Below are 112,685 nucleotides of genomic sequence, written 5' to 3'. Positions count from 1 at the left end.
CGCCTGCACCGAGGTACTGACGGCTCTGGACGACCGCCTGTACGACGGCATGCCCCTACGGGCCCGGCTGCTGCCCCTCTTCGCGGACCACGACGAGGTCACGGCCGTCATGGAGCTGGGCACCCGGCTGCTCTCCGACCCGGGAGTGACCGGTCCCGAACTGGAAGCCGTCGTCCGCGCGTGGCTGCAGGTCGGGGGCCGGGCCGCGGTGCACGAGGTCGTCAAACGTGTGGAAGCAGCCTGTGCCCTCACCGTCGACCAGTCCACCGAACTCGCCTCGCTCCTCATCGGCCTCGGCCACGTATCGGCCGCAACGCCGCTGTGGTGCAGGGTGTGCACCACCCGCGGCACGGCGGTCGAGACACGCTGGCAGGCTCTCGAAAAGCTGATGGCCGCCGGAGCCGGGGAGACCGCCGAACGTGCCCTGCGCACGGCCCTGTCCGTCGAAGCGAACCCCGAGGAGATCCTCGTCCTGAAGCGGCTACTGGCCTGGCTCACCGCTGCCGCCTGAACCGGGCGGCAGCGGATCCGCGAAGGTACGTCGGCTGCCTGTCCGGGAGGGCAACAGCGCCGCGTCCGGCCGCGCCGAGCACCCTCCAGCGCGGCACAACAGCGGCTTCTCAGCACACGCCTCCGAGGGTGTCCGCCCGTAGGCAGTCGGCACCTCCTTGGCCAAGTCAACAGTTTATGTCAAATTGACGATAATGACGTTGCCGGGTTACCGTTCCCGCCATGAGAGTGATCGTCACGCGAGAAAGCGTGTGTATGGCCGACGACGTGCATGCACCGCACCAGGTGGACAGCGACTACGACGGCGACATGACGCTGGGTGACTTCCTGGACGATGTGATCCGTAGGCGTTACTGCACCCCTTACCGCGGTGCCCGCTGGGCGATGTTCCACAAGGGGGCTTCCCACGGAGAGGCACCCATCGGAGAGGTGTCGGCAGAGTGGCCAGGCCCACGGTTCACGGACGAGGCGGATCGTGAGCGGCGCCTCGACTCGCTGGCCCCCGCCTCGGGTGACCTGAGACTGGAATTCCGATATCACGCGCAAAGCGTTCCGCTGGCGGCGGAACCGTACTACGACAACACCCACGTCCCGCCCAGCACACTGGCGATTCGGACGGCCTTTCTGCTTTCGGACGTGACGCAGTCATGGCGGAAGCTGCGTGACCGCTTGCGACGGACCCGGGGAACGGTCTGAGGGTCGTGCCCCGCGCAAAGCTCGCCGAGGCCCTCGCGATCATCGCCGAAGTCGTCCCCGACGAGGAGCGCGATGAGGACACGGAGTGGACCCGCACGGAGACGACCTCGTACCCGGAACACGTCGACACCATGACGGTGATCCGTCCGTCGGCGATCCGTGCGCCGACCAGCGGTGGGTACGGATCCCCCATCGTCCGGATCCCGAGCAGCCCGCCCGCGCAGAGCGCGACGCCGAAGACTACCGCGACGGCCGTCCAGAGCTTCTCCCCCGGTTCACGGGGCCGCCCCGGCTCCGTTCTCCTTCATGCACGCTTCATCGACGGCCAGATGTCACCCGATCGTGCGGCAGACCCCCAGACTTCCGCGAATTCTTGCGAGGTCAGCTGATCGGCCTCGTAACCCTCCCAATGAGACACCGGAAGCCCTGCGGTGGCTCCGAAGTTCCTCTCGAACTCCCCCAGACCGCCTGTCTGCTGGGCGCGCTGCCATTCGTCCAGGGAGGCAGCCGCACGTGGGGTCGACCCAGAACCTTGGAGTTCGACCTGCTGGGTCACCCAGCCATCGGCGTCGACCTCGAAGTAGAACCACGTGGCTTCCTCGTCCCAGTAGCAGCGCATCCACGTCGTCACTGGTCAGCCTGCCTCTGTGACAGGGCAATACGACGACGCGCGAGATCGACATCCGTGATTTTCACCCTGAGAGCGTCGCCGACCTCGACAACGCCTCCGGGCGATTCATCGAGCTCGCTGGTGTGCACGAGCCCTTGGAAGCCGTCCTCCCGGTCTTCGATGCGGACGAAGACTCCGAACGGCATGACCTTGGTGACCGGTCCGGTGACCACCTGGCCGATCCGCTGCGCCACCTGCGGCCACGGGTCCTCCTGTACCGCTCGCAGCGACAGCGGTACCCGTTCCCAGACCATGTCGACGTCGAGGACTTCGGCCGTGATCTCCTGGCCGACGCTGACGACATCGGACGGGTGGTTGAAGGGACGCCAGGACAGCTCCGGGATGTTGATCATCGCGGTGAAGCCGCCGATGTCCACGAAGGTGACGCCGAAGCTTGCGATGGACGTCACCGTGCCGGTGACTACCTGACCGCGGCGCAGGGTCTTCAGGAACGCCCAGTCCCGGTCGCTGGGCGTCGGCTCGGTCTGCCAGCGAGCGCGCAGGACACCGTCGCTGTCCGGCACTACAGCTGTGAACAGGGGAAGGTCCTCACCGACATACGTGGATACGACGCCGGCAGCACGCGCGCCGGCGAGCTGGGAGGTCACTGCCTCGAACTGGGTCTCGTCCACGACCGTGCTCGTGATCTGTCCGTCCCTGTCCTCCCAGACGACCTCCACCAGGCCTTCGTCGGGCAGAGCGGCCACGGCCGTGTCGACGTCGGTGAGCAGGTCCGGCCAGACCGACAACTGGGAGCGTGGGGTCAACCGGGAGCGCACGGTCTCAATGGTGTCGCGGGTCAGGCGGTGCCACCGGGAGGCGTTGGCGGCGAAGACCTCCTCCAGGAACACGGCTCGGTAGGCGCTGAGGGTCCAGTGCAGGCGGCCCCAGAAGTCATCGTCGGCCGGACGCTGCACGTACGCAGGATCGTCGGGGGCGAAGTCGTACGGCGACTTCTCCAGGCGTTCCGGGAACAGGCCGAGCGCTCGGGTGCGGTCCAGCGCTGCTTCGCAGGGCCGACTGCTGCCGAGGTAGAGGTACTGGTCCCAGCCGACGTGCACCGTGAACGCTCCCTCCGCCTCCAGACGGCACCAGACGCCGCTGTCGCGGAGCATGGCCCGGACCAGTTCCAGGCCGACACCGATCGGCACCAGTGCGCCGTCGTGAAACCCGGCGGGGCCGGTGGGGCCTGTGGGACCGGCGGGACCGACGGGGAAGAGGCCCGCCAGGCCGTAGCCGTCGACCGGTGGTTCCAGACCGGAGTGGGCGAAGCCGCCGAGCTGCGGCTCGCGGATCGACAGCTGGTCGACGCCGGTGTCCTCGGCGAAGGCGGCGACGGCCCGCAGGTAGGCGGCTTCGACCGGCCCGTGGTCGCTGATCGCGGGCTCAGTGCCGGCGTAGTGGCCGTGATCGTCGCGGTCGGCGGGGTCGTACTTGGTGACCCGGTAGACGTAGGGCAGCACGTCACTGCCCGCTGGAGGCCGCAGGCGCGGCTGCGTTCTGCTGGCGGGCGGTGCGCGTGGGCTGGATCCGGCCCTCGGGGACATCCAGGCTGCGGAGGATCTGGCGCTGGGTGGTGAGGTCCTGCTGGTCCATACTCCATCTCGCGTAGCCGACGCGTTCGCTCATGCCCGGAGCGTACGGGTTCCTCTCACGTACGCCGACGGGCGGGTGCCCGGCAGGGGTCAGGACCCGGGCAGGTGGACGAAGTACTTCCTGGCGGAGTCCCCGCGCATGGAGCGCGCCAGCTCGGCGACGTACTGTGCCTGGGCGGCGGAGAGGCGCCGCACCTCCCACAACAGGACGGCGGCGTCCGTCGCCTCCGGGGCCGGGACCGGCGGCAGCTCACGCAGGTGTACGCCCGTCAGCGTGGCCAGGTCTTCGGCGTCGATCCCCAGCAGGGCTGCGAAATCCGTCACCAAGCGGGGCGTCAATTCCTTGCGGCCGTCGCCGATCACACCGTAGGTGGACGCCGCCAGGTAGGTCGGCGTCACCACTGCCATGACCTTCGCCATGCCCGACCAGCCCAGGTTGCGGTACTGGAGCATGCGGATGACCCAACCGCCTGGACCGGCATGGGCCGCGAGCCGCTTCACGGCGAAGACGGAAAGTCGTTTCTCCTGCGGCAGTGAGCGGATGAGCTGCAGGAGTTCACGCCGCTCGGCAGAAGGCAGGTGGACGGCATCCATCACGATGGACGGTGCCCACCGCTCGGCCGCGGCATCCAACGGTGCCATGTCCTCCGGGACCGCCAGTCCCGCGAGGATGAACAGATCGACGGCGCGGAAGCCCACGACAGGCGCCATCTGCCGGAGGAGCCCCTCGCTGGGGGCTTCCCCCGCGAGTACCCCTCGTACAACGTTTGCCGTCAATTCGGCGCGGTTTGCCAGCTCCTGCACACCAAACTCTCTTTGGTCATTCATCTGCTGATTGAACAAGTGCGGAACCGGCAGGATCAAGGCGTCATCGCGTCCGAGGTTCGCGTGGAGGAGGTGGAGGGCGAGCATCGAGATCTCGGAATCCTCAAGCGCGCGCTGGCATCCGTCGAGGAAGTATTGAAGAGCGGGGACGGCGTGCTGCGGCTGATCGTCCTCACGGGAGCGGGCACCTGCGCCGCGCTCGGTCTCAGTGGTGGCGCCTGGCTCGCGGGCCTGCCGCAGCGGTGCCGAGAGGCGCGATCCAGATCTCTCGGAGTTCGGTGGTCGGAGGATGTCGAGAACGTGCCACCGGCTCCGTCCCAGGGGCATCCGCGGCTGCTACCGGCCGCACGAGGAAGAAGGAGAAGCCAGCATGGCGATTCAGCGGATGGACAACGTCGGCATCGTCGTCGAGGACCTGGACGCCGCCATCGCGTTCTTCGTGGAACTCGGAATGGAGTTGGAAGGCAAGGCGCAGGTCGAGGGCCTCGTCGCCGACCAGTGCACCGGGCTCGACGGCGTCCGCTGTGACATCGCGATGGTCCGGACCCCGGACGGTCACAGCCGGCTCGAGCTGGCGAAGTACCGCAGCCCCGCGGCGATCAGTGCAGAGCCGCGCAACCGGCCGCACAACATTCTGGGCACGCACCGCGTCATGTTCGCCGTCGACGACCTCGAGGACACCGTTGCCCGCCTGCGCCCTCACGGCGCCGAGCTCGTCGGCGAGATCGCCCGGTTCGAGGACAGCTACCTGCTCTGCTACGTCCGCGGCCCGGAGGGCATCATCGTCGGACTGGCCGAGCAATTGCGCTGAGGAGGAGGAACCGCACGAACCGCACGACCGGCTCGGACTCCGAATTGGGCAGGGGCAGGCCTCAGCGAATCAGCCTCGGAGGGTGGTGATGGCCTTGTCGATGCGTCGTTGGCGTGTGTCGGGTTTCTTCGCGCTTTCGATGGCGCGTACGTGCTCGCGTTTGTGGCTGTAGGCGAGATTGTCGTAGGCGGCGCGGGCGGCGGGGTCCTCGTCCAGGGCCTGGGCGAAGTCCGGGGGCTCGATGACGACGCGCGGCTCGGTGTCGAGGTCGAGTTCGATCTCGGCCTCGTCGCCGGTTGTGATGCCTGCGGCCTGGCGGTTGGCGTTGCTGAGGCCGATCAGGTGGCGGCCGCGCAGGAAGGCGATCCGGCTCTTCCAGGAGTGCCCGTTGATGGTGATCGTCACCGGTGGCCGTGCGCCCGCGCCGAGCGCTGCTACCACCTCGGGCGGGACTTCCAGGCCTCGCATGGGCTCGGGTGGCTCGACGTGGGCCCGGAACTTCATGATCTTCTCCTTGTTCGGCGTGCTGGTTGGCTACGGATCCTGCCTGATCTTGGTGTGCGTGCCGGTCAAGCGAGCGGCGCGGCCGTCTCCCAGGTGAACCCGTCCGGGTCGGTGAAGGCATCTGTGGTGCTGCCGAGGGTGATGCGGTGTGAGCCGGTGCCCTCGGCGGGGACGCCGAGGTCCTTGGCCAGGGCGCGGCGCTTGTACAGGGCCAGCTTGACGGCGCCGGGCTGGCCGGGGGTGAACTCGACGTACTTGCTGCCGACGCTCTTGGCCACGCTCAGGCCCCGGTCGAGGTAGAACTGCTTGGTGGCCTTTACGGCCTCCACGCCGATCAGGAGGACGATGTCGTCGATCTGACGGGTGGCGGGGCCGGTGTTCTTCTTCGCTCCGGTGGCGATCTTCCAGATCGTCCCGTCCGGGGCCTGGACGACGCCGCTGTAGCCCCACAGTGACTTCGCGGTGGGCTTGAGGACCGTGGCACCGGCTGCCACTGCGGCGCCGAAGAAGCTGTCGACGGTGGCGGGCCCGGACACCGTGAGCGCCAGCGTGAAGCCACGGAACCCGGTCGAGGACATCTCGGACGCCCTCAGGTGAATGTGGGGGTCCACGCCGAAGGCGGTGTAGAAGCGGCGGGCGGCCTCGAGGTCGGCGACCTCAAGGGTGACGGATCCGAGGGACGTGTGGGCTGCGGTGGAAGCGTTGGTTGCCATGACCATCACGCTAGGCGCCGTGCGGCGGCCATGGCTTCTCCAATCCTGACCGGTCTCAAGGCCTTCTATCGCCACGCACCCCGGCATCCCCTCCACCCTGATCTCCCGCCGCCCCGTCGCGGGCCGTACCTGCGGCATCGGGGCGCCGAGTCGTCAGGCAGGCCGGACGGTGATGGTGCACAGGCGTTTGGTGGCCCGGGTCAGGGCCACGTACAGGTCCCTTTCCCCACCGGGGCGGGCCGCGATGATTTCCTCGGGGTTCATGACGACGACCCCGTCGAATTCCAGGCCGCGTGCTTCGGACGCGGGCACGATGCGTGCGTGGTGAGCGATGCCCCGGGCGGTCAGCTCGCTCACCCTGGTGTCCGCGCAGATCACTCCCAGCAGTTCGCCCGGGTGCGCGGCGCTCTGCTGGCGGAGTTCCGAGGCGACGGCGGTGACCGAACCGTCCGGAGGTGCGGTCACGGTGCGCGGGCTCTCACCGTTTCGCAGAGACCGTGTGGGCTTCTGGTCCGGGGCGATCCGCGTGAGCAGGTCCCGGACGCTCTCCAGGATCTCCTGCGTGGTGCGGTAGCTGACGGTCAGGTTGTGCAGCTTGAACCGCGGTCCGACGTGGGGGCTCAGTGCTTCCTTCCAGTCGCGTGCCGTCGCGACCGGGCCTGCCTGGGCGAAGTCGCCCACCAGCGTCATCGCCCGTGCCGGGCAGCGGCGTACGATCATCCGCCACTGCATGGCGGTCAGTTCCTGCGCCTCGTCGACGACGACGTGCCCGTACGTCTGGTCGGGAGGGCCGTCGACCAGGCTCGCCGACTCGTCCAGCAGCGGCACGTCGGCATCGGTCCACGGGTCGTTCGGACCGCGCAGCAGGAGGGACCGCTCCTGCGCGGTCAGGCGGGGCAGGTGCTCGGCGAGAGCGTCGGCGTCCGTCAGGAGCGACTTCACGAGGTCACCGGGTGCCAGCCGCGGCCACAACGCCTCGACCGCTCGGTCGACGCCTGGGTCGTCGTCGAGGAGATCGGCTCGGATCGCGTCCAGATCCAGCTCATGGGCCGGACCCGGGGCGGCCTCGCCTTCGGTACGGTGCTGGGCGGCTCCCGTGAACCGGTCGAGGTCCAGGCCCGTCATCGCGGCGGCATCGGCGTCGATCTGCTCCAGGAGGTCGCCCATGTCCCGTTGCATCGCGTCCGTGACGGCGTCGATCAAGAGCTCCCTGAACACCTGGCGCGCGGGGTTGTGCCCCGGTACGGCTGCCACGGCGGCGTCGCGTGCCGTGGCGACTTCCTCGCCGGACAGGCGAACCAGTTCCTGTCCGACCCGCACGGTGAAGTCACCGGCGGGGGCCTGGTGGACGCGCAGCAGACCGGCCAGGGCGTCCGCGAGGTCGGAGCTGCCCTTGAGGCGCGCCGTATCGAACGGGTCCACCGTGTCCGTGGACACTCCGGCCAGTTCCCGGCAGGTCGCCAGAGCGACGTCGTTCTCCCCGAGCGAGGGAAGGACTTGGGAGATGTAGTCGAGGAACCGGGCGTTCGGGCCCACGACCAGGACACCTTCCTCCGCGGCGCGCGGGAACGCGTACAGGACGTAGGCCGCCCGGTGCAGGGCGACCACCGTCTTGCCGGTGCCGGGCCCGCCCTGCACCACGGTCACCCCGCGGTGGGCGGAGCGGACGACCTCGTCCTGCTCGGCCTGCAGCGTCGCGACGGCCGCGTGCATCCTGCCCGTACGCCGTGCCGACAGAGCCTCGGTCAACGGGCCGTCCCCCACGACGTCCTCGTCGGTCGGGGCGGTCCCGTCCAGCAGCTCGTCGCTCACCGAGACGACCGTGCGCCCCTCGAGGCGCAGGTGCCGGCGCCGCCGCAGGTCCATCGGGTGGACCGCAGTCGCCTCGTAGAAGGGCCGCGCCGCGTTCGCGCGCCAGTCCACGAGCAGAGGCAGCTCGTCCTCCTCCGTATGCAGTCCGATCCGACCGATGCGCAGGGCTGTGCCGTCCGTCCAGTCGATGCGCCCGAAGACCAGCCCCTTTTCGGCGCCCTCCAGCCGGCCGATTTCCTTGGCCAGACGCTCGGCGGTGATTTCTCTTTCGTATGCCTCACCGGGGCTTTCCGCCGGGGCCTTCAGCACGCTCGCCCGGTGTACTCGCGCCTCGGAAATCCGCTCGGTGAGCAACTCGTACAAGGAGGACACATAATCCCGCTCCGATTCAACGGCTCGCACAGCAGGATCATTCACTTCCGACAACAGGGGGCTCCTTCGACTTCTTCGGATTCTTTGGATTCTTCGGCTCCTTCGATTCGAGCCACACCATACGGTCCGAGTTCTCTGAAAGTAAGTCTTGACTTACCTGGCACGTCATGGCCCCTGCGGCTGAATCCATGACGGCTGGCCGTATGGCTTTCCATGCATTCCGCCGTTCCGCATATCGGTTATTGCGCTCCCGAGACCCGCCTGCCTCACAGCGAGCCCGCCCTTGGATGCCGACGAGGCGACCGGCGCCATCGAGCCGACTGCCAGGGGCGGGGATCGCCGGCCAGGGCCGCGACATGCCCGGCGATGGCGGCCTGCCTGCCTGCCCTCCTGCCTTCAACGCAGGCTCGCAGTCGCACATTTGGGCTATATGATCAAGCCATGTGTCTTGAACAGGGCGCATAGGTAAGGAGATTGATTTCCATGTCCATCGGGACCAAGCTCGCCAGGAACGCTGCCGCTCTCGCCGTGGCGGGGGCGGTACTGCTGGGTACGGCGGGGGCCGCGAGCGCCGCCCCTGGTGCGCCCTATCTGGGATACGGCCGCACCACCTCCGGGAACGGTGTGTGGTGCGTTCAGCACAACATCAACTTCCTCGTGAACCAGCTCTACGCCCAGGGCACCATCACGACGCCGCCGCCCTACCGGACCCTCTCCGAGGACAGCTCCTGGGGCCCGAGGACCGACGCCAACGTCCGGTGGTTCCAGAAGATGGTCGGCCTCGGCCAGGACGGCGTCGTCGGTCCGGCCACCGGCTCGCGCCTGCTCACCCTGGGCGACCAGGACTACAACGGCTCCCCGCTGACGGGCAGCCACGGCTGGTGCTGGAACTACATCCCGGGCGACTTCAACTGACCTCCCCGGGCGGGGACGCCCGTAGAGGCAGGCGAAGCCAGACGACCTCCTCCCTCCGCCCTCCCCTTCCCCCTTCATTTGAGATCTCAAGATTGGGCAGATCCATCATGTTCAAGAGGCTGAAGTTCGCTTCCTTCGCACTCGCCGGCGTCCTCGCCGCCACCGGCTTGACCGCAGCCACCGCGTCCCCGGCCGCCGCCGCCCAGACGTGCCCGTGGCCCTACGTGTGCTTCCTCGACTCCAACGAGAACATTCTGACGATGTACAAGGACGTCGGCTGGCAGACCACGAGCGCCAAGACCCGTACGGCCCGCTGGGTCACCAACGCCCGGCACGACGACTGTGCGTACCTGGAGTTCGGGACCGGCTTCATCGACCAGATCCACCCGGGCCAGACCTTCGGCCTCGGCGCCGGCGTCGTGGCGATCAACATCACCTCCGGCTGCCCCTGAACCACGGCGTGGCCGGCCGGTCCGTCACCGGCCGGCCACTGGCACAGGCCGCGCGGCGCCTGAGCTGAGCTGGTACTCACTTGCCGGCCGGGTCCCGCAGGCACGCGAGGGCATCGGCCACGGCCGGGGTGCGGACTTCGTCGCCGTAGAGCCTGATGACCGCGGCGATGTGTTCCCGCACCTGGGATTCGGGATCGCGGAGCAGCCCGACGATGGTCCCGGCGAGGTCGTCGATCCCGTTGTGACCCGCGATCACGACCAGTATCCCGCCGGCCTCGCGCCGCACGCACGCGTCGTCGTCCGCCGCGAGCGTCAGGCCTTCGCGTCCCCCTGTCGGACCGTCGCTACGAGCTCCCGCTCCGGCCCCATCGCGGAACCACCCCCGCCCTTGCCGACGCCGGCTGCCGGTACAGCCGATACCTCCGCCGCAGCATCAACGCCACGGCGCGCATCAGGAAGACCCGCTCGCAGCTCTTTGAGTACGTCCGCACCCAGGACCTGAGTATCCGGACGACTGTGTGATTCCGGCGCGCAGCGGTTGGATGGGGCCATGAACACAACCCCCGCCCCCGACCACACGCTCTCCGCCCCGGCAGCCCGGGACCACAGCCGACTGTGGTCCGCCATCACCGCCGCCCTCTTCGTACCGGGCGTGGTGGCGGCCTTTCTGCTCACCCTGGTGCCGGAGTCGGCCGCACGCTGTCTGAACTACGGGGAGGAGTGCGCCTCCGGGCTGTCGCCGCGCTGGTTCGTCTGGGGTGCCGGCGTCGCGGCCGTGGCGTTCGTGGTCGCCATGGCCGCGCCTGTAGTCCGGGTGCGGCAGGCGGCGGTCGTCGTCCAGATCCTGGCCGAGTGCGCGGCCCTGCTGGTCATCCTCAGCTACGTCTGACCGCCGGACGCGCTGGAGCCCGTACGCGTACACGTACACGTACACGTACCGACGGTGGAGCTGCGGCAGTCTCAGGACCGCCACCGACACCACCCGCGCCCTTTCAGCTGAGGATTTGCGAATTGGGCCTGAAGCGCGTCCTGTCCGCCGGGTCGGCGGTGTCCTCGTGGTCGGTGAAGTAGGTCGAGGTCGTCGTGCCGGCCACGACGTCAAGGATGAATCGGCTGCACGATGCCGCATGGGGTTCCCAGAGGGGGCCGCGGCCCTCGTTGAGGATGACGGTCCATTCCTCCGGCTCGACACCGGGCCGGACCAGCCAGTACAGCATGTGCCCCGCGCCTTCCACGTACGCCCACGGCACCAGCCTGGCGGCGCCGTCATGGAGTTCCGGCGGCTTGGCCTCGCCCGCGTCCCAGAGGTCGGCGAGGGTCTCCTCGCGTTCCGCGGTCTGGGCGACCAGGTCGTACATCTCTTCCGGGCAGCCCGGTTCCAGCAGCCAGAGCATTCCGGCGAACTGGCCACCGCCGTACGTCTCGACGAGCCGCTTGTAGTCGGCCGGCAGGACGATGCCCAAGGCCGCCTCCACGGCGTCCCACTCGACGGCCCGGGCATCTTCGGGGAGCGGGGGCGGGCAGAGCCGCATCAGGGGTTCGGTGCAGCGCAGGCTCCGGGCGATCCGGATGTCGCTCGGCAGGGCGCTGAACCGCGGCGGCTTCCTGGTGGAGTCCAGGACCACCGCGCGCATCCGGTCGCCGACCGAGGGACGGGGAGCGTCCGAGCGCCATGAGGGGTGCTTGGCCTGGTCGATGAAACCGTCGTACCCCTGCGCGTGGATGGCGGTCCCTACGGGCGCCACGGCGGTGACGACCACGTCGCACTCTTGATGATCGGAAAACATGACCTCCACCCTGCCCGATCGCTCCGGGAACTGGGCAGCACCCCTCCCATTCCGCGGCGGCCGTCTTGGACGTGAGCCACGGAGCAGGAGCCCGGTCGGGGTATCGGATTCCAAGGCACGCAAGGAAGACCGGGTGCCCAACGACACAGACCCGCAGCTCAGTCCCCGCAAGGTAGTCCACCCCGGAGCCGCGAGGATCCCACATAGCCACGGAGTCGTCCCACGCGCGTGTGGCAGCATGACCCGCATGGCTTCCGGATCTCTCTCCCTGTGGTCCCAGGACTCGGTGCTGTCCATCGGTTCCGTGGGTTCGGTGCTCTCCATCGGCTCGGTCGGCAGCGTGCTGTCGATCGGCTCGATCGGCTCGGCGCTCTCCGTCGGCTCGACCGGCTCCTGGATGAGCGCGGGCTCCCTGCTCTCCGCGCAGTCGACGTTCTCGGTGCTCTCCTGGCGCTCGCGCGGCGGATTCATGGCGGCGGGCGCCATCGCCGCCGCGACCCTGGGCGCACTCGCGCTGGCGCGGACGACCCGCCCTCGCTGAGCGGACGCCTTCCGCAGCCCGTCCCGGTCCACCGACTGCCACAGCTCCACCCGCTCGGCACTCGCGCGGCCAGCCACTTGCTTCTGCTGTCCGTTCATACCGGCGGCAGCCCGCCCGGACCCCGCGGAACACAGAGGCGCTCGCGCAGTGGGAGCACGATCATTGCGTACGCGACCTCGGGGTCGCGTACGGCACGGCCCCGGCGGCCTTCTCAAAGGATGCGAGGTCGGGCTTGCTGGCGCCCCGGTCGTCTGAGGTGCCGACTAGGTCGACGTCGGCGGTTAACAAGCTCCGCAGGATGCCGGATGCTGCATTGGTTTGGAGCGCCTTCGCCGAATCCAACAAAAGGGCCATCAGGTCCCGGTCTGGCCCATCCGGCGGGCCTGTTGTTCGAAACGTAGGCGGCTACCAGGTGGGCCTGGGTGGAGATCGTCAGCGGGTCGGACTCCCCCAGGATCGGGACGCACATGAAGAGGATCTTGCGGTAGAGGCGGATGGCTTTGGCCAGGTCTCCCGCCGCGTGGTGGGCTTGGGCGAGGTTGTGGCCGGCCGTGAGGAATTGGACGTGCCCAGGGCCGAAAGTGCGCTTCGCGGCGCGGTAGGCCGTCTTCAGCAGCGGGAGGGACCGGTTCGTGTCTCCCGCCTCCCGGTGGGCGAGAGCCAGGTTGGAGGCCGCCTGCAGGGTCTGGGGGTCGTTTTGCCCAGCGTCCGTCCGTAGGAGGCGAGGATCCGTTCGCACAACGGGACGACCGCAGCCGGATTCCCCGCCTCGCGGTGGGCTCAGGCGAGGCCGTGGAGGGCGTTGAGGCTCCGGAAATGATCCTCGCCCAGGGTGCGGACGTATGCCGTGAGGGCCTGCTCGAAGAGGGGGACCGCCCGGCCCGGGTTGCCGGTGGCCTGATAGGCGGACGCCAGGTTGAGGCGGGCGGAGGGGATGTGCGGGTGGTCCTCGCCGAGCGTGCGCACGCTCGTGGCGAGGGGCTGCTCGAACAGGGGGATCGCCGTATCCGGATCTCCCCTCTCCGCGTGGACGAGAGCGAGGTTGCTGCGGGCGTTGACGGTGTCGGGGTGGTCCTCGCCGAGCACCCGCAGCCTGTCTTCGAGGACTTGGGCGCAGAGCAGGATCGCCTGGCCGAGTTCTCCCGCCGCCCGGTTCGCCGAGGCCAGGGTCTCGCGGGCGGAGAGGGTGTCGGGGTGGTCCTCGCCCAGCACACGGGTGCTGATGGCGACGGTCCGCTGCTGCAGGGCGACCGCCCGGTCGAAGTGCCCACCCGCACTTCGTGCTTCGTACTTCGGTGGTCGGTCTTCGGCCATCGGCCTTCGTTGTCCGCCCGACGGCTTGCCTGACGGCTGCCCGATGGCTGTACGTCCGATTGCGCGCCGGCTACGCGTCCGCGACGCCGCTGACCGCTCGGGAGCCCTGGCCTGTGGCCTCCGCGTCCCCGGTGTTGAATGCTCGCGCCGACCGTCCGCCACTTCCCCTTCCCCGGCCCACTCCCCCGGCACGCTCGACGCCCGTCACCGCAGTGCCCCCGTCCCTGGCCACCGCCCTGCCGGTGGCGGCGGCCACGTCACCGTCCGAGCCCGTGACGAAGGCGAGCAGCGCCCGCAGTTCGTCGGCCGCGCGCTGCTGGTCCTCGGGATCCAGGCTCTCCAGCAGGGTCTCGAACCGTGCCTGCCACATGCCCGCCTGGCGTACGCGTTCGCTCTCCTGGTCCGCGGTCGTACCCGGTTCCAGCGCACGCGATGTCCGGTCGAGGCGTTCCAGCTCGGCGTCACCACGCCCGGAGAGCTCGGCCACGCGCCGCCGTACCGCTTGCCACGCGTCGGTCCCGGCGGCCTGCGCCACCGCACCGCCCGCGGCCGCCGCCAACGTCGCCAACGCCTCGACCAGCACGGTCCTCCCCCTTGGGCTACGGGCCGACCCTGGGCCGGCCGAACGAAAGGTCAGTAGGACCACCCTAGGGAGGGCACGGGTTACCGGAGCGGAAATCCAGGAACCCGAAGATCCCCAACGCCCCCACCCCTCTGGTCGGACAAAGGGATCCGCACGCCTCCAGCAAGCCCGCGACGCTGCGGCCATCAGTCGCGGTGGCGAGCTCGGAACGCTTCACGGACGGTTTCGAACCGGCCGCGCGGAGAGCCGTACCGGAAGCTCACCGGCCAGCCCGGAGACGAACACCGCAATCAAGGCAAGCGCCGCCACACGCGGCCGTCTTCAAGACCAGCCCACGCTTCCAGAAAGGGAATGAATAAGTCCGATTTCGCCAGAGTCCGGAAATCGACCCTACGAAGGGAAGGGGGAATCCGTACAGGTTTTTCTTACGATTCCCTTACATGATCAATCTCACTTGACAGGCAATCCGTCAGCCATTGCCATGAACCAGACATATGGATCTGACAAAATGTTGACAGACCTGTACAGAGTTAAGGAGCGTGCGCCTGACCTTCGTTCACCGACGCGCATAGCGAGGACCTCCGCCCATGAGGCCATCACTCACTTCACATGACCCCAGACCCGGAAGACTCCGGCGTCGACAGGCGTCCGCGGCCGCCATGCTTCCCCTGGTCGGCGTAGCCGTGCTGTCCCTCGGGGCCGGGTTGATCGCCGCCCCGAACGCCTTCGCAGAGAACGGCCCGGCCAACCACGGCCCGGCCAACCGCAACTGGCCGGCTTCGACTCCCAAGCCCAAGCCCACTGCCGAGCAGAAGGCCATGGACGCCGCGCTGGCGCAGGCCAAGACCATGGGGAAGCGGGTGGTCGTCGACCACCTGACGACCGCGAACTCGCAGACGTTCGCCAATCCGGGTGGCACGCTCACCGTCGACACCGCGTCGGCCCCGGAACGGGTGAAGCAGGCGAACGGTTCCTGGCGTGCGATCGACACCACCCTCAAGGTCAACGCCGACGGCACCATCTCCCCGGCGGTCGTTCCCTCCGCGCTGAGCATTTCCGGCGGCGGCAGCGGGCCGATGGCCACGATGACGACCGGCGACGGCAAGAAGCTGGCCTTCAAGGCCCCGTTCAAGCTGCCCAAGCCCACGCTCGACGGCAACGACGCCCTCTACAAGAACGTCCTGCCCGACGTCGACCTGCGCCTGACCGCCACCCAGCTCGGCGGCTGGAGCCAGGTTCTGATCGTGCGTACGGCCGCGGCCGCCGCCAACCCGGCCCTGAAGAAGATCCGCCTCGACGTCGACGCCCCGGGGCTGCACACCTCGGCCGACGCCGCGGGCAACATCGCCTTCAACGACGTCCAGGGCAAGGCCCGTTTCACCAGCCCCACTTCCTTCATGTGGGACTCCGCCAAGACGGCCACCCCGGACACCGCCGCAGCCCCCCAGAACGGCGCCAAGGCCGGTAAGTCCGCGGCTGTGAGCGGCGCCGACGCCGCCCCCCAGGCCGCCCCGGCCCCTGCCGCAGCCGACGCGGTGGCAGCGTCCACCGCCGACGCCCCCGGCGACACCGCCAACGTCAAGCCCATCGCCGTCAAGACCGACGCCACCGGCATCGACCTGACCCCCGACACCTCCCTCCTCGGCCAGGGCACCGGCCCCTGGTACATCGACCCGGGCGTCAACCCCACCGCCGACAGCGGCAACCAGGCGTGGTCGCAGGTCCAGGAGGCGTACCCGGACACCAACGAGTTCAACGGAACCTCGGACGGCCAGAACACCCCGGCCGCCGGCTACTGCGGCTACTCGACGTGCACCGTCAAGGGCCGCACGCGCGCCTACTTCCAGATCGGGATCAACACGGCGATCCACGGCGCCGAGGTCCTCGACGCGCGGCTCTACGCCACCGTCGTCTCCTCCTCCAGCCCGAGCACGGCCACCCCGATGGGCCTCTACCACACCGGTGGCATCAGCAGCCCCACGAGCTGGAACCACCAGCCGTGCGACAAGAACTCGCGGATGGGCGGCTGCACGAAGATCGGCGGCGCCACCATCTCGGGCACCGGTGAGATCCAGTACGACGTCACCGCGCAGATGAAGAACGCCGCCTCCGGCCGCTGGTCGACCTTCACCTTCGGTCTCGCGCCGGACGACGAAGGCAACATGTACTACCGCCAGCGGTTCAACAACACCCCGCACGTCGTCACCACGTACGACTTCCAGCCCTTCGTCGGCAGCCCCCGTACCAGCCCCACCCCGGGCTTCGCCGGTACCGGCTCCTACTCCGCCTGCACCACCCCGGGTGCGGCCCAGCCCTGGGACAACCCGGGCTGGATGGGTGCCAACACCAACGTCTACCTGACGTCCGACACCTGGTCGCCCACCGGCCGCCAGCTCCAGACGACCTTCCAGATGTGGGACGACGACGCCGCCGGTGCGTCCCAGTGGTTCGCGACCGGCTGGAACGGCTCCTCCGGTGACGCCGTCGTGGACGCCGGCAGGCTCATCGAAGGCCACCAGTACGGCTGGACCGCCCGCACCACGGACGGGACGCTGACCAGCGCCGAGACCGGCTGGTGCTTCTTCCGGGTCGACCGGACCGCTCCGTCCGCGTCCGTGACCTCGACGGACTTCCCGGCCTCCGGGACCACCGGCGGTCACCCCAAGAAGGTCGACGAGCCGGGCACCTTCACCCTCTTCGGCGCGGACAACGCCCCGACCACCGGTACCAACCGCAGCTCCGGGCTGGCGTGTGCCCGTTGGACCATGGACCCGGTGAAGGCGGCTTCCGACTGGAACTGCACCGACACCGACCCGCAGATCATCAAGACCTTCACCGGCGGCCAGGCCACCGTCAACTACACCCCGCGGGCCTGGGGCACCAACTACCTGTACCTGCAGACCCAGGACAACGCGGGCAACATGTCCCAGCCCGTCGCGTACAGCTTCTACGTCCCGTCGAACCCGAACAGCCCGGCGCCGATCTTCGGTGACATCAACGGTGACAAGAAGGCCGACGTCGTCCTCGCCGACGCCGCCGGCAACATCCGCCAGATCAACGGCGGCGCAGACCCCGCAGCCTCCCCCGTCGCCCTCGCCCGCTCCAGCGTCAGCGGCAACGGCTGGAACAACATCCAGCTCACCCACCGCGGCAGCCTCGGCTACAAGAACGTCGACGACCTCCTCGCGCACGAGCCGGGCAAGCCCAACCTCTACGTCTTCACCAACAACAACACCGGCCTCGTCGACGGTCAGGCGCCCAACAAGGTGGACAAGCCCGCCTCCTGCGCCAAGACCGACGGCACCCCCATCGTCTGCGCCGACTACGGCTTCGGCACCGACTGGTCCAAGGCCACCCAGATCGCCGCCTACGGCTCCATCACCGGCGACAGCAAGGCCGGCCTGCCCAACTCCCTGCCCCAGACCTCACTCCTGTGGGTGGAGAACGGACGCCTGTGGCTCGGTATCCCCGGGGCCACCAACCAGCTCGACTCCCCCGCCTACCTGATCTCCGGCAACGACACCAAGTGGGACAGCTACGAGCTGATCACCCCCGGCCGCGCCAAGGGCACCAACTTCGCGACCCTGTGGGCCCGCAACAAGACCGACGGCGGCACCCTCCACGCCTTCACCATCACCGGCGGCACCCCTGACGCCCCCGTCCTCACCCCGATCACCGACCCCGCCGCCGGCGTGATCTCGGGCAAGGTCGACCCGGCCCGCTACCCCCGCGTCGGCTCCGACGGCGACCTCACCGGCGACAACATCCCCGACCTCTGGGCCGTGGACAAGGAACAGCAGCTCGTCGCCTTCGCCGGCGCCGGAACCGCCCCCAACGGCACCAGCATCCTCTACCCCACCGTCACCGGTGTTGCGTCCGCGTTCACCCTCCAGGGCAACCTCAACACGCCCACCGTCCAGTGGAAGCTGAACGCCGTTTCCGGCGCCAGCACCCCCAGCGCGGGCGGGAACAAGTACCCGGGCACCGTGGCGGGCGCCGTCACCTTCCCCACCGAAGTCATCGACGGCCGTAGCACCAAGTACGCGGCGTTCGGTGGTGCCGGGTCCACCATCACCACCACCGGTCCGGGCATCGACACCCGCAAGGACTTCACCATCACCACGTGGGCCAAGCACGGGTCGACCAGCCCCGGGCCCACGACCAGCATGATCGTCAGCCAGGACGGCACGCAGAACAGCTCGTTCATGATCTACGGCGACAAGAACAGCGGTCAGTGGCACTTCGCCATGGCCAACGCGCAGGGCGGAGCCTGGCCCTACGACTTCACCAGCGTGGCCAACCAGTCCGCCCGGTGGACCGCTGACACCTGGACCCGCCTGACCGCCGTCTACAACGCCGGCACCGGCCTGATGAGCCTCTACGTCAACGGCGTCCTGGCCAGCACCGGCCACCACACGGCGGCCACCAGCCCCGCCCCCAGCGGTCCGATCGTCTTCGGCCGGTACAAGGTCTCCGGTGCGAACTCGGACACCCTGAACGGCGGCGTCAGCAACTTCGCCGCCTACAGCTACGCGGCCGCGCCCACCGCACCCGCGGTCACGGGACGGATCACGCTCAGCGCGGCACCCGCCCCGGGCATCTGCATGGACAACGACTACGCCCTCTCCAACGACGGCAACAAGATCCAGATCGCGGCCTGCAACGGCACCGTCGCCCAGGACTTCGACGTACGCGCCGACGGATCCCTCCGGATCCAGGACAAGTGCGTGAACGCGACCAACTCGGGCACCGCCAACCTCACCCTGCTCGAACTGCGGACCTGTGGCGGTACTCCGACCCCGGCCCAGAAGTTCCTGCCCCGCGCCGACGGCAGCCTCTACAACCCGGCCTCCGGCCGCTGCGTCGACCTCGGCAACTACAACACCACCCCGGGCACCCAGCTCTGGCTGTACGACTGCAACCCCTCCAACGCCCAGCGCTGGAGCATCACGACCCTGGGCACCGCGCCCCTCCCCATCCCCACCCTGGACGCGGCTCCCTGATCCACCCGTAGCACCACAGCACGTCAACGGCCGCCCCTCCCACCCGGGAGGGGCGGCCGTCCTCATGGCCCCTGTTTCCTGGGCCTTCTCGAGCTCGGCCAGTGCGGCTGATCTCGTCGTACGCCGACTGTCAGAGGCTGCTGGCAGCATCACCGACGTGAACGTCATCCGTACCACTCCGCCACGACCCTTCGACGTGGCCGCGGTCTTCCCCCGGCTGGCTCCGCTGGCACGCACGACGACCCGGCTGCATCCCCGCCCCGGTTCTCCGTCGCCGTACGACAGTTCGATCGGCGGGCCGCTGCTGTGACCTGTCAATCAGCCGTGGCTGTACTGCGACAAGTAGCACGAGGGTCCGGTCTCCCCCCTCCTGCCAGTGGCCCAGCTGTACGTGCGCGAACCGAGTACCCCGACTTCCTGGAGTTGGACAAGGAGCTGCAGCAGCTGAGCGACTGGAGCGTCTGACAGGCGGCCGGCGTCGCGATGAACCCGCTGCTGACCATCGCCTCGGACGAGAGTCGCGACCACAGAAGGGGCTGGGTCCCGTACGAGGACCAGGCCATCGCCGTGATCGACGACGACATCGTGTCGAACCCGCCCGGAATCCAGGTCTCCGACGCGAACAACCTGCAGCTCTACTCCTGCCCGAAGTGCTACACGCACACCGACCTGATCCAATAGGCCATCGCTGGAATCACACGACCCCCAACCCGGGTCCACGAACTCTCGGAGACCGTCCAGGCCGGACCTGGGCGGCCGCCAGCCGCCACCGGTTCAACGAGGCGGCGGGGGCGGAGGCGGAGGCGGGGCTCACCTCGGCAAATAGGCTTGCCGTAAACGATCTACGCGCCTCGTGATCCCGGAGTGATCGCCCCCTTCCTCCCCATCGGCCTTGTCGTCCTCCCCTGCTTGGTCGTGCTCGGGAGCCGCCTGCGTGCGAAGCGCCCCGGCGGCGCTTCCCGTGGTGGCCTGCTCGCCTCGCGCTGGATACGTACGAGCTTCGACCCCGCCGACTTCGGCCTCGTCCCCACCGCCTCCCTGGACCCCGGCCGCGCGGGCCCGGAGCCCGACCCGGCGCACGAGGCCGAGGCGCAGAAGGCCGCCGACGCCGCCTGGGACGGGGACTGGCGGGTGGCCGCCGCGTACTGCGAGGCCGCCGGGCGCGACTGGGACGAGCGGTGGTCACGGATCGAGCTGCTGATCCACGTGGCCGACAGCGACGACCGCTGGCTGACCGACTGGCGCGCCGCCCAGCCCGACAACGGCGACGCGGGCACCGTGCACGCGATGCTGCTGGTGCGCCGCGCCTGGAAGATCCGCGGCATCCAGTACGCGCACAGGGTCCCCGAAGAGAACATGCAGCAGTTCCTGGCCCTGCTGCCCACTGCGATGGCCGCGGCCCGGCAGGCGGCGGAGCGCGCCCCGCGCGACCCCGGCCCCTGGGTCGTGATGGTGACGGCGGCGCGCGGGATGGGGTATTCGCACAGCCAGTTCGCCGACCTGTGGCGCAACCTCCAGCTGCGCGCCCCGCACCACGTGCCCGCCCACACCCAGGCCCTGCAGTACTGGTGCGCCAAGTGGAGCGGCTCCGACAAGTCGATGTTCGACTTCGCGGCGCGCGCCGTCATGAGCGCCCCGCCCGGCAGCCCGCTTCCCGGCCTCTACCTCCAGGCCCTCTACGAGGTCCCCCACCGCGAAGGCATGCACGGCAAGTTCGGCAGCCTCGCCGAATTCTCCGTCGAGCCCCGGCTGCGGGACGTGGCCCTGCACCTGGACACCCTCGCGCCGGACCACGAAGACCTGCCGGAACTGCGGCACCACCTCGCCCACCACCTGCTGGTCGCGGGGATGCCCCGGGAAGCGCTGGAGCAGTTCCGCCGTATCGGTCCGTACTGCGGTGCGAGCCCCTGGAACCTCGACCCGGCGGGCGCCGCCGCCGCCTTCGACCACGCGCGCGGCCGGGCGGCGTACGGGTCACGCGGCTGACGGCAACCGTCCACCCGCCGCCGGACGCACAGGGCCGACACCGGTCCCCTACGACGGCGTCGCGCGCAGAGCGCGATCTCCGGTACTTCAGAGCCTCGTCCGTCCGTCGCACTCGGCGAATTCGAGGGCCATGCCGTGAGCACCGCCCCCGCACCCCGGTGGCGTTCGCGGAGCACGGCCGCCGTAGGCTCCGCTCGATCATCGACACCGTGTGACGGGCGGTCGGAGCAAAGCGGGGAAGCCGCCGTCGGGCGGCCAGTGGGCCCGGAGACGAGTACGAAGACCGGTATGAGGATGTCAAGCACATGAGGAACACACGGACATGGGCAGCGGCCGCTGCGGCCACCCTGGTCCTCTACGGATCCACCGGCTGCGGCCCCGCCTCTTCGGCTGAAGACGACACAGCGGCGGCATCGGCCGCCAAGGTCCGCACCGTGGTTCACGACAGTTCCGTGACCGGCCTCACCCGCGGCAAGGTCGAGATGTACTGGACCTCCGAAGGTATGGCCGCAGTGGCCCGCGACGACGCCAAGGACGACCTGGCCCAGCCCGCCTGGACCGGCGGCGGCGCGATAGCCAAGACGGTCGGCCGACTGTACGCCTCGGGCGTTGACGGCAATCTCGGTGCCTGCACGGCGACCGTCATCGGGGTCCACACCGTCATAACCGCTGCGCACTGTGTCAGGACGTCGGTCGAGGGAGCCCCCGCGAGCGAGGCCACCTGGGACATGGGCCTCTACTTCGTACCGGGGTATCGAAGCGGAACCGCACCCTACGGCGGATTCACGGTGCGCCGGGTACGGATGGCCGAGAACTGGCAGAACTACGGTCTGGACGTCGCCATGCTCGAGATGAACCCCGGCGCCGACGGACGCAGCATCTCCGAGGCCACCGGCGTCCAGCCCGTCTCGTTCAGCGGTGAACCGGACACGAGTACGAGTACGAGTACGCACTTCTTCGGCTACCCCTACACGGACCGGCTCCTGCACTGCTCGGGTACCGGCGGGTGGGAGGCCGACAAGGCCTTGCGGCGTGTTCCCTGCATGATGGGGGTCGGATCGAGCGGCGGCCCCTACATCTCGGGGGACGCCGCGACCGGCAGCGTCATCGCGGTGAACATCAGCGGTGGTGACGATATGAGCTATGGAACGGCACTCGGCGCCTACGCCCAGAGTCTCTACCGGCAGTCCGAAGCTGGCTAGTGCTGTCACCGGGAAGGTTCTCCGGGATGGGAAGTGATGGGTTGGCCTGTCCCGTTCGGGCCGTGGTGCCGATGCCAGTTCAACGTCGAGTGCCAGTGATGAGAGCGTCGACCTCTCTGGCGAGGGTGGTGATGTCGACAGTCTGGGCGGTGTCGACGATCAGAGCGTGCCCGCCCAGTCCGAGCGGTCCTGGGTGGGCGGCCCAGACGGTGACGCGGTCGCTGATCTCCTCGCGGGTGAGGTCGTGGTCGAGGTGGCCTGGGTGGCGTTTGCGGGTCCGGAACCGTTCAGCGACAAGTCCGGTATCGCAGTCGCAGAACACCTCGACCAGCTGGGCGTCGAGTTGGCGGAGTCGGGCGGGGGCGGAGTCGTGGTGCCACCAGTTGACGAGGACGGCTCGCCCGGCGTCGGCAGCGAGCGCGAACAGGATGTCGTCGCTGGCCCTGCTCAATCGGTGACGCCATGCCTGATCGCCGATGCCGAGGGAGTCGTAGAGCGATTCCAGGATCACGTCTTTGTCGATCACCGGCAGGCCGAGTTCCGCGGCAAGTCCGCGGGCCAGGGTGCTCTTGCCGCTGGCCGGCAGACCGGAGACGATCACGAAGGCGTTGTCGATCATCACGTCAGTGTGTCGCAGCCCGTTTTCCTGGCTGCCCGCAGGGTGAAGTCGGCGCTGCTTCGGTCCTGCTCAGGCCGCTGTTGGTAGTGGTCTGCCGCCCCAGCGGATGGCTTTCTCGCTGCGAATGCGGGCACGTTCGCGCCGTAGGGCTGTGCGCACGTCGGGGTGGCGGGCGTTCTGTTGCGCCAGCGCAGGTAGGCGTGCAGGGCCCCGGTCTAGATCGTGTGGTGGGGGTGGTGGGAGTCGGCGAGGGTGACCTGCCGCAGGGATCCGAAGTGGGCTCCGATGGGATTGGCCCAGGACGCGTAGGTCGGGGTGAAGCACAGCTCGACCTTGTTCTTCACCGCCCAGCGTTTCATCCGCCAGCTCGTGTGGGCGGAGAGGTTGTCGAGGATCACGTAGGTCGGGGCCTCGGAAGGGTCCGACGGATTCGGACTCCTGTTCGAATTCCTTCCGGCGGGTCTGATCACTCGGATACTGCCGCCTGCCATGTCCATGAGGTGCGGCGAGGGCGGTGGCCCAGGTCTCCCCTTCCGGTACACCAGAGGAGAACCTGGGCGGGGTCACCGGGCGGAGCTTCGGGGAAGAGGCGGCGGAGCACCGCCTCGCAGAGAGGGGCCGGCGGCAGCCACGGCACTCCCAGTCCCTGGGTGATGTCATGGGTGTGGAGGAGGACCTCGGCGACACCCATCGCCGCGAAGCCCGGCGGGTCGCAAGGACCAAAGTGCCACGCCCGCGCCTCCGGTCCGGTCGTGGCCAGCGCACTGGTGAGGAGCCCCGCGCAGGCGGTGACCACCTGGAGCACCTCCCGCGGGGAGCTGTCCGGGCGGACGGCGAGGTCGAAGGGCAGGTAGCCGTCCGTCGGGCGCGCGGCGACCTGCCCGGCGTAGGCGAGCAGGTCATGGGCGATATGGGCGGCCGTCTTCCAACAGCTCCATTCCAGCGAACCCGCCGGAACCGACCAGTCCTTCGCGTCATGCGGGCCGAGCACCCGCAGCATCTCGCTCACGGCCTCATTGACGTCTCGGCTGTCGATGTAGTGCATCAGCCGATGCTACGGCTGCGCGCACGAGCATTCAGCCGGCCACGGCCGGACCACTATCGGGCTTACAGGTGGTTCGAACCGCAGCGCCGGATGTGCCCCGACTGAGTCGCCTGCGGACCACTCCCCGGCGGACGGAGGTCGGCCCGGTCGCCCTCGTAGGCCGGCGGGCCCGACCGGCGAGGCCGCGCTCTAGCGGTAGTCCCACTCATCCCTGGGGAGCGAGTGCCACAGGTCGAGCCAGTCGTGAAGCAGGAAGAGCGGTCGGGTCAGGAGGACGTCGCCGGATCGTTGGGATCGGATCGCCAGGCCGAGTTCGGAGGAGACCGGATCGCCCGCCGGGCTGTACGTCAGGCTGCCGGGCCGCTGCGCCTCCGGGCGACGCACGAGCCAGTCCTCGACCTGGGAGAGTACGCAACCTGTCAGCGGGGCTGCGTCCCATCGCACCTGGGGGCCGGTGAGCGCGTTCACGGCCACGCACCCCAGGCGGTCACCATCGAAGAGGGCTCTGATCCCGCTCGCGGTGAAGTCCGCGAAGTCGAGCCGCCGGTCTTCGCCGTCCTGTGTGTGGGAGGCGACGGTCGGCTGGTCGCCGAGGGCGGCGGTGATCTCCTTCATGGTCATCCCGAAGTGCAGGGGGCCGACCCCGATGTACGGGGTGAACGTCCACTCGGCGCGTTCCCCCTGCCTGGCAACCGTCCCCGGGCTCCGGGCCCCAGGGGCGGGTACCGGCGTTTCACGGGACGGTTCGTACGGGCCCGCCTGCGCGGGCGCGGTCCAGCCCTCGTGCCAGCGGCAGGGCGGGTTGAGAGCCGCGGTCTCCTCGGGCTGTTCGGCCAACCACCGCGAGACCTCCTCCTGCCCTTCGCCCCAGGGGTCGTCCGCCAGCACACGCGCTCTGGCCAGGGCTGCGTCGTGTTCCGCCTCCGCGGCGAGGAGGCCTGCGATGTCCTCGCCCCAGGCGGCGAGCCGTTCCCGGGCGATCCACCGGTAGTACGAGTCCACGCTCACGGCCAGGACCGCGCGGACGGCAGGGGCGTACCGGGGTACGGCCGGGGCGAGGGCAGGATCGGCCAACAGCAGGGCGGTCGCCGCGAGCGCGGCCTCCCTCACCTGCGGATCATTACCGTCCTCGCAGAAGACCGCGATCCGCGCGAGGAGTACGGGGCGTGCCGCACGGGCGGCGGCCAGGTCCCGCGCCGTGCCGACACCCTCCTCGACATCGCGGCGGGCGGTGTCGGCGAACGAAGCCAGCCAGTTCAGCAGCTCCGCACGCAGCGGCCGCCGACCCGCCCTGCGCTCCCACCGGTCCTCGGCTACGGTGCGCGGATCACCGAGAAGGGCGGCGACGATCAGGGCTGCCGGGGCGGTTGCCGGGAACACGCGCTCCTGGTTGAGGAGCAGCCGGTAGAGGTCCCCCACCGCCCGCACACGGCGGGCCGGGCCGGCGAGCACCCCGATGAGGATGTCCGGGGTGTCGGACACGTTGTGCCGTCCCGTGCAGAAGTGCGGCAGCGCCGCCCAATCGGTGCCGGTGAGCTCGGCCTGTGCTGTCGGCGGCAGCGAATCGTCAAGGCGGGCGGTGGGCGTCTCGTTGGTCACTGCCGCAGTGTTCCAGCCGGCTCCGACACCCGGGGTGCCGGGCTGGAACGACGTACCTCGGCAGAAGCAGCTGAGTAGCAGCGGCCGAGCAGCTTCAGTCGCTGGAGCCGTGCAGCTCCCGCGATCCGGACGAAGGCGTCCGCGTCCGCGTCCGCGTCCGTCTGGACAACGGCGGCCCGGGCGGCGGTGCGGGGGTTCGCACCGCCGGCCAGGGGTGGGGGTCAGCGGCGTAGGTAGTCCTGGCGGAGGGCTTCCAGGATGTCGGCGGCGTCGGGGAGGCCGGCCTGGCGGCAGCGGGCGGCGGCCGTGGTGAGCCGGGCGACGGCCGCCTGGAAGCGGCCGAGGCCCTTGCCCTCGATCAGGGCGGCCATGCGTACGGCTTCGGCGCGGCGCACCTCGCCCGTCTCACCGCCCTCCTCGTGGGCCGCGATGGAGGCCTCCGCCTCGGGCAGGGCCTCCTCGAAACGCTCGGCCTCCGCCAGGACACAGGCCCGGCGGTAGTGCACGTTGCCGCGCTCGTACCAGTGGGCGAAGTCCTCGTCGTCCTGCGGCACTCCGGCACGGACCGCGTCCGCCCGCTCGAGGTGCTCCAGCGCCGCTTCCAGGCCTTCGGCCTCCCGGGCCGACACCGTGAGCCGCGCGAACTGGCAGAGCATGTGGATGATCAGCGACGGGTTCGGCGCCTCGGCGTGCGAGGCGATCGCGCGCTCGTACGCCGCTTCCGCCGCCTCCCATCGGTCGGCCATCGCCAGCGTGACGGCCGCTTCCGCCGCCACCATGGTGTGGATCGGGCGGTCGTCCTCCCATGCGGCGACGGTGTCCGCCAGGCGCAGGAACTCCTCGGCCGCGGGCAGGTACTCGCCGAGCTCCCGCAGTCCGCGGGCCAGGGACAACCGGGCCTGGGCGAAGGCCCGTTCGTTCTCCGGGGTGTGGACCTCGTCCGCCAGGAGGGATTCCAGGACGGCGACGGCGTCCTCCGGCCGGCCGCTGCGCCCCAGGACGTCCGCGAGCTGGAGGCGTACGTCGGTGGCCTGGGCCTGCTCCCCGTCCTGGTCGAACAGCGCGGCAGCTTCGGAGAGATGGCGTACGGCGCCACCCAAGTCCCCGAGGTGCGTGGCCGCGTGCCCGAGCAGGGAGTACGTGGGGGCCAGCGCGAAGTCCGTGTCGTCGTAGAGGGACGCGTCGGCGAGCGCCCGGTGCAGGAGTTCCGCAGCCTCCTCCGGCTCGCCCTTGGAGAGCAGGAACTGTGCGAGCAGTGCGCGGGGGCGCGTACCCCGCCAGGGCCGCGCGGACGCGTCCACGGCGTCGAGGGCCGCGCGCAGCAGTTCCTCGGCCGCTTCGGTGTCGCCCCCGCGGCCGGACAGGTCCGCGGTGAGCTGCAAGGCGTTGGCCACGTGGTGGGGTACGGACAGCCGCTCCGCCTCGGTGCGCAGCGCTCGGGCGCGCTCCTCGAAGTGTTCCGCGGCGGGCCCCTCGGTCTCCGGCAGGTGCCGGATCGCGTCCTGGTAGGCGGCGTAGGCGGCGGAGTACCGCACGGTGAGGTACTCCAGTGCCGTCTCCGCCGTCAGGGGGGTCCCGGCTTCGAGGCGCTCCGCCTCGGCCACGAGTTCGTCGAGGCTCGCGCGGGTGGCGTCGCGGTCCACGTCTTCGTCGTTGCTTCCCCAGGCCAGGGAGCGGGAGCGTGCGGACAGCGCGTGCCAGGGCATCCCCAGCCCCTCGTACAGTTCGGCTGCCCTCTTGAGCTCGACGACGCTCTCCTCGTCGTGTTCCTTCTTGGCGAGCTTGTACGCCCGTTGGTCGGCGAGCTCCGCCATCAGGAGCTCCTGCGGGCCGAGTTCTTCGTCGTGGGCGGCGCTGCCGTCGGCAAGGCGTTCCTCGACGCGGGCCCAGAGACGGTTCTCCCCGGGGTGCCCCGCGGCGGCCAGCCGGCGTGCCTCGCGGACCAGCGTGGCGAAGTCCTGGGAGAGGTCCACTCCGGCGGCGGGCGTCACGGCGACGGCCGCCGCCGCGGTGACGGACGCGGAGGGACGGGTGACCCGCGTGCGCAGGCCGAGCGGCAGCGGCTCGTCGAGGAGCGGGCGTTGCGCGAGGCGGGTCCGCAACCGGTCCCCGACGGCGCTGGTGGCGTTGCGCGCGTCGAACGCGTCCGCGATCCGGCCGGCTTCGGTGCGGACGTGGGCGAGGAGCGCGCCGGCGCTCCAGTCGCGGCCGGGCGGCCCGGCGACGGCGGTGTCGGCGTGCCCGTCCTCGACGAGGCGGGTGAGCAGCACCCCGGCTCCGGTGAGGAAGCCGAGATGGGCCAGGGGCGCGCCGGTGGCCTCGAACAGCGGGCGGTTCTCCGCGAGGATCTCCAGCCCCCGCCCCTCGTTGCGGGAGAGGGCGCAGAACTCCAGGTGGAAGCCCACCTCGTCCTGTGTGCCGGTGCTCCCCCGCACCCGGCGGTAGCCGCTGAGGTGGTGGGAGCGCGCTTCGTCCGCACGGCCCGAGCGCAGCAGCGGCAGGAGCGAGCGCGACCGGCTCGACTGCGGCTCCTCGGTGCAGCCGGTCTCGCCTTCGAGGACCGGCCCCCAGATCTCCAGCGCCCCGGCGTCGTCAGCGGCCTCCACCCGGTGCTGGGCGAGGTGGCGGATCTCGCAGGCCTCGCAGTCGCTCATCTCGGTACGGGGGCGCGTGGCCCACAGGTCGTAGGCGTCGGCGAGGCCGGTGCCCGTGTGGTGCGCGAGGTGGTAGCGCATGGCCGCGACCGGCTGCATGCCGTGGTCGGCCGCCGCATAGCGGCCGCGCATCGTGTCGATCCAGCCGTGGATCGCGGCCAGTGGTACTTCGGGCACCTGCAGCAGGGAGGTCGCCACCCACTTGAAGCGCCAGAAGACCTGATGGGCCTCCCACTGGCTGAAGGACTCCGGGGCGGTGTCCCACAGCTTGAGCAGCCGGGCGAAGACGACCGGCGACTTGCGGTGCTCGCCGGTGAACTCGTACGAGCTCATCAGCTCGAGCAGGGCCGTGACGAGTGTGTCGGGCTCTTCGAGGAGCTCGGCCGCATCGACGATCTCCTCGGCGGTGACGGTGCGGTGGAGTCCGTGCGGACGGTCGTGGTTCTCGCGGAGTGCCTCGACCACGGCCTCGGGGGTGTCCAGCATCTACAGTTCCTTCCGGGGCTCGGAGCCGGGTGCCGTGGTACCGCTGTGGTGCATGGCGTGGGTGAGCAGGCCGATGAAGGCCCGGTTCAGCAGGGCGCTCTCGCTGGCCCGGAGCGGGCGGCGGCTGAGGAGCAGCGCCTGGCCGTAGAGGGCTTCGGCGGTCGTGACGGCCAGTCCGCGCTCGGCGATGGTGATCGCTTGCCGCACCAGCGGGTTGAGGTGGTTCAGGACGAGCTGGGCCCGCGGGGTCTCGTTGCGCAGCGAGCCGAGGATGTCGGCCCACACGCCGTCGCTGTCGGCGGCCAGGCTCGACCTGGTCCGCTCGTGGCGGGCTTCCCGGTTGTCGAGGAGCAGGGCGGAGGCCGTCACGGGCTGGAAGTCGCGCAGGACGACGTCGCAGTCGTGGACGCCGACGGTCTCCCGGGCGATGGCGAGGAAGGCCGCGGCGCGCAGTTCGGCGGACGGGTCGACGGCGTCGAGGTGGGCGGTGACGGTGGCCGGGTCGAGGTCGGTGACGGACGTGCCGGGCCGGATCTCCGGCAGTCGCAGCACGAGGTCGCGGTCGTAGGTGTATCCGCCGTTGACGACGCCCAGACCGGCCGCCGAGGCGATGGGCGCGACCTGGCGGAACTCCTCGACGCTGCGCGTGACCAGGAGGGTCGGGTGGGTGCGCGCGAACTCCTCCAGTGTGACGTTGCCGTCGGTGGTCTCGAACGGCAGCCACGGCAGCACGATGCGCAGCAGCTCGTCGTCGTAGCGGGCCAGGGCCTTCACGGCGAGGTGGTGCGTTTCGATGAACCGGTGCAGCAGGGAGGGGTCGCTGGCTGCGAGCCCGGTGAGCCATTCGCGGATCCGTTCGCCCAGGGCGTCCCGTACGGCGGACAGCGTGCCGTCCTCGTACAGGGATTCCCGCGAGGCGGTCGGCCGCAGACTGGTGGTGTCGACGACGCAGCGGACGAAGAACGCCCACTCCGGGAGCAGTTCGGGCGCCTGGTCCGTCAGCAGCATGCCCTTGAGGTGGACGCGGTGGCCGGCCCGCTGCGCCGGGCTCATGGCCGTGGGCAGGACGTACGCGACGCCGCGCAGCCCGGCGGCCGGCAGGTCGAGCTCGATGGTGTCGAGGGGGGTGAAGTCGAACAGCTTCCGGCAGTACGCGGTCATCGCCTCGCGGCGGGCCAGCGGGGAGCGGTGGGTCTGCTCCCAGGGGGGTGTCTCGTTGACCTTGTCGATCTCGCCGCGCGGTCCGACGACGGTGACCTCGTGGCGCAGGAGGCCGCCGTAGTGCCGGGCCAGGGAGACGACCTGCTGCGGGCGGGTCCACTCGGCGTTGTCGGCGCGCGGGGTGAGGCGCACGGTGGTGCCCGGTTCCGGCACGGCCGAGGCGGGCAGGGCGCGGATGGTGTAGCGGCCGTCGGAGTGGCCGCGCCATTCGACGGCGGGCGCCGAGGGGTCGGCCGCCGAGCGGCTGAGCACGGTGATCTCGTCGGCGACGACGAAGCAGGCGAGCAGCCCGATGCCGAACTGGCCGATGAAGTCCCCGCGCGCGGCGTCGAGCCCGGCACCGTCCAGGGCCCCGTCGGGGGTCCGCTTCGAGCTGCGGCCGATGGTCGCGAGGAACCGGTGCACGTCGGCCTCGGTGAGGCCGATGCCCGTGTCCGTGACAGTGAGGGTCTCTCCGGTGCGCACCGTGATGGTGGCCGGGGAGCCGGGCTCGACGGCCTGGCGTGCGGTGATGGCGTCCACGGCGTTCTGCAGCAGCTCACGCAGGTAGACGCGGGGGCTGGAGTAGAGGTGGTGGGAGAGCAGGTCGACCAGGCCGCGCAGGTCGACCTGGAAGGTGTGGGACGTCTCGGAATCGGGCACCTGGCGGAATCTTTCGGTGTGCCCCGTCCGCGCCGCCGTGGGCGATGCGGACGGGAAGGGCGGGAAGGGGTGGGCGGCGCCGGCGTGCCTGCCTCGCTGGTCGTCCGGCACGGCAGCGCGCGGGGTCGGGCTCACCGTCAGGTCGAGGAACGATGCTTCCGGTAGGCCGCGGCGGCATCGGAGCCGTTGATGTAGTACCAGGGGAACTCGGTGACCCGGCCGTCGGTGGCGCGGAAGCACTCCCTTGCCCCCTCGCGGTCCCCCGCGAGCGAGAACGCCATGGCGAAGGTGTTGAGGATCTGCGCCCACCCGGCCCGGCGGACGAAGTCCGGGTGCCGGAAGGAGTGTTCGGCGGCCTCCCGCAGGGACGCCGCGACCTGGGGCCCGCGCATGTACGCGGCGTCCTGGCCGGCGTCGAGAGAGAGCCACTGCTCGATGTGCGCGATGGCGACGAGCTGGCCCAGCTGTGTGCCGGCGGGTGCGCCGAACGCGGCATCGCGGGCGAAGGCGTGCATCTCCTCGTGCGAGCCGCCCCACTTCTCGCAGACCTGCTGCAACCGCTGTTGGTGCGCTCCCAGGTGCAGCGGGTCACGCCGTACGGTCGCCTCGAAGCGGCGGCGTGCGGCGGTCTGCCCGACCTCGAGGCCGCGGCCGGTGACCTGGAGTCCGTACCAGGGCGAAGTCCAGCGCGGTTCGCGCTCGGCCACCTCGTACAGCCACTGCTCGGCGGTGTGCAGCCGCGCGTGGAACACCTCGAACTGCTTGCTCGATACCGCCGAGGCCCGGGCGCCGGTCCGCGCCTCCCATCCCCAGCTGATGTGACGGATCCCCGCCACGAGCCGGGCCAGCGTCGCGTCCTGGTCCGCTTCGACGATCGGGACGATCCACCGCTCCACCCCGGCGGTATCGCCGACGGCCCACAGCAGTTCGGTCCGGTCGTCGCTCTCGGGACGTGCTTCGAGCACCTCGCGCACGGTGGTCCAGTCCGCTGCCGCGGCGGCCGCGCGCACGCGCCGCACATCTGGATCGCCGGAGTCCTCCTGGACCCTCGCGACGGGCTTGCCGGCCCATTTCCCCAGCGTAAGCCCCCATTGACGGAGCAACGCCATGTCCCCACCCCTTGCCATGTCCAAACGAGGAAGGAATGGATCACCTCCCATGAGAGAAGTGAGTACCACGCTCGACCGACAATCGCACGTTTGTTTACCCGAAGACCCGCGCCCGTCAGCGCGCCATTCCGTAACCCTGCGCCGCCGGGGCGGGACGGCTCCGGGAGAGCCTCACGGCCCGGCCCCGAGCCGCCTCGAACGCCATCACCGGGTTCCCCGCCTTACGCCAGGGCTCGGCTCCGCACCACGGTCCGATCTCACGGAACTGCTCGAGAGCGGGCGCGTACATCATCGACTGGAGCATGAAGTGCGCCAGCAGGTGGCGCAGGACCGGCAGGCGCTCGTCGTCGGGCGCGACCCGGTCGAACGACGCGGCGGTCCGCTTCAGCAGGCTCCTCGTCATGGGGGTGACGGGCAGCGCGGCAGCGGTGGACCGGTCGGCGAGTTCGCTCAGTGCGTGCAGGTAGATCCCGGCGAGCGGGCTGCCGGCCGGAGCCTTGCGGACCGTCTGCCGGGCAAACCGCATCATCCGCCGGTTGCTGCCGAACCACTTGGCGCACCAGTACTGGAGGGCCTGCCCGTGTCCCGCGTAGTGGTGGGGCGCGCGGGCGACGAGCTCCTTCCAGAGCGGCTTGAACTGTGAGTGGCCGTACCGGGCTCCCCGCGCCGCCGTGATCATCACGACCCAGGGGCCCGGGTTCGCGGGGTCGAGCAGCGCGGCCTTGCGGGCCTCCTCGATCGCGGCCGGGAGCATGGCGCGGAAGCGCTTCATGTCCTCGTACGGGACCTCGTGGGCGAAGGCGCTGCCCCGGATCTCCCAGGCGCGGTGGACCATGAGGCTTGCGCGGAGGGTTGCCGCGTCGCAGTTGTGCGGCTCGGCGTCAAGCCAGGCATCGAGCCAGGCGCCGTCCTTCTGGGCCACGTGCTGCAGCAGCTCCAGACGGTCCCATCGCTCGTCCCAGTCCTCTCCCGCAGCCCTGACGTGCCGTTCGGCGGCCTTCCAGTCCCCTTGCCACGCGGCGTCGGCGACGGCCTGCCGCTCATCACTCTCCGCAATATCTCAGGCCAACGATAAGCCGAGGTCAGAGCGGGTGAGCGGACCGACGAAACGATCGTTCCCGAGCGCCGGTCCCCTACCGTGGATGGAGTGAACAGGTTCCTCGTCGCGCTGTCGGCGGCCGCCTCCCTGCTGCTCCTCGCGCCCGGTCCGGCGCATGCCGTCGGTCCGGCGCCGTGTGTCAGGGGCGAGTCCGAATCGAAGTCCCGGAGCTCCGTGGACGAGGGCGAGATCCGGTACACCGACTCCTCGCAGTACGACGTGGACATCAAGCACGCCATCGCGGCATGGCAGTACTCCGGCGCGAGGATCAAGATCCTCGGGGACACCGCGAGTACGGTCAACGACCTCGACTTCACGGACTTCGACGACCCCGAGAACACGGCGGCCGGCATCTGGAGCTACAACGCCGAACCGGCATGGACGGACTACATCCGCTTCAACAAGGCGAAGATGAAGGGCTACTCGCCGAAGAAGCGCCGGAGTGTCGCCGCCCACGAGCTGGGACACGCGCTAGGCCTCTGCCACAAGGACTTCAATACGACGTACTCGCTGATGTGGCCCCAGGTGCAAGAGGACTACGACGTACCGCAGGCCGTGGACAAGGCCAACTACAAGAAGCTGTGGGGCTGATCATGGATGCAAAGCTGTGGGCTGCGGCGGGCCTGACCGGTGGGCTGCTGCTCGCCGGCGGCGGCTGGTACGCCGTCGCCGGGACGGAGACCTCCACGCACGCGGTGTGCGCGGCGGATCTGTCGAAGGACCCCGTCGTGGCAGACGAGTTCAAGGCGATGGCCGTGGTGGAGACGGTGAAGAACACCCGCGCGTGGGACGACGAGGGCGGCAGCTCGTTCCTCTCGAGCCAGGTACGCGTCCTCAGGACGCTGCAGGGCACCGTGCCCAATGTGCTCACGGTCACCCAAGGCGTCACGAAGAAGGAGACCGTCGCCGGCGGGTACGTCAACGACGATCCGCTCTACGCCGTCCTGGAGCCGGGCGGCCGGTACGTCGTGGGCATCGAGACCATGGACAACGACGGTCAGGGTCCGTGGGTCGGGTACGTGGCACCGGCCAAGCGCGGTGTCGACGGCGAGGCCGCGCACTGGCGGGACGTGCAGCGTGCCCCCGTCCCGGCGCCCTCGCCCTGCGACGACGTGGTGATCGGGTAGGTACCGGGGATGCGGGCCCTCGGATGGGGGCCGTCCTGCGCCGACCGTAAATCTTTCGCGAACGACCCAACCACGAACGCAATTTGATCATCCTCCTTGCCGAGTCCGTTACCGCCCCGTGGTAACGGCTCGCGATCAAGGAGGCCCCGTGGGTCGTGGGAAGAGCCGTAAGGAAGCCGACCGGAAGACCCGTCGCCTCCGCATCGACCTGCCCAGACGCGGCCGCCGGGGCTGGCGGCGCTGGACGCCCTCCTGGAAGCTGGTTTCCGGCCTGTTCCTGCTCTTCGCCGGCGCCCTCGCCGGCCTCTTCACTGTCGTCTACATACGGGTCGAGATACCGGACCCGCACGACTCCGCGCGCCGGCAGGCAACCGTGTACTACTGGGCGGACGGCAGCCGGATGGTGAGCATCGGCGATGTGAACCGGCAGGACGTGAAGCTCTCCCAGGTGCCCGATTCCGTCCAACGCGCCGTCATCGCCGCGGAGAACGAGGACTTCTACACCGACTCGGGCGTCTCGGTGACGGGCATCGGCCGCGCCGTCGTCAACATCGCCAAGGGAAAGGAGACCCAGGGCGGCTCGACGCTCACCCAGCAGTACGTGAAGAACACCTATCTGAGCCAGGACCAGACCGTCCAGCGAAAGATCAAGGAACTCTTCCTCTCCCTGAAGATCAGCAACCAGCGGCCCAAGACGGAGATCCTCGAGGGCTACCTCAACACCTCCTGGTTCGGCCGCGACGCGTACGGCGTCCAGGCAGCCTCGTACGCCTACTACGGCGTCCCTGCCGCGGAGTTGAACCCCAGTCAGGGCGCGCTGCTGGCCGCTGTCCTCAAGGGTGCGGAGAGCTTCGACCCGTCCCTCAGCGCCGCCAACCACCAACGTGCCGAGGATCGTTGGAGCTGGATTTTGGACCGCCAGGTCGACACGGGTTCGATGAGCGCCGAGGAACGCGCGAAGTACACGGAGTTCCCCGAGCCGAAGCCTCCCGTCAAGCCGACGAGCCAGGCCGGGCAGACCGGCTACCTCGTGGACATCGCCAACAAGTACCTCAAGAGCCGCAGCGGAATCACGGACAAGCAATTGGCCGGTGGCGGCTACAGCATCCACACCACCTTCGAGAAGGACAAGGTGGCCGCCCTGACCAAGGCCGTCGAGCAGGTGCGCGCGGACCGGCTGGACCCGAAGAATCGTGCGGAGGACCAGTACGTTCAGGTCGGCGCTGCCTCAATACGCCCCACGGACGGGGCGATCGTCGCGGTCTACGGCGGGTCCGACGCGATCGAGCACTTCACCAACAACGCGGACACCTCCGGCGTGCCTGCGGCCTCGGCATTCAAACCCTTCGTGTACGCCGCTGCTCTGGAGGAGGAGCTCGACGGCGCGGAGCCCCCGGCCGAGAGCCCTGCCCCGGAACCCCTGAAACCCAGGGCGGTGGGGGCAGCCGGGGCCCTCCGCACGGCCCTGGTGTTCCCCGACCACGCACCGTTCGTGGAAGCCGGCAAGAAGGTCGGGCTGGAGAAGGTCAAGGACCTCGCGGTCGCGTCGGGACTGCGTGAGGAGAGCATGGCCAAGCTGGAGCCGACCTTCTCCATCGGCACCTCTACCCCCAGCGCCGTCCGACTGGCCAGCGCCTACACGACCTTCATCAACAAGGGCCTGGCCACCGAGCCCTATTCGGTGGCCAAGGTCGAGCGCAACGGCGCCGCGGTGGACGGCTTCGGCCGGCCCAAACCGCGGCGGGCCATGAGCCCGGACACGGCCGCGATCGTGGGCGCGGCGCTCCGCCACGTGGGCTGGAACGCCATCGGATCTCCGACGGATCAGCGGACCTACGTTCCGTCCTGGGCGGGCAAGACCGGCCCCAACGACCGTATGAACTCCGCCTGGTTCATCGGCACGACGCCGGAACTGAGCACCTCGGTCGCAATGTTCCGCACGAAGCCCGACGTCACGCAACTCCTGCCCATGCAGGGCGTGGGCGGCCCCGACTCCGAGCGGGGCAGCGCCCTCCCGCCCCTGATCTGGAAGGCCTACACCGAGGTGGTGGTGCCCGCCCCGCCGTACCCGGCGGATGCGCCCGTGGAGCGCCCGTGACGGCCCCCTTCGGGTGCCGGTCCGCCTCGGCCCGGACGGTGCTCGCCTCAGCGGGCGCTGCCCATGGTGCGGTCGGCTTCGGAGCCGCTCAGCATCAGGGTGGTTTCCTCGATGCGCTGGAACCGGCCGTCGGGGGCGAGGTCGGCGAAGACGTAGACCTCCATGGTGACGGTGGTGCCGTCGTTCTTGGTGATGTGGCAGGTGTGCCGGTCGGCGTACTTGTTGCCGTCGTGCAGCTCCTCGTGGACCTCGACCTCGCCGCTGGCGACGATGCCGCGCAGGTGACTGATGTGGTCGAGGAACTGTGCGCGATCGGCCCACTCGCCGTCCGTGCGCTGGCGGTACCCGGGCGCGAAGTGGCGCTCGGCGGCCTCCTCCAAGGTGATGTCGTGGTTGAAGAGCAGGTCACCCAGGGCGCATGCGATTCCGGTGCGGTTCATTGCGGCTTCCTTCGGGCGGGGCGGGTGGGCGGGTCGGTGGGGGCGGGTTCGGGACGGCGGCTCGGGTTTCAGGCCGTGGCTGCGAGGGTGGTGTCGAGCCAGTCGTAGATGCGGGCCAGGGCCAGTCGCATGGCGCCGGGGTGGCAGTGGGCGCCGGCGCCTTCCTCGGCGGTGAACGGCATCAGGGTCTTGGGGCAGGTGAGGTGCTCGTAGAGCTGTTCGGGCTGGCCCTTGAAGAACTCGTCCTCGGCTGCGTCGCATACGAGGGTGGGGCACTGGATCAGTTCGGCGATGCCGTCGGCGAGGGTGTAGTCGAGGTAGGAGGCGCTGAAGGCCCGGGGGGTCTCGACGCCCATCACGTACATGCCGTGGTTGATCGCCCACCGCGCGGTGGCGTCCTGGGCCTTGATCTGTTCGAAGCGTGCGTCGAGTTCGGGGGCGGAGTCCGCGCGCAGGAGCCGTTCGGCCTCGTCGCGGTCGCCGGGGATGTGCCGGGTGGAGATCTGGCCGAGGTCGTAGACGCCGTCGACGGCGATCAGGGCGGCGAGGCGGTGCTCGTAGGCGGCCGCTCTGGGGGCGAGTACGCCGCCCATGCTGCTCCCGAAGAGTGCGATGCGCTGGTTGTCGACCTCGGGAAGCGTTTCGGCGAAGTCGATGACCGGGGTGATGACGTTCTCCCAGTCCGGGCGGAAGACCAGGCCCTGGTGGTGGCGGGGGCCGGGCTGTCCCGGGCCGTCGAAGGTCAGAACGGTGTACCCGCGCTCTACGGCGGCCAGTGCGCCGCTGAAGTGGAGTTCTTCGGCGGTGCCGTCGAAGCCGCTGTGCATGATCAGGGTCGGGCGGGGCGTGCCGGTGTCGTCGGCCCGGTAGAGGTAGCCGGGGAGGGTGGTGTCCTCGTAGGGGATGCGGACCGGTTCGATGCGCGGGGTGGTGTGGAGCGCGGCCGCGGCTCGGAAGCAGTCGACGCTGCGGTCGTAGGCGTGGTCGTGGCGGGGGTCGCACGGGTGGCCGTGCTGGAAGAACTCCGCCGACCGGTAGTAGTTCGAGGCGCGCAGGAATCCGTCCCGGGCGCTGATGGTGTGGCCCGCGTCCAGGGCCCGCTGGGCTTCGGCGGCCACCCGGTCGGCGGTCGCCGTCCACTCCTGGTACCAGCTGTCGTAGTCGCCTTCCTTGATGCGCTCGCCGGTGGAGACGACCTCGCCGAAGTCGGCGCCGCCGTAGGCGATGTGGCTCATGGAGCGCAGGGTCTCGTACCAGAACTGGGGGTTTCCGGGGAACATCAGCGGCTTCATCACACTCTCCTTAAGCACAGATCTGTGCGTATGGCAGGACTGTAGACCCCGCGGTCGCGATTAAGCAAATGTTTGTGCTTACGATGTGGGGGTGACTTCGAAAGAACCGGCCCCGCGCCTTCGCAAGAGCCCCGAGCAGGTCCGCTCGGCGGTCCACCAGGCCGTCATCGACCTGCTGTCCGACCCCGAGGGAGCGGACCTGACCATCCCCGCGGTCGCGCAGCGCGCCGGGGTGAACCACACCAGCGTCTACCGGCGCTGGGGCAGCCGGGAGGCGCTCCTGGCCGATGTGGTCGTCACCCGGCTCGAACAGGACTGGCCGCTGGCCGACACCGGAACCCTGCGCGGCGATCTGACGGCGTGGGTCACGGCCGGCGTCGCGAGCATCCGCACGGCCGAAGGGCGGCTGCTGATCCGCGCCGTCGCCCTGTCCATGCCGGGCAGCGCCACGGCCCAGGGCGAGCGCGCGCAGCAGTTCGAGCGGCGCCTCGGCGCCATCGAGAGCATCCGCGACCGGGCCATCGCGCGCGGCGAGGTCCCCCCGCCCCTCGACCGGATCCTCGACCAGCTCGTCGCGCCGCTGTATCTGCGGGCGATCTTCGGCATCGACCCGCCGGCCTCCGGCTACCCGGATCTCCTCGTGGACAGCCTCCTCGGCAGTACGGCCGCGTCGCAGCCGGCGTGAGCGTGCCGCCCAATCCTGCTGAGCGTGCGCCGAGTCCGATGCCCGCAGTGATCACACGAATTACGGTGGCGGAGGCCCGCGAGGACGTGTGACGGTTCGGTCCATGGGCAACTCCCGGGCGTATCCCGTCTTCCAGAGCACCGACGCAGCCACGGCGTACGAACAGGCCAAGCACCTGCGTACGTTGATGGCGAAGTGCGAGGCCAAAGCCGCTCTCTACGCCGAGTTGCGAACGGTCGAAGACGTGCGGCAGATGGTTGCGGTCCTGCCGGAGGCGGACTTCGACTACTTCGACTACCTGGACATGCGTACCGGTCCCGCGGGTGAGCACGTCTGGTTCGACCTCGATGTGGCGACCGTGGGTGCCGCCGCGCTGGAGGCGCATCTGCCGCTGGATGTCTCGGCGGACGTTCCGACGGGGACGGTGGAGGAGCGCTTCGTGGCGGTTCTCGGCCAGGGCATCGCCGACATCTGCTGGCGCGGCCTGTGGCCGGAGCGCCTGGAGGCGGAGCAGTACGCGAGCGCGAACCACGACGGAGTCCAGATCGTGTTCCACGGTGAGAGGGCCCAGTTGAACGGGTGGACCGAGCACCACACCGTCTTCGTCCACGGCTGCAGCAACCACGGGGCCCTGACCAGAGCCCAGGAGCTCGCCGCGCTCATCGGCAGCAAGGTCCTGGGCGAACCACAGCTCGGATGGTGATCAGGCTCGGGGCGGGGTCCGCCGCAGAACAGCACCCATTCGCGTGTCGGCCGGCAGGCGGCGCTCGTTACGATCATGGCCTCGCTGAGCTGAGCAGCGGGCCTTGCTCCGACGAAAGGTCCACCTGCCGCCATGAACCATCGCTTGAGTGAGCCGACGCCGACGCTGACGACGGCCCGGTTCGGCGAGGTCCTGTTGTCGCCGGACCAGCTGCTGTCGCCGGACCAGCTGCCACCAGCGGTTCACGCAAAGGTCCTGCGGGACGAACTCGTAGCCGCGGCCGAGTGGGTAGCGCAGTACCTGATCGAACTGCCGGCCGGCCCGGTGGGCCGCCAGATGCCTGCCCCGCAGCGGGCGCGCCTGCGTGAGGGACGGCTCAGCCCGCACGCCGGTGAACTGGGCGGAGTGCTGGACTTCGTGCGGGACGAAATCGCGCCGTTCCCGACAGGGAACGGGCACCCCGCGTTCTTCGCCTGGATCAACTCACCGCCCGCACCGGCCGGGGTCATCGCCGAACTGCTGGCCTGCGCCATCAACGCGACCTGCGGCATGGGCGAGAACGCCCTCATGGACCTGGAACGCGGCACCGTGCGCATGCTCGCCGACCTGGCCGGACTGCCCGCCGGCACGGGCGGGGTGCTGACGAGCGGCGGCTCCATGGCCAACCTCCTGGCCCTGGCCAGCGCCCGCACCTGCTTCCTCACCCGCCGCGGCTCCGCCGACGGCGTTGCCTACGACCGCGACCACGCCCGGCTCACCGTCTACTACAGCGCCCAAGCACACATGTCAGTGGCCAAGGCCGCCTCCTGCATCGGCCTGCCCGCCCACCGACTGCGCCCCGTGGCCACCGATGCACACGACCGCCTCGACCCGGCTACCCTGCGCGCCGCGGTCACCGCCGACCTGGACGCGGGCCTGCTGCCGTTCTGCACGGTCAGTACGTTGGGCACCACCGCGACCGGCGCCGTCGACCCGCTCGAAGCGGTCACGCAGGTGTGCCGGAGCGTCGGCATGTGGCATCACGCGGACGGGGCCTGGGGCGGGCTGGGAGCCGCCGTCCCGGCCCTGGCACCCCTCTACCAAGGCGTTGCCGGCCTCGACTCGATGACCGTGGACCCCCACAAGACCCTGAGCGTGCCGGTGGGCTGCGGTGCACTGCTGGTCCCGGACCCCGAGCATCTGCACACCGCCTTCGCGCACGAGGCCTCGTACCTCACCGCGGACGAACCGGACGCCCTGCCGTGGCTCTCCCACGCCACGATCGAGCTGACCCGCCCCGGCACCCGGGCCCTGGCCCTCTGGGCCACCCTGCAACACCTGGGCCGCGACGGCGTCACCGGCATGATCGAGCGCTACCTGACCCTCGCCGGCCAACTGCGCGACCGGATCACCGCCGAACCCGGACTGGAGCTCCTGCCGAGCGGCCCGTGGCCCGTCGTCTGCTTCCGCATCGCCAACCCGGACGGTGGAGACCCGGACATCCTTCACACCCGTGTCGCCCGCCGCGTCCAGGACAACGGACGCGCCTACCTCGCCACCGTCTCCGTACAGGACCGCACTGTTCTGCGCGCCTGCCTGTGCAACTACCGCACCACCACCAACGACCTCGACCTGCTCATCCGCGAAGTCCTCGCCGCCGCCGGCCCACCGCTCACCACTCGGTGAGGGGTGGCGATGCCGGTTCGCTCTGCTGCCAGGCTTCGGTGAGCCGGGCCATCCGGGCGGGGGCGGCGATGCCGCGCACGGTGTCGATCCTGCCGTCGGTGATGTCGAACGTCACGGCGCCCATGACCCGGTCGGCGAGCACGAAGAGGAGGGCGGGGCCGCTGTTGACGAGCGCGTAGTGGACGGCGAGCGCCCCGCCGACCAGCCGCCGCTTCGCGGGTGTGGGCTTGAATCCGGCCCGTGCCATGGCGGCGATGCGCTCCGCAGTGTCGTATCGCAGCAGCGTCTTGGCCAGGCCGGCGGCGTTGGAGTCGGAGACCGCGGTCGCCTTGTCGGTGAGCAGCGCCACCAGCCGTTCGGTGCGGCCTGAGGTGGCGGCGGTGAGGAAATCCTCGATGATCCTGCGGGCGGATGCCGGGTCGACTTCGCTACTGCGGCGGCGCGTGGCGGTGACGCGGGTCCGGGCACGGTGAAGGTGCTGCTGGCTCCCTGACTCGGTGATGTCGAGGATCTGGGCGATCTCGGCGTGGTGGTAGGAGAACGCTTCGCGCAGGATGTAGACGGCCCGCTCGACGGGTGACAGGCGCTCCATGACGGTCAGCATGGCCAGGGAGACCGATTCGCGCTGCTCGAAGGTGTCGGCCGGGCCGAGCATGGGGTCGCCGTCGAGGAGCGGTTCGGGCAGCCAGGCACCGGCGGTGCGTTCGCGACGGACCTGTGCCGAACGGAGCCGGTCGAGGCACAGGTTGGTGACGACCTTGGTCAGCCATGCCTCGGGCACCTTGATCTGCTGCCGATCGGCGGCCTGCCAGTGCAAGAACGCGTCCTGCACGGCGTCCTGGGCATCGGCGGCGGAGCCCGTCAGCCGGTACGCCAGCGAGGCCAGCCGGTTCCGGCTGGCCTCGAACCGACTGGTGTCGAAGCGATCACTGACGGTGCTGTCCACGCGGATCACCCTAAGCGGCTACGCGATGGCCTGGTCGGCGGGGGCATCCAGCGTGTACGGGACCTCGTCCATCGTGGGCCTGTCCTGCTCGGCGGCCAGGTGACGCCCCCGCTTGGGCATGCAGAAGGTCGGGTGCAAGCTGGTCCACAGCGAGACCTTGAGGATGCCCGCCTTGATCCGCGCGGCCTTGCGGCCGCCCATGAACTTCGGCTTTGCCCGCGCTTCTTGGTCGACCATCTGCAGGATCCCGTCCTGCCGCCCGAGGCTGATGTGGTTGCCCGGGTAGTGCAGGTTGACGTGTCCGATCCTGCCTCCGGTGAGGTGTCCCACGATGGCCTTCATGGCCTGCATGCCGGTGTAGCCGGCCGACGCGCAGGACATCGGGAGCGGCAGGCCGTTGTCGCCGATGGCGTGGACGCTGTCGCCGGCGGCGTAGACGTTGGGGTGCGAGAGCGAGCGCATGGTGCGGTCGACGAGGATCCGGCCGTTCCCGGTGACTGCCAGCCCCGCGGCAGCAGCAAGGGAGTTGACCGCGAACCCGGCGGTCCACACGGTGGCGTCGCAGACCAGGGCGGTACCGTCGGCGCACCGCACCCCCGTCGCTTCGACGGCTTCGACGCCGGTGTGTTCCAGGACGGTGATGCCCAGCCTGTCGCAGGCCCGGCGCAGGTGGCCGCGGGCTCCGTCGGAGAGCTGGGCGCCGAGCTCGCCACGGGCGACCAGCGTCACCGACAGGCCGGGCCGGGATTCGGCGATTTCGGTGGCGGTCTCGATGCCGGTCAGACCGTCGCCGACGATCAGCACGTTCCCCCCTTCCCGCAAGCTGTCCAGGCGCTCGCACAGGCGCAGCGCCGAGGGCCGGGCGGCGACGTCGAAGGCGTACTCGGCCACTCCGGGGACGCCGCGGTCGTCGCCGTGGCTGCCCAGCGCGTAGAGGAGCGTGTCGTATCCGAGCTCGTCGGCGCCACCGTCGGCGTCTTCCAGGGCGACGACCTGGCGCTCGGGGTCGACGGCCGTGACACGGGCCAGGCGCAGCCTTGTCCCCGTACCTGCGAAGATGTCGGCGAGCTTGTGGGTTCCGATCTCCTGGCCGGCCGCGACCTGGTGGAGCCGCAGCCGCTCGACGAAGTCGGGCACGGCGTTGACGACGGTGATCTCGGTGTCGGCCGGGGACAGCCGACGGGCCAGGTTCCCGGCCACGTAGGTCCCGGCGTAACCGGCGCCGAGGACGACGATGCGGTGCTTCATGTGATGCTCCTGTCCGTTCGGTTCGCTTGGCTCTCGGTGACTTGAGCGGAACAGCGCCCCGGTTCCTGACAGGAACTTCATGTGGCGCGGGTCACAGACCGGAAGGGAGGGGCTGGCGCCGGTGCACGGCGCCCGCCCCCCATGCCCTCGCGGGGGAATCTCGGCCTAGATCCGCTTGTAGGTGCGGTTGGAGACGAAGTCAGCGGCCTTGAAGACCGCGCTCATCCCGTCATTCGTGAAGGTGTGGACGATCGTCACGGTGACGCCCTCGACGTCCTGCCCGATCTCACGCCGGTCGGTTGGGCGGGCAGATCAGTGGCGCAGCGCGTAGTGGATCAAGCGCGAGCCGGCCTTGTCCGCGGCCAGACCGAGGGCGGTTGCGATCACCTCGTCCGACAGCTCATCGTCCTTGGCGTTGCAGGCCGCAATTCTGGCTGCTCGTTTGGTGGCACGTTCCAGTGCGGCTACGGCCCTGAGTGCGGCCAGCGGAGCATCGGCGGCCAGGTCGAGCAGATGGTCCTCCACGCGCTGCAGGAGGGTGGCCAACTCGGCGGGCAACTGCACCGTTCGGGACTCGACGTCCTCGATGTGTTCGTCCCAGTCGCCCTCCGGGCCGTCGATGACCGGCTCGTACCGACTCACCCTGTCGACGGCGTCCCAGTCGATCGGGTACGTCGTGCCGCCCCTCCAGCCGCAGGCGCACGCTGCCCGAGCCCCGGCGGCGTGCGGCCGGTTCAGGATCCCGCTGTACGCCCACCACTCGCGGGTCTCATGGAAATTGGAGCCGCTCCCGGGATCCAGATACACCGGCCCCGGTTCGCTCCCATCAGCCAGCACCGCCCCCGCCCAGCCGGCATGCGACGACCCGAAGTCCTCCGACACCCACCCCATGACCCACCTGCTCCCGGGCTGGCGAGCTCTCCCCGCGCACCCTCGCAACGCGCCCAGCCACGGCGGGCGTGGACGCCCTCGCGCCCTCGTCCAGCATGCCCAAACACGACGGCAGCCGAGCAGGGAACACCCGAATGTGTGGTCCGGCACGGAGCGGCAGGGGTCGTCAGTCGATCGTCCAGCCGTACTCCCGGTGAGCGGCACCGGCTTCCTCTTCGCCAAGTCAGACGAGACCGAGCCGCTGACCCCGTAGTCGGAAGATCCCCGCTGCCCAGTCCGCAAGCTCCTCGTCGAGTTCCTCGGCGGAGATGATCCCGTCGTCGAAGTCGGTCACTTGCTGTGCGGGGCCGGCATGAGACAGCAACCACTCAGGAAGTTCTCGCGGATCTACCCACCGCCTTCGCCAGAAGGGCCCTTCCCTCGTCCACCAGGCGTTGACTCGGATCACGAGCACGCCGATCTGCTCGTTCCCGTCCATGAGACGAGCGGCAGCACGGCGGTACGGGTCGAGCCGGGCATCGGCCCCGCACCACGCGGCTCAGTTCGGCGTGATGCCGGTGAGGACGGCGAGCACAGCGAGACGGATGCGGTTGTCCCGGCCCGTCTTCGCCATCAGGCTGGCCACGTGCGTCTTGACCGTGGTGACCCCGAGGTGCAGCCGGTCGGCGATCTCCTTGTTGGACAGGCCTACGCCGAGCAGTCCGAGCACCTCTCGCTCGCGCGGGGTGATGGCCGGCGCCGGGATGTCCGTAGGAGTGTCCGAGGAGGTACGGGTGTGGAGGGCCTGGGCGACGAGGCGGTCCAGGACGTCACGGCTGAAGGGGGCCTCTCCGTTGGCGGCCCGGCGTACGGCCTCCAGGAGTTCGGCCGGTGGGGTGTCCTTGACGAGGAAACCGCAGGCTCCGGCCGCGAGCACCGGATACAGATGGTCGTCGTCGTCGAACGTGGTGAGGGCGACGACCCGGGTGGCGGGGCGTGCGGTCAGGATGCGGCGGGTGGCCGTGATGCCGTCCATGCCGGGCATTCTCAAGTCCATGAGGACGACGTCGGGAGTCAGGTGCTCCGCCAGTCGTACCGCCTCCGCGCCGTTGTCCGCCTCGCCCAGGATCTCGATGTCCTGGGCCTGCTCGAAGAGCATGCGCAGTCCCATACGGACGAGCTGCTGGTCGTCGACGACGAGGATGCGGATCACAGCTGGGGCTCCATGTCGGTTGCGAGGGAGGGAAGTTCGGCCGTGAGCCGCCAACCCTGAGCGGCGGGGCCCGCGTCCAGTCGGCCGCCGAGCAGGTCCACGCGTTCGCGCATGCCGATCAAGCCGTGTCCGGACGGGCCGGAGGCCGGCGGCCGGGCCCTTCCGGCGCCGTCGTCGTGGATCGTCACGTGAACGGCGTCCTCGGCGACCCGCACGGCCAGCTCGGCGTGTGCGCCGGGACCGCCGTGCTTGGCCGCGTTGGCCAGGCCCTCTTGGGCCAGGCGCAGGACCGCGAGGCCGCGTACCGCGTCCAGCCGCGCGACGCGGGGATCCACGGAAGCGGTTACGGTCAGCCCGGTCTGGCGGCTGTGTTCCACCACCGACTCCAAAGCCGCCGGCAGGGCTCCGGGCTCCACCAGGGAGCCGGTGGTGGGACCGGTCCGGTCGGGGGCGCGCAGTACGGCGACCAGGCGCCGCAGATCGGTCAGTGCCGCGCCGGCGCTGGCATGCAGGTCGTCGAGGACTTCGGTGATCCGCGGGTCGGTGGTGCCGGTGGCCGCGGTGACATGCCGGGCTACACCGACGCGCAGCACCATGGAGGAGACGTGGTGGGCCACGAGGTCGTGCAACTCCCGTGCGATGGTGGTCCGTTCTGCAGCCCGGGCGGCCAGCAGCTGTTGTTCGGCGCGGAGTTCCTGCTGTTCCACGTTACGACGGGCATGCACCGCGGCGTCGCGGGTCACGCGTACGTAGGCACCCAGGAGCAGCGGCAGGCCTGCGACGACACCCATCTTGTAGAGCACCGGCAGGAGTTCGCCGGGCAGGTCTTCGATGCGGTTCACGGCGACGGCAAGGGCCAGTCCCGTCGCTCCGGCGGCGAGGCGGCGTCCGGACTGCCGCACCGCCAGCTCGAAGAGGGTGACGGCGGCCAGCACCTTCAACGAAGGAACGATGCCGGCGCCGAGCTCGTGTGAGACAACGAGCAGGACCGACTGCGCCAGGAGCGCACCGAACACCCATTTCCCCGCAGCCAGACACAGCAGGAGCCCGACTGCGGCGAGGCCCCAGCCCCGCGCCCCGAACGGTCGCTGCAGCAGCAGGACATAGCCGACCATTACGCCGGCAAGCGCCAGGATCCGCATCCCGGCGAATCGTCTGTCGAACACAGGCTCGATCCAAGCTCTGTTCACTCCCCCACGATAGGCGGACGCCCGTACGCCCGGGTCCTGCCGTGGGAGGAGGCCAACTCCTCCCACCGGCCGCGATGTCCGGCCCGTGGAGGGAGTCGGGAACCCGGGTCGTTCGGCGAGGGTGAGCGACATGGATACCGACGCACATACGGCCACGAGTGCCAACGCGGACGCAGAACCCACCGCCATGGGACGACGGTCCCTCCTCGGCGGTGCGGCCGCTCTGGGGCTGGGGAACACGGCCTTCGGCACCACCGCCCACGCGGCCGGTGCCCCACCGAGGTCCCACACCAGGGCCGGCCGCTTCCAGGGAAAGTCCGTACTCATCACGGGCGCCACATCCGGCATAGGCAGGGCGGTGGCGAAGGCGTTCGCCCTTGAGGGCGCCCATGTCGGATTCTGTGGCAGACGAGCCGAGTTGGGACGCCAGGTGGAACGCGAGATCCGGGACGCGGGCGGCGAAGCCACGTACATCGAGGCCGATGTCCGCGTGGACGCCCAAGTCCGCAGCTTCGTGGACCGGGTCGCGAGCCGTTACGGCGGCATCGACGTCGCCTTCAACAACGCCGGCATCGGAAGCAGCAAACTACCTCACGAGATGAGCGCCGAGGAGTGGGACGACGTCCAGGCCACCAACGCCCGGGGCGTGTTCCTCGCGATCAAGTACGAGATTCCGCACATGCTCAAGGCTCAGCACGGCGTCATCATCTGCACCTCGTCATCAGCGGCCGAACAGGCGCGGCCGAACAGCACCGCGTACACCGCCAGCAAGCGGGCGGTGCAGGGCATGGTGAAGTCCGCGGCCCTCGCATACGGACCCAAGGGAATCAGGCTCAACGCCCTGCTGCCCGGCACCACCGACACCCCCTTCGTCCGCCCGCCGGGAATCCCGGACGCGGATTGGGCGAAGTACAAGCAGGCGTGGGGACCGCTCAACGTCGACGGCCTCGAACGGATGGCCGAAGCCGAGGAGATCGCGCGCGCGGTGCTCGGGCTCGCGTCCGACGACTTCCCCTACATGACGGGTGCGTCGATCACCGTGGACGGCGGAAGCACGGCGGGCAGGAAGATGATCCGGCCGAGCGGTACGTGAGGCTGCCGGGTTCACCATTCCTCGCACGCCAGCGCCCCTCCCAACCAGCACGAAAGGATCGGCCCGGCACATCAACTAGGCATCTAACAAAGGGAGTCGATGCCAATCGACCCCACCCCACTGTCAGTGGCACAGCATACGCCGCACAGACGAAGTGGGGCCCGTTCATGCACGGACGCGTATTCCAGGGCACACGGCAGCACGTGCCCCGGCAGGCCCTTACGGCTCGATCCTCAGGAGGGATCTTGACTTCACAGCACCGCGGACGACTGCGCGCCCTGGCCGCCGGAGGCGTACTCGCCCTGGCCGCCGGCGTCCTCTCCGCCGCCCCGAGCACCGCCGCCCCGCAGTCCCTGGCGCCCGCACCGGCCCTCGCGCGGCCCGCGGCCGCCCCGGCAGCGGAGTCGGCCTCCAGCGCCGCCCCGCGAGGCGACGGCGGGCACCCGACCGTCGTCATGCCCGACCGCGCCACGCCCTCCGCACTGGTGGCTGCCGCGGCCCTGCCGCGGCACGACGTCGACGGCGACGGCATCAGCGACATGATCGTCGTGGAGTACGACCAGAGCATGGGCGTCTACCTGTCGTCGATCTCCGACTGGGGCGACTACACGATCTCCAAGACCGACCCCGATTCCTCGTACAAGGACCTGTTGCCGGTCGGCGACGTCGGCGGCACGGCCAAGGCCGAGTTGCTCTCCCTCTCCTTCGACGGCGTACTCACTCTCTACGAGACCGGTCTGAAGGGCACGTCGGCGCCCCTGTGGTCCGGGGGCGGCTGGCAGAAGTACAACCGCCTCGTGGCCACCGGCGACGTGACTGGCGACCACCACCCCGATCTGCTGGCCCGCGACCACGTCGGCGACCTGTGGCTGTACACCGGCACCGGGAGCGTCAACAAACCTTTCAACACGCGGGTCAAGGTCGGCTCCGGCTGGGGGATCTACGACCAGATCGTCGGTGCCAGCGATGTCGACGGCGACGGCCTCGGCGACGTCTTCACCCGCACCCTGACCGGCGAGTTGTGGTTCCACAAGGGATCCGGCAGTGCCACCGCCCCGCTCAAGCCCCGCGTCAAGGTCGGCACGGGCTGGAACACGTACAACGTGATCAGCGGCCCGGACGATGTCGACGGCGACGGCTTGAGCGACCTGGTAGCCCGCAATCGCGACGGCCTGCAGTACTTCTACAAGTCGATCGGCGGAGGCAAGTTCGCCGCACCCGTCTACCACGGCAGCGGGTGGGAACTCAACAGGTTCATGGTCGGCGCGGGCACCACTCAGCTCTACGGCAAGTCACAGAACCTCATGACCGAGTCCAACAACACGCTGGCCAAGTACTACGCCCTGGCCAACGGCACCTACGTGACGCCGCCGATGGCGGTCGGCACCGAGACGCCCGGCTCCCGCAACACCTACGCCACCGCGCTCAACAGCCACAACCACGCCAGCTACGTGCAGAACATCGGCAGCGATCTGTACATCCGCGGCCTGAAGGTCAGCACGACGTGGAACTACACGCTCATGGTCGGCCCAGGTGACCTCACCGGCGACGGCAAGGGCGACCTGCTCAGCCGCGACTCCGCCGGCGTCCTGTGGCTGCACCCCGGCGACGGCGCGGTGGAGACCAAGCTCGGCACGCGGATCAAGGTCGGCACCGGCTGGAACGCCTACAACGCGGTCGTCGGCGCAGGCGACTACTCCGGCGACGGGCGGCCCGACGTGATCGCCCGGGACACCTCCGGCCGGGTGTTCCTCTACAAGGGCACGGGGACGTCCACCGCGCCGTTCGCCGCCGCGGAACAGGTCGCCACCGGCTGGAACGTGTACGACACGCTGCTCGTTCCTGGTGACATCGACGGCGACAGCAAGGGCGATGTGCTCGGCCGCCTCCCGAACGGCGACATGTACCTGTACACCTCAACGGGCAACGCCGGTACCGCGACCTTCACCGCCCGGGTGCTGTTCGGCCGCGGCTGGAACATCTACAAGAACATGATCTGAGTCCCACGGCCGCCCGGCGGCCGGTCCACGATCAGCGACGGCGCGGGCCCGTCCACCGGCACCAGCCGGCGGGCAGGCCCGCGCCCGTTGCGCCACCGCGGCCCGCTCAGACCAACCCGTCGGCGTGTCCAGTGCTGTGGCCGGAAAGGTTTGCCGGGTCGCGGCGCCCGGCACGGCACTAGCCGGCCTTGAGGGTGCCGCCGTCGATGACGTGGTCGGCGCCGTGGATGTTGGCGGCACGCTCGGACAGGAGGAAGGCGACCAGGTCGGCCACCTCCTCGGGCGTGGTGATGCGCCCCGAGGCGAGGCCGAACTGGCCGGGTATGTTCGCGAGGAGATCGCTGTGGCTGACACCGTAGGCGTCGGCCACTTTGCCGCCGAAGCCGTTCGGGTCGGTCCACAGCGGGCTCGCGACGAAGCCGGGGGAAACGGTGTTGACCCGTACCCCGCGCGGTGCCAGTTCCTCGCTGAGCCGCTTGCTGAGCTGGTTCAGCGCCGCCTTGGCCTCGGCGTAGCCGACCGGTGAACCGGCGGGCACGCGCGCGTTGATCGACGAGATGTTGACGATCGACCCCCTGCGCTCGAGGATGCTCGGCAGCGCCGCCCGGGTCGTCCAGACCGCGCTGAACAGGTTGAGGTCGAAGACGGCCTGCCACTGTTCGTCGTCCACGTCGAGGAAGCCGCCCAGGGACAGCTTGTCCGGGTCACCGGCGCCGACGTTGTTGACCAGGAAGTCGATCCCGCCGACCGCGTCGATGGCCTCCTCGACCACCCTCGTCGCCCCGTCGCGCGTGCTCAGATCGACTGCCACGGTGGCAGCGGCGGCCTTCGCCAGCTCGGGGGTGATGGTGCGGGCGGCGCCCACCACCCTGACGCCTTCTGCGGCCAGCGCCTGGGTGATGGCGAGGCCGATGCCTCGGCCCGCGCCGGTGACGATGGCGGTCTTTCCTGTGATTCCGAGGTCCATGGCTCTCTTTTCTTGCGATTGCAGGAATTCTTGAACTACAGGTCAAAAATTAGGGCGTAAAAAATGCCCCCCATCGGGGGCATCGTGGATCAGAGAGCCGCCAGGGCGGTGTCGATGATCCCGTGCAAGATCGGCCCGTCGAACGACTTGGCCATGACGCGCAGCCCCACGATCGTGTTCAGGAGGAACTGCGCCTGCGCCCCGGCGTCGACCTCAGGGGCGACATCGCCGTCGCGCCGGCCCTGCTCGATGCGGGCGGTGAGGAGCTGGATGGTGTGCTGCCCCATGCGCTGAACCGCACGGGTGGCCTCCTCGTCCCGACCACCGAGCTCCAGCGCGGTGTTGGCACCGAGACAGCCGCGCCTGACGGGCCCGTTCAGGTCCGTGTCGACCAGGAAGATCAGGTAGTCGCGGATGCACTCCTTGGTCGCACCGGGCCGCGCGAGCAGCTCCTCGGTCATCTCGGAGCCGGCGCGATCGTAGAGCTCGAGGGCCTTGCCGAACAGCTCACGCTTGGATCCGAAGGCGTGGTAGAGACTCCCCTTGGCCACCCCGGTGGCCTCGGCGAGGTCGGCGGGAGAGGTGCCGGCGTAGCCGTTGGTCCAGAAAGCCTCCATCGCCTGCGCGATGACCACGTCCGGTTCGAAGTTCTTCGGCCTGCCCATGACGTCACGCTATCGATTCTTGACCCTGAGGTCAAGAATTCGAGTGCGGATGGGCTCGCGCTGCACGGTCGAACCGAATCGGCTCGGCTCGGGCCGCTACCGGCCTGCCGGCCTACCGGGCCGATACTGACTTACTTGGCGCCGAGACCGGCGTCGGAGACCTCGGGCTTGCCCGCCGCTTTGAGCACCTTGTTCAGGAGCCGCAGGTCGTAGATGCCGTTCAGGTCGGGCTGCTCGATGAACTTGGCCATGACCGCGTGGTCGGCCTGCTTCTTCAGCGTCGCGGCCAGCGGATCATCGGTGACCGTCAAGCTCGGCCACGCCGGGCGGATGACCTCCGCGTCGAGCGGCTTACCGGTGTCCGCCGCGAGCTTGGTGTTCGCGGAGACCTTCGCCTGGTCCTGATGGGCGTGGATCCACCCGTTCGTCTTCACCGTGCCGCGCAGAACGGCCTCGACCACGTCGGGGTGCTCCTTGAGGAACTTCTGCGACACGACGATGTTCGTGATCACGAACTTGTTCTCCGGCCACAGGAAGCCCTCGTCGAGAAGGACCTTGCCGCCGTCGGTAACGAGCTTGGAGGCGGTGGGTTCGGGGGCCCAGGCGCCGTCGATGGAGCCCTGCTTGAAGGCGTCCGGGGTGACCTTGTTGTCGGTGCGGACGACGGAGACGTCGCCCTTGCCGGACTCGGGGTCGACCTTCCAGCCCTTTTCGGCGATCCAGTTGAGGAACGCGACGTCCTGCGTGTTCCCCTTCTGCGGGGTGGCGATCTTCTTGCCCTTGAGGTCGTCCAGGGTCTTGATCTTCTCCGGGTTCACGACCAGCTTCACGCCGCCCGAGGCGGAGCCGGAGATGATCCGCAGGTTCGAGCCCTTGGACTTCACGTAGCCGTTGATCGACGGCGAGGGGCCGATGAAACCGATGTCGAGAGAGCCGCCGTTGAGGGCTTCGATCTCGGACGGACCGGCGTTGAAGGTCTGCGGCTTGATCGTCGTGGAGCCCAACTCCTTCTGGATCAGGCCCTCCTGGAGGCCGACCAGGGCGGTCGCGTGCGTCAGGTTCGGGAAATAGCCGATGCGGACCTCGGAAGCCGACAGCGGCTTGTCGACATCTGCAGCGAGGTTCGTCCTGCCGTCCTCCTTCTTCGCCTCGGCACGGAAGCCGCAGGCCGTGAGCAAAAGAGGAAGCGCCACTGTTAAGGCGATGGCTCGCAGGGTGGTGAGCGGTCGGGCGGCAGACACGAAGGTGTCCCTTCACGGGGTGGACGGCATTCGGGAAGGCAGGGAGAGACGGGCGATGCGACGCCATCGGCACGCACGGCACCCACTCCCCGCCGCCGGTGGTGAAACGCCGTAACCGGCCGGGAAGTGGAAGGTGTCGCGGAGCCCACGGAATGGACGTCGAGCCGCTGCGCATCGCACGTCGCGTACGAAGGCGGCGCGGGCGGTGAGGCCCACCGAAGGGCTGCCCGGCTGACGGAGAGCGGGAAGGCGAAGCGCACAACGGTCCACTGCACGTGGAGCCGGGCCCTACGGATGACGTCAGGCAGGCTGACAGATGGCGCTGGACGTCCGAACCAGGTCGATGTGGCGACGGGTGGTAAGAGCGGGCAGCAGACGGCGCCCACGGTGCGGTGTTCGCACGGCCACCTCGCAACTCCCTAGTTTTCCCACCTGGTTGGCAGGAATCTTGACAGATGGGAGTCGCCCGCCCAAGAGCATGCCCACATGATGGACGAGCACATGCGGCCGGCGCACGCTCGAAATCTCGCAAGTGGCCGGATGGCCAGGGCTGCGATCCTCAGCCTCCACCTCGGGAGACCTCCTTGCCGGCCGCCGTCCCCGGCTAACCGGCCCGGGACCTCCGCCACTCCACTTCCTCGGCCGCCATCGGGGCCTGGATGCTGTAGACGTCGCCGACCCGCAGCTTGTCCGGCGTGCTGTACTCGCCGTAGGTGCCGATGACGGAGACGGCCACCTGGGACGCGGGCTGCCAGAAGGTACGGAAGTACGGGGCGTTCGCCGGGATTTCCGGGATCTCCACCAGCGGGACGCCGCGCCGCTCCAGCAGGCGTCGAAGCTTCTCGAACCGGAGCCTGGGGGTGAACCGCCCGTACCGGGCACGGAGTGCACCGTCGACGAGCGTACGGTCCCGGTGCGCGAGCCGGTGCACCTGCAGGGTGTAGTGGTGGCCCGCCCAGGGGTCGTCGGCGGAAGCGCGGTCCCAGTAGAACTCTACGAGGCCGTAGTCGCGGACCATTCCCTGGTCGGACGTGTTCTCCCCGAAGTCCGCCCCGAATACCTCGGTGACGCGGTCGGGCGAGTCCGCGGGACCCACGCCGAGCACGGTGCCGGTGGTGACGACGTCCACGTAGAACGCCAGGGAGTACGGGGTCAAAGGCTGAATCCTCGGTGCGGTGCGGTGCGATGGGTGCACACCACCGTAAACCCAGGGCTCTGCTCGACCCGGCCGCCACCCTGCCGGCCAGGGCGTCTGAGTATCCGCACTCATGCCGTCGGGCCGTTGACCGGCAAGGATGGGCGGGTCCCTGACCTCGATTCATCGGAGGCGTTTGATGCGTCCGACGCACCCGCGCCCGCACGGCGGGTGGTACGCCGTACCGGCAGTCATGACGATCGGCTCACTGCTGTTGTCCCTCTACGGCCTCCTGTGGGGCCTGATCGCGAGGGCGGGCAAGCACATCGTGTGCGACTCGACCACGAGTTGCGCGGCGTCCCCGTACGAGGCGGGGTACGCCTCCCCCGGGTGGCCCGGCTGGACGTTTCTCACGGCCGGGGAGCTGTTCGCCCTGGCGCTGTTGGTGTGCGCGGGGCTGTTCGTGGCCCGCCGTGGCAGGCCCTCGCTGGTGACGGCATGAACGACGAAGTCGGACAGACGGAGACCTGCTTCCCCGCCAACCGACCGGCCCGGCTCAGCGCGTACACCGCCGCGGGCGGTGTCGCCCTGCTGATGAGCTTCCTGACCTTCTACGGATGGATGTTTCCCCAACTCACCCTGACCGGGGCAGTGGTGTGCGGACTGCTCGCCGTGGTCACCGGCCACGTCGGACGCCTGCGTCGGCGACGCCACGAGCGGGGCACGGCGCTGCTGGGCATCATCGGCGGCTGGCTGGTGCTCCTCACCTGCGCGGCGCTCACGACGGTGGTCATCGCGGTCTTCGGCGGGCTCGCCGCGGTACTGGACGGACCCTGATGCGGCGGACCGGTCCACGTGGTCGGGATATCCGCCGACGGCGCCAGGGGCCTGGCCGGCCCAACGTCCGCCCGTCCGGGAAGATGAGTACCGGGGCCGGCCGACCTGAGTACGCCCGCCCGTGCGACCAGCCGTTCAGGACTGCTTGGCTGTCGCCATGTACAAGACGACCCCTGCCCTTGACCTCGGCCACCCCGCCCAGACTCCCGCCGCCCACCAAGTGGCGATGTGGGTCACAGCGCTGACGGTCGCCCTGATCCCCGTGGCCTTCCTCTTCGGAGGGCTCGCGCCGATGGCCGCACAGGACCACCCTCAGACCGTGGCCGTCGTCACCGCTTGCTGGTGGGCGTCCTGGACCGCCACGCCCCTCCTCGTGGTGGCCTCCCGGCTCCCGTTGCACCGCACCGCCTGGGCATGGGCCGGCTACTGGGCCGGGTGGGCCGCACCCCTCCCGCCGGCCACCACGATCCTGCTGACACTCACCCTCTAGCCACCCAAGAGGTTGCGGTGTCACGCAGGCAGTTCGGCGGCGTGCTTCCAGAGCCATGACGGCTGGTCAGCCCCGGCTTCCCGGAGCGTCGTTGTCAGTGGTGGCCGTTAGGTTCGAGGTGTTGCACAGGGTGTCTTCGACGGGAGTGGATGATGATCGAGAGCAGTGTTCAGCCCACGCTGAGGGTGGTGCTGACAGACGTGAACGAGCGCGTGGTGGAGGCGTGGCGGGCAGCGTTCGCGGACACCCCCGGCATCGAGATCCGCAGGGGGTCCATCCTCGACGAGGACGTCGATGCCTGGGTCACCCCGACGAACTCCCGGGGCCGGATGGACGGCGGGGTCGACGCCGTCATCAAGCGCCACCTCGGATCCGGCATCCAGGTGCGTGTACAGCGCGCGATCCGCGACCGGTTCGCCGGAGTGCTCCCGGTGGGCAGCGCGGTCTGCGTCCCGTCCGGGGCAGACAGCCCCCGGTACCTGATATCGACGCCGACCATGGTGCGGTCCTCCCAGAACGTGAGTGCCACGCTGAACGTGGCGCTGGCCTGCGCGGCGGCCTTCCAAGCCGTACACCGGCAGAACCAGCTGGCGCCGGGCAGCATCCGCTCCGTGGCGCTGGTCGGGATGGGCGCGCAGACCGGTCGGGTCCCGGCCAGGGTGTGCGCCAACCTGATGTGGACCGGCTACACGCTCTTCCACGACCACTGGTTCGAAGACGACGACGAGTTGCGCGCCACGATCATCACTCAGCTCAATGGCATAGAGAACGCCCCTGTAGAAGAACGGGTGCGCATCGTGCCGCCGAAGGCCGCCGAACCTGTCGCTGCCGACCACCTCGCCGGCCACCCCGTCGGCCACTCCGTCGGCCACTCCGACGCGAACGACCCCCTGGTCCTCACCGAACTCTTCGACGGCGGCGGGGAGCCTTGGCTTCCGCTCCTGAAGCCCGTGATCGAGGGACTGCCGGACGCCGCCCGGTTCATCGGGAAGGGCCGCAGCCCCGAGATCGTCCCCGTCCGTGAGCTGACCTTCCAGGCACTCAAGCCCAATCCGCCGCACAAGTGGAAGGTCGTCGCCTTCGGCCAGAACCCCTACCCGCGGCCGGAGAGCGCGACCGGCATAGCCATGTTCGACAACACCTTCAACGACTGGAAGGACAGCCAGTTCGGCCGGGTCGTCAGCATCCGCTGCCTCATCAAGGCGGCGGCGATGTGGAAGTACGGCATCGCCAAGAAGACGCCCATCGCCGACGTCCGCGCGTTGTTGAAAGAGCGGGACACCGTCCAGCCGCCGGAGTGGTTCCAGGCGATGCTCACGCAGGGCGTGCTGTTGCTCAACGCTTCCCTCACGGCCAGTGGGGACGGGGCGATGGGGACCGACCAGCACACGGCGTTCTGGCGGCCCGTCGCCGAACGGATCGTCGAGGAGATCCTCAAGGCCAAGCAGGACGCCGACGTCGAGGACCGCGGGGTCGTGTTCGCCTGGTGGGGGGCGCACGCCCGCAGCCTGAAGGGGGTCGTCCTACGGCTCCAGGAGAAGTACCCGGACGTCGAGGTCCGGCACATCGACCACACCAACCCGGCAGCGCAGGGAGACATCTTCTGCGAGGGCGACCATTTCGCCATGGTCAACGAGGCCCTCGCTTCGCTGGGTACCGATGTGATCGACTGGCTGCCGAGCAAGGGGTGGAACGCAGGGGCGGCCGGTGCGGACGCCGGCGTGGCCGCGCGGATGGGCACCTTCATCGAGTCGACCATGAACCTGCACCAGCTGTACCTCGAGCGGCTCACCAGCGTCAAGGACGAGGGCCTGGTCCTCCCCGCGATCACCGGCGTGTTCGACACCCCGCTGATGGATTTCCAGGACGCCGTCGCACCGGTCGCCGAGACGCTGTCCGGGCTCGCCGGACACATCGTCCGATCACGCGACTTCGGCAAGCGGCGGGCGGACGGGACGTCCGGCGGCCTGTCCGCCGACGCGATCGCCGCGCTCTACCTCTACACCTGCGAGTCCGCCTTCTACCGCGAGATCAATGCGGTCCTCCGTTCCCCGGACCGCACCAGGGTCACGCCCTACCTGCCGTACCTGCGGCTGCTGTTCTCGGCGGTGTCCGGGCTACCCGCACACACGCAGCCGCTGTGGCGCGGTGTGTCTCTGGACCTGCGGGCTCAGTACCCGGTGGGCCAGACGGTCACCTGGTGGGGCGTCTCCTCGTGCACCTCCGAGCTGAAGGTGGCCCGGTCCTTCCTGGGGAGCCGCGGCAAGCGGACGCTCTTCGAGGTGACGCCCGCCCACGCGGTCGGGATCAGGGGCTTCTCCGCCTTTACCGGGGAGGAGGAGTACATCCTCACGCCGGGCACTCAGCTCAAGGTGACGGACGTGAAGAGCGAGCGCGGCGGGCTGTGCACGGTGAGACTGACCGAGGTGGACGCCGCTCCGATGGTGTCCTGACCGCCCTTCGGGCCGCGAGGCGTACTACGGCCCCTCGTCGTAGGCCCCCGCCTCGACCTCGAGGGCGAGTTCCTGGAGGACCTCGATCGCGGAGACGTCCGTACGCCCTTGGTCGTGGGCGATCGCGAGGCTGGTGAACGCCAGGCTGAATCCGGAAACCATCGTGTGCAGGGCCGGGCCCAGGGCCTCGGCCACCAGGGCCGCCACCTGCCGCGGAGACGCGTCGGCGGGGACGCTGATCGAGGGCAGCATTTCGTTCAGGAGCGTCGTGGCCACCTGGGCCGTCGCCCCTCCGTCCGCCGAGTCGTCGTCTCCGCCGCCGGCGCCCTCCTGCCCGGTCTCGGCGGCCCGCCGGATGTCCTGGGCTTCGGTGAGGATGCCGATCACTCGCTTGAGTACCTCTGCGCGTTCCACCCGTGGAGGGTAGCCGTGCCCTCCGGCCGCGGCCAGGTGCTCCAGGAGCGTGGCACCCGGCCGCAACCCGAACGGGCGTGGGAACAGCTCGAGGGGATGGTGGTACGGCGGTTCCCGCAGAGCCCGTTGCTCGCTGTCAATCCCCCATGAGAGCATCAGAGTTCAATGGTCCGCCGCCTTTCGTCTGCGCCTCGTCACGCATGTGGAATCGAGCGCACTGTTGCCATGTCCGCGGTTTCGAGTAATCCGCCAAGATGCGCGAGGGGCAGGTACCGTTTGATGTACACAACAGAGCTGACAGAAGCCTGCATCGGGGACGCGAGCAACGCCTTGGTTGCACCTTCGACGCTGCAGGACAATGATCTGATCAGGGACTTCTTCGGTTCCATCATCACGCCAGAGAACCTTGCCTCCGGGTCGCCCCAACTTGCGCAGAAGACCGTCTACCTGTGCGGCGACATATCCAGAATCAGCGGCCACCAACTGCGTGCGGCTGCCCGGGTATTCGTCATCCGGGAGCTGTCACACGGCTACCACGAGGACGTCGACAAGACTTGGACCCTCGTCGATGCCGGCCGAGTCCCCATCCTCGTACACGGCGTCGGCGTGTACTACCGCCGCTTTTTCGGACTCGACGCCGATCATTTCGGACGGATCAGTTCGGAGCACGAGTTCCAGTCCCTGACCGAGTCCACCAAGCCCGGATCAGCCCATCGCAGCGGAATCTATCTGACGCCCGTCACGCAGGTCAGTGACGAACTGCATTTCCGCCTGCTCCGGTGCTCCACGAATCTCTCGGGGCCGACCGAGAGCTTTGGCCCGACCGACACGCACATCGTCGAGGCTCTGAACCGCGAGGCCGCCGCCGTCTTCCGGAACCAGGCACCGCTCAATCACGTCCTCGCTCAGATCTACCACAACACCCTTGCCACGGCCGAGCGCAAGCAGTCCAAGGCCAAGATCTCATCCCACGCCGACAAGACCAAAGACATGCCCGTCAACGGCATCATGGCCTTCTGCACTTTCTACGACGGGCTCGAAAAGCTGCAACCCCTGGCCGAAGGCGCCTTCGACTACGGCGTGAAGGGGGCCAGCGGGCTGACCAAACTCCACTTTCGCCTCAAGGAGCCGACCGGAGAACACGATGGGATCACACTCCCCCCACAGTTCACCGTGACCCTGTACCCCGGCTCCGTATTCTTCATGCCGCTGTCCACCAACCGCCTGTATACGCACGAAATCCGCCCGTCAACGCTGGACGCCGAGTTGCTCCCGACCCGCCTGGGATACGTGGTGCGCTGTTCGGACGCCGAAGCCGTTCACAAGAACGGCCACACGTTCCTCAAGGTGGCCGGAGATTTCGTGAAGCTGGAAACGCCCACACCAGAGGGAATGGACGAGCTGCGCAGATTGTATGCCGAGGAGAACAGGACCTCGTCCTTCATTGATTACGGCGACGAATTCCACTTCAGCATGAACACAGGAGACTACGCTGCCCCCCGAATCTAGGATCTCGGACGAGATCCTCTCGTACTCGTTGCCAACCGAGGAGAATCTCTTCGCGGAGTTGTCCGCGTCGGCTCTTTTGGAGGACGTAGGAAAAGGCCGACGAGGCGCCGTGCTCACCAAGGTCGACGAGGCGGGTGACGTACCGCTCGTACGCACTACCACCCGATACGGCAGCCCGGCACAGCGTTTCCAGGCGGTACACGAGCGGCTGGCGCAACACATTCAAGAACGCGCGGCGCTCCCGGTCGGCTTCAACAACGCACTCATCGAGAGCTACACGAACGCTTACACCACCATGGGCAGCCATTCCGACCAAGCCCTCGACCTGGCCGACGAGTCGCTTATCGCCGTCTTTTCCTGCTACCAATATCCCGAAGCAAGCCCGCCAAGGAAGCTGATCTTCGAATCAAAGGGTTCCAGTGGCGAGAAGTTCGAAATTCCCCTCGCCCACCACAGCGTCGTCGCGTTCTCTGTCGACTCGAATCGGCGACTCAGGCACAAAATCGTATTGGACGCGCCCGCCCAGCCGACGGACAACCAATGGCTGGGGGTAACATTTCGAACCTCAAAAACATTCGTCCGATTTCGCGACGGACACGCATATCTCCCACAGGACGCACACCTCACGTCGGCCGACGATGAGCAGAGGCAGGAGTTTTATCAACTACGACGCCGCGAGAACAAGGAAACGGATTTCACCTACCCCCTGCTGACGTACACCATAAGCGAGAGCGACCTGATGCCGCCTGTCTGACCTCGAGGAATTCCGGCTGGTGTGATCACGGCGTCCGAACCGTCCTGGTCGGCTCACCGTCACGACAGCTCGGTTTGATAGCCTGTGGCGATGAACAAGGTGTTGGACGAAGGACCGTTCTTCCACGGAACAAAGGCCGAGCTGCAGGTCGGGGATCATCTCACCGCCGGCTTCCGCTCCAACTACCGGCCCGAAATCGTGATGAACCACATCTACTTCACCGCGTTGCGCGACGGCGCGGGACTCGCCGCCGAGCTCGCGGCCGGCGACGGGGCCCCGCGCGTGTATGCCGTCGAACCGACCGGTGAGTTCGAGAACGATCCAAACGTCACCGACAAGAAGTTCCCCGGCAATCCCACCCGCTCCTATCGCAGCGGGGGGCCGCTCCGGATCCTCGGTGAGGTCACCGACTGGACGCGACAGACACCCGAAGCCCTCCAGATGTGGCGAGACCGGCTGGCCGCGATCCGTCTGGACGACCGGGCCGAAATCATCAACTGACGGCCTCGTACCTGGTGGGCTCCAGGGTGCGCGGTGGCGCGGCGAGGCGCGGTTTTCTCGAGGCGGCACTACCGTTGCCAAGGTGACAGGTAGCGACGCCGACCGGCGGTGGTCCGAGTCCATGCCGGCGGCCTACGAGCAGTACCTGGTGCCGGTGCTCTTCCGGCCCTTCGCCGAGGACCTGGCCGCCCGAACAGCGGCGCTCCGGCCAGGGCGGATTCTCGAACTGGCCGCGGGTACCGGTGCTTTGACATCCCTCCTGCTCTCGGCGGATCCGTCGGCCGAGGTGACGGCCACGGACCTGAACGAGGCCATGGTCGCCTTCGGGGCGTCCCGGGCCCCCGGCGCCGTATGGCGGCAGGCCGACGCACAGCGGCTGCCGTTCCCGGACGGAAGCTTCGACCTGCTGGTCTGCCAGTTCGGCGTGATGTTCTTCCCCGACCGGGTCGCGGCCTTCGCCGAGGCCCGCCGGGTGCTGGCCCCGGGCGGCCGGTTCTTGTTCAACACCTGGGGCCCGATCGGCAGGCATGCCTTCGACGCCGCGGTGCAGGCAGGGCTCGAGCGGGCCTTTCCGGTCGACCCTCCACGGTTCCTCCCCACGGTCCCGCACGGCTACGCGGACCCCGCGGTGGTGGCCGCTGACCTGGTGGCGGCCGGGTTCGGCGTCGAGGAGGAGCAGGAGCTGACGTTGGATGGCCGGGCCGCGTCGGCTGCGGACGTCGCCATCGGGTTCCTCACCGGGACGCCGGTGCGCGCGGCCGTCGAGGAGCGCGGCGACGGGCCGACCGTCCGGGCCACCGTCATCGCGGAGACGACGGCCCGTCTGGGCGCAGGGCCGGTTGTCGCCCCGATGACGGCGTACGTCTTCCTCGGCGCGGCCTGAACGCTCGACACGCCCGCGCCGGGAAAGGCGCGCGGACCTCGATGCGGACCATCCGCAGTTCGGCTGCCAGCTCGGCCATGACCAGGCGCGGGGTGTCCCGGGCGATGTCCGCGGTGGGGCGGCCGCCCGGCCTCGGTGGTCATGGCCGGATCCGTGCGGTTGCGCCAGGGGTCCCCGGGACGCATCGTCGAAGGTCCCTCAGCGGGCGCCGCCCGTGGCCTACGATCTCGGCGGACGGTCCCGTTCCGCAATCACCGCTCGCCCCGTACTCATGGAGGTCAACCGTGTCCCGGACGGCCAGAGGAAGCCGCAGTCGCATCCACCACCTCCGTATCCGCGTCGCGGCCTCAGCCGCCGCGGCGGGTGCGTTCCTCATCGCAGGATGCTCCTCGAGCGGCGGCGGCGCAGGTGAGGCCGCCGGCGGAGTGCCCGTCGTCGAGAAGGGCAAGCTGACGACCTGCACCCACCTGCCGTACCCGCCGTTCCAGTTCGAGAAGGACGGCAAGGTCGTCGGTTTCGACGTGTCCCTGGTCGACCTGGTGGCGAGCCGGCTCAAGGTCGAGCAGAAGATCCTCGACACGCCCTTCGAGAACTTCAAGACCGGAGCCTTCCTGAACTCCGGCGAGTGCGACCTCGCGGCGGCCGGTATGACGATCACCGACGAGCGCAAGAAGAACGTCGACTTCTCCGTGCCCTACTTCGACGCGACTCAGGCACTGCTCGTGACCAAGAAGAGCGGCGTCACCTCGCTGGCCGATCTCAAGGCGAAGTCGAAGAAGCTGGGGGCGCAGGCCGAGACCACCGGCGAGAGCTACGCCAAGGGCCAGGGATTCGACCCCGTCGCCTTCGAGAGCTCGGACGCGGTGATCAACGGACTGCGCACCGGTCAGGTCGACGCCGTCGTCATCGACTACCCGGTCGTCCAGGGCTGGCTCAAGGACCCGAAGAACGCGGCCGAGTTCACCCTCGCGCAGAACATCGACACCGGCGAGCAGTACGGCTTCTCGGTGAAGAAGGGCAACACGGCCCTCGTGGCCGCGATCGACAAGGCGATCACGGACGCCAAGGCCGACGGTACCTACAAGAAGATCTACGAGCAGTGGATCGGCCCGCTGCCCCAGGCCGCGCCGTGACCTCTCGGCTGACCCGCCGTCAGCGCCGCCGCGTCTCGCAGGGCGTGCAGTACGCGCTCTTCGCTGCCGTGCTGGTGCTGATCGGCGTGAAGGCCGACTGGGGCCGGCTGCAGAACCAGTTCGCACAGAAGGACCTGGCGCTGCGGCTCTTCCCGGAGATCATCACCACGGCCCTGCGCAACACGGTGGTCTACACCCTGTCGGGGTTCCTCCTCGGCCTGGTCCTCGGCCTGGTCATCGCCATGATGCGGCTGTCCTCGGTGGCCCCCTACCGGTGGGTCGCCGGCGTCTACATCGAACTGTTCCGAGGCCTCCCGGCCCTGCTGATCTTCATTTTCGTCGGCGTGGCGGTGCCCCTGGCGTTCCCCGGTACGGCGATCCCCGGAGGCACGTACGGCAAGGTCGCACTCGGCCTCGGCCTGGTGGCCGCCGCCTACATGGCGGAAACGATTCGGGCCGGCATCCAGGCGGTCCCCAAGGGGCAGCTGGAGGCGGCCCGCTCACTGGGCTTCTCGCACGGCCGCGCCATGGTCTCGATCATCATTCCGCAGGCCTTCCGCATCGTCATCCCGCCGCTCACCAACGAACTGGTCCTGCTCTTCAAGGACTCCTCGCTCGTGCTGTTCCTCGGAGTGACGCTGCAGGAGCGGGAGTTGACCAAGTTCGGACGGGACCTCGCCAGCCAGAGCGCCAACTCCACCCCGATCCTGGTCGCGGGCCTGTGCTACCTCCTGGTGACCGTACCGCTGAGCTTCGTGGTGCGCCGGCTGGAAGCCCGCGCGGCCAAGGCCACGTGAGGACGAGATGCCACAGGAGACGGAAGCGGTGGACGCGATGACCACGGACGGCCCGGAGATCGAGATCCGCGGACTGCACAAGTCCTTCGGCGACAACCACGTCCTGCGCGGCATCGACTTGGAGATCGCGCGGGGCGAGGTGGTGTGTGTCATCGGGCCGTCCGGCTCGGGCAAATCGACGCTGCTGCGCTGTGTGAACCTGCTGGAGGAGCCCAGCGAGGGCCGGGTCTTCGTCGGAGGCACGGAGGTCACCGACGTGGACGTGGACATCGATGCCGTACGCCGCCGCATCGGCATGGTCTTCCAGCAGTTCAACCTCTTCCCCCACGTGAATGTCACGGAGAACCTCACCCTGCCCCAGCGCCGGGTCCTGCGCCGGGACAAGATCGGGGCCGCGGCCGTGGCCCGCGAGAACCTCGCGCGCGTGGGCCTGTCCGACAAGGCCGAGGCCTTCCCCGCCCAGCTGTCCGGCGGCCAGCAGCAGCGGGTGGCGATCGCCAGGGCCCTGTCCATGGGACCGGAGGTGATGCTCTTCGACGAGCCGACCTCGGCGCTCGATCCCGAACTCGTCGGCGAGGTGCTGGCGGTGATGCGGGTCCTGGCGAGCGAGGGCATGACGATGATGGTCGTCACCCACGAGATGAGCTTCGCCCGCGAGGTCGCGGACCGGGTCGTGTTCATGGACGGCGGTGTGATCGTCGAGCAGGGTCCGGCGGCGCAGGTGATCGGGCATCCCCGGCAGGAGCGGACCAGGAGCTTCCTCGACCGCATCCTGGACCCCGCGGCGGCCGAGCCGCCCCGGGCCGAGGGCGAGGGCCCGCGGCCGGGCGAGGACGCCTGAGTCCTGTCGGACCCCGGCGCGACCCCCGCTCCGTGCGCCAGGACGCCAGGACGGCGGGACGGCGGGACACCACGACGGCAGGACGGCAAACCCGGCCCACCTGCGGCGCCGCCGTGCCGATGGGGCAGGATGGCAACCCGTTCCGGATGCGTACGCATGTCCGAACGCGGCTTCCCGCACGACGAACTGACAGGTGACAAGGTGACGACACCCCTCATACGGCGGGCGGCAGCTCCCGCCGCCGCTTCCCCGGTCCGGCCAGGGGCGGAGGTCGTCCGTTGACCCGGGACCTCGTCCTGCACGACTGGCTGGTCGCCGGCATCGCACTCGCCGCGGGCGCCTTGGCCGGACTGCTCCTGCGCGCCCTCGTACGGTGGCTGGGCAAACACGCCCTGCGGACGCGCTGGAGCGGGGACGACATCATCGTCGACGCGCTGCGCACCTTCGCGCCAGGGGCGGCCGTCATCGGGGGCGCCGCCGTGGCCGCCTCGGCCCTGCCCCTCAGTACGCGAACCTCCGGCTGGGTGACCCATTCGCTGACCGCCCTGCTGATCCTCATGGCCACGCTCGGCGCGGCCCGGGTCGTCGCAGGTCTCGTCCAGTCCCTGGCCCATGCGCGGACCGGCGTGGCCGGATCGGCCACCATCTTCGTCAACATCACGCGGGTCGTGGTCCTCGCGATGGGCATGCTCGTCGCACTCGAAACCGTGGGCGTGTCCATCGCACCCCTGCTCACCGCCCTCGGGGTGGGCGGCCTGGCGGTCGCGCTGGCCCTGCAGGACACCCTCGCCAACCTCTTCGCCGGCGTCCACATCCTCGCCTCGAAGACGGTGCAGCCCGGTGACTACATCCGCCTCACGAGCGGCGAGGAGGGCTACGTCGTCGACATCAACTGGCGCAACACCGTGGTCCGCAACCTGTCGAACAACCTCGTGATCATCCCCAACGGGCGGCTCGCGCGCACGAACATGACCAACTTCACCCAGCCCGAGCAGCAGTTGTCGATCCTCGTCCAGGTGGGAGTGGGCTACGAAAGCGACTTGGAGCACGTCGAGCGGGTGACCCTCGAGGTGGTCGACGGGGTGATGGCCGACATCAACGGCGCGGTCCCCGACCACGAAGGGGCCGTCCGCTTCCACACGTTCGCGGACTCCAGGATCGACTTCACGGTGATCCTGGGCGTCGGCGAGTTCAGCGACCAGTACCGGATCAAACACGAGTTCATCAAGCGGCTGCACCGACGGTTCCGGGAAGAGGGCATCTCGATCCCCGCTCCCACGCGCACCGTCACGCTCCACCAGGACGACCCCCGGCCCGCACCGCCGGCGCCGTTCCCGCACCAGCGCGAGGCGCCGGCCTCGGCACTAGCGGACAACGGGCGTTAGCGGGCCCCGATCCAGCAGGGCGCTCGGGAGTCGATCGGCCGTTCGGTCGCTTCCGTTGCCTTCCCTGGCGCGCATGACGCAAAGCGTCGACACTGGCCCATATGGTCACGGTGAGCGACAATTTGCCCGCGCTATGGCGTGAGGGGAGCGTGACGTCATGCCCATGCTGTTGATCAAGGGTGCGTACGAGATCGTGGGGACCTCGCCGGACGGGGCTGGACTGGGTGGGGTTCACCGACGTCCAGTGGGGCGCCGACGGGAGGGTGGCCTCCACGGTCCCGGCGAGCGTGCCCGGCTTCGTCCTGACCCGGGGAGCGGACCCGGACAACCGCTGCATCGCCTTCGCCTGTCTCGGCGCCCACCCCGCGGCCAGCGGCACACACGTGAACGTCGACGCCGCGCTCCTGCAGAGCACTCTCAACTACCACCAGATCAGCAGCGGGTTCACCTATCCCCTGTACTACCAGACGCTCTTCCACGACCTACGGGACGCGCTGACGGCCGCGGTCCTGCAGGCGAAGGCGGCACCGGCCAAGGGCGTGTGGGCCGTGGACCAGACCCTGAACGGTGCCACGGTCACCGCGATGAGCTCGATCACCGACACGGGGCCGACGGCCGGCGGGGCGGTCCTGTACCCCAAGCTGTTCCGTCGGCTGGTGGAATACCTCAACCTCGGCAGCGCGAACCTGGCCGGCTTCCCCGCCTTCCTCAGCCAGAAGGCCGACAAGTTCATGGTCCTGTCCACCGGGCAGTTCACCACCGGCCTCGACGCGGTGGTCGACGTCGCCGGCACCACCGTGAGGATGACCCGGCCGCCCGAGGACCTGGTCTTCCAAGAGGCCTGAGAAGCAGCCGACCGGACCTCGTGACCAGCTCCGCCGACAGCGGCGCCTCGGACAGCGGCGCCTCGGCCACGCTCCCGAGGCAGGCTCCCGAAGGCACGCCCCCGAATCTCACCACCGCCGTCAGGCCTCTCCGTCCGCCCGGGACACGGCGCCCGAGCCGGGCCCGAACCCCTTGACGATCAGCCACCCGGCCAGCGTCAGCTCCCAAGCGAATACGGGGAGCGCGGCGACCGAACCCGCGACGGAGAGCTGCGCGTAGGCCCCGAACATCACGGCGACCGCCGAGACGCAGATGAGCGGCCCGCCGACCAGCCCGAGCACGGCGATGAAGCGCGGCACGAGCCGTGCGCGGTACGCCAGGTACGCGAGCACCACGGTGTTCAGGCCGAGGGCGATGTTGGGCCCGAGCAGGAACGTCCAGTCGTGCACGGCCACCAGCGCGGCGTCGGCGCCGTCCGCCGCCCCCGTGTCCCGCCGCAGGGTGACGAGCGCCAGGACGGAGACGATCCCGAGGGCGATGACGGCCGCCTCCAGTAGCCGCCCGAAGGCGTACCCGAGCGCGAGCCCCTCGCCGTGGCGCCGCAGGACGGGGAACAGCGCCGCCCCGGTACCGGCCACCGCCACCACCAGCACCACCTCGCAGACCACCCCGAGCAGCGCCTTCGTGTCGGCGCCCTGCGCGAGCCGCCCGTCCGCCGCGCCCAGCAGGGGGCGGTACAGAACCGCCCCGGCAATCGCGGCGACCTCGGTCAGCAGGAACAGCGACCCGGCGGCCACCGCGGTTCTCCGGTCCGGACTCATCTTCTCGACACCCCTCGCTCGATCGTGGTGTACGCCGTACACCTGGCGGCAACCATAGGTGTACGCCGTACACTCGTCAAGGAGAGGACGCTGAGGATGCTGTCGATGAGGGAAGGGGCCGAACCGGAATGACCCGGCAGGAAGCCACGCACGCACAACGGATCCCCCTGAACAGGGACCGCGTCCTGCACGCCGCCGTCACGCTCGCCGACGCCATCGGCATCGACGCGCTCAGCATGCGCAGGCTCGCGCAGGAACTGGGCGTCGTACCGATGGCCCTCTACAAGCACGTGGCCAACAAGGAGGAGCTCCTCGACGGCATGGCCGACGCCGTCGTCGGCGAGATCGACCCGCCGGCCGCCGGGTCCGACTGGCAGCGCGTGGTCCGCGGGCGGATCCTGTCGGCCCGGCGGGTCCTGCTGCGCCACCCCTGGGCGACCCGGGTCATCGAGTCACGGACCGGACCCACTCCGGCCGTGCTGGCTTACCTGGACTCGATGGCCGGGAGCTTCCGGGAGGGCGGCCTCTCCGCCGACCTCACGCACCACGTCATGCACGCGATGGGCAGCCGCCTGCTCGGCTACAGCCAGGAACTGTTCGACACCTCCGGTCCCCCCGGCCCGCCGGACCCCGGGATGGCGGCGCGCTACCCGCACATCGCGGAACTGGCCGCGACGGCCGCACACGACGGGGGCTCCGCGGTCGGCGGCGGCTGCGACGACCAGTTCGAGTTCGAATTCGCCCTGGACCTCCTCCTGGACGGCTTCGAAGGCCTCCGCCGCCAGGGCTGGACGTCCGCTCGGAAGACGTAGGCGGGGCGGGGGGCGGCCTCGGAGGAAGGTCGAGCCCGAATCAGACGATGTGCCAGCCGGAAGCCACCGCGATGAGCTGGATTCGGCACACTTCCCTTCCCTCTCGGGAAAAGGCGAACTGAATCCCGTCTTCGTAGCCCTGCTGGTTCTCCAGAGTCCAGATCCACCGCGCCGACGCGCCCAGCGCGCGAGTCCACGGCGACCCCTCGGGCGCCTCCCCGACGCGCATGCCTTCCAGCGGGAGCCCGTCGGAGCTGGAGATGCGGATCGTGTCGTCGTCGGCGTTCACCGCCAGCACCCAGGACCCGCCCTCGAAGTCCAGGACCACGGCAGGAACCATTGTCGGCGCGTCCGGGAAGCTGCCGTATCTCACACCCAGCAGGCGTCCGGCGTCGTAGCACATCGCCCGACGCTCTTCTTGGAACATGCCCGCCCCTTTCCGAATCCGACACGCTCGCGCTATCTCCGCATGCGCGGCTGATCATTCGAACACGATGGACACGGCACGGGGAGGGCGCGGAGCGGGAAATTCCTCACGCAAACGCAAAGACGCCCGGCCGGGAAGTCCGGGCCGAGCGTGCTGCTGTGTCTGGTGCCGCTGGTGGCTTAGTACCAGTGGTGGTTCTGCCAGAAGCTCCAGGCGCCGACGGGGCTGCCGTAGCGGGAGTTCATGTAGTCCAGGCCCCACTTGATCTGGGTGGCCGGGTTGGTCTTCCAGTCCGAGCCCGCCGAGGCCATCTTCGAGGCCGGCAGGGCCTGGACCAGGCCGTACGCACCGGAAGAGGAGTTCGTGGCGGTGTGGTCCCAGCCGCTCTCGCGGGAAACGATGTTGTTGAACGCAGCGAACTGGGCCGGGTCCTTGATCATCTGCTGGGCGATCGCCTTGGCGCTCATCGGGGCGGCCTGCGCGGGAACCGCGGCCAGCATGGAACCGGCGACGCCCAGGGCGAGGACGGTACCCGCGAGGGTCTTCTTCGAAGCGGCGATGCGGCGGATGACGGCGTTGGACACGGATTGACCTTCCGAAGGGGACAGGGACGGTCGCAGGCATGCCGAAGACATGCGTGAGCCACTCACGCAAAGGAGAGGGGTTCGTCGGGGGGAGCGGGAGACCGGGGGTGAACCCGGGGGATCTCCGTCCGCCCTGCGACTCATCCAGTTCTACGGGGGTTCCCGGGCCCTGGCAACGACCCCTCTTACTAGTGGTCCTCGCAGCCGGGGCGCAACGGCCCCCCTCCGACCGGGCAGGCATCAGAGCAGGTGAGAGCAGGTATGAAGGGGTGCGTAGGGGACGTTTAAGGACTACTATCCCGGCTCGTATGTGACCTAGGTCCTGTGGGGCGGGTCACCGCCCCAGGCCCCGGATCTCACCCAGCGTGCCCACCCGTACCCAGCCCAGTTCTCAACCGAGGTAGTTGATCTGCAGGACGGTGATCGTTTTGAGCGCGTGTCCGATGAGGACGACGGCGAAACACTGCTCGGTGATGATCATCCGCACGATGTCGTCGCCTTCGCCGTACGCCTCGGTGGCGCCGAGGGGGTCCTGGCAGGCATCGGCAAGGGCCAGAGTGAGGGCCTCGCTGGCCGGCCCTGGCATGGCTTCGTGGACGGCCTCGGCCGCCGGGTCGTACTTGAGGCGATGGGTCACGTCTGCTTCCCATGTCTGAGCACCGGTTTCAGGGGCACAGGCCACCGGACGGCGGGCAGCGATCTTTGCGCGACTCAGCGTAGCGATCCGCGCGGGAGGTAAGGGCCGCTTCGGGAATTCAGGCAGCGCCGCGGGTCCGGAGCCGCGCGGCGTCCCCTTGGACCCGGTCCGTTACGTCGATCCATGCGGCCGTGGGGTCCTCGCCGCGCTCTTGGGCTGCGGCAATGTCCCGGCCTCGCTGGATGGCGGCGACCGTGTCCTTGGCGACGCGCTCCCAGCGTGCGAATACGGCGAGGAGTTCGTGGGCGGGCGCCCGGTTGATCTCACCGAGGAAGCGCTGGGCGAGTGCGGGGTTGCCGAGTACGCCGCAGATCCGCTCGATGGTCCACGGGGTCTCGCTCACGACGGCCTCCACGGCGGAATCACGACTGGTGATTTCCACCGTAGCGGAGATTCGTTAGCTGACTATCGTTTCCGTCTTGTCGCACCAGGTCGTATCCGGCGTACCGGTGCGGCCTGGTCCCGGCTCTTGCGGTGCGGCCAGCGCTTCGCGGTACCGGTCCGGATTACGGGCCGCTGCTCCCCCGCGAAGGACCTTGCTGCTACCCGAGCTTGGCAGCGGCCTTCTCGTAGTCGGCTGCCTGTGCCGGCGTGAGGAGGTGGGTGACGTCGTTCTCGGCGGTGACGGTCCCACCGAGCTTGGCGCTGGGTACCGCGGCACCGATGGTGCCGAAGGCGCTGGCGGCGTCGGCCGCCGCCTTGCTCGGCGCTGGAGCGGCAGCGGAGCCGCTCGTGGGGGTCGACCCACCGGGAGTGGCCTTGGTGGTATCGCGATCGAGCCGAGACTGGGATAGAAGGGTGGCCATGGAACTCACCCAGATACGCCTGTTGGTGTCCGACTTCCCTGCCGTCTACCGCTTCTACCGGGACGTGCTCGGGCTCAAGCCGCAGTTCGAGGCCGAGGACGGCCCGTACGCCAAGCTCAGCCCCGACACCGGACACGCCGCGATCGCGCTGCAGGACCGGGCGCATATGGCCGACGTGCTGGGGCAGTTGGGGGCGGAGCCGGAGGGATACCGCGCGCTGGTGGTTCTGCGGGTGGACGACCTGGACGCCGCCCACGCTGAACTCGCCGCGCGCGGAGCTGAGTTCACCCGTGACCCGGGCCCGATGGGCGATCGGATACGGGTCGCCTACCTGGAGGACCCGGAAGGAAATCTGATCGAGCTCCAGGAGTGGCTGGCGCTGCGCGAGCAGGCTGACAGCGGGCCGGCGTCAGAGGCCTGACGTCGATGTCGACCAGGTCGTCCTCCTGGCCGAGCCAATGGTCATGTGACTGCGGCCACCGGACTCGGTTGGGCACCCACCGGGGCGGACACGTCGCACCCCGCCAGAAATTCCCCGGAAAGGCCCCTCGGCCCCAGCCGAGAACGCCCCTCGCGCGCCTTCGGCGGGGCCTTCACGCCGCTGCGCTCCCGGTGGGGCCCCTCCCTGGACGGCGGCTTCGGCAAAGCCCTTGAGGCGGCCGCCTGAGGTCTCATCACATGCGACCTGACCTGCGGTTTCGCCGCCAAATACCTAGGATGAGCACAGGCGCACGACGGCCTGGATGCAGCGTCGGCTGCTTCGGCCACGTCCGTTCACCACCATGCTCAGGACGGCCCAGGGAGGGTGCTTCATGACCGAGTCCGGCAACCCCAGTCAGCCCCCGAAGGTGCACGAGTACACCAGCAGCCACATCCAGGTAATCGAGGGCCTCGAGGCAGTACGCAGGCGCCCCGGCATGTACATAGGCTCGACCGGCGAGCGCGGCCTGCATCAAATGGTGTACGAGGTCGTCTCGTACGCCGTCGATGAGCACCTCGCCGGCCACGCCGACGCCATCGACGTCACGATCACCCCGGACGGCGGCATTTGCATCGCCGACAACGGGCGGGGCCTGCCCGTCGAGGCAGAGCAGCCCGGCGGCAAGTCGGCCCTCGAACGCGAACTGACGGAGCTGTCATCAGGCTCCAAGCCCCGTACCGGCTACTGGGTGTCCGGCGGCCTCGGCAGCCTGGGCCTGTCCGTGGTCAACGCGCTGTCGAGCCGTCTCACGGTCGAGGTCCGCCGAGACGGCCACCGTTGGACCCAGGACTACGAGAAGGGCGCCCCGATCACTCCCTTGACCAAAAGGGAGGAGACGAGCGAACACGGCACCGCGATTGCGTTCTTGCCCGACGCCGACATCTTCGAGACCACCCGCTACTCGTTCGCCACGCTGTCGGAACGCTTCCAGGAACTGGCCTTCCTCAATGGGGGCCTGGCCTTCTCATTCACCGACGAGCGTCCCGAACGGCCGGTCCGCCACCACCACGCGGACGGTCTTCTGGCCTACGTCGCCCATCTCAACCCCTACCCCCCGAGCCTCGTCCACTCCCCCGCCATCGGCTTCGAGTCGGAGAATCAAGACGAGACGTTGTTCGTTCAAGTCGCCATGCAGTGGAACACCTGGCCCCAAGGAGAGTTCCGCTCCTTCGCGAACAGCACCCGCACTCATGAGGGCGGCGCCCACGAACAGGGCTTCCGTACCGCACTCACGGACGTCGTCAACGACTACGCGCCAGCAACGGCATCTGTCCGCGAGCGACGAGGACATCACGGCCGAAGCCGTCCAGGAGGGCCTGAGCGCGGTCTTCTCCGTAAAGCTCGCCCGTCCCGTTTTCGACGGCGCCACCAGAACCAAGCTCGGCAATCCCGAAGCAGGCGCCTACGTCCAAGAGGTCGTACGCCAACACCTCACCGACTGGCTGGAACGCAACCCGAGCGAGGGCGCGGCCATCGTCCGCCGCATCCTCAACTCCTCTACTGGATAAGGGAGAAGCAGCGCGGGCTTTGGGCCAGGGGCCGGCCGGTCGGCGGCCACCGGCCCTTCCGCATGCCAGGCGAGGGTGACGAGGTCGGCGTAGTTGGGGTTCCAGTGGTCCTCGGCGGCTTCCGGGAGGAGCAGGACGCGCTGCGGGTGCAGGGACTCGGCGGAGTACCCGCCGCGCGCCTGGAAGCGGGATTCGCCGCGGGCGTAGGCGTTCATGGCCTTCTCCAGCGCCGACGCGGTGGTGTCGGGCACCGCCATCGCCGCCTCGGCGGTGCGCAGGTCGTGCAGGGCGCGGTCGAGGTGCCGGGCGTTCAGGATGCGCTCGATCGCGGTGATGCCGGGTTCCTCGGCCCCGGGATCCTGCGGCAGGTGGCCGACGGACCCGGTGCGGGTGAGGGTGCCGCCGGCGGGCGATGCCTCAGCGGCGAGCATCCTCGTCAGGGTGGTCTTGCCCGCGCCGTTGCGGCCGACCAGGCCGATCCGGTCGCCGGGCGAGATGGTGAAGGAGGTGTTGGTGAGCAGAAGGCGGGCGCCCACGCGCACCGTACGGCTCGGGCCGCGCGGATCAGTGGGGCTGCGGTCTGCGCAGGAGTGGGGGTGCCGCGTGGGGCAGGGGGCTGGCTGCTGCGGGGTTGAGGCCGTCCAGGACCAGGGTCACGTAGCGCCGCCAGCCGTCTTCTGCCGGATCCATGGTCCACAGCACGCTGACCAGCATGCTCATGATCCGCTTCAGATCGTCGGGTACGAGGTCTTCGCGGATCACCCCGGCATGCTGACCCCGCGTCACCAGCGGGTCGAGCGCGTCGAAGAAGCGGGCGCTGATTTCCGCCGTGAACACGCCGGCGTTGCGGGCCGCCGTCAGCACGTGGTGCTCGTCGGCCGCCGAGGTCAGCGCGGCTTCGATCACGACGGTCAGACCGCGGCGCGGGTCCTCGTCGGCGAGCGCGCGATCGATGGCGGGCAGGACGTCCTGGGTGAACTGCTGGTCGAGTACGGCTCGAAGGAGAGCCGCCTTGTCCGGGAAGCGGCGGAAGAGCGTGGCGATCCCCACGCCGGCCCGCCGGGCGATCTCGTCGAGCGGCGCATCGGGCCCCACCTCGGCGTATACGTCGCGTGCCGCCCTGACGATCTTCTCGATGTTGCGGGCGGCGTCGGCTCGTAAAGGTTTGGGGGTGTCGGTCGGCATCCTGCCGACAATAGCAACTGATAGTCGACGATCGGATCTGGTTGACATGCCGCGCGTCGCGAACTGATAGTTGACTACTGCTTGTGGTGTGCACCGATCGCGTACCCACTCGCTGCCGGGCAGTCCCCTCCGTACCTCGCGCACCCGTGCCGTCCGGCCGGCCGGGCCCTCGACCTACGCTCCTAGGACTCTCCATGCCACAGTCCCCCACGGCCGCCACCCCTGCGGGCAAGGTGATCGCGACGCTCGCACTCGCGGGGGTCGCCGCGGCCGTCATGCAGACCCTGGTCACTCCGCTGCTGACCGACCTGCCGCGCATCCTGCACACCTCCCACTCCAACGCCGCCTGGGTCGTGACCGCCACCCTGCTCGTCGCGGGCGTGTGCGTCCCCATCAGCGGGCGTCTGGGCGACATGGTCGGCAAGCGCCGGATGCTGCTGGCGTGTTGCGTGCCGCTGATCGCCGGGTCGGTGGTGTGCGCCCTGTCCGGCAGCGTCGTCCCGATGATCGTGGGGCGCGGCCTGCAAGGCATCGGCATGGGCATGATCCCGCTGGGCATCGCCCTGCTCCGTGACATCCTCCCGGCCGAGAAGCTCAGTTCCTCCATCGCCCTGGTGAGCGCCTCCATGGGCATCGGCGGCGGAATAGGCCTCCCGCTCTCCGCCGCCGTCGCTCAGTACGCGAACTGGCGCTTCCTGTTCTGGGGAGCCGCGGCGCTCGCGGCCGCCGTCGCCGTCATGATCGTGGCCTTCGTGCCGGACGTCCCCGCCGGCGCCAGGGGTCAACGCTTCGACGTGGTCGGCGCGCTGGGCCTGGCGGCGGGCCTGGTGTGCCTGCTGCTCTCCGTGTCGAAGGGGGCCGACTGGGGCTGGGGCTCCGCCACCACCCTCGGTCTGATCACCGCCGCCGTCGTGGTCCTCGCCGCCTGGGGGTGGTTCGAATGGCGCACCACCGACCCGCTGGTCGACCTGCGCACCACGGTCCGTCCGCGCGTCCTGCTGACCAACCTCGCCTCGGTCTTCATCGGCTTCGGCATGTACGCGAGCATGCTGGTGGTCCCACAGCTGCTCCAGTTCCCCGCATCCACCGGCTACGGCCTGGGCCAGTCCATGATGGCGGCCGGGATGTGGATGCTCCCCGGCGGCCTGATGATGATGGCCGTCTCCCCCCTCGGGGGCAGGCTCACCAATGCCCGCGGCCCGAAGGTCACGCTCGTCTGCGGGGCGCTCGTCCTGGCCGCGGGCTACGGCGTCGCGCTCCTGCTGGCCTCGACCGCCGTCGGGCTGATGGCCGCCGCCATGGTCATCAACAGTGGTGTCGCCCTCGCCTACGGAGCCATGCCCGCCCTGGTCATGAGCGCGGTGCCGCCGGCCGAGACGGGCGCCGCGAACGGCTTCAACGCCCTCATGCGCTCCCTGGGCACCTCCTTCGGCGCCGCCGTCGTCGGTGTCGTCCTGGCCAGGATGACCACCACGGCCGGCGGCGTCACCTTCACCTCCGAGACGGGCTTCCGGACCGGCCTGCTGATGGGCGGCGGCTTCGCCCTGCTGTCCGGGGCCGTCGCCGCCCTCATCCCCGCGCCCCGGCCGGAACGTCCCGAACTGCGGGAGTCCTCGGGCCCCTCGACCGAGACCGCCCACACCTCCGTCAGCAAGTAGCACCCCCGGTCAAGCGAGGGGGTTCGGCCGAACAGGGCTGGCAGGACCGCAGGACCGGCAGGACCGGCGGCGCGAAGTCCGCGCCGCCGGTCCTCCCCCGCGCACCGTGCTCAAGCCGGACGGCCCGTCGTCAGTGGATCTCTCCACAGCTGTTGCCGTCGCCCACGAGACAGACGAAGATCCGGACGTCCGCCACGTTCGTGCTCGAGCCCGAGGAGTCGAGCTTGTTGTAACTGGAGGTGTGGTAGACCCACTTGGATCCGTCCCACTTGTTGTACTTGACGTAGAGGGACACGGCCTTGCCGTCCGCGCAGTTGTCGTAGACGTTGAAGTTCCAGTCCGTCCGGTAGACCGTCTTGCCGCTGGCCGAGCCCGTCGCGTACCAGTGGTAGGTCCCCGACGCGGAACCGCAGCCGTTCGTGGTGGTGGCCGAGTACGACCCGCCCGCGGCCTGTGCGCTGGTGGCCCCGGCGACGGCACCGAAGCCGGTCAGCAGTGCGGTGGCCGTCATCAGGGCTGCGGCGTTCCTCTTGATCTGCACGAGTTCTCCATCTGAAGTCGATCTCGAATGCGGACGCGTCACTATCGCAGCCTGCAGATCCAGGGGTATTGGACAAAAACGCTAGGAACTCACAGCAGTATGCTCGTGATCTGTCCCGGAACCCGGTCCACCGGCCGGTTTCCGCCGCCCCGACCCGCGAGGAATTCCTTCGGAGTGAAACCCGTCATCGCCCTGAAATCGCGATGCAGGTGAGCCTGGTCGTAAAACCCGCAGGAGGCCGCCACATTCGACGGAGAACGGCCGGAGCTCAACATGCTCAGCGTCCGGCGCATGCGCAGCACGCGCGAAACCGTCTTCGGGGACTGGCCGATCTGCTCGCGGAACCTGAGTTCGAGGTGCCTGGCACTCCAGTCGGCGGCCCTCATCAGCTCGCTCAGCGGGATCAGTCCGTCGCTGCGGACCAACTCCCTCCAGGCCCACACCACCTGCGGGGCCGGCGCGCGTCCCACTTCGAGCCTGTGCAGCAGGAGGGCGTCCATCAGGGCGAACCGCGCCCGCCAGCACGGGGCCTGCGCCAAGCGGTCTTCGAGCTGGTGGCTGAGCGGGCCGAGGAGGTCCACCAGCGGTACCGTGCGGCTTCTGAGCTCGTGCATGTCCGTACCGAAGACGGTGTACGCCATCCAGGGGGCGAAATGCACCTCGACTCCGTGCAGTCGCCCCTCGTGCTCGCCGAGCACCGAGTCGGTCCTGAGGCCATTGACCAGCGACGTGTACGACGTGGCGGCGGTGACCACGGTGGCCGGGGCGAGCGATGCGGCTGAGGTGACGGGGGTGGGCGCGGTGGCGCGGGTGGCCGCGGTGACCCGGGTGGGCGCGGTGGCGATCGGGCCGACTCGGACCGGATCACCGAAATTGATCGCCATGGTGACCGTCGCATTGGGGACTTCGATGCGCCGCTGTGGCCGATTCATTGCCAACCAGTATCCCCGATACCCCAGCACCCCCTCGCAAAGTCGAGCATCCGGCACACCGGTAACTAATCGCCACATCCCACCTTCGGTGATTCCCTGCGTCGATTCCATTCCACCCTCACTCCCCGTACCTGCACGATGAACTGATGGAATCCATACCCATCTCCGATCACGCGCATATGGAGAGCGCGGCGAGCAGCTCGTGCCGGGACTGCAAAAGGAATGACCTTGTCTCACATTCGGCGGTGAGGAAGAAGTCGCCGACCGCTCACCCCGCGGACCCGGTTCCCAGCGGCAGGGTGCCGCCGCTGGGCGGGGCGGCCAGGGCGCGCACGCACCCCGCGCGCTCCCCCGCCGGGGTGGTTCCCGGGAGCCAGTGGGCGCAGCACGGCACGTCTCGTTGGACCGTGCACGGCTCCGGCACGAAGCTGTGCGCTGCTCACCGCACGCTACGACGCCGCGACCACGGAGGTCCGTACGCCCATGACCCGCACACCCCTCAGACCAGCCCACCGCCGCCGCAGGCCCGGCGGGAGGGCCGGGACGCTGGCCGCGCTCGGGCTCGTACTCGTACTCGCGCTGCCCGGGACCGCGCTGGCGGCCCCCGGCGATCTCGACCCCGGCTTCGGGCCCGACGGACGGGTGACCACCGCCTTCCCTGGAAGCGCAGAAGGCCACGACATCGCGCGGCAGGCCGACGGCAAGCTGGTCGTGGTGGGCGGCTCGACCGATGCCGGCTTCGCGCTCGCCCGCTACAACACCAACGGCAGCCCCGACACCACCTTCGGCGGTGACGGCACGGTGACCGACGACTTCGGCGGTGGCGGCCACATCGCCAACGCGGTGGCGGTCCAGCCCTCCGACGGGAAGATCGTCGTGGCGGGGACCACCGAGGTGATCGCGGAGGAGGGCGGCGGGTGCTGCTTCTTCTCCGTGGCCCGCTACAACACCGACGGCAGCCCCGACACCGGCTTCGGCGACGGCGGCCTGGTGCGGGTCGAGGAGTTCGGCGGGTCCGCGGACGGCGCGGACGTGGCGGTGCAGCCCGACGGCAAGATCATCGCCGCGGGCAAGGGCGGTGGCGGCGGCTTCGCGCTGGTCCGCCTCAACTCCGACGGCAGCCTGGACCCGGGTCTCGGAGGCGACGGCGCGGTGGTGGCGGGCTTCACGCCCGCCTCGCCCCAGGACGCCGGCGGCACCGCACGAGGAATGGCACTCCAGCCGGACGGCAAGATCCTCGCGGTCGGCTACGTGGGCAACACCGCCTTCGACATCGGCGTGGCCCGCTACCTGCCCAACGGCAGCCTGGACACCACCTTCAGCGGTGACGGCATGGTGACCGCGGACTTCGGCGGCACCGAGTTCGGCAACGCCGTGGCATTGCAGCCGGACGGCAGGATCGTCGCCGCGGGCTCCGGCGGCGCCGGCTTCGCCCTGCTGCGCTACAACGCCAACGGCAGCCCCGACACCGGCTTCGGCACGGGCGGGCGCACCTCGGTCAACTTCCCCGGTGACGGCGGAACCGCGTCCGCCATGGCGCTCCAGCAGAACGGCAAGATCGTCCTCGCCGGCCGGGCCGACGACCCGAACAGTTCCGAGGCCAACGACTTCGGCCTGGCCCGCTTCAACACCAACGGCACCGTGGACACCGGCTTCGGCGGCGACGGCTTCGTGGTCACCGGCTTCGGGGACTTCGACGAGGCCCGCGGGGTGCTCGTACAGCCGGACGGCAAGATCGTCGCGGCCGGTTACGGGGCGGGCTACGCCTTCGCCCTCGCCCGCTACGACGGCAGCGACGGCGCGCCGCCGCCCCCTCCGGCCACCGCGAACCTGTCGGTGACGCAGGCGGGCACGGCGACCGTGAGCATCAGCGACCGCGCCTCGTACACGGTGACGGTCACCAACTCCCCGGCCTCCATCGCCACCGCGACCGGGGTCACGCTGTCCGACACGCTCGCCGGAGCCGGTGCGACCCTCGTCTCGGCCGCTCCCTCGCAGGGCACCTGCACGACCACGGCGACCGGAGCCAACTGCGCCCTCGGCTCCCTGGCCCCGGGCGCGAGCGCCACGGTCACGGTGACCGCCGAGCCCCGGGCCACCGGCACGCTGACCAACACGGCGGGCGTCAGCGCGACCCAGCCGGACCCGGTCACCGCCAACAACACGGCCACCGCGACCACGTCGGTGAACAACGCCCGCGGCTGCACGATCATCGGCACCAGCGGCGCGGACACCCTGAACGGCGGCTACTTCAACGACGTGATCTGCGCCCTCGGCGGCAACGACACCGTGCACGCGAGCTACGGCAACGACACCGTTTACGGGGGCTACGGCAACGACAACATCGACGGCGGCTACGGCGACGACACCCTGAACGGCGGCCCGGGCAACGACACCCTGACCGGCTACTACGGCAACGACCGCCTCACCACCACCGACGGGGTCTCCGGCAACGACACCGCCAACGGCGGCAGCGGAACCGACACCTGCACCACCGACACGGGCGACATCCGGATCAGCTGCCCCTGATCCGCACCGCCACCCTTCCCCCCTTCCGCCCTGCCGCCCTTCCACCAGGAGCCGTCACCGCCCCCGCGGTGGCGGCTCCGCCGGTTAGTCTCGGGGCATGCGGATCTCCGTTTCCTCCGACATGGACGAACCCGTGGCTCGCGCTCTCCTCGGGCTCCTGCACGACCGCGGACACGACGTGGTGACGTACGGGGCTCTGCGCCCCGGCGACGATCCGCAGTGGGCCGCCTGCTCGGAGGCGGCGGCCCGCGAGGTCGCCGCCGGCAACGCCGATCAGGCCGTCGTGTGCTGCTGGACCGGTACGGGCGCGTCGATCGCCGCGAACAAGGTGCCCGGCGTCCGGGCGGCCCTGTGCACGGACGCCTACACCGCGGACGGTGCGCGCCGCTGGAACGACGCGAACGTACTCGCGCTCAGCCTGCGCCTCACCTCGGAACCGCTCCTCAAGGAGATCCTGGACGCCTGGTTCGGCGCCGAGGCGAGCGCGGACCCCGAGGACCGGGAGAACGTGGCGCGCCTCGAACGGCTCGACAGCACCGAGCGGTGAGGCCGCAAGGGGCTCGCCGCCTCAGCTGAAGGCTCGGCGGTAGGCGTACGGGCTGACGCCGGTGGTCTTCTTGAAACGGTCCCGGAAGGCGGTGGGCGAGCCGAACCCGACCTGCGCGCCGATGCGTTCGACGGAGTGGTGCGTGGTCTCCAGGAGGTGCTGGGCCTGGCGGACGCGTGCGCGGTGGAGCCATTGGAGCGGGGTGGTGCCGGTCTGCTCGCTGAAGCGCCGGATCAGGGTCCGGGTGCTCGTTCCGGCATGGGCGGCGATGTCGGCGAGGGTGAGCTCGGAGCCCATGTTGTCCTGCAACCAGGCCAGTACCGGTTCGAGTACTGATCCCTGGGGGGCCGGCGCGTGTCGGTGGACGATGAACTGCGCCTGTCCGCCCTCGCGTTCCAGGGGCATGACGGACAGCCGGGCGGCGTCGGCGGCGACGGCCGAGCCGTAGTCGCGGCGGATCATGTGCAGGCACAGGTCCAGGCCCGCGGCGGCGCCGGCGGAGGTGAGGATCTGTCCGTTGTCGACGTACAGGACGTCCGGGTCCACCTCGATGTCCGGATGGGTGGCGGCGAGGAGATCGGCCGCGGCCCAGTGGGTGGTGGCGCGCAGCCCGTCGAGGAGTCCGGTGGCCGCCAGGGGGAAGGTGCCCGCACAGATGGAGGCGATGCGCGTGCCGTTCGCGGCGGCCGCGCGCAGCGCGTCGCGGACGGCGGGAGCGAGCGGGGCCGCGGGGTCGGCGGTGCCGGGAACGATGATCGTGTCCGCGGCCTCCAGCGCTTCCAGTCCCCAGCGCACACGGATGGAGAAGGTGCCGGCATCGACCTCCGGGTGCTCGGCGCAGACGCGGACCTGGTAGGCGGGGCGTCCGTCCGGGAGGCGGGTACGGGAGAAGACCTCGATCGGGGTGGACAGATCGAAGGGGATCACCTGGTCCAGGGCGAGGACGGCAATGGTGTGCATGGCGTGAACATACCTGGCCGCGGTGATTTCCTTCCGGCTGTTCGCGTGGATGCACCGCCAGTTTGGGCACGTCAGAGGAGTGAGAAGGGTGTTGGCGAGATCCCGTTGGAAGGTGTCACTTGTGCCACTGGGAGACGAGTCGGCGGCCGCCTAGCGTCGGGAGCGGCACCGGTACGGACCGGATGCCGACGCCCCGACCGACTGACCGGCTGACCGGCTGACCGGCCGCCGCCCGCGCGAAGGAACCTCCCGTGCACGTCCAGATCGTCCTCTTCGACGGCTTCGATCCGCTCGATGTCATCGCCCCCTACGAAGTCCTGTACGCCGGCGGCACCGCCTCGGGCGGTATCTCGAAGGCCGGCCGCCTTCCGGCGTCGAAGGTCACGGGCCGACGGCACGCCGTCCCGGCGGGCGGGGCACACCGGGCATGACGAAGCTCCTCCTCTCCCTGCACGTCCTGGCGGCGGTACTGGCCGTCGGCCCGGTCACGGTCGCCGCGAGCATGTTCCCCAAGACGCTGCGCAGCGCGCACGGCGCCACCCCCGACGACCGTGAGGCGCTGACGACCCTGCGCACCCTGCACCGCATCTGCCGCGTCTACGCCGGCATCGGCATCGCGGTCCCCGTCTTCGGGTTCGCCACGGCCAGCAGCCTCGGCGCCCTCGGCAATGGGTGGCTGATCACCTCGATCGTCCTGACCACCGGGGCCGCGGCTGTACTGGGCCTGCTGATCCTTCCCGGCCAGGACAACGCCCTAAGGGCCGCAGAGACCCTTGACCCCGGTCCCGACCCCGGAGAGGTTCCGGTACCGGTGCGCCGGTCCGCTGCCCGACTGGCCATGCTCACCGGCGTCTTCAACCTTCTGTGGGCAACCGTCACCGTCCTGATGATCGTCCGCCCCGGCTCCACCACGGGAGCGTGACCGTGCACCTTCGCCCCTTGCGCATCGCGGCGCACGTCGAACTCGTCTCGCTGACGGTCATGCTGGCCAACCTCGCCACCCTCCATCTGAAGCCCGTCTCCTCCTTGACGGGCCCCGCCCACGGCTGTGCGTACCTGTTCGTCGTGCTCGCGACCTGGCGTCTTACGTCGGCCACGGCCACCACCAAGGCCGTCGCCCTCGTCCCCGGCATCGGCGGCCTCCTCGCACTGCGCCGACTGCTCGCCGACCGGGGCCTCAGGCCAGCGGGCCGAGTACCTCCTGGGACTCGATGAGGCCCTGGTCGCTCGGCGCCTTCCCGTCGCCGAAGACGCGTGCGGCCTGGCGCGCCCGGAAGTCGGCGTGGGCCTCGGCGGGCCTCGCGTACCCGTACCGGGCGCGGGCCTGCTCGGGGGTGAGGACCTCCTTGGTACGGGGAGGCACGCCGAGCTTGATCGGCGCGACCACCTTCACCGTGGAGGGGGAGAGCATCCCCAACAGGAAGAGCTCGACGCGGGGGTTGAGGTGGGCGAGCGCGAAGGACATCCGCATGACGGGCACGACGAGGGCGTCCAGGAGCCGCGACTGCCGGATCTGCGCCATCTCCCGCATCCAGCGCGGCATGGTGGCGATGGTGGCGATCCGGTGCGTCCGGGCCACGACCATCCGTGCGGGCTTCATCCACCAGGGGGTCGGCGGCAGGACGAGGTCGGTGTTCAGGAGGTGGTTCATGGCCTGGCGGGCGATCGGGCTGGCGGACAGCCGCGGGCGCATGCTCTCGAAGTACGCCCGGATTCCGGCACGGTCGCGCGGGACGTCGTCGGGCGAGCACGTCTGGAGTTCGGCGGCGAGCGCGCAGGCCTCCCAGTACTCCGCCTCCTCCTCGGCGGTGAGCTTGCCGGGCCCGTACTTCTCGTACGCGTAGAGGATCGAGTGCCAGCCGGTCAGCTGGATCCACAGCTGCGAGGCGGGGTCGTTGGCGTCGTAGGTTCCTTCGCCGTAAGGGAGTTGGCCGATGGCCTTCGAGTGGACCTTGACCAGGACGTCTGCGGCCTTGCACACCTGCTCCGAGCCGGCGAAGGCCACCATGGCGAAGTAGCGCAGGGTGCGGTCGTAGCGGGTGCGGCTGCGTTCGTAGATGCCCTGGGTGCCGTGGACCGCCGCCACCAGCGGCGGATCGAGCTCCTCGACCACCACGGAACGCTGGAAGCCCACCGTGGGCGCCGTCGGATAGCTCCACACCTTCCAGACCACCGATCCGGGGCCGAAGAACCCGTAGTCCTCGTGCGGTTCGACCTCTTTGCCGTTCAGCCGGGCCATCGGGCCCTCCTTCGTGTCCGGGGCGGCGGGCGCTGGGCAGGCCGCTCCCTCATTAAGACAGCACTGTCGTAAATTAAGACACGACTGTCGTAAGATGCCAAGGTGTCGACACCGACGTCTCCCACGGACAGGCCGCGCAGACGGCGCCCCTACGCTCCGCGCGTCCCGATCACCGAACGGCGCGAGCAACTGCTCGACGCCGCCCTCGCCTTGATCGTGAGCGACGGGTACGGACGGATCTCGATCGACGCGATCGCCAAGCGCGCGGGCGTCGCCCGGTCCGTGGTCTACGGCGCCTTCGACGACCTCGACGCACTCCTGCTCACCCTCCTCGACCGGCAGCAGGAGCACGCCTACAGGTGCCTGCTCGCAGCCGCCCCCGATCCGCGCGGCGGCGGGGACCCGATCGACTTCGCCTGCGAGGCCGTGCACCGGATGGGCGCCATGCTCCGGGAGGACCCGGACACCTGGCGGCTGATCCTGCTGACCCCGGCGACCACTCCCCCGGCCGTCCACGCGCGCATCGAGGCGGACCGGGAGCGGTTCCGACGCAGGGTCGCCTCGTGGATCGGGTCCCTGCTGTCCCTGGCGGCGCCCGCCGCACCCGACACCGACGCCGGATCCGATGCCGCCCCCGCTCCCGATCCCGAGGTGCTGGCCCACGCGCTCGTCGCCTCGGCGGAACACTTCGCGCGCCTCGCGCTCACCTCGCCCGGGGCGATGGACGCCACCCGCCTGGCAGGGCAGGTACGGCTCCTGCTGGGCGGATTCCGGCTGGCGAACTAGCCAGGTCCTGTACGGCCAGGTCGATGCCGGCGGAGATCGCCGGGGCGAAGTCCTCGTAGGGGCTGTTCATCCAGCTCAGGACAGGCGCGGTCAGTCCGGCTGGCCCCGGGCGGCACATGACTTAGAATCTAAGTCTAGGTCGAGATGATAAGTTGAACTTCGCGGAGTACTCATGGACGACGAGGCGGACGGCGCGGTGCAGCGCGCGCGGGCTGACACCTCCCCGGGCTCCGGCAACGAGGCGGACGAGCACCTCATCCGGGAGGCCGAGAAGATCGCCGTCGCCCTCGGCCGGATGTTCCCGGGACTGTGCGAGGTGGTCCTGCACGACCTGCGCGACCCGCAGAACGCCATCCGGGCGATCGAGAACAACCTTTCCGGCCGGGCGGTCGGGGATTCCGCCACGGAGCTGGGGTTGCGCCGCATCAGCGATCCGCAGTACCCGAGCGTGATCCAGAACTATTCCAACCGGTTCCCCGACGGCCGCCCGGCGAAGAGCACGTCGATCGGCATCAAGAACGCCGCGGGCGAGTACATCGCGGCGCTCTGCCTGAACCTCGACGTGTCCGTCCTGTCCCCGGTGACGCTGACGTTGTCGAACCTCATCGCCACGGACAGCACGGACGGGGACCAGCCTTTGGAGTCGTTGCGGGACCGCAACGCCCAGGAGCTGCGCCACGTCGTCGAAGCGCTGTCGGCGGAGCGCGGCAGCATCCCCCGCTCCCTGAGCCGTACGGACAAGCGGGCCCTGGTCCGGCGACTGCGCGAGGACGGCTACTTCGACTCGCGCGACGCCGCGCAGGCCATGGCGGACCTGCTCGGGGTGTCCCGGGCGACCATCTACAACTACGCGAAGTGAAGGAGGGCCCGTGCCCGTCACCGGACCGTCGGAGATCTCCCCGCTGGACAGCCCGGACGCGATGGCGCCCGCCGGGCACTGCTCGCACGCCGCCGTGGCCGGCGTACGCGAACTGCGCTACGCCTCGGCCGTGGAAGTCCATGCCGTCGCGGCCGTGGCCTGAGCGCAGTCCCGGAAGCAAGCCGCATGCCGCGCACCCCGACACGCGGCCCACCCGTGAGGAGACCGACGCCCATGAACGCCAGCTCGCTGCCTTCCACCGGCGGCCGGACCCTGGCCGATCCCGATACCCCGTTCGCCGTCGTCGACGTGCGCAAGGCGCGGCGCAACATCGAGCGGCTCGCCCGGCGGGCCGAGGGGCTCGGCGTCGCCCTGCGGCCCCATGTCAAAACGTCCAAGAGCCTCGACGTCGCCGCACTGCTGGCCGAGGGCGCCGCCTGCCCCGTCACCGTGTCCACCCTCGCCGAGGCCGAGGCCTTCGCCGACGGCGGGTACACCGACATCACCTACGCCGTCGGCATCGACCCCCACAAACTGCCGCGGGTCTTCGCCCTGCTGCGCCGCGGTGTCACGCTCCGGATCCTGCTGGACAGCGCGGAACAGGCCGCTTTCGTCGCCCGGGCCTCCCGCGAGGCCGGGATCCCCGTACCCGCCCTCGTCGAGATCGACTGCGACGGCCACCGCGGCGGCGTCAAGGCGGACGCCCCCGAACTCCCCGACATCGCACGCACCTTGCACGGCGCGGGATGCCTGGACGGCGTACTGACCCACGCGGGCGAGTCGTACTTCGCCTTCACCCCGGAGCAGCAGCGCAAGGCGGCCGAGAACGAACGGGATGTCGCCGTGGCCGCGGCGGAGCGACTGCGCGCCGCCGGTCTGCCCGTCGCGACGGTCAGCGTCGGCTCCACCCCCACCGCCCACGCCGCCGAGGACCTCACCGGCATCACCGAACTGCGCGCCGGGAACTACGTGTTCTTCGACCTGGTCATGGCCGGGCTCGGCGTCTGCGACGTGGAGGACCTCGCACTGTCGGTGGTCGTGACCGTGATCGGGCACCGCGCCGAGTACGGGTGGATCGTCACCGACGGCGGCTGGATGGCGATGTCCCGCGACCGCGGTACCGCGGTCCAGGCCCAGGACCAGGGCTACGGGCTCGTCGCCGACCTGGACGGCACACTGCTCCCGGGCCTGGTCATGAGCGCCGCGAGCCAGGAGCACGGAACCCTCACCGCCCGCGACGGCGCCCCGCTCCCCGAACTCCCCATCGGCACCCGCCTGCGCATCCTGCCCAACCACGCCTGCGCGACCGGCGCCCAGCACCGCGGCTACCACGTCATCGACAGCGCCCGGGCCGGGACTCCCGGCTCCGCGCCGACCGTCGAGGCTGTCTGGGAACGCGTCACCGGCTGGTAGCCGCAACCCCCGGCGCATCCCCATGAGAGGTAACACCGTGCTCGTCACCTTCGTCTCCGTCGAGGAGATCCTGGATCTTCGCCAGCAGGTCCTGCGGCCCGGACAACCCCGCGAAAGCGCGCTCACCGAGGCCGACCTGCTCCCCGACACCTTCCACCTCGCCGCCCGCACCGACAGCGGCGAACTCGCCGCCTGCGCCACCTTCAGCACCGAACCCCTGCCCGACACCCCCGCACTGGCCCCCTTCGCGACCGAGGGAGCGTGGAGACTGCGCAAAATGGCCAGCGGTCCGCAGGTACGCGGGCAGGGCTTCGGCGCGGCCGTACTGCGCGCGGGGCTCGACGCCTGCGCCGCGCGCGGCGGGCGGCTCCTCTGGTGCAGCGGCCGGATCGCCGCGACCGGCTTCTACGAGCACCACGGCTTCACAGCGGTCGGTGACCAGTTCACCGTCCCCGGCATCGGCCAGCACTACCACTTCGTCCGCGAGCTCTCGTAGGGCCGGGTCGATACCGCATCGCAGACGGACGATCTGCCGGAGCCGCGGGGATCGCGCGGCTCCGGCAGAACTGAGGTCCGTCCCCGATCCGGGTCAGCCCGTGGCGCCCTCCGCGGCGCCGTCGGCGATCCAGGAGCCGTGGAGGCCGGCGCTCACCCGGTGGGGCAGGTGGACCGTGGCGATGCGGTCGAGGCCGGAGGCGTCGAGGACCAGCAGCTGCGAGGCGTTCTGCTTGAGGTCGGAGACGACGGTCAGGAGGTAGCCGTCGTCTTCGCCCGTGGCCCCGGCCGCGGGGACGAAGACCGCTTCGCCGGGCATCCGGGCGTCGCCGACCTGGTGGATGCGGCGGGCGCCGGTGGTGCGGTCGTACTTGACCACCCCGTAGCCGCCGAATCCCTTCTCGTCGGGGAAGGAGATGGCGTACTGGTAGCGGTTCTCGGCGCCCAGGTACTCCTCGTTGAGCGTCGGGAACTCCACCGCGAGGTCGTCGATGATCTGCTCGTCCACGCTGCCGTCGACCGTGTCGAGGACCCAACGGCGGGTGTAGGAGCGGGAGACTGGCTCGCTGCCGCGCCCGGGCGCGCCGACCCACCAGTTCCAGGAGAGCCGGAATCCCTCGCGGTCCACGGTGGGGCCCTCCAGGACGATGCGGCCCTGGCTGTCCTCGAAGGCGTTGGAGACGTGCAGCATGTTGCCCGGTTCGATGGAGAACCAGCGGACGCGGCCGGCGCCGTCGGTGCCGCGCGGCATGACCCCGATGCGGGAGAGCTGTTGGTCGCTCCAGGAGTAGGGGATGCCGGAGGGCTCGCTCGGGTCGAAGGTGACGTTGCCCTCGACGAAGACCACGTGGCGGCGGGTGACGGCGAAGTCGTGCTTGAGGGAGGCGGTCGCCCCCGGGACGTCGGCGCTGTGGATGATCTCGCCCTTGGCGTTGGCGACGTAGTACGTCAGGAACGGCGGAAACGGCGAGGACCCGAAGAAGTGGAGCTCCCCGGTCAACGGGTCCTCCTTGGGGTGTGCGGTCATCGCGCCGCGCAGCTTGCCGTCGAAGTCGTGGACGCCGATGGTTTCCAGCTCCGGGGTGAGCTCGAAGGGAAGGTTCGCCTCGCACAGCGCCAGGAGGCGCCCGCCGTGTTCGATGACGTGGGTACCGGCGGCGCTGGCCGTCAGGTCGGGTCCGCGCTCGGTCATGTACGGGGCGCCGTCGAGGGCCGGGGTGTGCACCCAGCGGTTGCGGTACCACTCGGCACGGCCGTCACGCAGCCGGATGCCGTGGACCATTCCGCTGCCCTTGAACCAGTGGGTGGGGGTGACTCCGGGCTTGGGGTTGTGCCCGTTGCGCAGCAGCCGGCCCGACAGTTCGGGGGGCAGGGAGCCCTCGACGGTGAGGCCGGCGGCGGTGACCTCCTCGGTGACGGGGGTGAAGTGGCCGGTCAGGTACGGCTTGGCGGTCGTCATGGCAGGAATGCCTTTCGTGAATGCGTGGATACGTGAATGCGTAAGTGCGCGGAAGATGTGAGGGGTGGTCAGGCAGCCTGTTCCGCACGGTTCTTGAGGTGGGAGAGCCAGCCTTCGAGGGAGTCGTGGAGGGCCTTGCCGAGGTGGTCCACCGCGGCATCGACCGGGGCGCCGCTCCAGGACTCCTCGGTGCGGACGGTGGTGCGCCCGCCGCTCTGCTCGAACGTCCAGACGTGGATGCCGACGATGCCTTCGACCGTCCCGCCCCACACGGTCCGCACCCCGGGCACCAGCTCCTGCACGGTGGAGGTGATGTCGAGCCCGTGCGTGAGCCAGCTGAAGGAACTGCCGGGCCGCAGCGGGCCGTCGACCTCTGCCCGGTCGATGTCCGTGTTCCAGGCGGGCCAGCCCGCGATGTCGGTGTGCAGCGCCCACACGGTCGCCAGGGGCGCGTCGATGACGGTGCTCAGGCGGACGATGACGGGTGCGTTCTCGTCAATGGTGATCATGGTGATGTTTCCTGTCTGGTCTGGGTGGGTCGGATCGTTGGCTGGTCTGGCGGTCTGGCGGTCTAGCGGTTCAGTGGGACGCGGGAGAGCACGGTGCGGTTGGCCGTGGGGGTGGTCGTGGTCGTGGGGGTACGCGCCCCAGTGCGGCGGGTGAGGAAGAGCGCGAGGACGGCCGTGGCGGCCAGCGCCCCGGCCGACACCGCGAACGCGGTGCGGTAGCCGGCGGTCAGCGCCTCCAACGGGGCCTGACCGGAGGACGCGTGGGCGGTCACGGAACCGGCCAGGGTGGCCAGCGCGGCCAGCCCGATCGCTCCGCCGACCTGCCGCGTGGTGTTCACCAGCCCACCGGCCAGACCCGCGTCCCGGCCCGGAACGCCCTCCACGGCGAGTGCGGTGAGTTGGACGAAGGCGACGCCGAGCCCCAGGCCGACCAGGACGCTCGGGCCCAGCACGTCGGCGAGGTAGCTGCCGTCGGCGCTGATCCGCGACAGCCACAGCAGCCCGGCGGCCTCCGTCATCAGGGCCGCGGTCACGGTCGCGGTGGCACCGATGCGCCGGGAGATGCGCGGGGCGAGAGCGGAGCCGATCATATGGACCACCGCGAGGGGGAGTTGCCCCGTACCGGTGACCAACGGGCTCTCTCCCAGGACCTGTTGCTGGTAGAGCGGAAGGAAGAAGAACAGGGCGATCCATACGGACCCCAGCAGGGCCATCAGTACATTGCCCGCGGCGACCCGGCCGGCGGTGAGCAGCCGCAGCGGCACCAGCGCATCCGGCCGGCGGGCCTCGATCGCGCAGAACGCCGCGAGCAGCACCCCGGCGCCGGCCAAGGAGCCCAGCACCCCGGCGTCGCTCCAGCCGGCACCGCGCGCGGTGGTCAGGCCCCACACGAGGCAGGTCAGGGCCAGGGTGATGGTGGCGGTGCCCAGCAGGTCGAAGTGCCCGCCCGGGCGACCGGCATCGCGCGGTACGAGCACCAGTACGGCGGCCATGACCAGTGCCGCCGCGAGCGCCACCGAGTGGAAGATCCACGGCCAGCCCCACTGCTGGGTGAGCACACCGCCCAGGAGGACCCCGCCCGCCGCCCCCGCCCCGGACACCGCGCCCCACACGCCCAGGGCCCTGCCGCGCCCGGGGCCGTACGGGGACCCGTCCATCGCCAGCGCGAGCGCGGCCGGGGCGATCGCGGCGGCGCCCAGGCCCTGGACCGCCCGGGCCGCGATCAGTACCCCGGCGGAGGCGCCCAGTCCCGCCGCCAGCGAAGCCAGCGCGAAGAGGGCGAGCCCGGCGAGAAGCACCCGGCGGCGGCCCAGCAGGTCGGCGACCCGTCCTCCGGCCAGGAGCAACGCCCCGAAGGCCAGGCCGTAGGCGTTGACCACCCAGGTGGTTCCGCCGTCCGTGAGGCCGGTCCCGGCACGGATCTGCGGGAGCGCCACGTTGACGATCGAGGTGGCGAGCATGACGGTGAACTGGGCCGCGGCCAGTGCCGCGAGCACCGCTCCCGGTCCGGGGGCCCGGCGTACCGTCCGGCCCGTCTGCGTGCGTGCAAGGTTCATGACGCACAGACTCGGCGCGGCAGGTGTCCACTATCCAGGCCCGGCCGGGCCGGGCACTGTCCACTCCTGTCCGCACCTGTCCACCCGCCCCGGCCCGGCGGATGTCCCGCCGTTCGGGCCGGGGCAGGCCGCTGCTACCCCGGTTCCTCCAACTCCCGCTGCCACAGCGCCTCGCAGAGCAGGTCCAGCCCCTGACGCACATGTCGGCGGTAGGTCCCGTACGGCAGACCCAGACGGCGGGCGGCGGCCTCCTGGGTGGGCGCACCGGTGAAATGGCCGGCCGCGAGCGCGTCGCGGGCCCGCACACCGCGCGGGTCACCGGCGAGATCCTCGACGGCCTGGTGGAGCAGGTCGCGCAACTCCCCCACCGGATCGGAGAAGTCGGCCGCGAGCCGGGTGCGCATCAGCGCACACGCGGCGAACGCGCCCGGGTCGCGCCAGTGCGCCAGCGCCTCGCGCACGGCCTGGTCGAACGCACTGCGCGAGACGGGCGGCGGACTGGCCAGGACGGGGGCCTTCGTGGCCGATATGAAGTTCATGAGCCATGCCTCCACCGGCAGATGACGCCAGTCGACACCGAAGAGCCCGTAGGTGTACTCGCCGACCCGCGGGCGCGCACCGGTGTCCTCGAGGGTCCCCTTGACGCGCGCACCCCAGGTCTCCGCGTCCCGGAAGACGGCGAAGCCGAAGGCGCGGCCGCGGGCCCGGGCCGCCTCCGCCTGGGCCCGGGAGCTGCTCAGGTCGGTGACGCGCGAGGGAACCTGGTAGTGCTCGGGGTAGATCGAGAAGCGGCTGACGCCGATGTGTTCGCCGGGGCTCACCGGAGCGATGGCCTCGGTGTACTGCCACGCGGCAGCCACGACCGGATCGGTGGCCACGTCCTGCGGGTCGGCCGGGGCGGGCAGTGCCAGCCGGGCCGTGAAGGCCACGACCCGCCCGGTGTCCACGAGCCGGTAGACGCTGAAGGCCTCCGGCTGGCGCTGGGCCCAGTACCGGACCAGTTCCGCGGAGGCGGGCCCCTCGGTCTCCTCGGCCATCCGCAGGACGACATCGATGTCGTCCTGGTGGAGAGGACGGTCGTGCACTTCCTCCTCGCGGGACCAGGACCGCAGCCGGGCCAGGGTCTCGCCCTCCCGGAAGAGGTAGAACAGGTCGTCGGTGACCGTCCACACCCGCTCCTGCGGCGCCTCGCGCAGGATGCGCAGGTACTCGTCCGCCAGGCGCCGGCGTATCGACTCGAAGGCGTTGGGCGCCCGCCAGCGCAGATCGGCGGCCAGCGTCTCGCGCGCGGCGTCGTGCGGGTACAGCCCCCGGTGAGTGGACTCCATGAACGGCAGGTCCCGCAGCCAGGAGAAGAGCGGATGGACGTCCTCCCCGGGCAGCACCGAGGCCAGCAGTTCCTCGGACGTCGAGTGGGCCTGCGCCGCCACCTCCAGCGCGCGGCGGTGCGCCGCCGTCGGCACCTCCCCTATCAGCCCCGCCAGCAGGGTGCGCAGGACGTCCGCCGTGGGGGCCCAGACCTCCTGGTTGTCGAAGCCCCCGGATCCCGCCGCGGCGGCCAGCGACAGGGCCAGCGGGTTGCCGCCGGCGAAGCGCAGTACCCTGTCCCGGATCTCGGGCCGGATCTGCGCCGCCGTCAGCAGGTTCCGGGCCTGCTCCTCGGAGAACGCCTCCAGTTCGCTGACGTGCAGGAGCCGGGACCAGGCGGGGTCGGCGGTCCACTGCGGCTGCGGAGCACGCCGGCCGGACAGGACGACGAGGGTGTCGTCCGCGGCGCGGGGCAGGAAGTGGTGCCACAGCCAGCTCTCCAGCCACTGGCAGTGCTCGAAGGAGTCCACGAACAGCACCGTGCCCGCAGCGTCCAGGAACGGACGGGCAGCCTGCTCGAAATCGGCGGGGTCGCGGCTGACGAACCGGCCGTCGAGTTCGACGAGCGGCCGGCCGGCCGCACGCGCGTGGTCCGCCAGACGCCGCAGCAGCGTCGACTTCCCGATGCCGCCCGGCCCGTACACGTAGAACGCGAACGGTGCCTGCGGGTCGCGGTCCAAAGCCTCCCCGAAGCGCGCCAGTTGCTCGTCCCGGCCGATGAAGGCCTGTACGCGCGCCCTGCTCAGTCTTTCCCCCACGGACACCATGGCGGTTCTCATTTCCTTTGTTCCAGTACGGGACAGCCATCTGCGCGGGCACGGTCAGGGCCTCGCGGTGGCAGCCATGGGCGCGGGGCACGCATGGCGGTGGCCGGGGCCCGCAGGCCCGTACGGCTCAGGTGATGAGCCCGAGGTTCTGGTCGTCGGTGCGGCCGGTCACCAGGAGGGTGGTCTCCTCGACGCACCGGAACCGGCCGTCGGGGGCGAGGTGGGCGAAGAGGTAGACCTCGGTGCGGGAGGTGTGGCCGTCGTGGTGTCCGAGGGTGACGGTGTGGCGGTCGGCGTACCGCAGCCCGTCGCGGAGTTCGTCGTGGACCTCTATGTGTCCGCTGCGGATCAGGGAACGCAGGCGGGTCATGTGCTGGGCGAAGGAGGCCCGGTCACTCCACACGCCGTTGGTGCGCTGGCGGTAGTCGGCGGTGAAGTGCCGGTCGATGGCCTCCTCGAGGCCGAGGCCCGGGGTGAACAGCAGATCGTTGATGGCCCGGGTGATGTCGGTCGGTGTCATACGGGGGTTCTCCTGCGGAGGGTGGGGGGTGTGGGGCAATGGGGGCGGTGGCGGAACGCCGGCGCCGTCTCAGTGGACGGGGGTGAAGTCCAGCAACAGCGAGGCAGGGCCGCGGGTGTACAGGCCGGTCTCCCGGTAACGGAAGCCGGGGCTGTAACGGACCTGGCCGAGCAGCGGCAGGAGCATCGCGGCGACGGTCTCGATCTCGGCGCGCGCGAAGGCGGCGCCGACGCACTGGTGGAGCCCGGTGCCGAAGGACAGGTGCTGGGCGGCCGCGGTGAAGGAGCGGGCGGTTCCCAGGTCGGGGCGGTGGATGTCGAAGACGTCCGGGTCGGTGAACGCGTCGGGGTCGCGGTTGGCCGCGCCGATCATGCAGAAGACGGTGGCGCCCGCCGGGACGGTGCCGCCGTCGAACACGGCGTCCCCCTCCGCCTGGCGGGGAACGAGCTGGACCGGCGGGGTGTGGCGCAACGTTTCTGCAATCGCGGCGCCCAGCAGCTCCGGGTCCCGGCGGACCTGCGCCAACTGCTCCGGATGGTCGAGCAGATGCTTGAAGAGCAGGGCGAGCGTCTTGTCCGCGGGCTCGGTGGAGGCCACCAGCACATTGATGATCAGCCCGGTGACCTCACGATCGCTCATGACGGCGCCGTCGTACTCGGCGGTGCACAGCTTCGATATCAGGTCCTCGCCGGGCCGGCGGCGCCGCTCCTGGATCACGGGCAGGAGGTAGGCCTCCAACTGCTCGGCGCAGTCCAGGCAGTGGCGGCGGCGCTCGGGGGTGAGGGTCAGGCTGGTGACGAACTCGGCGATCCCGCTGTGCCAGTCGGCGACCCGCTGCCAGTCCGCCCTGTCGAGGCCGAGGACGTCGAGCGTCACGTGCACGGCGAAGGGCTTGCCGAAATCGTTCAGCAGGTCCATCCGGCCCACGGGAAGGAACGGGGCCAAGATCTCTTCGGCGTTGGCGCGGATGGCGGGAATCCGGTCCTGGAGCGCCCGGCCCGTGAGGCCCCGTACGACGGTCTTCCGCTTGGCGGTGTGCTCGGCCCCGGTCATCTGCGCGAGGATCGGCCCGCGCATCACCGGCTCGGCGCGCGCCTGCAGGTTCTCGGTGGTGAAGGCGTCGTGGTCGCTCAGCACCCGCCTCACGTCCTCGTGGCGGGAGACGAAGTAGCAGTCGATCTCCGGCTCGTGGTGCACCGGCGCCTGCTCCCTCAACTGGGCGAAGTACCGGTAGGGGTCAGCAGCGAAGTCCTCGGACAGGACGTTGAATCGGGGAGTGACCACGGACATGGCGAAGACCTCTCGAACGGTGCGGTGCAGGGAGGGAGCACGAACGCCGAGCGGACGTCCACCGTGCTCTCCCCGTGAGTCGTGGCGGCCAGCGCCGCTGACCGATCCGGGCTGCAAGACGAACGAACAAGGTTACAGGTTCCGCTTGTTGGTACGAATTCCAGCCACGCGGATGATCATGCGATGCGTCGTAGGCATCCCGCGCGAGAGCGAGATCAGCGTTGCACCGTGACGCACGGACGCTCGGCGCGGTGCTCGAAACGCGCACAGATCCGGTCACCGTGCCGGAAGGTCCGCCGCATGGGCCACGAGACGATCTCGAACTTGGACTGCGCGATCTGCTCGGACGAAGCCGCCTTCCACCCGCCCAGGGTCTGGATCCGCTTGCCACCCCGTACGACGAAGCTCTCGGCACGGGCACCCGGATACCAGCCCGTCAGGACGGCCCGGACCTCCCGCACCTCCAGGCCGTCACCCACCACGCCGACACCGACCGGCCCCTTGTTGGCCCCGCCGCTCGCATGGGCCGGCGCGGCAACGGCCAGTACGAGCCCCACCGCGGTCACGTAGATCGTTCTCCTCATGACGGCATCAACGGCCGAAAGACGGCGAAGGCACGGCTCACGCGTCCGAGCCGCCCCGGACCCGCCCGGAAGTGGCAGTGTTCCCGCAGGGCAGCCTGTTGGCTCGTCGAACGCCGCGCCGGGAACAGCCGACCCGTTCGGCACGGTTGCATCTACAAAGGGACCGGCGCCGGACGGGCGGGGTACGCGGAGGCCACCCGGCCGCCCGCCCCACCAGGATCCGGACCGGACCCCAGGACCGCGGTACAACCGCCGCACACTCGTACCAACACGTAATTCCGCAGGAGGAATGTTTCATGACCGACCGGCCCTTGACGCTCATGGCAGTACACGCCCACCCCGATGACGAGGCCACCGGAACCGGAGGGGTCCTCGCCCGGTACGCGGCGGAAGGCATCCGCACGGTGCTCGTGACGTGTACCGACGGCGGTTGCGGTGACGGACCGGGCGGTGTCAAGCCGGGCGATCCCGGGCACGATCCGGCGGCCATCGCCCTGATGCGCCGTCAAGAGCTCGAAGCGAGCCGCGACGTCCTGAAGATCAGCGACCTGGAGACGCTGGACTACGCCGACTCCGGAATGATGGGCTGGCAGAGCAACGACGCCCCCGGAGCCTTCTGGCAGACGCCCGTGGAGAAAGGCGCCGCCCGACTCGCGGAACTCATGCGGCACTACCAGCCCGACGTGGTCGTCACCTACGACGAGAACGGCTTCTACGGCCACCCCGACCACATCCAGGCCCACCGCATCACGATGGCTGCGCTGGAGATGACCGAGCTGACGCCGAAGGTGTACTGGACGACGATGCCCCGCTCGGCGATGCAGCGCTTCGGCGAGATCATGCGCGAGTTCCAGGAGGACATGCCCGAGCCGGATCCCGCCGAAACCGCCGCGCTCGCCAAGATCGGCCTCCCCGACGACGAGATCACCACCTGGGTGGACACCACCGCATTCAGCGGTCAGAAGTTCGACGCCCTGGCCGCGCACGCCAGCCAGGGCGAGAACATCTTCTTCCTCAGGATGGGCAAGGAGAGGTTCGGCGAGCTGATGGGCATGGAGACCTTCGTACGCGTCCAGGACCCCACCGGCGCAGCCCTGCCCGAGAACGACCTCTTCGCCGGACTGCGCTGACCCACCCGTCCGACGGGGGCTTGGGAAACACACCGGCTACGCGGTGCGCGGAGTCCTGTCACACACCCGCAGACTCGTCCACGCGAGTTCCGCTCCGGCGGCCCCGCACCCAAGCCCCCGTGACGGAAAGTTGGGCCGCGCCGACCCACGTGAAGCTCGCCGGAGACGCGCGGGGAAAGCAGTAACCCCGGCGGGCGGTGCGGTCCTGCACATCACCAGGGAACCACACCGGCGTCGTTGAAGAACTGGCCGGTCGGGCCGTTGTCGGGCAGGGTCGCGAGTTTGACGGCGATCGCCGCGCCCTGTTCGGGGGTGCGCAGGCCGCGGAAGCCGTTGAGGTCGGTCGCGACGTAGCCGGGGCAGCCGACGTTGATCAGGATGTTCGTGCCGCTCAGCTCACGGACGTACTGGAGGGTGACGGCGTTCAGGAACGTCTTCGACGGCGCGTACGCCGCGGCCACCGGACCTGCCGTCTGCTCGGCAGCGGGTCCTGATTGGCGGGCGAGGGAGCCGACACTGCTGGACATGTTCACGATCCGCGGTGAGGCGGAGCGGCGCAGCAGCGGAAGCATCGCGTTGGTGACGCGGACGACGCCGATCACGTTGGTCTCCACGACCGTCCGGATGGTGGCGGGATCGACCATGGTGGGTTCCTGTGGCATGCCGCCGGTGATGGCGGCGTTGTTGACGAGCACGTCGAGACGCCCCGCCCGTTCCTCGATCAGCCGTGCGGCGGCGGTCGCGCTCGCGTCGTCGGTCACGTCCAGGGGTACGCCGAATGCCTCGACACCGGCCGCACGCAGTTTATCCACCGCGGCGTTGCGGCGCTGTTCGTCGCGGGCGCCGACGCCGATGCTCCAGCCGAGGGCGCCGAGGCCGGCAGCGATCTCGTAGCCGATTCCCTTGTTGGCGCCGGTGACCAGCGCAATCGTTCGTTCGCTCATGGGGACCATGCTGCGCTCCGGCCCCGACGGGGGTCCAACACCGATCGGGTGGGCAACGATGCCGTCCAGGTATTGATCCGGGATACCGTGGCGGTATGGAGACCCGGGAACTGCGCTACTTCGTCGCCGTCGCTGAAGAGCTGCACTTCGGGCGCGCCGCACAGCGGCTCGGGATCACGCAGCCGCCCTTGTCACGGGCGATCCAGCAGCTCGAACGGCGGCTCGGGACAGCACTGCTGGATCGGACCAGTCGCACGGTCACGCTGACCGAGGCCGGCTCGGTGCTGCTGGTCGAGGGCCGGGCGGCCCTCGACGCGGTCAGCGCCGCCGAGCGGCGGACCCGCCGCGCCGCCCTGCCCGCGACCGGCCGTCCCGGCCTGGTCCTGGTCACGAAGGCCAACGCGTCCAGCGAACTGCTGGCGAAGCTGCTCGACGCGTATGCCGCCGAACCCGGCGCGGTTCCCGTCGAGGTCATCCTGTGCGGCCCGGCCGAGCAGGCACGACTCCTGCGCGAGGGCCGGGCCGACGTGGCGCTGCTGCACCGGCCGTTCGACTCGACGGCCGGGTTCCACACCGAAGAGCTCAGCACGGAGGGCCAGGTGGTGGTCCTGCCGGCCGGGCATCCGCTCACCGCCCGGGCCCATGTGCACATGGCCGACATCACCGGGTTGCCAGGTCTCCCCCTGCCACGCTGGCCCGAGCCCGACGGCACGTACCTGCCCGGTCCCGGTCCCCAGGTCCGCGACCATGCGCAGTTGTTGCAGCTCGTCGCGCTCGGCCGGGCCTGCTCGGTCTCACCGGAGTCGTGCCGGTCCCAACTGCACGCCGACCTGGCCGCGGTGCCCGTGCTGGACGCTCCCGCGGTCACGACCGTGATCGCCTGGCCGCCGCACAGCCGGTCCAGAGCCGTCGCCGACCTCGTCCGGACTGCGACAGGGTCCGGGCCGCCGGAGAGTGGGGAGGCGGCAGGGGGCGGCGTCCATTGAGCCGGTTCCCGGGCGACTCGAACCCTTGCCCCCGCACCAGTGGAGTGGTGCGGGGCTCAGGCGTGGATCGTCAGGCGACGACCGTGACGTTGTCGGCCTGGGGGCCCTTGGGGCCCTGGGTGACTTCGAACTCCACCTTCTGGTTCTCCTCCAGCGAGCGGTAGCCCCCCGACTGGATCGCGGAGAAGTGGACGAACACGTCCGGGCCCTCGTCCTGGGCGATGAACCCGAAGCCCTTTTCCGCGTTGAACCACTTCACCGTGCCTGTTGCCATGCTGTTCTCCTTCAAGAGTGACGACGCTGTCAGTACGAGGTCGGAGCCGCAACTGATCAGCGCACATGACGCAAGGTACGGGCCCGAGCACCAGCCGCGATATGCGGAACTCAGCCACCTGAAGGCTTACTTCGGCTAGAAATCCACCCTGCCGAACCTCACACGGAAGCGGTGTCCCCACGGCAGGCTCGCTCGAGCTCAGCCGGGCCCGTTCGACGGGTCGTGGGTGATGAGGTCTCCCGGCTGGCAGCCGAGGACCTCGCAGATCCTCGACAGGGTCGAGAAGCGGATGGCCTTGGCCCGCCCGTTCTTGAGGATGGACAGGTTGACCACGGTGATGCCCACCTGTGCGGACAGTTCGGTCAGCGTCATCCCGCGCTCGGCCAGGAGCCGGTCGAGGTGGATCCGGACCGAGTGGAGTTCCTCGTCGGGCATCAGATGGTCCCTTCGAGGTCCTCCCGCATGCGCACACCCTCGCGCATGATCCTGCCCATGACCACCGCGGCGAGACCGGCGAGGACGAGCACCAGCGGCCCGGAGACCGTCGGCCCGGAGCCCACGATCGGCGCCATGCTGTCCACCAGCCAGGACTGGGACCATCCGGTGACCAGACCGGTCAGCGGCGTGCCCACGGCAACGAACCAGCCCAGGACGGACAGCCGGCGCGCCACCGTCTCCGTGAACGGCCCCTGCTTCACGACGCCTTCGAGCAGCCGGGAGAAGAGCAGCAGCGCTAGGGCGCTGAACAGCAGCCACGGCAGTTCGATCCCGAGGTCGGCGGCGCGCTGGCCCGCGGAAGGGCTGTGCTGGCACAGGCGCGCGGCGCTGCTGTACGCCTCCACTCCCTTGCCGACCGGCAGGCCGCCCGGTGCCAGCGCGGCGTTGCGCCAGAACTCCGACTGTACGCAGATGTCGCCGTCGTCGAGCAGGTGCGTGATCCCTGTGCCGATGAAGGCGAGCCCGCAGAGCATCGCCAGTCCGAAGGTCACCGAGGTCAGAGTCCTCGTGAGCCGTGTGTTCACCGCGTCCCTCCCTATCGATTATCGATAGGGATGAGACTAGGGGGCATATCGATAATCGACAAGCCCCGGGGCGGGTGGTCAGGGTTCCGGGGTGTCGTTGCCCGTCAGTACGCGGGTCGCGGTGCGGGCGAGGCTGTTCAGGGTCTGGGGGTCGGCTGCCGCCTTGCGGAGGTGGAAGAGGAACTCCGTCTTGCCGTCCTTGCGGTGGATCTTGATGTCCACCTTGGTCTGCAGCCAGGAGACCAGGGCCGCCAGCAGGACGATTCCGGCGCCCGCGGCCTCTACGGAGAGCTGGTCGTCCGCTGGCGGGTCGGCAGCGATCGGGGCCGCGACCGGTGCGGTGGCCGGGTCCGCCAGGGCTACGTCGAGGAGGCGGCGGGCGGCGGCCGTGGCCGCTGCCTCGTCGTCCAGGATGCGGTCCAGGTCGGCCCGGGCCGTCAGCGAGCGGATGGCCTCGCGGGCCTCGGACTCGCTCAGCTGAGGTGAGGGCGCCGAGGACGCCGAGACGTCGCTCAGCTCCTCGGTAAGTTCCTGGAGGACGAGCACCAGGGCTCGGTCGTCGAGGGGGTCGGTCAGGGACACGGTCATCTCCAGTCGCCGTTCAGCACCATGGGCGCGAAGTGGTAGGGGTGGGTGAGCCACGGGGCGTCCGACCGATCGAGCAGTTCGCGCTGGGCGCGCCAGTAGCAGACCCAGAGGGGTGTGTTCGGATCGGCCTTCATCCGTGAGTAGAGGGCGGACACCTGCAGGCCGGAGCTCTCCTGGTTGACGTTCCAGAGCGTGGAAAGCACCGAGCGCGCCCCCGCCTGCAGGAACGCCCTGGTCAGCCCGGCGAACTCGTCGCCGCGGTTCGTCTCGGCCTGCCAAGCGGAGGAGCAAGCCCGCAGCGTGATCAGGGCCGGAACCGACGGATGGTCGGTGAGCTGGGAGGGCCGCAGGAGGACGGCGCTGCGCTGCGCGACCGACAGGCGCCGGATGTGCTTTGTGGGCGGCGCCGACGCGCCGAGGGGCGAGAGGACCAGCCCGGACTCCATCGGGTTGGCCGGGTCCGCGTAGCCGTGGCAGGTGAAGTGCGCGACGTCCGCGGTGCGCAGGGCGTGGAGGACAGCCGACGAGTGCGCGTCCGACCCGGTGAGCTCCGTGACCTGCCAGCCCGCCGACTTCAGCAGCGTGCCGTCCGTCCGGAAGAGCTCGGGGTTGGGGTCCTCCTGTGCGGCTACGCCGACGAACAGGGCCCGGCCTGTGCGGCGCAGCGGGGTGCGCCGGCGCAGGACGGGTGCCAGCACGCTCAGGCTCGGGGTGTAGGTCAGGCAGTTGCGGGTCGCCAGCCGCGCGCCGTCCGCCATGGGCAGGGCGTGCAGTGGCAGGAGGTGCAGTGGGCCGTGGGGTGCCACGCAGATCAGGGTCTGCGGCGCGGTGAACTCGGCGAACGCGGTCAGGCGGGGGCCGAGGGCGTCGAGGAAGGCGATGCTGCGACGGTGCGGGGCGCGCGGCCTGAGCGGGGCGAGGGGCGGGAAGCTCTGGGGGTCGCCGTTGAAGATCCGGCGGAGTTCGTCCGCTGCTCCTTGCAGTTCGTCCCGGCCGATCCGCACCCGCTCGGCCCGCAGCTCCGCGTGGGTGGCGAGTACGAACACGTAGGTGTGCCGCGTGCCGCAGAAGAAGGATACGAAGGCCATGCCCTCGGGCGGCGCCGCGTCGGCGAGCAGGGCCTCGGTCCGGTCTGTTGTCAGCGGGGCCGCCCCCAGGTGGGCGAGCGTGGTCGGCGACTTCGCCTCCTCGTGCAGGTCGAACGCGAGCCGCCAGGCCTCACTCTCGGTGAGCCCGAGGGATTCCGGGGCGCCGACCAGGAGGCCGAGGAGTTCCTCGTAGATGCCGAAGTGCTCGCTCACCAGCTCGGCGCGCCGGTCGGGCACCTGCGTACGGGCGAGGAGGCGCTGGACGTGCCGCCGTGCCAGCTGGTACTCGGCCAGTGCCGCTCGCGGCCGGCCGAGTTCGTGGGCGAGTGCGGAGGCGAAGCGCGTCCGGATATGCAGGCACTCCAGACCTTCCGGGTCGCGGGAGGCGGCCTCCGCGAGGAGGTCGGTGAAGAGCCGGTGCCCCCGCTCGCGCTCGCCCCCGCGGATGACTTCACGGGCCAGGAACGCCCCGACGGCCGCCCTGTGCCGCCAGGAGGTGAGCTGGGTGAAGGCGGACTGGAGCAGGCCGAGGTGGGCCGCGCGGTCCTGGTCGTCGAACTTCTGGCCGCGCAGGAGGTAGTCGCCGAGCGCGGTCTCGTAGTGCCCGGAGGTGATTCCCGTCGCGAGCGCTACGAGGTACAGCTGTTTGGCCGAGTCGACGTCGCCTAGGGCGGAGGTCGCGTCCGCGAGGCCGAACCAGCTGATCAGCTCCCCACTGTCGCCCTGCGGCAGGGTGCGGGATGCGTTGATCGCGTCGCGGAAAGCGGCCCGGGCACCGGCGGCGTCGCCCATGGCGAGGCGGATCTGGCCGATGTTGTTCAGCGTGGCCGACACCCTGCGGTCATCGTGATGGCGCCGCGCTTCGGCCAGGACCTGCTCAAAGGCCTGGAGGGCTTCGCGCTGCCGTCCTGCCTTCGAGAGGGAAGCGGCGCCGTTCGTCACGGCCGAGAACCGCAGCCGATCGTCCCCGCAGCGTTGGGCTGCCAGGCCGGCCGCGGCGAAGTCGGCTGCGCCGAGGTCGTACTCCCCGAGGTCCTCCTGGATCAGGCCGCGCAGGTTCAGGAGTCCCGACCGCTTGGCCACGGTTTCCCTGTGATCGGGCATCGACTCCAGGACGATGTTCACGTGGGACAGCGCCTCACTGGTCCGGCCGAGGGAACGGAGATATCCGGCGAGCCTTTCATGGCAGAGCCAGGCAGCCACGATGTCTGCGTGGGCCGTCGCGATTGTCAGACCTTCACGGGCCAACCGGACGGCCTCCTCCAGCTCCCCGTCCGCGTCGGCCAACGCCGTCCGGGCGGTCAACAGTTGGAGCCGCAGTGTGTCCCCGGCCGGCGTGCCGTCCGGCTGCGCCCGGTCGAGGTGCCGGCGTGCGGCCCGCGGCGCCCCCCGGCGCCGCAGCAGCGCTGCCCACATCGCCCGGCCGAAGGCCTGTTCGTTCGGTCCGCCCCAGACCACGCCGATGACGGCGCAGGCCGAGGCGTGGCGCTCCCTCTCCACCGTGCGTGCGTCCGCGAACCAGGCCTGCAGGAGGGGCAAGGAGGCGCGGGCCAGTTCCGGGTACCGCCGAGCGAAGAGGTACTGGTCGAGGGCGGAGCCGCAGGCGAGCAGGCGGTCCAGAAGCTCCGCCGGCGTCTCAGGCGCTCGCGCCGCCCCTGTCGCAGCCGAGCGCGGGAGCGCCGCTTCCACCTGTGGAACCAGTGACCGCAGGAACGCGGCCTCGGCGTGCCGTCCGCCGGCCTCGGCGGTCGCTGCGCGAGCACGCAGACCGGCGAGGAGCTCCGGGCCGTCGAAGGGCAGCGCGGCTTCGAGGACAGCAGGCAGACGGCTGAGCTGGTCCAGCAGGAGCAGGCGCTCGATGATGTCCTGGGTCTGCGTCACGTTCCACGCACCCTGTCGTACTGGGCCTGGAACGCGGCCCGGGATCCCGCGTCCGGCGCGAGGGGCAGGGCCTCGGTGGCGTGGTGGTCCATCCGTTGGTCTCCGGCCACGCCGTAGACCATCGCCAGGGCAGCGTGCCCGTAGAAGTCGAGCGCCTCGGTGGCGGCCAGACCATCGGCCAGCCACAGCCCCTCGGCGACGTTCCCCGCGCGGACCTCTGCCTGCATCAGGCAGCGCTGGATGTCCGGGTTGTTCGGAGACAGCCGGTACTGCGACCGGAGATCCCGCAGGGCGCCGTGTGCGTCTTCAGTGCCGGAGGAGGCGACCGCGAGCAACCGGTCCGGGTTCGGAAGGACGGCCGTCGAGACGGAGCGCCAATGATCGAGGATGGCGGACCGCGGAGCGACCCGTTCCAGGGCGAGCAGCGCCTCGTGCCACTCCGCCTCGGCTCCCGCCTGGTGGGTCGCCGCCGTGAGGAGTTCCAGCACCTGTGAGTGATCGCCGTGGAGGCGGCGCGCCCGGTTCAGGGCGTCCATGACCTCCGGCCAGTCGACGCCGCTGCGCGGGATCCGGGCCAGCTGGTAGAGGCCCCTTGCCAGCATGATGTGCTCGTCGATTCCGCCGCCCTCATCGGCGAGGCGCTCGGCCAGGAAGGCGGCCCGGCGCTGCTGAAAGTCCACCTCGGCCACGCGCCACTGCAACCACACGCGGACATCAGCGAGTTGACGGTCGGCTGCGGCGAATCCGGGGAAGGCCGCCAGGATGCGCTCCAGCTCTCGCGACGCCCGTTCCACACTGCCGATCAGGATGTAGGCGCTCGCAAGATCGCACCGCACGGCCGGATCCGCCGGACCGGAGTCGGCCAGGAACTCCAGCAACGGGAGCCCTTCCATGGGGAGTTCCGCCACCAGATAGGCAGATGCCAGCGCATGCAGGTCTCCCGACAGGCCGGCGGCCATGGCCAGCGATTCCAGGGAGCTCAGCTTCGCCGGATCCCTCGTGGAGACGAACTGCTCGTAGCACTCCATGACTTCGGGACTCGAGTGCGTTCCTCGATACTGCGGACCCCAACCTATGGTCGGTTCACCAGTCACGCTGGACCACCCCCGTTGCCCGCTCGCACAACCGGGCATCCTGTCGACTCAGACTCATCGGGCGTCAAAGAGTCTGCCAGGTACACCGGTTCCGCGTCGGGCGTGACGGCGAACCGGCCGCCTGGACAAAACCCCGGCGGCCCTCCGCCGGATCTCGCACCGCGCCCGGCGGCACGTCGACGCCGGTCAGCCGTGGCTCAGGAGCACCTTCAGCAGCTGATCCGGCGCCTCCCGCATGACGTTGTGGCCGCTTTCGACGGCGTGCGTGCGCCACTGCGGTGAGCCGCTCAGCCGCTCGTACAGTTCTGTGAAGGGCGACGGCGTCGGCCACTTCGTGGCGTAGACGTACGACTTCTCGGCGAAGCGTGCCAGATCGCCCTCCAGGCGGACCGCCTGGAGCAGCGAGGCCAGCGGGTGCGGGGTGGCGCGCGGGTCGAAGAAGGGGAGCGGGGCGCTGGTGTAGCCGTTCTCCCCGGTGCCGGCGAGGTACCACTCGCGTTCGTTGTCCGACACCAGCGACCAGGTGGACTGGCCGTCCTCGGGGACCATCGCGTCCACGTACACCAGCCCCTTCACGCGCTCCGGGACCCGGTCGGCGGCGCCGGTGATGACCATGCCCCCGTAGCTGTGGCCGACCAGTACGGCATCGGTGACCGCCTCGTCCTCCAGCAGGTTCACCACGTCCGCGATGTGCGTGTCCAGGTTCACGGACGGGGTCAGCAGGTGTCTGCGGCTGCCGAGTCCGGTCAGGCTCAGCGGGTAGGCGTGGTGTCCGAGGCTCCGCAGTTCGCGGGCGAGCGGCTCGAAGGTCCAGGCGCCGTGCCAGGCACCGGGGACGAGTACGTACGTGGTCACTTGCGGGCTCCTCGAATCGCGTCGGCGCCGGTGGCGGTGGCCCCGGTGGTCAGTACGATCTTGCCGCTGGTGCGTCCGGATTGCGAGAGCTCGTGCGCCCTGCCCGCTTCGGCCAGCGGCAGCACCTGCGCGATGTGCGGGCGCAGTTCGCCCCGTTCGGCGAGCGCGGCTATCTCCCGCATCCCCGCGTGGTCGGCCTCCACGGCCATGAACACCGCCCGGACGCCGAGCGCCGCCGCCTCCTCGGCCAGGGCCGCTTCGCCAGGTGAGGCGAGGGAGACCACGATGCCGCCGGGGCGCAGGGTGCGCAGCGAACGCGGGCCGTACGTGCCGCCGATGGTGTCCACGACGACGTCCATGCCGGACACGGCCTCGGCGAAGTCGGTGGTGCGGTAGTCGATCACCTCGTCGGCGCCGAGCGAACGGACGAAGGCGTGCTTCGCGGCGCTCGCGGTGCCGATGACGTGCGCGCCGCGGGCCTTGGCGATCTGGACGGCCAGGTGCCCCACTCCCCCGGCCGCCGCGTGCACCAGCACCCGCTCCCCCGGCCGCACGCCGGCCGTGTCCACCAGGGCCTGCCAGGCGGTGAGGGCGGCCAGCGGGAGGGCGGCGGCTTGTACGTGGTCGAGTCCGGCGGGCTTGTGCGCGAGGTGCCGGGCGGGAGAGGTGGCGTACTCGGCGTAGGTTCCGGCCGGGACCGGGTGGCGGGGCATGCCGAACACCTCGTCGCCCGGCCGGAAGAGGGTGACGCCGATGCCGACGGCCTCGACGGTGCCGGAGAGGTCCCACCCGAGCGGGACGGGCGAACCGTCGGCGCCGGCCAGGCCGCCGGTGGTGCGGTGCCAGACGTCGGTGGGGTTGACGGCCGCGGCATGGATCCGTACGAGCACTTCCGCGGGGCCGGGCTCGGGACGCGCGGTCTCGGTGAGGCGGAGCACTTCGGGGCCGCCGAGGGCGGTCTGGGTGATGGCCCACATGGGGTGGTGCTGTGTCTTCGTCGTCGTCATGTGATCAAGGATGCGGGGCCCCGTCCCGGCGGACGAGTGGCCGGAGTGACACGATGTGAAAAGATCCGGCCATGCCTCCTGAGCGGACCCACCGGGTCGTCGTCCTGGCCCTCGACGGGGTCTACCCCTTCGAAATGACCATTCCGGTGCGGATCTTCGGTACGGCCGAAGGCCCGGACGGTGCACCCCTCTACGAGATCCTCACCTGCAGCCTCGACGGCCGCCCGGTCCGCACCAGTGCCGACTTCAGCATCACGGTCGAGCACGGCGGCGAGGCGGTCGCCACCGCAGACACCCTCGTGATCCCGCCCTTCATCTGTGGCCCCGGAGCCGACGGCGCGGACCCCGGCGCGGTGGAGTGGCTGCCTGCCGAACTGGCCCGGACCCTGTCCCGGCTGCCCGTCGGCGCACGGATCGTTTCGATGTGCACGGCCTCCTACGTCCTGGCCACCGCGGGCCTCCTGGACGGCCGCCGGGCAACCACCCACTGGAACGAGGCGGAACACTTCCAGCGCGCCTTCCCCCAGGTCGAGGTGGACGCGGACGTCCTGTTCGTGGACGGCGGCCAGGTGCTCACGGCCGCCGGGGTCGCCGCCGGAGTCGACCTCTGCCTGCACCTGCTGCGCCGCGACCACGGCAGCGCGGTGGCCAACCGGGTCGCCCGGCTGTGTGTCGTACCGCCGTGGCGGGAGGGCGGGCAGGCGCAGTTCATCGAACGGCCGGTGCCGGAGGTTTCGCAGGCGAGCACCGCCGTGACCCGCGAATGGGCCCTGACCCGACTCGGTCGCCCGATCGCGCTGGCGGAGCTGGCGCGGCACGCGGGGATGAGCGTACGGACCTTCTCGCGCCGGTTCCGCGACGAGGTCGGGATGACCCCCGGCCAGTGGCTCACCCGGCAGCGCGTCGAACACGCCCGGCGCCTGCTGGAGGTCACCGACCTGCCGGTGGACCGCATCGCACAGGAGGCGGGCCTGGGTACGGGCGCCTCACTGCGACGGCACATGTCACACGCGATCGGGGTGGCACCGATGGTGTACCGGCAGACGTTCCGGGCGCGGGCGAACTAGACGGCCCAGGGCCCTGTTCGGTATCAGGCAGCAGGACGGTGGCCCGGCAGTTGGGATTCCGACTCGCCTCAGCTGAGGCGGGCCAGGAGGTGGGCGTCGAGGAAGCCCCGCTCGGAGGCAGGGTCGTGGAGCAGGCGGGCGAAGGTGACGAGCCCGGCGCCGGCCAGCAGCTCGGCGAATTGGTCCGCCGGCCAGCTGTAGGCGGGTGTCACCTTGTGGTCGAAGCGGACCGGCTCGGGTGCGTCGGTCGCGAAGAGCGAGACCAGGAGCAGGCCGCCCGGTGCCAGGACCCGCGCCTGCTCGGCGAGGAGCGCGGGTAGTGCCCCGGGCGGGGTGTGGATCATCGAGTAGTGGGCCAGGAGGCCGCCGAGGGCCCCGTCCTCGACCGGCAGGGCCTCCATCCGTGCCTCGTCGAACCGCAGCGCCGGATGGGCCCGCCTGGCGTGGTCGACCATGGCCGGGGAGAGGTCGAGGCCGAAGGCGTCCAGCCCCAGGTCGTGCAGCATGGCCGTCAGATGTCCGGGCCCGCAGCCGACGTCGGCCACCCGCGTGTTCCCCGACCCGCGCACCAGCTCGGCGAAGGTGTCGACCATGGCCCGCGCGAACGGCCGCGTCTCCAGCCGGTCGGCGAACATCGACGCGTACAGCTCGACGACCCCGTCGTAGGCGGCCCTGGTCTCGTCCTGGTGCTCCATCACGAGGAGGAAGCTAACACCCGCGCTTGCGCGGCCGTTCTCCGGCCTGTGTCGGCAGTGCTGACGCCCGGCTCGACGGGCGGCGGGCGTGGCGTGGGGATTTGTGCGGGTCAGCGGGTGATGATGGCGCGGTGCGACTTGATCATGTGTCCTATGCGGTGGCCCGCGACAGCTTCGTTTCGACCGTTCAGTGGATCGGATCGGCCCTCGGCGCCGGGTTCGTCGACGGGGGCGTGCACCCACGATTCGGCACCCGAAACTTCATCCTCCCGCTGAGCGGCGGCACCTACGTCGAGGTCGTCACCACACTCGACCACCCCGCCGCCGACCGCGCACCCTTCGGCCAGGCGGTCGCGCGCCGCGCCGCCGAGGGCGGCGGCTGGCTCGGTTGGGTGGTATCCGTCGACGACATCACCCCGGTCGAGGCCCGCCTCGGCCGCGCCTCGGCCGAGGGCCACCGTGTCCGCCCCGACGGGTTCGACCTGAGGTGGAAACAGATCGGCGTGCTGGAACTGCTGGAGGACCCGCAACTGCCCTACTTCCTCCAGTGGTCGGTCCCCATCGAGGAGCGCCCCAGCGCCGACCCGCGCACCTCCACCACCATCCACGGGGTCTCCATCGCCGGCGACGCCGCCTCCATCTCCGAATTCCTCGGCGAACCGGCCGACCACCCCCTCGACCAGATCGACGTCACCTGGGTCGAGGACGAGGAACCGGGCCTGGTCTCGGTGGAGTTCGCCACCGCCCGCGGACCGGTCACGATCTGACCAGGGTCCGACTGCCGCGCGGGAGCAGCTCGGCGGCCGGCGCAGTGCAGTTCGGGCCCTGCCGAGCATCCGGCCGCCGAGTGCGTCAGGCCTCGGCCGCGCTGGACAGTGCTTCGGCGATCAGGCGGGTGGCGAAGTCGGGGTCGTCGGTGATGCGGTTGATCTGCTCCGCGAGGAGGATGGCGGTGGCTTCCAGCGGGTTCATCTCCGCTTCGGTCCACTCGCCGTACTGCTTGCGCCAGAGGCTGGGGCTCAGGCCGGTGCCTGCCGCGATGACCATGCCGGCCATGGTGGGGATGGCCTCGGAAGGGACGCTGCGGGACATCGTGCTCATGGTGGCCACGAGGTTGGGTACCACGTACTCGATGACGTCCTTGTCGTGCTCCTCGCAGGCTTTCCGCAGCCACGTCATGAACATGTAGATGAGCGTGCACGCGCCGTCGAGCAGGTCATCGGCTTCCCTGGGCCCCAGGGATGCGATGAACTGGTCCGTCAGCCGCCGCTGTTCGGGGCCGATCTCGGTCGTGTCGCCGTAGATCAGTTTGAGACGGGAGTCGATCACCATGAGGGCGGCGCCCACGTCGCCGGCGGGAGCGTACTGAGAGTCGTAGGACGATGGCACTGGGCTCTCCTTGGCGTCGGCGGCATGGAGCCTCATGTCCGTACGGTAGACCGCCCATCGGGGCGGGGGCTGGTGAATGCCGATGCCGGGCAACGCGAGGAGGGCGCCCAGGGTGGTCCGCCATTCGGGGACCGCATTTTCGACCATCGGGCCGATGAAGGACTCGAAGATCTCGTCGACCGGTCCACCGGTCTGGAACGCCCGGCGGAGGTCGGCGCGAGCCTGCTCATCGGCGGCGGGTTGATCACCCGGCGCCGCTGGTTCCCGCCCTGCGGAGGGGGGAGAGCAGGGTGCCGAGCCAGACGGCGCCCTGGAGGGCTCCGGCGACGAGGAAGAGGACGGTGGCGGACCACTGGCCGATGACCCAGCTGCCGAAGAGAGCGCCGAGCGGGATGGTGATGAAGGAGAGCGAGCGGCCCACCGAGGTGACCCGGCCGATGAGTTCGGAGGGGACGATGGACTGCCTGAAGGTGTACCAGGGCACCACGATCGCGGAGGTCGAAATGCCGAGGAGGAACATGGATCCGCCGATGACGGGGGTGGACGGTGACAGTGCCGGCAGTGCGAGGGAGAGCGCCATCAGGCCCATCGCGGCGGTGAGGGTGGGGCCGACGGGGAAGCGGCGGATGACGGCGGGTGCCAGGGTCGCCCCGAGCAGGGCGCCGGCTCCCTGTCCGGCGAAGACGAGGGCGAGCGCCGTCTGCCGGCTCCTGCCGTCGTCGGTGACGATGTAGATGAGGTTCGCTTCCAGGCCCAGGGCGGCGAAGTTGGTGACCGTCATCAGGGCGGTGCCCCACAGCAGGGGGACCGAGTCGCGGATGAAGACCAGGCCGTCCTTGAAGTCGCTTCCGACGTTGCGCGCGATCTCGCCCCAGCGCACCGGGGCCCGGCCGCCGGTCCCGTGCGGGGCCCAGCGGATGAGCAGCGCGGAGGCCGCGAAGGAGACGGCGTTGACGGCGCAGGCCGTGGCGGGGCCGATCAGGGCGATGATCGTGATGCCGACGACCGGGCCGAGCATGCTGAGCGCGGAGTCGGTGCCCTGGACCCAGGCGTTCATGACGGGCCGGCGCGATTCGGGGACCCGGTCGACGAGGAAGCCCTGGAAGGCGGGTACGTAGACGGGCCGGACCGTGCCGAGCAGGAGTGCCAGGGCGTAGAGGAGCCAGATGGACGGTTTGCCGGTGAAGAGCAGTACGGCCATGACGCCGACGAGGGCGGCTGCGATGCCGTCGCAGGAGATCATCAGGCGGCGGCGGTCAGCGCGGTCGGCGATGGTGCCGGCGAAGAGGCCGACCGCCACGTACGGGATGATCTCCAGTACGTAGGTGATGGCGGTGGAGATCGCCGAGCCGGTCTGTTGCAGGACGAGCAGGGGCAGGGCGAAGCGGTAGATCCAGTCCCCGGTGGACGAGACGATGAAGGCCGAGCGGAGCAGGGTCTCGCCGCGACGGTCGGAGTCCTTCACCTGCTTCGCGGCGTATGCCGCGTCAGTCATTGGGCCACGCTCCCTGCTGGACCAGGGGCGGAGCGGGGGTGAGGGCGTCTCGGAGGTCCGCGAAGCGAGCCGGGGTGGTGACGCCCTTGCAGGCGGGGCAGTCGGGATCGCGCTGCCAGGTCTCTCGTTCGGCGAGGACCGGAGTTTGGAAGGTCACCTGGAGCAACCTGCCCACCGACAGCGGGGTGGACACTCCGGTGGCCAGGCGTACCAACTCGCCGACCAGGAATGCCGTTTGCAGAGAGACGAGGCCGTTGAAGGCGGCCATGTCCTCACCGAAGCGCAGCCCGGCGTCCTCCTCCGTGCGCTGCTGGAGGTAGATGTCGCGGGAGGTGGTGTCCGCGGCGTGAGCGGCGGACTTCCAGCAGGCCACACAGCCGCTGATGCCGGGCAGGACCGTGAAGTGGACGGCGCGTTGGGTGTCGACGCCGCCGGTGACCAGGGCCGCGCCCGCGCGCAGGCAGCCCTCGTTCAGCCAGGTCAGGGCGCGGGTCTTGGGGCGGTCGATGGCGGCGATGACGATGTCGCGGTCGTGCACGGCCTCGTAGACGTCGTCGGCGGACATCAGCTTCTTTTCGAGGGTGTGCAGGGTGACGTCGCTGTTGTAGCCCTTGACCCAGGCCGCAGCCTGCTCGATCTTCGACTTGCCGATGTACTGCTCTCCGTAGAGGACTTGGCGGTTGAGGTTGGAGAGCTCGACGGTGTCGAAGTCGACGATGCGGATGTCCCGAAAGCCCATGGCGACCAGGTCCATCAGGACGTGCGAGCCGACGCCTCCGACGCCGAGCATGGCGACCTTGGTGTCGCGGATGCTGCGCTGGAAGGCGTACTTGGACCGGTCGAGGGTCGCGTAGGTCTCGAAGAAGCCGAGGCTGCGGGACCAGCGTTCCAGGTCGTAGGCGGTGAGGCCCTCATGCGAGGCGTCGGCGTCGTGGAGGAGTCGGGCGTCGTCGAGGTCGGCAAGTGCCTGGTCGAACTCCTCGCGGGTCACGGCCGGGTGGCGGCCGGTGAGCTCGGTGAAGACGGAGGTGGGCTCGCGGGCGCCGTCCAGGAGTCCGACTAGGTCGGAGACGACTCCGTCGGGGTCCTCCAGGGTGAGGATCTCACCGGCCATGCGGAAGTTGATCCCGGAGTCGTCCTTGAATGACGGGATGGTGGACTTCAGGGCCGGCTTCGGCACCGTACTCTCCCCTTCTTGACCTGATCGACTGATCGACTGATCGACCTTCTTGACCTTCTTGGCGGAATGGGAATGATCCAGAAGGCGGGTCCCCGCGATTTCTGGTGATCTCGCGTCCTGCCGCCTTCTGGATCATCGGATCGCCCTAGTTGACGGAAGAACCGCCGGCGATGCTGTAGGCCTTCTTACGGCGAACAATGCGCATGGGGATACACCCCCTCCCTTGTTCGGTGACCTCGGAATTGTGCTTCGGAATGCAATTCTTCGCGCCATGCATTCAGGCCAGCTTCCGGTGTCCGCCCGTGTGGCGTTCGCGCATGTTGATTACGGGTGTCCAGGTTCGGAAGAGCTCGGGAGAGAGGGCACCTGCGGGAATGACGCGCCGTGAGCGGGGCAGATCTTGGCCGATAGCAGATTTACCCGCACAAGCTTCACGCGCCGTTCACGGCCTGGGCACGCAGGACGAGCAGGGGCTGCTCAGCGAAGACCGCTCCGTCGTCGAGGAGGTCCGCGCCCGGCCCGGCCTTGGACATGGCGGTGCGCAGGAAGGCGAGCACCTCGCCGAAGCGCGGGTGGTCCCGGGAGACGACCTGGGGGGTGCCGTCATCGTCGATCAGACAGGGCACGAGGCCGGTGCGGCCGATGCCGGTGTCCTCCAGTTCGACGATCGCGATCGCGGTGATCCGGGCGTCGGCGTGGAAGGGGAACGCGGCCGGGGAGCCCGGGCGCGGGTAGATGCCGTACTCCCCGAAGACCTCGGCCAGGGCCTCGGGTTCGAGCTCCTGCGGGTCGGCGCCGCGGGCGCGCAGTTCCTCCGCCTGGCGGGGCAGGTCGAAGACCATGTGGCCGAGACCGAAGAAGACGGGGGTTTCTTCGATGAACTGGACGCCGCGCAGGAGGTGGTGGTGGTGTCCGAGGACGAGGTCGGCGCCGGCTTCCACGAGGAGTTCGGCGCAGAGCCGTTCGTGCTCGGTGATCACCCAGGGGCGGGTGTGGTCTCCCCAGTGCACGCTGACCACGACCAGGTCGGCTCCCTCCTTGGCCGCCCGTACGCTCTCCTCGACCTCGGCCCAGTCGTGCTCGTTCAGGACGGAGACCACCTTGGCAGGGGCTCCCGGGACGAGGTGGCCGGGGAACGGCGCGGTGTAGCAGTCCTCGGCGCGCAGGGGCGCGACGCCGGGGGTGGCGGGGCCGGCCTGGGTGCCGACGACCATGACCGAGGCCATGGCGATGAAGGCGACGGCGGGCCGTCCGCCTCCACCCCCGCCCCCTGCGTCGGCCTCGGAACCGGGGTCGGCCTGGAGGGTGGTGGGGCGCCTGGCGGTTTCGATGTCCGGGCCGGCGCCAACCGTTCGTACGCCTTTTCCGGACAGTGTCGCGATGGTTTCGGCCAGGCCCTCATATCCGGCGTCCATGGCGTGGTTGTTGGCCAGGGACATGACGTCGAAGATCGCCAAAGGCCCTGCATTCTCCGGCGACACGATGGTGGCCG

General features: G+C 69.9%; 114 protein-coding genes and 4 pseudogenes (2 of these 118 running past the window's edge). 52 read left to right on the top strand and 66 right to left on the bottom strand.

Annotated features, from left to right (window positions below; translation table 11 throughout):
- The 3 genes from OG490_RS35215 to OG490_RS35205 form a co-directional block, all read left to right on the top strand.
- Window positions 1–511: the end of an NACHT domain-containing protein gene (locus OG490_RS35215; RefSeq protein ID WP_330300341.1), read on the top strand. 2,972 nt of this gene lie to the left of the window's left edge; the window shows 511 of its 3,483 coding nt (coding positions 2,973–3,483); the start codon falls outside the window, past its left edge; it ends in the stop codon at window positions 509–511.
- Between the two features lie 221 nt (window positions 512–732).
- A complete protein-coding gene (locus OG490_RS35210) occupies window positions 733–1,206 on the top strand; it encodes a hypothetical protein (RefSeq protein ID WP_330300340.1) in 474 nt (157 codons plus the stop codon).
- A gap of 5 nt (window positions 1,207–1,211) precedes the next feature.
- Window positions 1,212–1,595 carry a hypothetical protein gene (locus OG490_RS35205; RefSeq protein ID WP_330300339.1) on the top strand — a complete coding sequence of 128 codons (384 nt, stop codon included), beginning with the start codon at window positions 1,212–1,214 and terminating at the stop codon, window positions 1,593–1,595.
- A 238-nt stretch (window positions 1,596–1,833) separates the two neighbouring features.
- Here the strand turns inward: OG490_RS35205 and OG490_RS35200 are convergent, their stop codons facing one another.
- Genes OG490_RS35200 through OG490_RS35190 form a run of 3 tightly spaced genes read right to left on the bottom strand, consistent with a single transcriptional unit; the run spans window position 1,834 to window position 4,383 of the window.
- Complete coding sequence (locus OG490_RS35200) at window positions 1,834–3,339, bottom strand: S1 RNA-binding domain-containing protein (protein WP_330300338.1); 1,506 nt, start codon at window positions 3,337–3,339, stop codon at window positions 1,834–1,836.
- Window position 3,340: 1 nt separating this feature from the next.
- On the bottom strand, window positions 3,341–3,505 hold the full coding sequence (locus tag OG490_RS35195; RefSeq protein WP_330300337.1) for a hypothetical protein: 165 nt from the start codon (window positions 3,503–3,505) through the stop codon (window positions 3,341–3,343).
- Window positions 3,506–3,561: 56 nt separating this feature from the next.
- Window positions 3,562–4,383: a hypothetical protein gene (locus tag OG490_RS35190; protein WP_330300336.1), complete on the bottom strand. Its 822-nt coding sequence runs from the start codon at window positions 4,381–4,383 to the stop codon at window positions 3,562–3,564.
- 283 nt (window positions 4,384–4,666) lie between these two features.
- Between OG490_RS35190 and OG490_RS35185 the strand changes: the two genes are divergently transcribed.
- On the top strand, window positions 4,667–5,107 hold the full coding sequence (locus OG490_RS35185; RefSeq protein WP_330300335.1) for a VOC family protein: 441 nt from the start codon (window positions 4,667–4,669) through the stop codon (window positions 5,105–5,107).
- 69 nt (window positions 5,108–5,176) lie between these two features.
- Here OG490_RS35185 and OG490_RS35180 read toward each other — a convergent pair whose 3' ends face one another.
- The 3 genes from OG490_RS35180 to OG490_RS35170 form a co-directional block, all read right to left on the bottom strand.
- Window positions 5,177–5,611, bottom strand: coding sequence for a YdeI/OmpD-associated family protein (locus OG490_RS35180; protein WP_330300334.1), 435 nt, complete (start codon window positions 5,609–5,611; stop codon window positions 5,177–5,179).
- 65 nt (window positions 5,612–5,676) lie between these two features.
- Window positions 5,677–6,330, bottom strand: a complete 654-nt coding sequence (locus tag OG490_RS35175; protein WP_330301179.1) for a glyoxalase — start codon at window positions 6,328–6,330, stop codon at window positions 5,677–5,679.
- Window positions 6,331–6,477: 147 nt separating this feature from the next.
- Window positions 6,478–8,508, bottom strand: coding sequence for a HelD family protein (locus tag OG490_RS35170; RefSeq protein WP_330300333.1), 2,031 nt, complete (start codon window positions 8,506–8,508; stop codon window positions 6,478–6,480).
- Window positions 8,509–8,991: 483 nt separating this feature from the next.
- On the opposite strand from OG490_RS35170, the gene OG490_RS35165 reads away from it, so the two are divergent.
- Both OG490_RS35165 and OG490_RS35160 read left to right on the top strand, forming a co-directional pair.
- Complete coding sequence (locus tag OG490_RS35165) at window positions 8,992–9,423, top strand: peptidoglycan-binding domain-containing protein (RefSeq protein ID WP_330300332.1); 432 nt, start codon at window positions 8,992–8,994, stop codon at window positions 9,421–9,423.
- Between the two features lie 107 nt (window positions 9,424–9,530).
- Window positions 9,531–9,875 (top strand): hypothetical protein, encoded by a 345-nt coding sequence (locus OG490_RS35160; protein ID WP_330300331.1) that lies wholly within the window; start codon window positions 9,531–9,533, stop codon window positions 9,873–9,875.
- Between the two features lie 76 nt (window positions 9,876–9,951).
- Here OG490_RS35160 and OG490_RS35155 read toward each other — a convergent pair whose 3' ends face one another.
- On the bottom strand, window positions 9,952–10,161 hold the full coding sequence (locus OG490_RS35155; protein ID WP_330300330.1) for a hypothetical protein: 210 nt from the start codon (window positions 10,159–10,161) through the stop codon (window positions 9,952–9,954).
- 264 nt (window positions 10,162–10,425) lie between these two features.
- Here OG490_RS35155 and OG490_RS35150 point away from each other — a divergent pair, with 264 nt between their 5' ends.
- Window positions 10,426–10,764 carry a hypothetical protein gene (locus tag OG490_RS35150; protein WP_330300329.1) on the top strand — a complete coding sequence of 113 codons (339 nt, stop codon included), beginning with the start codon at window positions 10,426–10,428 and terminating at the stop codon, window positions 10,762–10,764.
- 103 nt (window positions 10,765–10,867) lie between these two features.
- Here OG490_RS35150 and OG490_RS35145 read toward each other — a convergent pair whose 3' ends face one another.
- Window positions 10,868–11,662 carry an SMI1/KNR4 family protein gene (locus OG490_RS35145; protein ID WP_330300328.1) on the bottom strand — a complete coding sequence of 265 codons (795 nt, stop codon included), beginning with the start codon at window positions 11,660–11,662 and terminating at the stop codon, window positions 10,868–10,870.
- 247 nt (window positions 11,663–11,909) lie between these two features.
- On the opposite strand from OG490_RS35145, the gene OG490_RS35140 reads away from it, so the two are divergent.
- A complete protein-coding gene (locus OG490_RS35140) occupies window positions 11,910–12,203 on the top strand; it encodes a hypothetical protein (protein ID WP_330300327.1) in 294 nt (97 codons plus the stop codon).
- 211 nt (window positions 12,204–12,414) lie between these two features.
- On the opposite strand, the gene OG490_RS39270 is transcribed toward OG490_RS35140, so the two are convergent.
- From OG490_RS39270 to OG490_RS35125, 3 genes are all read right to left on the bottom strand, one after another.
- On the bottom strand, window positions 12,415–12,942 hold the full coding sequence (locus OG490_RS39270) for a tetratricopeptide repeat protein (protein ID WP_443065911.1): 528 nt from the start codon (window positions 12,940–12,942) through the stop codon (window positions 12,415–12,417).
- Window positions 12,943–12,983: 41 nt separating this feature from the next.
- Window positions 12,984–13,517, bottom strand: a complete 534-nt coding sequence (locus OG490_RS35130) for a tetratricopeptide repeat-containing protein (protein ID WP_330300326.1) — start codon at window positions 13,515–13,517, stop codon at window positions 12,984–12,986.
- A 70-nt stretch (window positions 13,518–13,587) separates the two neighbouring features.
- The gene (locus OG490_RS35125; protein ID WP_330300325.1) at window positions 13,588–14,100 is read right to left on the bottom strand and encodes a hypothetical protein; all 513 of its coding nucleotides are present in this window, start codon (window positions 14,098–14,100) and stop codon (window positions 13,588–13,590) included.
- A gap of 659 nt (window positions 14,101–14,759) precedes the next feature.
- On the opposite strand from OG490_RS35125, the gene OG490_RS35120 reads away from it, so the two are divergent.
- From OG490_RS35120 to OG490_RS35100, 5 genes are all read left to right on the top strand, one after another.
- Window positions 14,760–19,103: a ricin-type beta-trefoil lectin domain protein gene (locus OG490_RS35120; protein WP_330300324.1), complete on the top strand. Its 4,344-nt coding sequence runs from the start codon at window positions 14,760–14,762 to the stop codon at window positions 19,101–19,103.
- Between the two features lie 157 nt (window positions 19,104–19,260).
- The gene (locus OG490_RS35115; RefSeq protein WP_330301205.1) at window positions 19,261–19,413 is read left to right on the top strand and encodes a hypothetical protein; all 153 of its coding nucleotides are present in this window, start codon (window positions 19,261–19,263) and stop codon (window positions 19,411–19,413) included.
- Between the two features lie 173 nt (window positions 19,414–19,586).
- Window positions 19,587–19,784 (top strand): hypothetical protein, encoded by a 198-nt coding sequence (locus OG490_RS35110; RefSeq protein ID WP_330300323.1) that lies wholly within the window; start codon window positions 19,587–19,589, stop codon window positions 19,782–19,784.
- A gap of 234 nt (window positions 19,785–20,018) precedes the next feature.
- Window positions 20,019–21,089, top strand: a complete 1,071-nt coding sequence (locus tag OG490_RS35105; protein WP_330300322.1) for a hypothetical protein — start codon at window positions 20,019–20,021, stop codon at window positions 21,087–21,089.
- Window positions 21,090–21,394: 305 nt separating this feature from the next.
- Complete coding sequence (locus OG490_RS35100; protein ID WP_330300321.1) at window positions 21,395–22,291, top strand: trypsin-like serine peptidase; 897 nt, start codon at window positions 21,395–21,397, stop codon at window positions 22,289–22,291.
- Between the two features lie 79 nt (window positions 22,292–22,370).
- Here OG490_RS35100 and OG490_RS35095 read toward each other — a convergent pair whose 3' ends face one another.
- The 8 genes and pseudogenes from OG490_RS35095 to OG490_RS35060 all read right to left on the bottom strand — a co-directional run bounded on the left by OG490_RS35095 (window position 22,371) and on the right by OG490_RS35060 (window position 32,588).
- Complete coding sequence (locus OG490_RS35095) at window positions 22,371–22,910, bottom strand: AAA family ATPase (RefSeq protein WP_330300320.1); 540 nt, start codon at window positions 22,908–22,910, stop codon at window positions 22,371–22,373.
- Window positions 22,911–22,979: 69 nt separating this feature from the next.
- A pseudogene (locus OG490_RS35090) lies at window positions 22,980–23,329 on the bottom strand (transposase); the annotation flags it as partial.
- Window positions 23,330–23,376: 47 nt separating this feature from the next.
- The gene (locus tag OG490_RS35085; protein WP_330300319.1) at window positions 23,377–23,955 is read right to left on the bottom strand and encodes a maleylpyruvate isomerase N-terminal domain-containing protein; all 579 of its coding nucleotides are present in this window, start codon (window positions 23,953–23,955) and stop codon (window positions 23,377–23,379) included.
- Window positions 23,956–24,144: 189 nt separating this feature from the next.
- Complete coding sequence (locus tag OG490_RS35080; protein WP_330300318.1) at window positions 24,145–25,554, bottom strand: hypothetical protein; 1,410 nt, start codon at window positions 25,552–25,554, stop codon at window positions 24,145–24,147.
- Between the two features lie 221 nt (window positions 25,555–25,775).
- Window positions 25,776–28,694: a hypothetical protein gene (locus tag OG490_RS35075; RefSeq protein WP_330300317.1), complete on the bottom strand. Its 2,919-nt coding sequence runs from the start codon at window positions 28,692–28,694 to the stop codon at window positions 25,776–25,778.
- Window positions 28,695–30,557, bottom strand: a complete 1,863-nt coding sequence (locus tag OG490_RS35070; RefSeq protein WP_330300316.1) for an HSP90 family protein — start codon at window positions 30,555–30,557, stop codon at window positions 28,695–28,697.
- 137 nt (window positions 30,558–30,694) lie between these two features.
- Window positions 30,695–31,666 (bottom strand): hypothetical protein, encoded by a 972-nt coding sequence (locus OG490_RS35065; RefSeq protein WP_330300315.1) that lies wholly within the window; start codon window positions 31,664–31,666, stop codon window positions 30,695–30,697.
- Window positions 31,667–31,781: 115 nt separating this feature from the next.
- The gene (locus OG490_RS35060; RefSeq protein ID WP_330300314.1) at window positions 31,782–32,588 is read right to left on the bottom strand and encodes a hypothetical protein; all 807 of its coding nucleotides are present in this window, start codon (window positions 32,586–32,588) and stop codon (window positions 31,782–31,784) included.
- A gap of 225 nt (window positions 32,589–32,813) precedes the next feature.
- Between OG490_RS35060 and OG490_RS35055 the strand changes: the two genes are divergently transcribed.
- The 3 genes from OG490_RS35055 to OG490_RS35045 all read left to right on the top strand — a co-directional run bounded on the left by OG490_RS35055 (window position 32,814) and on the right by OG490_RS35045 (window position 35,990).
- Complete coding sequence (locus OG490_RS35055; RefSeq protein WP_330300313.1) at window positions 32,814–33,356, top strand: matrixin family metalloprotease; 543 nt, start codon at window positions 32,814–32,816, stop codon at window positions 33,354–33,356.
- Between the two features lie 2 nt (window positions 33,357–33,358).
- The gene (locus OG490_RS35050) at window positions 33,359–33,892 is read left to right on the top strand and encodes a hypothetical protein (protein ID WP_330300312.1); all 534 of its coding nucleotides are present in this window, start codon (window positions 33,359–33,361) and stop codon (window positions 33,890–33,892) included.
- 148 nt (window positions 33,893–34,040) lie between these two features.
- A complete protein-coding gene (locus tag OG490_RS35045) occupies window positions 34,041–35,990 on the top strand; it encodes a transglycosylase domain-containing protein (protein WP_330300311.1) in 1,950 nt (649 codons plus the stop codon).
- Window positions 35,991–36,037: 47 nt separating this feature from the next.
- Here OG490_RS35045 and OG490_RS35040 read toward each other — a convergent pair whose 3' ends face one another.
- Window positions 36,038–36,430, bottom strand: coding sequence for a nuclear transport factor 2 family protein (locus tag OG490_RS35040; protein WP_330300310.1), 393 nt, complete (start codon window positions 36,428–36,430; stop codon window positions 36,038–36,040).
- A gap of 68 nt (window positions 36,431–36,498) precedes the next feature.
- Window positions 36,499–37,722 carry an alpha/beta hydrolase family protein gene (locus tag OG490_RS35035; RefSeq protein ID WP_330300309.1) on the bottom strand — a complete coding sequence of 408 codons (1,224 nt, stop codon included), beginning with the start codon at window positions 37,720–37,722 and terminating at the stop codon, window positions 36,499–36,501.
- 91 nt (window positions 37,723–37,813) lie between these two features.
- Between OG490_RS35035 and OG490_RS35030 the strand changes: the two genes are divergently transcribed.
- The 3 genes from OG490_RS35030 (at window position 37,814) to OG490_RS35020 (ending at window position 40,775) form a co-directional block, all read left to right on the top strand.
- A complete protein-coding gene (locus tag OG490_RS35030; RefSeq protein WP_330300308.1) occupies window positions 37,814–38,407 on the top strand; it encodes a TetR/AcrR family transcriptional regulator in 594 nt (197 codons plus the stop codon).
- A 103-nt stretch (window positions 38,408–38,510) separates the two neighbouring features.
- Window positions 38,511–39,110, top strand: a complete 600-nt coding sequence (locus OG490_RS35025; protein ID WP_330300307.1) for a hypothetical protein — start codon at window positions 38,511–38,513, stop codon at window positions 39,108–39,110.
- 144 nt (window positions 39,111–39,254) lie between these two features.
- Window positions 39,255–40,775 (top strand): pyridoxal phosphate-dependent decarboxylase family protein, encoded by a 1,521-nt coding sequence (locus OG490_RS35020; RefSeq protein ID WP_330300306.1) that lies wholly within the window; start codon window positions 39,255–39,257, stop codon window positions 40,773–40,775.
- Here the strand turns inward: OG490_RS35020 and OG490_RS35015 are convergent.
- The 5 genes from OG490_RS35015 to OG490_RS34995 form a co-directional block, all read right to left on the bottom strand.
- Entirely contained in the window at window positions 40,762–41,721 is a 960-nt protein-coding gene (locus OG490_RS35015) for a sigma-70 family RNA polymerase sigma factor (RefSeq protein ID WP_330300305.1), read from the bottom strand. The two genes, OG490_RS35020 and OG490_RS35015, sit on opposite strands and share 14 nt — an antisense overlap.
- A gap of 18 nt (window positions 41,722–41,739) precedes the next feature.
- The gene (locus tag OG490_RS35010; RefSeq protein WP_330300304.1) at window positions 41,740–42,969 is read right to left on the bottom strand and encodes an NAD(P)/FAD-dependent oxidoreductase; all 1,230 of its coding nucleotides are present in this window, start codon (window positions 42,967–42,969) and stop codon (window positions 41,740–41,742) included.
- Between the two features lie 312 nt (window positions 42,970–43,281).
- Window positions 43,282–43,860: a hypothetical protein gene (locus tag OG490_RS35005; protein ID WP_330300303.1), complete on the bottom strand. Its 579-nt coding sequence runs from the start codon at window positions 43,858–43,860 to the stop codon at window positions 43,282–43,284.
- Window positions 43,861–44,398: 538 nt separating this feature from the next.
- Window positions 44,399–45,052 (bottom strand): response regulator transcription factor, encoded by a 654-nt coding sequence (locus tag OG490_RS35000; protein ID WP_330300302.1) that lies wholly within the window; start codon window positions 45,050–45,052, stop codon window positions 44,399–44,401.
- On the bottom strand, window positions 45,049–46,218 hold the full coding sequence (locus OG490_RS34995; RefSeq protein ID WP_330300301.1) for a sensor histidine kinase: 1,170 nt from the start codon (window positions 46,216–46,218) through the stop codon (window positions 45,049–45,051). The genes OG490_RS35000 and OG490_RS34995 overlap by 4 nt, the downstream gene beginning before the upstream one ends.
- A 154-nt stretch (window positions 46,219–46,372) precedes the next feature.
- Here OG490_RS34995 and OG490_RS34990 point away from each other — a divergent pair, with 154 nt between their 5' ends.
- Both OG490_RS34990 and OG490_RS34985 read left to right on the top strand, forming a co-directional pair.
- Window positions 46,373–47,335, top strand: coding sequence for an SDR family NAD(P)-dependent oxidoreductase (locus OG490_RS34990; RefSeq protein WP_330300300.1), 963 nt, complete (start codon window positions 46,373–46,375; stop codon window positions 47,333–47,335).
- Window positions 47,336–47,580: 245 nt separating this feature from the next.
- A complete protein-coding gene (locus OG490_RS34985) occupies window positions 47,581–49,335 on the top strand; it encodes an FG-GAP repeat domain-containing protein (protein ID WP_330300299.1) in 1,755 nt (584 codons plus the stop codon).
- Between the two features lie 178 nt (window positions 49,336–49,513).
- On the opposite strand, the gene OG490_RS34980 is transcribed toward OG490_RS34985, so the two are convergent.
- The 5 genes from OG490_RS34980 to OG490_RS34965 all read right to left on the bottom strand — a co-directional run bounded on the left by OG490_RS34980 (window position 49,514) and on the right by OG490_RS34965 (window position 53,364).
- The gene (locus OG490_RS34980) at window positions 49,514–50,302 is read right to left on the bottom strand and encodes an SDR family oxidoreductase (protein ID WP_330300298.1); all 789 of its coding nucleotides are present in this window, start codon (window positions 50,300–50,302) and stop codon (window positions 49,514–49,516) included.
- A gap of 89 nt (window positions 50,303–50,391) precedes the next feature.
- On the bottom strand, window positions 50,392–50,967 hold the full coding sequence (locus OG490_RS34975; RefSeq protein WP_330300297.1) for a TetR/AcrR family transcriptional regulator: 576 nt from the start codon (window positions 50,965–50,967) through the stop codon (window positions 50,392–50,394).
- 131 nt (window positions 50,968–51,098) lie between these two features.
- Window positions 51,099–52,208, bottom strand: coding sequence for an ABC transporter substrate-binding protein (locus OG490_RS34970; RefSeq protein ID WP_330300296.1), 1,110 nt, complete (start codon window positions 52,206–52,208; stop codon window positions 51,099–51,101).
- 300 nt (window positions 52,209–52,508) lie between these two features.
- Window positions 52,509–52,688, bottom strand: coding sequence for a putative leader peptide (locus OG490_RS39265; protein ID WP_443066003.1), 180 nt, complete (start codon window positions 52,686–52,688; stop codon window positions 52,509–52,511).
- Window positions 52,689–52,812: 124 nt separating this feature from the next.
- Complete coding sequence (locus OG490_RS34965; protein WP_330300295.1) at window positions 52,813–53,364, bottom strand: hypothetical protein; 552 nt, start codon at window positions 53,362–53,364, stop codon at window positions 52,813–52,815.
- A 178-nt stretch (window positions 53,365–53,542) separates the two neighbouring features.
- On the opposite strand from OG490_RS34965, the gene OG490_RS34960 reads away from it, so the two are divergent.
- The 4 genes from OG490_RS34960 to OG490_RS34945 all read left to right on the top strand — a co-directional run bounded on the left by OG490_RS34960 (window position 53,543) and on the right by OG490_RS34945 (window position 57,123).
- Window positions 53,543–53,845 (top strand): hypothetical protein, encoded by a 303-nt coding sequence (locus OG490_RS34960; RefSeq protein ID WP_330300294.1) that lies wholly within the window; start codon window positions 53,543–53,545, stop codon window positions 53,843–53,845.
- Window positions 53,842–54,180, top strand: a complete 339-nt coding sequence (locus tag OG490_RS34955) for a hypothetical protein (RefSeq protein WP_330300293.1) — start codon at window positions 53,842–53,844, stop codon at window positions 54,178–54,180. The genes OG490_RS34960 and OG490_RS34955 overlap by 4 nt, the downstream gene beginning before the upstream one ends.
- Before the next feature lie 157 nt (window positions 54,181–54,337).
- Complete coding sequence (locus OG490_RS34950) at window positions 54,338–54,670, top strand: hypothetical protein (RefSeq protein ID WP_330300292.1); 333 nt, start codon at window positions 54,338–54,340, stop codon at window positions 54,668–54,670.
- A gap of 188 nt (window positions 54,671–54,858) precedes the next feature.
- Window positions 54,859–57,123, top strand: coding sequence for an ADP-ribosyltransferase domain-containing protein (locus OG490_RS34945; RefSeq protein ID WP_330300291.1), 2,265 nt, complete (start codon window positions 54,859–54,861; stop codon window positions 57,121–57,123).
- Between the two features lie 24 nt (window positions 57,124–57,147).
- Here the strand turns inward: OG490_RS34945 and OG490_RS34940 are convergent, their stop codons facing one another.
- Window positions 57,148–57,537 (bottom strand): hypothetical protein, encoded by a 390-nt coding sequence (locus OG490_RS34940; protein WP_330300290.1) that lies wholly within the window; start codon window positions 57,535–57,537, stop codon window positions 57,148–57,150.
- 279 nt (window positions 57,538–57,816) lie between these two features.
- Between OG490_RS34940 and OG490_RS34935 the strand changes: the two genes are divergently transcribed.
- From OG490_RS34935 to OG490_RS34895, 9 genes are all read left to right on the top strand, one after another.
- A complete protein-coding gene (locus tag OG490_RS34935) occupies window positions 57,817–59,046 on the top strand; it encodes a hypothetical protein (protein ID WP_330300289.1) in 1,230 nt (409 codons plus the stop codon).
- The gene (locus tag OG490_RS34930) at window positions 59,030–59,800 is read left to right on the top strand and encodes a hypothetical protein (RefSeq protein ID WP_330301178.1); all 771 of its coding nucleotides are present in this window, start codon (window positions 59,030–59,032) and stop codon (window positions 59,798–59,800) included. The genes OG490_RS34935 and OG490_RS34930 overlap by 17 nt, the downstream gene beginning before the upstream one ends.
- 90 nt (window positions 59,801–59,890) lie before the next feature.
- The gene (arr, locus tag OG490_RS34925; protein WP_330301177.1) at window positions 59,891–60,301 is read left to right on the top strand and encodes an NAD(+)--rifampin ADP-ribosyltransferase; all 411 of its coding nucleotides are present in this window, start codon (window positions 59,891–59,893) and stop codon (window positions 60,299–60,301) included.
- A 121-nt stretch (window positions 60,302–60,422) separates the two neighbouring features.
- Window positions 60,423–61,184 carry a class I SAM-dependent methyltransferase gene (locus tag OG490_RS34920; protein WP_330301176.1) on the top strand — a complete coding sequence of 254 codons (762 nt, stop codon included), beginning with the start codon at window positions 60,423–60,425 and terminating at the stop codon, window positions 61,182–61,184.
- A gap of 284 nt (window positions 61,185–61,468) precedes the next feature.
- The gene (locus OG490_RS34915) at window positions 61,469–62,317 is read left to right on the top strand and encodes an ABC transporter substrate-binding protein (RefSeq protein ID WP_443065910.1); all 849 of its coding nucleotides are present in this window, start codon (window positions 61,469–61,471) and stop codon (window positions 62,315–62,317) included.
- Window positions 62,314–63,114 (top strand): amino acid ABC transporter permease, encoded by an 801-nt coding sequence (locus OG490_RS34910; RefSeq protein WP_330300288.1) that lies wholly within the window; start codon window positions 62,314–62,316, stop codon window positions 63,112–63,114. Before OG490_RS34915 ends, OG490_RS34910 begins: the two co-directional genes overlap by 4 nt.
- A 7-nt stretch (window positions 63,115–63,121) precedes the next feature.
- Entirely contained in the window at window positions 63,122–63,955 is an 834-nt protein-coding gene (locus OG490_RS34905; protein WP_443065909.1) for an amino acid ABC transporter ATP-binding protein, read from the top strand.
- Window positions 63,956–64,233: 278 nt separating this feature from the next.
- Window positions 64,234–65,340, top strand: a complete 1,107-nt coding sequence (locus OG490_RS34900; RefSeq protein ID WP_330300287.1) for a mechanosensitive ion channel family protein — start codon at window positions 64,234–64,236, stop codon at window positions 65,338–65,340.
- A 224-nt stretch (window positions 65,341–65,564) separates the two neighbouring features.
- Entirely contained in the window at window positions 65,565–66,185 is a 621-nt protein-coding gene (locus OG490_RS34895; protein ID WP_330300286.1) for a hypothetical protein, read from the top strand.
- A 120-nt stretch (window positions 66,186–66,305) separates the two neighbouring features.
- Here OG490_RS34895 and OG490_RS34890 read toward each other — a convergent pair whose 3' ends face one another.
- On the bottom strand, window positions 66,306–66,986 hold the full coding sequence (locus OG490_RS34890) for a DUF4386 domain-containing protein (RefSeq protein WP_330300285.1): 681 nt from the start codon (window positions 66,984–66,986) through the stop codon (window positions 66,306–66,308).
- A 128-nt stretch (window positions 66,987–67,114) separates the two neighbouring features.
- Between OG490_RS34890 and OG490_RS34885 the strand changes: the two genes are divergently transcribed.
- A complete protein-coding gene (locus tag OG490_RS34885) occupies window positions 67,115–67,798 on the top strand; it encodes a TetR/AcrR family transcriptional regulator C-terminal domain-containing protein (RefSeq protein WP_330300284.1) in 684 nt (227 codons plus the stop codon).
- Between the two features lie 40 nt (window positions 67,799–67,838).
- Here the strand turns inward: OG490_RS34885 and OG490_RS34880 are convergent, their stop codons facing one another.
- The 5 genes from OG490_RS34880 to OG490_RS34860 form a co-directional block, all read right to left on the bottom strand.
- The gene (locus OG490_RS34880) at window positions 67,839–68,225 is read right to left on the bottom strand and encodes a DUF6334 family protein (protein WP_330300283.1); all 387 of its coding nucleotides are present in this window, start codon (window positions 68,223–68,225) and stop codon (window positions 67,839–67,841) included.
- Between the two features lie 179 nt (window positions 68,226–68,404).
- Window positions 68,405–68,860, bottom strand: a complete 456-nt coding sequence (locus tag OG490_RS34875) for a transglycosylase SLT domain-containing protein (protein ID WP_330294266.1) — start codon at window positions 68,858–68,860, stop codon at window positions 68,405–68,407.
- 340 nt (window positions 68,861–69,200) lie between these two features.
- Window positions 69,201–69,446, bottom strand: coding sequence for a hypothetical protein (locus OG490_RS34870; RefSeq protein ID WP_330300282.1), 246 nt, complete (start codon window positions 69,444–69,446; stop codon window positions 69,201–69,203).
- Window positions 69,447–69,564: 118 nt separating this feature from the next.
- Window positions 69,565–69,849 (bottom strand): hypothetical protein, encoded by a 285-nt coding sequence (locus OG490_RS34865; protein ID WP_330300281.1) that lies wholly within the window; start codon window positions 69,847–69,849, stop codon window positions 69,565–69,567.
- 199 nt (window positions 69,850–70,048) lie between these two features.
- A complete protein-coding gene (locus tag OG490_RS34860; RefSeq protein ID WP_330300280.1) occupies window positions 70,049–70,312 on the bottom strand; it encodes a hypothetical protein in 264 nt (87 codons plus the stop codon).
- Here OG490_RS34860 and OG490_RS34855 point away from each other — a divergent pair.
- Entirely contained in the window at window positions 70,311–70,733 is a 423-nt protein-coding gene (locus OG490_RS34855) for a VOC family protein (RefSeq protein ID WP_330300279.1), read from the top strand. The genes OG490_RS34860 and OG490_RS34855 overlap by 2 nt on opposite strands.
- A 322-nt stretch (window positions 70,734–71,055) precedes the next feature.
- Window positions 71,056–72,301: pseudogene (locus tag OG490_RS39260) on the top strand (ATP-binding protein).
- Here the strand turns inward: OG490_RS39260 and OG490_RS34850 are convergent.
- Together OG490_RS34850 and OG490_RS34845 are read right to left on the bottom strand one after the other, a co-directional pair.
- Window positions 72,196–72,837, bottom strand: a complete 642-nt coding sequence (locus OG490_RS34850; RefSeq protein WP_330300278.1) for an ATP-binding cassette domain-containing protein — start codon at window positions 72,835–72,837, stop codon at window positions 72,196–72,198. The pseudogene OG490_RS39260 and the gene OG490_RS34850 overlap by 106 nt on opposite strands.
- A 28-nt stretch (window positions 72,838–72,865) precedes the next feature.
- Window positions 72,866–73,486, bottom strand: coding sequence for a TetR/AcrR family transcriptional regulator (locus tag OG490_RS34845; RefSeq protein ID WP_330300277.1), 621 nt, complete (start codon window positions 73,484–73,486; stop codon window positions 72,866–72,868).
- A gap of 194 nt (window positions 73,487–73,680) precedes the next feature.
- Here OG490_RS34845 and OG490_RS34840 point away from each other — a divergent pair, with 194 nt between their 5' ends.
- Window positions 73,681–75,144, top strand: a complete 1,464-nt coding sequence (locus OG490_RS34840; protein ID WP_330300276.1) for an MFS transporter — start codon at window positions 73,681–73,683, stop codon at window positions 75,142–75,144.
- Between the two features lie 130 nt (window positions 75,145–75,274).
- Here the strand turns inward: OG490_RS34840 and OG490_RS34835 are convergent, their stop codons facing one another.
- Both OG490_RS34835 and OG490_RS34830 read right to left on the bottom strand, forming a co-directional pair.
- Complete coding sequence (locus tag OG490_RS34835) at window positions 75,275–75,685, bottom strand: Tat pathway signal protein (protein WP_330300275.1); 411 nt, start codon at window positions 75,683–75,685, stop codon at window positions 75,275–75,277.
- An 89-nt stretch (window positions 75,686–75,774) separates the two neighbouring features.
- Window positions 75,775–76,728, bottom strand: a complete 954-nt coding sequence (locus OG490_RS34830) for a helix-turn-helix domain-containing protein (RefSeq protein ID WP_330300274.1) — start codon at window positions 76,726–76,728, stop codon at window positions 75,775–75,777.
- Between the two features lie 372 nt (window positions 76,729–77,100).
- Here OG490_RS34830 and OG490_RS34825 point away from each other — a divergent pair, with 372 nt between their 5' ends.
- Both OG490_RS34825 and OG490_RS34820 read left to right on the top strand, forming a co-directional pair.
- The gene (locus tag OG490_RS34825; protein ID WP_330300273.1) at window positions 77,101–79,146 is read left to right on the top strand and encodes a calcium-binding protein; all 2,046 of its coding nucleotides are present in this window, start codon (window positions 77,101–77,103) and stop codon (window positions 79,144–79,146) included.
- A gap of 97 nt (window positions 79,147–79,243) precedes the next feature.
- Window positions 79,244–79,693, top strand: a complete 450-nt coding sequence (locus OG490_RS34820) for an RpiB/LacA/LacB family sugar-phosphate isomerase (RefSeq protein WP_330300272.1) — start codon at window positions 79,244–79,246, stop codon at window positions 79,691–79,693.
- 21 nt (window positions 79,694–79,714) lie between these two features.
- Here OG490_RS34820 and OG490_RS34815 read toward each other — a convergent pair whose 3' ends face one another.
- Entirely contained in the window at window positions 79,715–80,653 is a 939-nt protein-coding gene (locus OG490_RS34815) for a GlxA family transcriptional regulator (RefSeq protein ID WP_330300271.1), read from the bottom strand.
- Between the two features lie 251 nt (window positions 80,654–80,904).
- On the opposite strand from OG490_RS34815, the pseudogene OG490_RS34810 reads away from it, so the two are divergent.
- The 3 genes and pseudogenes from OG490_RS34810 to OG490_RS34800 form a co-directional block, all read left to right on the top strand.
- Window positions 80,905–81,000: pseudogene (locus OG490_RS34810) on the top strand (DJ-1/PfpI family protein); the annotation flags it as partial.
- A gap of 80 nt (window positions 81,001–81,080) precedes the next feature.
- Window positions 81,081–81,575, top strand: coding sequence for a DUF2269 family protein (locus tag OG490_RS34805; protein WP_330300270.1), 495 nt, complete (start codon window positions 81,081–81,083; stop codon window positions 81,573–81,575).
- A complete protein-coding gene (locus OG490_RS34800; protein WP_330300269.1) occupies window positions 81,572–81,868 on the top strand; it encodes a DUF3817 domain-containing protein in 297 nt (98 codons plus the stop codon). Before OG490_RS34805 ends, OG490_RS34800 begins: the two co-directional genes overlap by 4 nt.
- On the opposite strand, the gene OG490_RS34795 is transcribed toward OG490_RS34800, so the two are convergent.
- Window positions 81,831–82,892, bottom strand: coding sequence for an oxygenase MpaB family protein (locus OG490_RS34795; protein WP_330300268.1), 1,062 nt, complete (start codon window positions 82,890–82,892; stop codon window positions 81,831–81,833). The two genes, OG490_RS34800 and OG490_RS34795, sit on opposite strands and share 38 nt — an antisense overlap.
- Before the next feature lie 102 nt (window positions 82,893–82,994).
- Between OG490_RS34795 and OG490_RS34790 the strand changes: the two genes are divergently transcribed.
- The 5 genes from OG490_RS34790 (at window position 82,995) to OG490_RS34770 (ending at window position 86,446) form a co-directional block, all read left to right on the top strand.
- Window positions 82,995–83,678, top strand: a complete 684-nt coding sequence (locus OG490_RS34790; RefSeq protein ID WP_330300267.1) for a TetR/AcrR family transcriptional regulator — start codon at window positions 82,995–82,997, stop codon at window positions 83,676–83,678.
- 172 nt (window positions 83,679–83,850) lie between these two features.
- Entirely contained in the window at window positions 83,851–84,537 is a 687-nt protein-coding gene (locus OG490_RS34785; protein WP_330300266.1) for a helix-turn-helix transcriptional regulator, read from the top strand.
- 10 nt (window positions 84,538–84,547) lie between these two features.
- A complete protein-coding gene (locus OG490_RS34780; protein WP_330300265.1) occupies window positions 84,548–84,700 on the top strand; it encodes a hypothetical protein in 153 nt (50 codons plus the stop codon).
- A 71-nt stretch (window positions 84,701–84,771) separates the two neighbouring features.
- A complete protein-coding gene (locus tag OG490_RS34775) occupies window positions 84,772–85,950 on the top strand; it encodes a DSD1 family PLP-dependent enzyme (RefSeq protein ID WP_330300264.1) in 1,179 nt (392 codons plus the stop codon).
- 22 nt (window positions 85,951–85,972) lie between these two features.
- Window positions 85,973–86,446, top strand: a complete 474-nt coding sequence (locus tag OG490_RS34770; RefSeq protein ID WP_330300263.1) for a GNAT family N-acetyltransferase — start codon at window positions 85,973–85,975, stop codon at window positions 86,444–86,446.
- A gap of 93 nt (window positions 86,447–86,539) precedes the next feature.
- Here OG490_RS34770 and OG490_RS34765 read toward each other — a convergent pair whose 3' ends face one another.
- From OG490_RS34765 to OG490_RS34735, 7 genes are all read right to left on the bottom strand, one after another.
- The gene (locus tag OG490_RS34765) at window positions 86,540–87,904 is read right to left on the bottom strand and encodes a carotenoid oxygenase family protein (RefSeq protein WP_330300262.1); all 1,365 of its coding nucleotides are present in this window, start codon (window positions 87,902–87,904) and stop codon (window positions 86,540–86,542) included.
- Between the two features lie 68 nt (window positions 87,905–87,972).
- On the bottom strand, window positions 87,973–88,413 hold the full coding sequence (locus OG490_RS34760) for an SRPBCC family protein (protein ID WP_330300261.1): 441 nt from the start codon (window positions 88,411–88,413) through the stop codon (window positions 87,973–87,975).
- A 62-nt stretch (window positions 88,414–88,475) separates the two neighbouring features.
- The gene (locus OG490_RS34755; RefSeq protein ID WP_330300260.1) at window positions 88,476–89,969 is read right to left on the bottom strand and encodes an MFS transporter; all 1,494 of its coding nucleotides are present in this window, start codon (window positions 89,967–89,969) and stop codon (window positions 88,476–88,478) included.
- Between the two features lie 134 nt (window positions 89,970–90,103).
- Complete coding sequence (locus tag OG490_RS34750) at window positions 90,104–92,095, bottom strand: ATP-binding protein (protein WP_330300259.1); 1,992 nt, start codon at window positions 92,093–92,095, stop codon at window positions 90,104–90,106.
- Between the two features lie 136 nt (window positions 92,096–92,231).
- Window positions 92,232–92,624 (bottom strand): nuclear transport factor 2 family protein, encoded by a 393-nt coding sequence (locus OG490_RS34745; protein WP_330300258.1) that lies wholly within the window; start codon window positions 92,622–92,624, stop codon window positions 92,232–92,234.
- Between the two features lie 69 nt (window positions 92,625–92,693).
- Complete coding sequence (locus tag OG490_RS34740; protein WP_330300257.1) at window positions 92,694–93,914, bottom strand: cytochrome P450, cyclodipeptide synthase-associated; 1,221 nt, start codon at window positions 93,912–93,914, stop codon at window positions 92,694–92,696.
- Window positions 93,915–94,129: 215 nt separating this feature from the next.
- Window positions 94,130–94,498: a hypothetical protein gene (locus OG490_RS34735; protein ID WP_330300256.1), complete on the bottom strand. Its 369-nt coding sequence runs from the start codon at window positions 94,496–94,498 to the stop codon at window positions 94,130–94,132.
- A gap of 296 nt (window positions 94,499–94,794) precedes the next feature.
- Here OG490_RS34735 and OG490_RS34730 point away from each other — a divergent pair, with 296 nt between their 5' ends.
- Complete coding sequence (locus OG490_RS34730) at window positions 94,795–95,628, top strand: PIG-L family deacetylase (RefSeq protein WP_330300255.1); 834 nt, start codon at window positions 94,795–94,797, stop codon at window positions 95,626–95,628.
- 212 nt (window positions 95,629–95,840) lie between these two features.
- Here the strand turns inward: OG490_RS34730 and OG490_RS34725 are convergent, their stop codons facing one another.
- Window positions 95,841–96,572 carry an SDR family NAD(P)-dependent oxidoreductase gene (locus OG490_RS34725; protein ID WP_330300254.1) on the bottom strand — a complete coding sequence of 244 codons (732 nt, stop codon included), beginning with the start codon at window positions 96,570–96,572 and terminating at the stop codon, window positions 95,841–95,843.
- A 95-nt stretch (window positions 96,573–96,667) separates the two neighbouring features.
- On the opposite strand from OG490_RS34725, the gene OG490_RS34720 reads away from it, so the two are divergent.
- Window positions 96,668–97,558: a LysR family transcriptional regulator gene (locus OG490_RS34720; RefSeq protein ID WP_330300253.1), complete on the top strand. Its 891-nt coding sequence runs from the start codon at window positions 96,668–96,670 to the stop codon at window positions 97,556–97,558.
- Between the two features lie 70 nt (window positions 97,559–97,628).
- On the opposite strand, the gene OG490_RS34715 is transcribed toward OG490_RS34720, so the two are convergent.
- From OG490_RS34715 to OG490_RS34680, 8 genes are all read right to left on the bottom strand, one after another.
- Window positions 97,629–97,832: a cold-shock protein gene (locus tag OG490_RS34715; protein ID WP_330300252.1), complete on the bottom strand. Its 204-nt coding sequence runs from the start codon at window positions 97,830–97,832 to the stop codon at window positions 97,629–97,631.
- 198 nt (window positions 97,833–98,030) lie between these two features.
- A complete protein-coding gene (locus OG490_RS34710; RefSeq protein WP_330300251.1) occupies window positions 98,031–98,267 on the bottom strand; it encodes a helix-turn-helix domain-containing protein in 237 nt (78 codons plus the stop codon).
- Entirely contained in the window at window positions 98,267–98,854 is a 588-nt protein-coding gene (locus OG490_RS34705) for a DUF2975 domain-containing protein (protein WP_330300250.1), read from the bottom strand. The genes OG490_RS34710 and OG490_RS34705 overlap by 1 nt, the downstream gene beginning before the upstream one ends.
- Window positions 98,855–98,932: 78 nt before the next feature.
- The gene (locus OG490_RS34700; protein ID WP_330300249.1) at window positions 98,933–99,436 is read right to left on the bottom strand and encodes a hypothetical protein; all 504 of its coding nucleotides are present in this window, start codon (window positions 99,434–99,436) and stop codon (window positions 98,933–98,935) included.
- A gap of 2 nt (window positions 99,437–99,438) precedes the next feature.
- A complete protein-coding gene (locus OG490_RS34695) occupies window positions 99,439–102,411 on the bottom strand; it encodes a CHAT domain-containing protein (RefSeq protein WP_330300248.1) in 2,973 nt (990 codons plus the stop codon).
- Entirely contained in the window at window positions 102,408–103,439 is a 1,032-nt protein-coding gene (locus OG490_RS34690; protein ID WP_330300247.1) for a tetratricopeptide repeat protein, read from the bottom strand. The genes OG490_RS34695 and OG490_RS34690 overlap by 4 nt, the downstream gene beginning before the upstream one ends.
- 252 nt (window positions 103,440–103,691) lie before the next feature.
- Complete coding sequence (locus OG490_RS34685; protein WP_330300246.1) at window positions 103,692–104,360, bottom strand: alpha/beta fold hydrolase; 669 nt, start codon at window positions 104,358–104,360, stop codon at window positions 103,692–103,694.
- Complete coding sequence (locus OG490_RS34680) at window positions 104,357–105,367, bottom strand: NADP-dependent oxidoreductase (RefSeq protein ID WP_330300245.1); 1,011 nt, start codon at window positions 105,365–105,367, stop codon at window positions 104,357–104,359. The genes OG490_RS34685 and OG490_RS34680 overlap by 4 nt, the downstream gene beginning before the upstream one ends.
- A 71-nt stretch (window positions 105,368–105,438) precedes the next feature.
- Here OG490_RS34680 and OG490_RS34675 point away from each other — a divergent pair, with 71 nt between their 5' ends.
- Window positions 105,439–106,434: a GlxA family transcriptional regulator gene (locus OG490_RS34675; RefSeq protein ID WP_330300244.1), complete on the top strand. Its 996-nt coding sequence runs from the start codon at window positions 105,439–105,441 to the stop codon at window positions 106,432–106,434.
- A 68-nt stretch (window positions 106,435–106,502) separates the two neighbouring features.
- On the opposite strand, the gene OG490_RS34670 is transcribed toward OG490_RS34675, so the two are convergent.
- Window positions 106,503–107,132 carry a class I SAM-dependent methyltransferase gene (locus OG490_RS34670; RefSeq protein ID WP_330300243.1) on the bottom strand — a complete coding sequence of 210 codons (630 nt, stop codon included), beginning with the start codon at window positions 107,130–107,132 and terminating at the stop codon, window positions 106,503–106,505.
- 128 nt (window positions 107,133–107,260) lie between these two features.
- On the opposite strand from OG490_RS34670, the gene OG490_RS34665 reads away from it, so the two are divergent.
- Window positions 107,261–107,896 (top strand): VOC family protein, encoded by a 636-nt coding sequence (locus OG490_RS34665; protein WP_330300242.1) that lies wholly within the window; start codon window positions 107,261–107,263, stop codon window positions 107,894–107,896.
- A gap of 85 nt (window positions 107,897–107,981) precedes the next feature.
- On the opposite strand, the gene OG490_RS34660 is transcribed toward OG490_RS34665, so the two are convergent.
- The 5 genes and pseudogenes from OG490_RS34660 to OG490_RS34640 form a co-directional block, all read right to left on the bottom strand.
- Complete coding sequence (locus OG490_RS34660; protein ID WP_443066002.1) at window positions 107,982–108,554, bottom strand: hypothetical protein; 573 nt, start codon at window positions 108,552–108,554, stop codon at window positions 107,982–107,984.
- A gap of 42 nt (window positions 108,555–108,596) precedes the next feature.
- A pseudogene (locus OG490_RS34655) lies at window positions 108,597–108,782 on the bottom strand (alpha/beta hydrolase); the annotation flags it as partial.
- Window positions 108,763–110,013 (bottom strand): MFS transporter, encoded by a 1,251-nt coding sequence (locus OG490_RS34650; RefSeq protein ID WP_330300241.1) that lies wholly within the window; start codon window positions 110,011–110,013, stop codon window positions 108,763–108,765. The gene OG490_RS34650 and the pseudogene OG490_RS34655, both read right to left, overlap by 20 nt.
- On the bottom strand, window positions 110,006–111,193 hold the full coding sequence (locus OG490_RS34645; protein WP_330300240.1) for a HesA/MoeB/ThiF family protein: 1,188 nt from the start codon (window positions 111,191–111,193) through the stop codon (window positions 110,006–110,008). The genes OG490_RS34650 and OG490_RS34645 overlap by 8 nt, the downstream gene beginning before the upstream one ends.
- 431 nt (window positions 111,194–111,624) lie before the next feature.
- On the bottom strand, window positions 111,625–112,685 hold the 3' portion of the coding sequence (locus OG490_RS34640; RefSeq protein WP_330300239.1) for a CapA family protein. Its footprint extends 166 nt past the window's final position; 1,061 of the gene's 1,227 nt are visible here — the last part of the coding sequence; the start codon falls outside the window, past its right edge; its stop codon occupies window positions 111,625–111,627.

The sequence above is a fragment of the Streptomyces sp. NBC_00503 genome, assembly GCF_036346895.1.
Taxonomy (GTDB): Bacteria; Actinomycetota; Actinomycetes; order Streptomycetales; family Streptomycetaceae; genus Streptomyces.
Note: the sequence above shows the minus strand (reverse complement) of the source record. Positions and strands in the feature narration are given on the sequence as shown.

Coding starts and splice junctions, on each gene's coding strand:
- OG490_RS35075 (WP_330300317.1), bottom strand. CDS start 28,694: ATGCTGGACACCCCCGAGGCCGTGGTCGAGGCACTCCGCGAGAACCAC.
- OG490_RS34830 (WP_330300274.1), bottom strand. CDS start 76,728: ATGGAATCGACGCAGGGAATCACCGAAGGTGGGATGTGGCGATTAGTT.
- OG490_RS35185 (WP_330300335.1), top strand. CDS start 4,667: ATGGCGATTCAGCGGATGGACAACGTCGGCATCGTCGTCGAGGACCTG.
- OG490_RS34660 (WP_443066002.1), bottom strand. CDS start 108,554: ATGAGGCTCCATGCCGCCGACGCCAAGGAGAGCCCAGTGCCATCGTCC.
- OG490_RS34785 (WP_330300266.1), top strand. CDS start 83,851: ATGGACGACGAGGCGGACGGCGCGGTGCAGCGCGCGCGGGCTGACACC.
- OG490_RS34890 (WP_330300285.1), bottom strand. CDS start 66,986: ATGAGTCCGGACCGGAGAACCGCGGTGGCCGCCGGGTCGCTGTTCCTG.
- OG490_RS35130 (WP_330300326.1), bottom strand. CDS start 13,517: ATGGCCGAAGACCGACCACCGAAGTACGAAGCACGAAGTGCGGGTGGG.
- OG490_RS35210 (WP_330300340.1), top strand. CDS start 733: ATGAGAGTGATCGTCACGCGAGAAAGCGTGTGTATGGCCGACGACGTG.
- OG490_RS35145 (WP_330300328.1), bottom strand. CDS start 11,662: ATGTTTTCCGATCATCAAGAGTGCGACGTGGTCGTCACCGCCGTGGCG.
- OG490_RS39265 (WP_443066003.1), bottom strand. CDS start 52,688: ATGCTCTTGGGCGGGCGACTCCCATCTGTCAAGATTCCTGCCAACCAG.
- OG490_RS34980 (WP_330300298.1), bottom strand. CDS start 50,302: ATGGACCTCGGAATCACAGGAAAGACCGCCATCGTCACCGGCGCGGGC.
- OG490_RS34845 (WP_330300277.1), bottom strand. CDS start 73,486: ATGCCGACCGACACCCCCAAACCTTTACGAGCCGACGCCGCCCGCAAC.
- OG490_RS34680 (WP_330300245.1), bottom strand. CDS start 105,367: ATGACGACGACGAAGACACAGCACCACCCCATGTGGGCCATCACCCAG.
- OG490_RS34885 (WP_330300284.1), top strand. CDS start 67,115: ATGACCCGGCAGGAAGCCACGCACGCACAACGGATCCCCCTGAACAGG.
- OG490_RS34935 (WP_330300289.1), top strand. CDS start 57,817: ATGTACACAACAGAGCTGACAGAAGCCTGCATCGGGGACGCGAGCAAC.
- OG490_RS34880 (WP_330300283.1), bottom strand. CDS start 68,225: ATGTTCCAAGAAGAGCGTCGGGCGATGTGCTACGACGCCGGACGCCTG.
- OG490_RS35065 (WP_330300315.1), bottom strand. CDS start 31,666: ATGGCGTTGCTCCGTCAATGGGGGCTTACGCTGGGGAAATGGGCCGGC.
- OG490_RS35140 (WP_330300327.1), top strand. CDS start 11,910: ATGGCTTCCGGATCTCTCTCCCTGTGGTCCCAGGACTCGGTGCTGTCC.
- OG490_RS34730 (WP_330300255.1), top strand. CDS start 94,795: ATGACCGACCGGCCCTTGACGCTCATGGCAGTACACGCCCACCCCGAT.
- OG490_RS34715 (WP_330300252.1), bottom strand. CDS start 97,832: ATGGCAACAGGCACGGTGAAGTGGTTCAACGCGGAAAAGGGCTTCGGG.
- OG490_RS35165 (WP_330300332.1), top strand. CDS start 8,992: ATGTCCATCGGGACCAAGCTCGCCAGGAACGCTGCCGCTCTCGCCGTG.
- OG490_RS34690 (WP_330300247.1), bottom strand. CDS start 103,439: ATGGAGTGCTACGAGCAGTTCGTCTCCACGAGGGATCCGGCGAAGCTG.
- OG490_RS34795 (WP_330300268.1), bottom strand. CDS start 82,892: ATGGCCCGGCTGAACGGCAAAGAGGTCGAACCGCACGAGGACTACGGG.
- OG490_RS34840 (WP_330300276.1), top strand. CDS start 73,681: ATGCCACAGTCCCCCACGGCCGCCACCCCTGCGGGCAAGGTGATCGCG.
- OG490_RS35190 (WP_330300336.1), bottom strand. CDS start 4,383: ATGCTCGCCCTCCACCTCCTCCACGCGAACCTCGGACGCGATGACGCC.
- OG490_RS34975 (WP_330300297.1), bottom strand. CDS start 50,967: ATGGGCAGGCCGAAGAACTTCGAACCGGACGTGGTCATCGCGCAGGCG.
- OG490_RS35040 (WP_330300310.1), bottom strand. CDS start 36,430: ATGAACCGCACCGGAATCGCATGCGCCCTGGGTGACCTGCTCTTCAAC.
- OG490_RS34740 (WP_330300257.1), bottom strand. CDS start 93,914: ATGTCCGTGGTCACTCCCCGATTCAACGTCCTGTCCGAGGACTTCGCT.
- OG490_RS35100 (WP_330300321.1), top strand. CDS start 21,395: ATGAGGAACACACGGACATGGGCAGCGGCCGCTGCGGCCACCCTGGTC.
- OG490_RS34805 (WP_330300270.1), top strand. CDS start 81,081: ATGACGAAGCTCCTCCTCTCCCTGCACGTCCTGGCGGCGGTACTGGCC.
- OG490_RS34775 (WP_330300264.1), top strand. CDS start 84,772: ATGAACGCCAGCTCGCTGCCTTCCACCGGCGGCCGGACCCTGGCCGAT.
- OG490_RS34755 (WP_330300260.1), bottom strand. CDS start 89,969: ATGAACCTTGCACGCACGCAGACGGGCCGGACGGTACGCCGGGCCCCC.
- OG490_RS35085 (WP_330300319.1), bottom strand. CDS start 23,955: ATGCACTACATCGACAGCCGAGACGTCAATGAGGCCGTGAGCGAGATG.
- OG490_RS34860 (WP_330300280.1), bottom strand. CDS start 70,312: ATGGCCACCCTTCTATCCCAGTCTCGGCTCGATCGCGATACCACCAAG.
- OG490_RS35035 (WP_330300309.1), bottom strand. CDS start 37,722: ATGAAGCCGCTGATGTTCCCCGGAAACCCCCAGTTCTGGTACGAGACC.
- OG490_RS34765 (WP_330300262.1), bottom strand. CDS start 87,904: ATGACGACCGCCAAGCCGTACCTGACCGGCCACTTCACCCCCGTCACC.
- OG490_RS34760 (WP_330300261.1), bottom strand. CDS start 88,413: ATGATCACCATTGACGAGAACGCACCCGTCATCGTCCGCCTGAGCACC.
- OG490_RS34955 (WP_330300293.1), top strand. CDS start 53,842: ATGAACGACGAAGTCGGACAGACGGAGACCTGCTTCCCCGCCAACCGA.
- OG490_RS34905 (WP_443065909.1), top strand. CDS start 63,122: ATGCCACAGGAGACGGAAGCGGTGGACGCGATGACCACGGACGGCCCG.
- OG490_RS34820 (WP_330300272.1), top strand. CDS start 79,244: ATGCGGATCTCCGTTTCCTCCGACATGGACGAACCCGTGGCTCGCGCT.
- OG490_RS35175 (WP_330301179.1), bottom strand. CDS start 6,330: ATGGTCATGGCAACCAACGCTTCCACCGCAGCCCACACGTCCCTCGGA.
- OG490_RS34815 (WP_330300271.1), bottom strand. CDS start 80,653: ATGCACACCATTGCCGTCCTCGCCCTGGACCAGGTGATCCCCTTCGAT.
- OG490_RS34745 (WP_330300258.1), bottom strand. CDS start 92,624: ATGACACCGACCGACATCACCCGGGCCATCAACGATCTGCTGTTCACC.
- OG490_RS34675 (WP_330300244.1), top strand. CDS start 105,439: ATGCCTCCTGAGCGGACCCACCGGGTCGTCGTCCTGGCCCTCGACGGG.
- OG490_RS35095 (WP_330300320.1), bottom strand. CDS start 22,910: ATGATCGACAACGCCTTCGTGATCGTCTCCGGTCTGCCGGCCAGCGGC.
- OG490_RS34710 (WP_330300251.1), bottom strand. CDS start 98,267: ATGCCCGACGAGGAACTCCACTCGGTCCGGATCCACCTCGACCGGCTC.
- OG490_RS34960 (WP_330300294.1), top strand. CDS start 53,543: ATGCGTCCGACGCACCCGCGCCCGCACGGCGGGTGGTACGCCGTACCG.
- OG490_RS34770 (WP_330300263.1), top strand. CDS start 85,973: ATGAGAGGTAACACCGTGCTCGTCACCTTCGTCTCCGTCGAGGAGATC.
- OG490_RS34735 (WP_330300256.1), bottom strand. CDS start 94,498: ATGAGGAGAACGATCTACGTGACCGCGGTGGGGCTCGTACTGGCCGTT.
- OG490_RS34855 (WP_330300279.1), top strand. CDS start 70,311: ATGGAACTCACCCAGATACGCCTGTTGGTGTCCGACTTCCCTGCCGTC.
- OG490_RS35180 (WP_330300334.1), bottom strand. CDS start 5,611: ATGAAGTTCCGGGCCCACGTCGAGCCACCCGAGCCCATGCGAGGCCTG.
- OG490_RS34825 (WP_330300273.1), top strand. CDS start 77,101: ATGACCCGCACACCCCTCAGACCAGCCCACCGCCGCCGCAGGCCCGGC.
- OG490_RS35005 (WP_330300303.1), bottom strand. CDS start 43,860: ATGGGGTGGGTGTCGGAGGACTTCGGGTCGTCGCATGCCGGCTGGGCG.
- OG490_RS34725 (WP_330300254.1), bottom strand. CDS start 96,572: ATGAGCGAACGAACGATTGCGCTGGTCACCGGCGCCAACAAGGGAATC.
- arr (WP_330301177.1), top strand. CDS start 59,891: ATGAACAAGGTGTTGGACGAAGGACCGTTCTTCCACGGAACAAAGGCC.
- OG490_RS35050 (WP_330300312.1), top strand. CDS start 33,359: ATGGATGCAAAGCTGTGGGCTGCGGCGGGCCTGACCGGTGGGCTGCTG.
- OG490_RS35010 (WP_330300304.1), bottom strand. CDS start 42,969: ATGAAGCACCGCATCGTCGTCCTCGGCGCCGGTTACGCCGGGACCTAC.
- OG490_RS34950 (WP_330300292.1), top strand. CDS start 54,338: ATGTACAAGACGACCCCTGCCCTTGACCTCGGCCACCCCGCCCAGACT.
- OG490_RS35110 (WP_330300323.1), top strand. CDS start 19,587: ATGAACCCGCTGCTGACCATCGCCTCGGACGAGAGTCGCGACCACAGA.
- OG490_RS35025 (WP_330300307.1), top strand. CDS start 38,511: ATGGGCAACTCCCGGGCGTATCCCGTCTTCCAGAGCACCGACGCAGCC.
- OG490_RS34990 (WP_330300300.1), top strand. CDS start 46,373: ATGGATACCGACGCACATACGGCCACGAGTGCCAACGCGGACGCAGAA.
- OG490_RS35120 (WP_330300324.1), top strand. CDS start 14,760: ATGCTTCCCCTGGTCGGCGTAGCCGTGCTGTCCCTCGGGGCCGGGTTG.
- OG490_RS34720 (WP_330300253.1), top strand. CDS start 96,668: ATGGAGACCCGGGAACTGCGCTACTTCGTCGCCGTCGCTGAAGAGCTG.
- OG490_RS34920 (WP_330301176.1), top strand. CDS start 60,423: ATGCCGGCGGCCTACGAGCAGTACCTGGTGCCGGTGCTCTTCCGGCCC.
- OG490_RS35160 (WP_330300331.1), top strand. CDS start 9,531: ATGTTCAAGAGGCTGAAGTTCGCTTCCTTCGCACTCGCCGGCGTCCTC.
- OG490_RS35195 (WP_330300337.1), bottom strand. CDS start 3,505: ATGAGCGAACGCGTCGGCTACGCGAGATGGAGTATGGACCAGCAGGAC.
- OG490_RS34875 (WP_330294266.1), bottom strand. CDS start 68,860: ATGTCTTCGGCATGCCTGCGACCGTCCCTGTCCCCTTCGGAAGGTCAA.
- OG490_RS35150 (WP_330300329.1), top strand. CDS start 10,426: ATGAACACAACCCCCGCCCCCGACCACACGCTCTCCGCCCCGGCAGCC.
- OG490_RS34650 (WP_330300241.1), bottom strand. CDS start 110,013: ATGACTGACGCGGCATACGCCGCGAAGCAGGTGAAGGACTCCGACCGT.